The sequence below is a fragment of the Stenotrophomonas sp. G106K1 genome, from assembly GCF_037969685.1.
Lineage (GTDB): Bacteria > Pseudomonadota > Gammaproteobacteria > Xanthomonadales > Xanthomonadaceae > Stenotrophomonas > Stenotrophomonas lactitubi.
Genome location: NZ_JBBPFR010000001.1, coordinates 229473 through 340319, shown reverse-complemented (window position 1 = coordinate 340319; position 110847 = coordinate 229473). Strand labels below are relative to the sequence as shown.

General features: G+C 65.8%; 115 protein-coding genes, 10 tRNA genes, 1 pseudogene and 1 riboswitch (2 of these 127 running past the window's edge). Of the genes and pseudogenes, 33 read left to right on the top strand and 93 right to left on the bottom strand.

Annotated features, from left to right (window positions below; translation table 11 throughout):
- A protein-coding gene (aceE, locus tag WKB25_RS01665) for a pyruvate dehydrogenase (acetyl-transferring), homodimeric type (protein ID WP_340568338.1) crosses the window boundary here: on the top strand, positions 1-1068 show its 3' end. It extends 1605 nt beyond the left edge of the window; 1068 of the gene's 2673 nt are visible here — the last part of the coding sequence; its start codon lies beyond the left edge, outside the window; it ends in the stop codon at positions 1066-1068.
- Between the two features lie 57 nt (positions 1069-1125).
- On the opposite strand, the gene WKB25_RS01660 is transcribed toward aceE, so the two are convergent.
- A complete protein-coding gene (locus WKB25_RS01660; protein WP_340568336.1) occupies positions 1126-1608 on the bottom strand; it encodes a LuxR family transcriptional regulator in 483 nt (160 codons plus the stop codon).
- A gap of 207 nt (positions 1609-1815) precedes the next feature.
- Between WKB25_RS01660 and WKB25_RS01655 the strand changes: the two genes are divergently transcribed.
- Entirely contained in the window at positions 1816-4146 is a 2331-nt protein-coding gene (locus WKB25_RS01655; protein WP_340568334.1) for a TonB-dependent receptor, read from the top strand.
- Positions 4147-4203: 57 nt separating this feature from the next.
- Here the strand turns inward: WKB25_RS01655 and WKB25_RS01650 are convergent.
- From WKB25_RS01650 to rlmE, 15 genes are all read right to left on the bottom strand, one after another.
- Positions 4204-4296, bottom strand: a tRNA-Ser gene (locus tag WKB25_RS01650).
- 78 nt (positions 4297-4374) lie between these two features.
- Positions 4375-4578, bottom strand: coding sequence for a carbon storage regulator CsrA (csrA, locus tag WKB25_RS01645; protein ID WP_025878924.1), 204 nt, complete (start codon positions 4576-4578; stop codon positions 4375-4377).
- A gap of 147 nt (positions 4579-4725) precedes the next feature.
- Positions 4726-7374, bottom strand: coding sequence for an alanine--tRNA ligase (gene alaS, locus WKB25_RS01640; protein WP_340568331.1), 2649 nt, complete (start codon positions 7372-7374; stop codon positions 4726-4728).
- A gap of 105 nt (positions 7375-7479) precedes the next feature.
- Positions 7480-7971: a recombination regulator RecX gene (gene recX, locus WKB25_RS01635; protein WP_340568330.1), complete on the bottom strand. Its 492-nt coding sequence runs from the start codon at positions 7969-7971 to the stop codon at positions 7480-7482.
- Positions 7972-8080: 109 nt separating this feature from the next.
- Complete coding sequence (recA, locus tag WKB25_RS01630; RefSeq protein WP_025878921.1) at positions 8081-9118, bottom strand: recombinase RecA; 1038 nt, start codon at positions 9116-9118, stop codon at positions 8081-8083.
- Positions 9119-9319: 201 nt separating this feature from the next.
- On the bottom strand, positions 9320-9955 hold the full coding sequence (lexA, locus tag WKB25_RS01625) for a transcriptional repressor LexA (RefSeq protein WP_340568329.1): 636 nt from the start codon (positions 9953-9955) through the stop codon (positions 9320-9322).
- Positions 9956-10166: 211 nt separating this feature from the next.
- The gene (gene ubiB / locus WKB25_RS01620) at positions 10167-11849 is read right to left on the bottom strand and encodes a 2-polyprenylphenol 6-hydroxylase (protein WP_340568327.1); all 1683 of its coding nucleotides are present in this window, start codon (positions 11847-11849) and stop codon (positions 10167-10169) included.
- Positions 11850-11884: 35 nt separating this feature from the next.
- Positions 11885-12379 carry a CinA family protein gene (locus WKB25_RS01615; protein WP_340568326.1) on the bottom strand — a complete coding sequence of 165 codons (495 nt, stop codon included), beginning with the start codon at positions 12377-12379 and terminating at the stop codon, positions 11885-11887.
- Positions 12380-12482: 103 nt separating this feature from the next.
- Complete coding sequence (gene hflX, locus WKB25_RS01610; RefSeq protein ID WP_340568325.1) at positions 12483-13793, bottom strand: ribosome rescue GTPase HflX; 1311 nt, start codon at positions 13791-13793, stop codon at positions 12483-12485.
- A gap of 14 nt (positions 13794-13807) precedes the next feature.
- Positions 13808-14083 (bottom strand): RNA chaperone Hfq, encoded by a 276-nt coding sequence (gene hfq / locus WKB25_RS01605; protein WP_025878916.1) that lies wholly within the window; start codon positions 14081-14083, stop codon positions 13808-13810.
- A gap of 95 nt (positions 14084-14178) precedes the next feature.
- Entirely contained in the window at positions 14179-15132 is a 954-nt protein-coding gene (gene miaA, locus WKB25_RS01600) for a tRNA (adenosine(37)-N6)-dimethylallyltransferase MiaA (protein WP_340568324.1), read from the bottom strand.
- A complete protein-coding gene (folP, locus tag WKB25_RS01595; protein WP_340568322.1) occupies positions 15132-16028 on the bottom strand; it encodes a dihydropteroate synthase in 897 nt (298 codons plus the stop codon). The genes miaA and folP overlap by 1 nt, the downstream gene beginning before the upstream one ends.
- Positions 16029-16680: 652 nt before the next feature.
- The gene (locus WKB25_RS01590; protein WP_100464731.1) at positions 16681-16866 is read right to left on the bottom strand and encodes a hypothetical protein; all 186 of its coding nucleotides are present in this window, start codon (positions 16864-16866) and stop codon (positions 16681-16683) included.
- Positions 16867-16964: 98 nt separating this feature from the next.
- On the bottom strand, positions 16965-18902 hold the full coding sequence (ftsH, locus tag WKB25_RS01585) for an ATP-dependent zinc metalloprotease FtsH (RefSeq protein ID WP_340568320.1): 1938 nt from the start codon (positions 18900-18902) through the stop codon (positions 16965-16967).
- Positions 18903-18968: 66 nt separating this feature from the next.
- Entirely contained in the window at positions 18969-19601 is a 633-nt protein-coding gene (gene rlmE, locus WKB25_RS01580) for a 23S rRNA (uridine(2552)-2'-O)-methyltransferase RlmE (protein WP_100552143.1), read from the bottom strand.
- 64 nt (positions 19602-19665) lie between these two features.
- Here rlmE and yhbY point away from each other — a divergent pair, with 64 nt between their 5' ends.
- Entirely contained in the window at positions 19666-19971 is a 306-nt protein-coding gene (gene yhbY / locus WKB25_RS01575) for a ribosome assembly RNA-binding protein YhbY (protein ID WP_025878910.1), read from the top strand.
- Positions 19972-19983: 12 nt separating this feature from the next.
- Entirely contained in the window at positions 19984-20358 is a 375-nt protein-coding gene (locus tag WKB25_RS01570) for an Mth938-like domain-containing protein (RefSeq protein WP_340568318.1), read from the top strand.
- Positions 20359-20475: 117 nt separating this feature from the next.
- Here the strand turns inward: WKB25_RS01570 and WKB25_RS01565 are convergent, their stop codons facing one another.
- Genes WKB25_RS01565 through surE form a run of 4 tightly spaced genes read right to left on the bottom strand, consistent with a single transcriptional unit; the run spans position 20476 to position 23345 of the window.
- Positions 20476-21261: a peptidoglycan DD-metalloendopeptidase family protein gene (locus WKB25_RS01565; RefSeq protein ID WP_340568316.1), complete on the bottom strand. Its 786-nt coding sequence runs from the start codon at positions 21259-21261 to the stop codon at positions 20476-20478.
- The gene (locus WKB25_RS01560) at positions 21258-21872 is read right to left on the bottom strand and encodes a DedA family protein (RefSeq protein WP_025878907.1); all 615 of its coding nucleotides are present in this window, start codon (positions 21870-21872) and stop codon (positions 21258-21260) included. Before WKB25_RS01560 ends, WKB25_RS01565 begins: the two co-directional genes overlap by 4 nt.
- Before the next feature lie 19 nt (positions 21873-21891).
- On the bottom strand, positions 21892-22569 hold the full coding sequence (locus tag WKB25_RS01555) for a protein-L-isoaspartate(D-aspartate) O-methyltransferase (protein ID WP_089240249.1): 678 nt from the start codon (positions 22567-22569) through the stop codon (positions 21892-21894).
- Positions 22566-23345: a 5'/3'-nucleotidase SurE gene (gene surE, locus WKB25_RS01550; protein WP_340568314.1), complete on the bottom strand. Its 780-nt coding sequence runs from the start codon at positions 23343-23345 to the stop codon at positions 22566-22568. The genes WKB25_RS01555 and surE overlap by 4 nt, the downstream gene beginning before the upstream one ends.
- 209 nt (positions 23346-23554) lie before the next feature.
- Between surE and WKB25_RS01545 the strand changes: the two genes are divergently transcribed.
- A complete protein-coding gene (locus tag WKB25_RS01545; protein WP_099820096.1) occupies positions 23555-24094 on the top strand; it encodes a Smr/MutS family protein in 540 nt (179 codons plus the stop codon).
- Between the two features lie 547 nt (positions 24095-24641).
- Here WKB25_RS01545 and truD read toward each other — a convergent pair.
- From truD to WKB25_RS01495, 10 genes are all read right to left on the bottom strand, one after another.
- A complete protein-coding gene (truD, locus tag WKB25_RS01540) occupies positions 24642-25673 on the bottom strand; it encodes a tRNA pseudouridine(13) synthase TruD (RefSeq protein WP_340568312.1) in 1032 nt (343 codons plus the stop codon).
- The gene (gene ispF / locus WKB25_RS01535; protein ID WP_340568311.1) at positions 25670-26167 is read right to left on the bottom strand and encodes a 2-C-methyl-D-erythritol 2,4-cyclodiphosphate synthase; all 498 of its coding nucleotides are present in this window, start codon (positions 26165-26167) and stop codon (positions 25670-25672) included. Before ispF ends, truD begins: the two co-directional genes overlap by 4 nt.
- A gap of 34 nt (positions 26168-26201) precedes the next feature.
- Positions 26202-26900 carry a 2-C-methyl-D-erythritol 4-phosphate cytidylyltransferase gene (gene ispD, locus WKB25_RS01530; protein ID WP_340568310.1) on the bottom strand — a complete coding sequence of 233 codons (699 nt, stop codon included), beginning with the start codon at positions 26898-26900 and terminating at the stop codon, positions 26202-26204.
- A complete protein-coding gene (ftsB, locus tag WKB25_RS01525) occupies positions 26897-27247 on the bottom strand; it encodes a cell division protein FtsB (protein WP_340568308.1) in 351 nt (116 codons plus the stop codon). Before ftsB ends, ispD begins: the two co-directional genes overlap by 4 nt.
- A 4-nt stretch (positions 27248-27251) precedes the next feature.
- Positions 27252-28544 carry a phosphopyruvate hydratase gene (gene eno, locus WKB25_RS01520; RefSeq protein WP_176021100.1) on the bottom strand — a complete coding sequence of 431 codons (1293 nt, stop codon included), beginning with the start codon at positions 28542-28544 and terminating at the stop codon, positions 27252-27254.
- Between the two features lie 97 nt (positions 28545-28641).
- A complete protein-coding gene (locus WKB25_RS01515) occupies positions 28642-28974 on the bottom strand; it encodes a hypothetical protein (RefSeq protein WP_340568306.1) in 333 nt (110 codons plus the stop codon).
- Complete coding sequence (locus WKB25_RS01510) at positions 28974-29321, bottom strand: hypothetical protein (protein ID WP_340568305.1); 348 nt, start codon at positions 29319-29321, stop codon at positions 28974-28976. Before WKB25_RS01510 ends, WKB25_RS01515 begins: the two co-directional genes overlap by 1 nt.
- Entirely contained in the window at positions 29318-30148 is an 831-nt protein-coding gene (gene kdsA, locus WKB25_RS01505) for a 3-deoxy-8-phosphooctulonate synthase (protein ID WP_099820088.1), read from the bottom strand. Before kdsA ends, WKB25_RS01510 begins: the two co-directional genes overlap by 4 nt.
- A gap of 88 nt (positions 30149-30236) precedes the next feature.
- Positions 30237-31901 carry a CTP synthase gene (locus WKB25_RS01500; RefSeq protein WP_236512656.1) on the bottom strand — a complete coding sequence of 555 codons (1665 nt, stop codon included), beginning with the start codon at positions 31899-31901 and terminating at the stop codon, positions 30237-30239.
- 401 nt (positions 31902-32302) lie between these two features.
- Positions 32303-32536 carry a hypothetical protein gene (locus WKB25_RS01495; protein WP_089240228.1) on the bottom strand — a complete coding sequence of 78 codons (234 nt, stop codon included), beginning with the start codon at positions 32534-32536 and terminating at the stop codon, positions 32303-32305.
- A gap of 160 nt (positions 32537-32696) precedes the next feature.
- Between WKB25_RS01495 and parE the strand changes: the two genes are divergently transcribed.
- From parE to WKB25_RS01480, 3 genes are all read left to right on the top strand, one after another.
- On the top strand, positions 32697-34586 hold the full coding sequence (parE, locus tag WKB25_RS01490) for a DNA topoisomerase IV subunit B (RefSeq protein ID WP_340568303.1): 1890 nt from the start codon (positions 32697-32699) through the stop codon (positions 34584-34586).
- A gap of 153 nt (positions 34587-34739) precedes the next feature.
- Positions 34740-35318: a GNAT family protein gene (locus tag WKB25_RS01485; protein WP_340568302.1), complete on the top strand. Its 579-nt coding sequence runs from the start codon at positions 34740-34742 to the stop codon at positions 35316-35318.
- 98 nt (positions 35319-35416) lie between these two features.
- Positions 35417-36913 (top strand): S10 family peptidase, encoded by a 1497-nt coding sequence (locus WKB25_RS01480; RefSeq protein ID WP_340568301.1) that lies wholly within the window; start codon positions 35417-35419, stop codon positions 36911-36913.
- Between the two features lie 355 nt (positions 36914-37268).
- On the opposite strand, the gene WKB25_RS01475 is transcribed toward WKB25_RS01480, so the two are convergent.
- Complete coding sequence (locus tag WKB25_RS01475; protein ID WP_265953508.1) at positions 37269-38390, bottom strand: inorganic phosphate transporter; 1122 nt, start codon at positions 38388-38390, stop codon at positions 37269-37271.
- A 13-nt stretch (positions 38391-38403) separates the two neighbouring features.
- A complete protein-coding gene (locus WKB25_RS01470; protein WP_025878890.1) occupies positions 38404-39030 on the bottom strand; it encodes a DUF47 family protein in 627 nt (208 codons plus the stop codon).
- Positions 39031-39322: 292 nt separating this feature from the next.
- On the opposite strand from WKB25_RS01470, the gene WKB25_RS01465 reads away from it, so the two are divergent.
- Both WKB25_RS01465 and WKB25_RS01460 read left to right on the top strand, forming a co-directional pair.
- Positions 39323-40627, top strand: coding sequence for a hemolysin family protein (locus WKB25_RS01465; protein ID WP_032952108.1), 1305 nt, complete (start codon positions 39323-39325; stop codon positions 40625-40627).
- Positions 40611-41264 carry an exopolysaccharide biosynthesis protein gene (locus tag WKB25_RS01460; protein WP_340568297.1) on the top strand — a complete coding sequence of 218 codons (654 nt, stop codon included), beginning with the start codon at positions 40611-40613 and terminating at the stop codon, positions 41262-41264. The genes WKB25_RS01465 and WKB25_RS01460 overlap by 17 nt, the downstream gene beginning before the upstream one ends.
- A gap of 164 nt (positions 41265-41428) precedes the next feature.
- Here the strand turns inward: WKB25_RS01460 and WKB25_RS01455 are convergent, their stop codons facing one another.
- The 4 genes from WKB25_RS01455 to WKB25_RS01440 form a co-directional block, all read right to left on the bottom strand.
- Positions 41429-41926: a pyridoxamine 5'-phosphate oxidase family protein gene (locus WKB25_RS01455; RefSeq protein WP_340568296.1), complete on the bottom strand. Its 498-nt coding sequence runs from the start codon at positions 41924-41926 to the stop codon at positions 41429-41431.
- Between the two features lie 66 nt (positions 41927-41992).
- A complete protein-coding gene (locus WKB25_RS01450) occupies positions 41993-42988 on the bottom strand; it encodes an LLM class flavin-dependent oxidoreductase (protein ID WP_340568294.1) in 996 nt (331 codons plus the stop codon).
- Positions 42989-43126: 138 nt separating this feature from the next.
- Complete coding sequence (locus tag WKB25_RS01445; RefSeq protein WP_340568292.1) at positions 43127-43894, bottom strand: sulfurtransferase; 768 nt, start codon at positions 43892-43894, stop codon at positions 43127-43129.
- 268 nt (positions 43895-44162) lie between these two features.
- Complete coding sequence (locus WKB25_RS01440; protein WP_100552127.1) at positions 44163-44528, bottom strand: DUF6164 family protein; 366 nt, start codon at positions 44526-44528, stop codon at positions 44163-44165.
- A 69-nt stretch (positions 44529-44597) separates the two neighbouring features.
- On the opposite strand from WKB25_RS01440, the gene WKB25_RS01435 reads away from it, so the two are divergent.
- The gene (locus tag WKB25_RS01435; RefSeq protein ID WP_340568290.1) at positions 44598-45032 is read left to right on the top strand and encodes an FKBP-type peptidyl-prolyl cis-trans isomerase; all 435 of its coding nucleotides are present in this window, start codon (positions 44598-44600) and stop codon (positions 45030-45032) included.
- Positions 45019-46266 carry a TIGR03862 family flavoprotein gene (locus tag WKB25_RS01430; protein ID WP_340568288.1) on the top strand — a complete coding sequence of 416 codons (1248 nt, stop codon included), beginning with the start codon at positions 45019-45021 and terminating at the stop codon, positions 46264-46266. The genes WKB25_RS01435 and WKB25_RS01430 overlap by 14 nt, the downstream gene beginning before the upstream one ends.
- 25 nt (positions 46267-46291) lie before the next feature.
- Here the strand turns inward: WKB25_RS01430 and WKB25_RS01425 are convergent, their stop codons facing one another.
- The 5 genes from WKB25_RS01425 to WKB25_RS01405 form a co-directional block, all read right to left on the bottom strand.
- Positions 46292-46753 carry a GNAT family N-acetyltransferase gene (locus WKB25_RS01425; RefSeq protein WP_340568287.1) on the bottom strand — a complete coding sequence of 154 codons (462 nt, stop codon included), beginning with the start codon at positions 46751-46753 and terminating at the stop codon, positions 46292-46294.
- 43 nt (positions 46754-46796) lie between these two features.
- Positions 46797-48419 carry an FMN-binding glutamate synthase family protein gene (locus tag WKB25_RS01420; RefSeq protein WP_340568286.1) on the bottom strand — a complete coding sequence of 541 codons (1623 nt, stop codon included), beginning with the start codon at positions 48417-48419 and terminating at the stop codon, positions 46797-46799.
- Positions 48420-48464: 45 nt separating this feature from the next.
- Positions 48465-49751 (bottom strand): nucleotide sugar dehydrogenase, encoded by a 1287-nt coding sequence (locus WKB25_RS01415; protein ID WP_340568285.1) that lies wholly within the window; start codon positions 49749-49751, stop codon positions 48465-48467.
- Between the two features lie 111 nt (positions 49752-49862).
- Positions 49863-50315, bottom strand: coding sequence for a BLUF domain-containing protein (locus WKB25_RS01410; RefSeq protein WP_340568284.1), 453 nt, complete (start codon positions 50313-50315; stop codon positions 49863-49865).
- 58 nt (positions 50316-50373) lie between these two features.
- A complete protein-coding gene (locus tag WKB25_RS01405; protein ID WP_340568283.1) occupies positions 50374-51396 on the bottom strand; it encodes a TraB/GumN family protein in 1023 nt (340 codons plus the stop codon).
- Positions 51397-51511: 115 nt separating this feature from the next.
- Between WKB25_RS01405 and WKB25_RS01400 the strand changes: the two genes are divergently transcribed.
- Positions 51512-51598, top strand: a tRNA-Leu gene (locus tag WKB25_RS01400).
- A 176-nt stretch (positions 51599-51774) separates the two neighbouring features.
- Positions 51775-52254, top strand: a complete 480-nt coding sequence (locus WKB25_RS01395) for a hypothetical protein (protein WP_340568282.1) — start codon at positions 51775-51777, stop codon at positions 52252-52254.
- 9 nt (positions 52255-52263) lie between these two features.
- Here the strand turns inward: WKB25_RS01395 and hemN are convergent, their stop codons facing one another.
- Together hemN and WKB25_RS01385 are read right to left on the bottom strand one after the other, a co-directional pair.
- Entirely contained in the window at positions 52264-53673 is a 1410-nt protein-coding gene (hemN, locus tag WKB25_RS01390; protein WP_340568498.1) for an oxygen-independent coproporphyrinogen III oxidase, read from the bottom strand.
- A 44-nt stretch (positions 53674-53717) separates the two neighbouring features.
- Entirely contained in the window at positions 53718-54158 is a 441-nt protein-coding gene (locus WKB25_RS01385) for a group III truncated hemoglobin (RefSeq protein ID WP_340568281.1), read from the bottom strand.
- A 180-nt stretch (positions 54159-54338) separates the two neighbouring features.
- Between WKB25_RS01385 and WKB25_RS01380 the strand changes: the two genes are divergently transcribed.
- Both WKB25_RS01380 and WKB25_RS01375 read left to right on the top strand, forming a co-directional pair.
- Positions 54339-54623, top strand: a complete 285-nt coding sequence (locus WKB25_RS01380; protein ID WP_340568279.1) for a hypothetical protein — start codon at positions 54339-54341, stop codon at positions 54621-54623.
- Complete coding sequence (locus tag WKB25_RS01375) at positions 54620-55669, top strand: 4Fe-4S dicluster domain-containing protein (RefSeq protein ID WP_340568277.1); 1050 nt, start codon at positions 54620-54622, stop codon at positions 55667-55669. The genes WKB25_RS01380 and WKB25_RS01375 overlap by 4 nt, the downstream gene beginning before the upstream one ends.
- A 1-nt stretch (position 55670) precedes the next feature.
- Here WKB25_RS01375 and WKB25_RS01370 read toward each other — a convergent pair whose 3' ends face one another.
- Positions 55671-55907 carry a hypothetical protein gene (locus tag WKB25_RS01370; protein WP_025875165.1) on the bottom strand — a complete coding sequence of 79 codons (237 nt, stop codon included), beginning with the start codon at positions 55905-55907 and terminating at the stop codon, positions 55671-55673.
- 351 nt (positions 55908-56258) lie between these two features.
- Entirely contained in the window at positions 56259-56468 is a 210-nt protein-coding gene (locus WKB25_RS01365) for a hypothetical protein (RefSeq protein WP_108266613.1), read from the bottom strand.
- A gap of 78 nt (positions 56469-56546) precedes the next feature.
- Between WKB25_RS01365 and WKB25_RS01360 the strand changes: the two genes are divergently transcribed.
- A complete protein-coding gene (locus tag WKB25_RS01360; RefSeq protein WP_223880016.1) occupies positions 56547-56987 on the top strand; it encodes a helix-turn-helix domain-containing protein in 441 nt (146 codons plus the stop codon).
- A gap of 22 nt (positions 56988-57009) precedes the next feature.
- A riboswitch (Fluoride riboswitch) is annotated at positions 57010-57073 on the top strand.
- 81 nt (positions 57074-57154) lie between these two features.
- Positions 57155-57547, top strand: a complete 393-nt coding sequence (crcB, locus tag WKB25_RS01355) for a fluoride efflux transporter CrcB (protein WP_340568497.1) — start codon at positions 57155-57157, stop codon at positions 57545-57547.
- A 3-nt stretch (positions 57548-57550) separates the two neighbouring features.
- On the opposite strand, the gene WKB25_RS01350 is transcribed toward crcB, so the two are convergent.
- Together WKB25_RS01350 and WKB25_RS01345 are read right to left on the bottom strand one after the other, a co-directional pair.
- Positions 57551-58384, bottom strand: coding sequence for an AraC family transcriptional regulator (locus WKB25_RS01350; protein WP_340568274.1), 834 nt, complete (start codon positions 58382-58384; stop codon positions 57551-57553).
- A 94-nt stretch (positions 58385-58478) separates the two neighbouring features.
- Positions 58479-58994: an ATP-binding protein gene (locus tag WKB25_RS01345; RefSeq protein WP_340568273.1), complete on the bottom strand. Its 516-nt coding sequence runs from the start codon at positions 58992-58994 to the stop codon at positions 58479-58481.
- Between the two features lie 262 nt (positions 58995-59256).
- Between WKB25_RS01345 and WKB25_RS01340 the strand changes: the two genes are divergently transcribed.
- Positions 59257-60339 carry a hypothetical protein gene (locus WKB25_RS01340; RefSeq protein WP_340568271.1) on the top strand — a complete coding sequence of 361 codons (1083 nt, stop codon included), beginning with the start codon at positions 59257-59259 and terminating at the stop codon, positions 60337-60339.
- A gap of 13 nt (positions 60340-60352) precedes the next feature.
- On the opposite strand, the gene WKB25_RS01335 is transcribed toward WKB25_RS01340, so the two are convergent.
- On the bottom strand, positions 60353-60622 hold the full coding sequence (locus WKB25_RS01335) for a hypothetical protein (RefSeq protein ID WP_089240177.1): 270 nt from the start codon (positions 60620-60622) through the stop codon (positions 60353-60355).
- Positions 60623-60754: 132 nt separating this feature from the next.
- Complete coding sequence (locus WKB25_RS01330) at positions 60755-61459, bottom strand: winged helix-turn-helix domain-containing protein (RefSeq protein ID WP_340568270.1); 705 nt, start codon at positions 61457-61459, stop codon at positions 60755-60757.
- A 177-nt stretch (positions 61460-61636) separates the two neighbouring features.
- Between WKB25_RS01330 and WKB25_RS01325 the strand changes: the two genes are divergently transcribed.
- Positions 61637-62206, top strand: coding sequence for a flavin reductase (locus tag WKB25_RS01325; RefSeq protein ID WP_340568269.1), 570 nt, complete (start codon positions 61637-61639; stop codon positions 62204-62206).
- Between the two features lie 46 nt (positions 62207-62252).
- Here the strand turns inward: WKB25_RS01325 and WKB25_RS01320 are convergent, their stop codons facing one another.
- The 4 genes from WKB25_RS01320 to WKB25_RS01305 all read right to left on the bottom strand — a co-directional run bounded on the left by WKB25_RS01320 (position 62253) and on the right by WKB25_RS01305 (position 63398).
- Positions 62253-62786 carry a DUF998 domain-containing protein gene (locus tag WKB25_RS01320; RefSeq protein WP_340568267.1) on the bottom strand — a complete coding sequence of 178 codons (534 nt, stop codon included), beginning with the start codon at positions 62784-62786 and terminating at the stop codon, positions 62253-62255.
- Positions 62787-62951: 165 nt separating this feature from the next.
- A tRNA-Cys gene (locus tag WKB25_RS01315) sits at positions 62952-63025 on the bottom strand.
- A gap of 67 nt (positions 63026-63092) precedes the next feature.
- Positions 63093-63168: transfer RNA gene (locus WKB25_RS01310), tRNA-Gly, on the bottom strand.
- Between the two features lie 154 nt (positions 63169-63322).
- A tRNA-Gly gene (locus WKB25_RS01305) sits at positions 63323-63398 on the bottom strand.
- A 74-nt stretch (positions 63399-63472) separates the two neighbouring features.
- Between WKB25_RS01305 and WKB25_RS01300 the strand changes: the two genes are divergently transcribed.
- Positions 63473-63928 (top strand): hypothetical protein, encoded by a 456-nt coding sequence (locus tag WKB25_RS01300; RefSeq protein ID WP_340568265.1) that lies wholly within the window; start codon positions 63473-63475, stop codon positions 63926-63928.
- A 12-nt stretch (positions 63929-63940) separates the two neighbouring features.
- On the opposite strand, the gene WKB25_RS01295 is transcribed toward WKB25_RS01300, so the two are convergent.
- From WKB25_RS01295 to WKB25_RS01280, 4 genes are read right to left on the bottom strand one after another with little or no spacing between them, the layout of a single operon-like run.
- The gene (locus tag WKB25_RS01295; RefSeq protein ID WP_340568264.1) at positions 63941-64852 is read right to left on the bottom strand and encodes an HlyD family efflux transporter periplasmic adaptor subunit; all 912 of its coding nucleotides are present in this window, start codon (positions 64850-64852) and stop codon (positions 63941-63943) included.
- Positions 64849-65577, bottom strand: a complete 729-nt coding sequence (locus WKB25_RS01290; RefSeq protein ID WP_340568262.1) for an ABC transporter ATP-binding protein — start codon at positions 65575-65577, stop codon at positions 64849-64851. Before WKB25_RS01290 ends, WKB25_RS01295 begins: the two co-directional genes overlap by 4 nt.
- A 10-nt stretch (positions 65578-65587) precedes the next feature.
- Positions 65588-66727 (bottom strand): ABC transporter permease, encoded by a 1140-nt coding sequence (locus tag WKB25_RS01285; protein WP_340568259.1) that lies wholly within the window; start codon positions 66725-66727, stop codon positions 65588-65590.
- A complete protein-coding gene (locus tag WKB25_RS01280; protein WP_340568496.1) occupies positions 66724-68049 on the bottom strand; it encodes a TolC family protein in 1326 nt (441 codons plus the stop codon). Before WKB25_RS01280 ends, WKB25_RS01285 begins: the two co-directional genes overlap by 4 nt.
- A 332-nt stretch (positions 68050-68381) precedes the next feature.
- Here WKB25_RS01280 and WKB25_RS01275 point away from each other — a divergent pair, with 332 nt between their 5' ends.
- On the top strand, positions 68382-68729 hold the full coding sequence (locus WKB25_RS01275; protein WP_340568257.1) for a hypothetical protein: 348 nt from the start codon (positions 68382-68384) through the stop codon (positions 68727-68729).
- Positions 68730-68797: 68 nt separating this feature from the next.
- On the opposite strand, the gene WKB25_RS01270 is transcribed toward WKB25_RS01275, so the two are convergent.
- From WKB25_RS01270 to WKB25_RS01200, 15 genes are all read right to left on the bottom strand, one after another.
- Positions 68798-68873, bottom strand: a tRNA-Gly gene (locus WKB25_RS01270).
- Between the two features lie 105 nt (positions 68874-68978).
- Positions 68979-70085, bottom strand: coding sequence for an NAD(P)/FAD-dependent oxidoreductase (locus WKB25_RS01265; protein ID WP_340568256.1), 1107 nt, complete (start codon positions 70083-70085; stop codon positions 68979-68981).
- 138 nt (positions 70086-70223) lie between these two features.
- Positions 70224-70299, bottom strand: a tRNA-Gly gene (locus WKB25_RS01260).
- Between the two features lie 245 nt (positions 70300-70544).
- Positions 70545-71171: a CDP-diacylglycerol--glycerol-3-phosphate 3-phosphatidyltransferase gene (gene pgsA, locus WKB25_RS01255; protein ID WP_093817847.1), complete on the bottom strand. Its 627-nt coding sequence runs from the start codon at positions 71169-71171 to the stop codon at positions 70545-70547.
- A gap of 17 nt (positions 71172-71188) precedes the next feature.
- Positions 71189-73033 (bottom strand): excinuclease ABC subunit UvrC, encoded by a 1845-nt coding sequence (uvrC, locus tag WKB25_RS01250; RefSeq protein WP_340568253.1) that lies wholly within the window; start codon positions 73031-73033, stop codon positions 71189-71191.
- The gene (locus WKB25_RS01245; protein WP_180831354.1) at positions 73030-74442 is read right to left on the bottom strand and encodes a hypothetical protein; all 1413 of its coding nucleotides are present in this window, start codon (positions 74440-74442) and stop codon (positions 73030-73032) included. The genes uvrC and WKB25_RS01245 overlap by 4 nt, the downstream gene beginning before the upstream one ends.
- Complete coding sequence (locus tag WKB25_RS01240) at positions 74439-74927, bottom strand: low molecular weight protein-tyrosine-phosphatase (RefSeq protein WP_099820050.1); 489 nt, start codon at positions 74925-74927, stop codon at positions 74439-74441. The genes WKB25_RS01245 and WKB25_RS01240 overlap by 4 nt, the downstream gene beginning before the upstream one ends.
- A complete protein-coding gene (kdsB, locus tag WKB25_RS01235; RefSeq protein WP_340568252.1) occupies positions 74924-75697 on the bottom strand; it encodes a 3-deoxy-manno-octulosonate cytidylyltransferase in 774 nt (257 codons plus the stop codon). Before kdsB ends, WKB25_RS01240 begins: the two co-directional genes overlap by 4 nt.
- A 75-nt stretch (positions 75698-75772) precedes the next feature.
- On the bottom strand, positions 75773-76792 hold the full coding sequence (gene lpxK / locus WKB25_RS01230; protein WP_340568250.1) for a tetraacyldisaccharide 4'-kinase: 1020 nt from the start codon (positions 76790-76792) through the stop codon (positions 75773-75775).
- On the bottom strand, positions 76792-78540 hold the full coding sequence (msbA, locus tag WKB25_RS01225; protein WP_340568248.1) for a lipid A export permease/ATP-binding protein MsbA: 1749 nt from the start codon (positions 78538-78540) through the stop codon (positions 76792-76794). Before msbA ends, lpxK begins: the two co-directional genes overlap by 1 nt.
- On the bottom strand, positions 78537-78959 hold the full coding sequence (locus WKB25_RS01220) for a biopolymer transporter ExbD (RefSeq protein ID WP_340568247.1): 423 nt from the start codon (positions 78957-78959) through the stop codon (positions 78537-78539). Before WKB25_RS01220 ends, msbA begins: the two co-directional genes overlap by 4 nt.
- 3 nt (positions 78960-78962) lie before the next feature.
- Complete coding sequence (locus WKB25_RS01215) at positions 78963-79625, bottom strand: MotA/TolQ/ExbB proton channel family protein (protein WP_340568246.1); 663 nt, start codon at positions 79623-79625, stop codon at positions 78963-78965.
- 3 nt (positions 79626-79628) lie between these two features.
- Positions 79629-82040, bottom strand: coding sequence for a DNA internalization-related competence protein ComEC/Rec2 (locus WKB25_RS01210; RefSeq protein ID WP_340568244.1), 2412 nt, complete (start codon positions 82038-82040; stop codon positions 79629-79631).
- An 84-nt stretch (positions 82041-82124) separates the two neighbouring features.
- Positions 82125-83468: a HAMP domain-containing sensor histidine kinase gene (locus WKB25_RS01205; protein WP_089240065.1), complete on the bottom strand. Its 1344-nt coding sequence runs from the start codon at positions 83466-83468 to the stop codon at positions 82125-82127.
- Between the two features lies 1 nt (position 83469).
- Positions 83470-84141, bottom strand: coding sequence for a response regulator transcription factor (locus WKB25_RS01200; protein ID WP_025875225.1), 672 nt, complete (start codon positions 84139-84141; stop codon positions 83470-83472).
- Positions 84142-84284: 143 nt separating this feature from the next.
- Here WKB25_RS01200 and WKB25_RS01195 point away from each other — a divergent pair, with 143 nt between their 5' ends.
- Positions 84285-85052, top strand: a complete 768-nt coding sequence (locus WKB25_RS01195; protein ID WP_340568242.1) for a MipA/OmpV family protein — start codon at positions 84285-84287, stop codon at positions 85050-85052.
- 39 nt (positions 85053-85091) lie between these two features.
- The gene (locus tag WKB25_RS01190) at positions 85092-85379 is read left to right on the top strand and encodes a hypothetical protein (RefSeq protein ID WP_340568241.1); all 288 of its coding nucleotides are present in this window, start codon (positions 85092-85094) and stop codon (positions 85377-85379) included.
- A gap of 8 nt (positions 85380-85387) precedes the next feature.
- Here the strand turns inward: WKB25_RS01190 and WKB25_RS01185 are convergent, their stop codons facing one another.
- Positions 85388-85528, bottom strand: coding sequence for a hypothetical protein (locus tag WKB25_RS01185; RefSeq protein ID WP_340568239.1), 141 nt, complete (start codon positions 85526-85528; stop codon positions 85388-85390).
- Between the two features lie 131 nt (positions 85529-85659).
- The gene (locus WKB25_RS01180; RefSeq protein ID WP_340568238.1) at positions 85660-85803 is read right to left on the bottom strand and encodes a hypothetical protein; all 144 of its coding nucleotides are present in this window, start codon (positions 85801-85803) and stop codon (positions 85660-85662) included.
- On the opposite strand from WKB25_RS01180, the gene WKB25_RS01175 reads away from it, so the two are divergent.
- Both WKB25_RS01175 and WKB25_RS01170 read left to right on the top strand, forming a co-directional pair.
- The gene (locus WKB25_RS01175) at positions 85802-86566 is read left to right on the top strand and encodes a hypothetical protein (protein ID WP_340568237.1); all 765 of its coding nucleotides are present in this window, start codon (positions 85802-85804) and stop codon (positions 86564-86566) included. The genes WKB25_RS01180 and WKB25_RS01175 overlap by 2 nt on opposite strands.
- Positions 86539-86871 (top strand): hypothetical protein, encoded by a 333-nt coding sequence (locus WKB25_RS01170; RefSeq protein ID WP_340568235.1) that lies wholly within the window; start codon positions 86539-86541, stop codon positions 86869-86871. The genes WKB25_RS01175 and WKB25_RS01170 overlap by 28 nt, the downstream gene beginning before the upstream one ends.
- 111 nt (positions 86872-86982) lie before the next feature.
- On the opposite strand, the gene WKB25_RS01165 is transcribed toward WKB25_RS01170, so the two are convergent.
- The 3 genes from WKB25_RS01165 to uvrB all read right to left on the bottom strand — a co-directional run bounded on the left by WKB25_RS01165 (position 86983) and on the right by uvrB (position 89360).
- A tRNA-Val gene (locus tag WKB25_RS01165) sits at positions 86983-87057 on the bottom strand.
- A 96-nt stretch (positions 87058-87153) separates the two neighbouring features.
- A tRNA-Val gene (locus WKB25_RS01160) sits at positions 87154-87228 on the bottom strand.
- A 107-nt stretch (positions 87229-87335) separates the two neighbouring features.
- Entirely contained in the window at positions 87336-89360 is a 2025-nt protein-coding gene (uvrB, locus tag WKB25_RS01155; protein ID WP_340568233.1) for an excinuclease ABC subunit UvrB, read from the bottom strand.
- Between the two features lie 150 nt (positions 89361-89510).
- Between uvrB and WKB25_RS01150 the strand changes: the two genes are divergently transcribed.
- Complete coding sequence (locus WKB25_RS01150; protein WP_340568232.1) at positions 89511-90026, top strand: GspH/FimT family pseudopilin; 516 nt, start codon at positions 89511-89513, stop codon at positions 90024-90026.
- Positions 90027-90103: 77 nt separating this feature from the next.
- On the opposite strand, the gene WKB25_RS01145 is transcribed toward WKB25_RS01150, so the two are convergent.
- The 11 genes from WKB25_RS01145 to grxD all read right to left on the bottom strand — a co-directional run bounded on the left by WKB25_RS01145 (position 90104) and on the right by grxD (position 103584).
- A tRNA-Asn gene (locus tag WKB25_RS01145) sits at positions 90104-90180 on the bottom strand.
- A gap of 54 nt (positions 90181-90234) precedes the next feature.
- Positions 90235-90681, bottom strand: coding sequence for a type IV pilin protein (locus WKB25_RS01140; RefSeq protein ID WP_340568230.1), 447 nt, complete (start codon positions 90679-90681; stop codon positions 90235-90237).
- 18 nt (positions 90682-90699) lie between these two features.
- Positions 90700-94563 (bottom strand): PilC/PilY family type IV pilus protein, encoded by a 3864-nt coding sequence (locus tag WKB25_RS01135; protein ID WP_340568229.1) that lies wholly within the window; start codon positions 94561-94563, stop codon positions 90700-90702.
- A 10-nt stretch (positions 94564-94573) separates the two neighbouring features.
- Positions 94574-95083, bottom strand: coding sequence for a PilX N-terminal domain-containing pilus assembly protein (locus tag WKB25_RS01130; RefSeq protein WP_340568228.1), 510 nt, complete (start codon positions 95081-95083; stop codon positions 94574-94576).
- A 4-nt stretch (positions 95084-95087) separates the two neighbouring features.
- Positions 95088-96254 carry a PilW family protein gene (locus WKB25_RS01125; RefSeq protein WP_340568227.1) on the bottom strand — a complete coding sequence of 389 codons (1167 nt, stop codon included), beginning with the start codon at positions 96252-96254 and terminating at the stop codon, positions 95088-95090.
- Positions 96251-96727 (bottom strand): type IV pilus modification protein PilV, encoded by a 477-nt coding sequence (pilV, locus tag WKB25_RS01120; protein ID WP_100552083.1) that lies wholly within the window; start codon positions 96725-96727, stop codon positions 96251-96253. The genes WKB25_RS01125 and pilV overlap by 4 nt, the downstream gene beginning before the upstream one ends.
- Positions 96724-97239 (bottom strand): Tfp pilus assembly protein FimT/FimU, encoded by a 516-nt coding sequence (locus tag WKB25_RS01115; protein ID WP_180164297.1) that lies wholly within the window; start codon positions 97237-97239, stop codon positions 96724-96726. The genes pilV and WKB25_RS01115 overlap by 4 nt, the downstream gene beginning before the upstream one ends.
- 172 nt (positions 97240-97411) lie before the next feature.
- Complete coding sequence (gene ppnN, locus WKB25_RS01110; RefSeq protein ID WP_340568224.1) at positions 97412-98800, bottom strand: nucleotide 5'-monophosphate nucleosidase PpnN; 1389 nt, start codon at positions 98798-98800, stop codon at positions 97412-97414.
- Positions 98801-99054: 254 nt separating this feature from the next.
- Positions 99055-102243: a carboxypeptidase regulatory-like domain-containing protein gene (locus WKB25_RS01105; RefSeq protein ID WP_340568223.1), complete on the bottom strand. Its 3189-nt coding sequence runs from the start codon at positions 102241-102243 to the stop codon at positions 99055-99057.
- 226 nt (positions 102244-102469) lie between these two features.
- On the bottom strand, positions 102470-103267 hold the full coding sequence (locus WKB25_RS01100; RefSeq protein ID WP_340568221.1) for an SDR family NAD(P)-dependent oxidoreductase: 798 nt from the start codon (positions 103265-103267) through the stop codon (positions 102470-102472).
- Positions 103264-103584: a Grx4 family monothiol glutaredoxin gene (grxD, locus tag WKB25_RS01095; protein WP_025875264.1), complete on the bottom strand. Its 321-nt coding sequence runs from the start codon at positions 103582-103584 to the stop codon at positions 103264-103266. Before grxD ends, WKB25_RS01100 begins: the two co-directional genes overlap by 4 nt.
- A gap of 120 nt (positions 103585-103704) precedes the next feature.
- On the opposite strand from grxD, the gene WKB25_RS01090 reads away from it, so the two are divergent.
- Positions 103705-104283: a superoxide dismutase gene (locus WKB25_RS01090; protein WP_205403965.1), complete on the top strand. Its 579-nt coding sequence runs from the start codon at positions 103705-103707 to the stop codon at positions 104281-104283.
- A gap of 180 nt (positions 104284-104463) precedes the next feature.
- On the opposite strand, the gene WKB25_RS01085 is transcribed toward WKB25_RS01090, so the two are convergent.
- Positions 104464-105612, bottom strand: coding sequence for a 5-(carboxyamino)imidazole ribonucleotide synthase (locus tag WKB25_RS01085; RefSeq protein WP_340568218.1), 1149 nt, complete (start codon positions 105610-105612; stop codon positions 104464-104466).
- Entirely contained in the window at positions 105609-106112 is a 504-nt protein-coding gene (gene purE / locus WKB25_RS01080; RefSeq protein ID WP_025875268.1) for a 5-(carboxyamino)imidazole ribonucleotide mutase, read from the bottom strand. Before purE ends, WKB25_RS01085 begins: the two co-directional genes overlap by 4 nt.
- Positions 106113-106170: 58 nt before the next feature.
- On the opposite strand from purE, the gene WKB25_RS01075 reads away from it, so the two are divergent.
- From WKB25_RS01075 to WKB25_RS01055, 5 genes and pseudogenes are all read left to right on the top strand, one after another.
- On the top strand, positions 106171-106440 hold the full coding sequence (locus WKB25_RS01075) for a Trm112 family protein (protein ID WP_089240025.1): 270 nt from the start codon (positions 106171-106173) through the stop codon (positions 106438-106440).
- Positions 106437-107288, top strand: coding sequence for a carboxylating nicotinate-nucleotide diphosphorylase (nadC, locus tag WKB25_RS01070; protein WP_340568215.1), 852 nt, complete (start codon positions 106437-106439; stop codon positions 107286-107288). Before WKB25_RS01075 ends, nadC begins: the two co-directional genes overlap by 4 nt.
- Positions 107289-107412: 124 nt before the next feature.
- Entirely contained in the window at positions 107413-108393 is a 981-nt protein-coding gene (locus tag WKB25_RS01065; protein ID WP_340568213.1) for a DUF2272 domain-containing protein, read from the top strand.
- A gap of 69 nt (positions 108394-108462) precedes the next feature.
- Positions 108463-108813, top strand: coding sequence for a DUF3301 domain-containing protein (locus WKB25_RS01060; protein ID WP_340568211.1), 351 nt, complete (start codon positions 108463-108465; stop codon positions 108811-108813).
- 62 nt (positions 108814-108875) lie between these two features.
- A pseudogene (locus WKB25_RS01055) lies at positions 108876-108989 on the top strand (DUF3301 domain-containing protein); the annotation flags it as partial.
- A 49-nt stretch (positions 108990-109038) separates the two neighbouring features.
- Here the strand turns inward: WKB25_RS01055 and WKB25_RS01050 are convergent.
- The 3 genes from WKB25_RS01050 to WKB25_RS01040 all read right to left on the bottom strand — a co-directional run.
- The gene (locus WKB25_RS01050) at positions 109039-109494 is read right to left on the bottom strand and encodes a ClpXP protease specificity-enhancing factor (RefSeq protein ID WP_100464519.1); all 456 of its coding nucleotides are present in this window, start codon (positions 109492-109494) and stop codon (positions 109039-109041) included.
- Positions 109495-109578: 84 nt separating this feature from the next.
- A complete protein-coding gene (locus WKB25_RS01045) occupies positions 109579-110214 on the bottom strand; it encodes a glutathione S-transferase N-terminal domain-containing protein (protein WP_089240017.1) in 636 nt (211 codons plus the stop codon).
- Positions 110215-110348: 134 nt separating this feature from the next.
- On the bottom strand, positions 110349-110847 hold the 3' portion of the coding sequence (locus WKB25_RS01040; RefSeq protein ID WP_099820023.1) for a cytochrome c1. It continues 251 nt past the right edge of the window; only the last 499 of its 750 coding nucleotides appear in the window; its start codon lies off the right edge, out of view; it ends in the stop codon at positions 110349-110351.

The window sequence follows — 110847 nt, the reverse complement described above, 5'->3', positions numbered from 1 at the left end:
GGCATCCACTCTTACCTCGGCCAGCTGTACACGCCGCAGGATGCAGGCCAGCTGAGCTATTACAAAGAAGCCAAGGATGGCCAGATCCTGCAGGAAGGCATCAACGAATCCGGCGCGATCTGTTCGTGGATCGCCGCCGGTACCGCGTACGCCAACCACGGCCTGGCCACGATTCCGTTCTACATCTTCTATTCGATGTTCGGCCTGCAGCGCGTCGGCGATCTGGCCTGGGCCGCGGCCGACGCGCGCACCCGTGGCTTCCTGCTTGGTGCCACCTCGGGCCGAACCACGCTGATGGGCGAAGGCCTGCAGCACGACGATGGCCACAGCCACGTGCTGTCCTCGGTGATTCCAAGCTGCGTGTCCTACGACCCGACCTACAACTTCGAACTGGCAGTAATCATCCACGACGGCCTGCGCCGCATGTATGTGGACCAGGAAGACATCTACTACTACATCACCCTGCTCAACGAGAACTACCCGCACCCTGCCCTGCCTGACGGCGCCGAAGCCGGCATCCTGAAGGGCCTCTATCTGCTGCGCCCCGCCGCTGCCGACACCATTGCACAGCCTCGCGTGCAGTTGATGGGCAGTGGCTCGATCCTGCGCGAGGTGCTGGCCGCTGCCGATCTTCTGCAGCAGGATTTCGGTATCGCCAGCGACGTCTGGAGCGCCCCCAGCCTGACCGAACTGCGCCGCGACGGTCTGGCCGTCGAGCGCTGGAATTTGTTGCACCCGGCTGACGAGCCGCGCGTTCCCTACGTGCAGCAGTGCCTGCAGGACCATGCCGGCCCTGTGGTGGTGGCGACCGATTACATGAAGATCGTCGGCGACCAGATCCGCCCCTTCATCAACGATCGTCGCTTCATCGCACTCGGCACCGATGGTTTCGGCCGCTCGGATACACGCGAATCGCTGCGCACGTTCTTCGAAGTCGATCGCCAGTTCATCGTGCTGGCGGCACTGAAGGCCCTGGCCGACGACGGACATGTCGAACGGAGCCTGCTGCAGCAGGCGATCGACCGGTACGGGATCGATACCGGCAAGCGCGACCCCGCCGTTGCATGACAGCGCAGCAACGGCATCCGCAGAGCGCGCCTCTGCGGGTGTCGCTGCATCACACCGCTACGGCAACCGCTTGAACAGGTTGGTCTGCAGGATCGGCGTGCCGTCATGACCGAAGAACGCCTTGGTTTCGGTCATCGTTGAACGGTCAGCGTCCACCGTATACACGCGGGTGGACGCCGGCGCGCCATGATCGACCAGCTGCATCACCAGCGTGTTCGGCGCCGGCAGTTTCAGCGTCGCCTGGTTGGCACCGTAGCTGCCGATCAGCGCCGCGGGCGTGCCATCCAACGCCAGCGTACCGTCGGATTTCATCGTCTTGCCATCCTGCAGGACGATGTCCACGTGCGAGCTCCACCTTCCCGCACCGGCGTCCTTGAATTCCAGCACGACCCGTTGCGGACGCTGTGCTTCAGGCAGCGCGGACGTGGCGATATCCAGCGACCAGCGGCCGAGCAGCGGCGAGGACTTCGGGCTCTCAGCCAGGGCAGGCATCGCCTGCAGCAGGGCCACGGACAGCAACGCGGCGAACAACAGCTTCATGCGAGGCTCCTTTCGAGGGAGGAAGGTCTTGCAGGTGCGCGCGGGGAACCTGCAAAGCTGGATGCTGCGCGCCAACGTCCGGTCGTGCAAGCGGCCACGCTGCCGCCGACGACCGGGCCGATCTCCCCCAACCCTCCGCTGTCCCCCCATCTTGTGACGCTGAATAGTTACGTTATAACATTTCATATTCTTTTCACGGAGTGTGTCATGCGTCGTCACCTGCTTGCTGCAGCCATCCTGTTCGTCGTCCACAACGCCCATGCCAGTGACGACCCGACCCTGCCCGCCGTCCGGGTGGAGGCGAGCAAGCCCTCCCGGATCGACAGCATCGTCACTGTCGAGACCCCGCAGGCCCAGAACCGCACCCTCGGCGGCATGCTTGAACATGTCTCCGGCGTGCAGAACAGCGCCTTCGGCCCCAACGCCGGCGCACCGGTCATCCGCAGCCTCAGCGGCAACCGCGTGCAGATCCTGGAGGACGGCCAGTCCATCCTCGGCATGAACGCCTTCAGCGGCGACATCAACATTCCGTTCGATCCGCTGTTCGTGCGCAGCGTCACCGTCAACAAATCCTCCGATACCGTCCGCTATGGCGGCAACGCCATCGGCGGCAGCGTCGACATCGACTCCGGCCTGATCTCGCGCACGATGGAGGACAAGGACCAGTCGATGGAGCTGGTCCTGCGCAAAGGTTTCAACGCGGCCGATGCGCAGGGCTTCCGCATGAACTTCAACAACCAGCGCAATGTGTCGACGAACCTGCAGGTCTCGCGGCAACGCATCTCGTACTACGACATTCCCGGCAACAGCAAGGCGGGCGTCTGCAACACCCGGCTGTTCCCCGCCACCGGCGGTGTCAATTCGGCGCTGGCCGACAGCTGCCAGAAGGAGGCACGCATCCAGCAGCTCTACAACAAGGCCTCGCAACCCTACATCGACCAGTTCATGACCGAGAACCCCGATTGGGCCGATGGTGATTTTTCCTTCTACACCAACAGTCCGACCTCGGTATGGCAGCGCCGCACCTACGTCAATCCGGTCAATCCGGCCTATGTCGCCGGGACGCCTTCGTACGTACAGAAGCAGATCAACAACGATGTGACCCCCGATTACCGCCATCGGCTGGGCAACAGCTACTCACGCAGTTCGCAGGTAGCACTCGGCTCGACCTGGTTCTTCGATCGCGGTTACGTCGGCGTCAGCATCGATGCCAAGGACAGCGAATACGGTGTGCCGGGCTTCTCGATGCAGAACCTGTCCTTCGGCGCGAACCCTGCCGACGGCCTGCCGGTGGGCGTGGTGATCAAGCAGCAGCGCTACGCCCTGGAAGCGTTGCTGCGAGACCCGCTGCCGTACGTCGAACGTGCCGAACTGCGGGTATCAAAGCTGGACAACACCTCGGGCGAGCGCCTGGGCTCGACCAGGGCCAATGACTACGACTTCCAGAGCACCCAGGCCGAACTGCTGCTGGCGCATCAACCCGTCGGGCCGCTCAGCGGCGTGCTGGGCCTGAGCCATCAGACGCGCGACGTCGCCGGCAGCGGCGCGCTGCGCTACCTGCCTGATGTGGAAACGCACAGCAACGCCGTGTTCCTGAAGGAAACCCTCGACGTCGGCTGGGCGTCCTTCGATGCCGGCGTCCGCCATGAACGCGTGGACCATGACCTGCAGCCCAGCCGCTTCAAGACCTCGCGCAATGCTGCCAACACCACACTGCAGGGTCGCTCCTATCGCCTCAACAGTTACAGCCTGGGTTCGTATGTCGAACTCGGCCCGCTGTTCGCCGCCAAGGTGCGCTATTCGTCCTCGCAGCGCGCACCGGAGATCAACGAGCTGTATGCCAGCAACGCGCATTATTCGGTGATGACCCAGGAAGAAGGCAACCAGAACCTGCAGCCGGAACGCGCGAAGAACCTGGAGTTGACCGGCTTGTTCCACCTTGGCGGCTTCGCGCTGTCGGCCACCGCCTACCGGATGAAGTACGACAACTACCTCTACCAGGGCCACTCCGGCATGCAGATGGCCAACCGCCTGCCGCTGAAGTACTGGAAGCAGACCGACACCACGGTGAAGGGATTCGAGATCGATGCCTCGCAGGCGCTCGACCTTGGCGGCTACGGAAAATTGAATCTGTCCGCCTTCGCCGATCTGGTCAGGAGCCAGGCCGATCGCCCGGACACGCTGCGCGCGCACAACGACGGCGAGTACCTGCCGAACATGCCGACCAACCGCTATGGCGCCACCCTGCAATGGCAGCGCGACAGCTGGAAGGTACAACTCTCCAGCACCTACTACGACAAGCAGAAGTACCTGGGTCGCAACGTCAGCGAAGAGATTCCGCTGGATGCATTCAACCTGGTCGATCTGCAGGTCAGCCACGAACTACCGGTGCGCAATGCCTACATCGCAGGCATGGAAGTGTTCGTCAACGGCAGCAACCTTCTGGATGACGACGCCCGCCCACACAACTCGCCGTTGAAGTACATCGCACCGCTGCCCGGTCGCGGGTTCCAGGTCGGCGTGACCGTGAGGCTTTAAGGGACCGGAAAAGAAAAACGCCTGCAGATCGAGGATCTGCAGGCGCTTCTTTGTATCTGGCGGAGCGAGAGGGATTCGAACCCTCGATAGAGCTTTTGACCCTATACTCCCTTAGCAGGGGAGCCCCTTCAGCCGCTCGGGCATCGCTCCGGGGTTTTCTCCGCGTCTGGTGCGTTGCACCTCAGCGGGGCGTGAATCATAACGTTAATCACGCGCGAAGGTAAAGCCTTATTCCGCAGAATTTTCACCACCGGTGCTGCCGGCTTCGTCACCACGCTGGATGCGCTGGTAGATCTCTTCGCGATGCACAGCGACGTCCTTCGGCGCAGTGATGCCGATACGCACCTGGTTACCCTTGACGCCAAGCACGGTGACGCTCACCGAGTCACCGATCATCAGGGTTTCGCCGACGCGGCGAGTCAGGATCAACATTTTTTAAGTCTCCATGGAACCGTGTGGAAGGGTATCCCCCACCGGCTTGACGCTCCGTCAAGAAGCGCGCCCACGACAAAGGGAAAAGATTCGCAATGGTACCGTCAGCCGTCCCGCTCCTACAAGGAGGGGGACGGCAAGGGTTCATCACAGGCGGGGGCTGACCCATTCGACGACCGCAGCCAGCGCGGTGGCAAGGGCGGGCCCGTCCTCACCACCACCCTGGGCGAGGTCCGGGCGTCCGCCGCCCTTGCCCCCGATCTGACCGGCGATATGGGACAACAGTTCCCCGGCCTTGACCTTGCCCATTGCACTGCCGTTCACGCCCGCGACCAGGGCTGCCTTGCCGTCCTGGGCACCTGCCAGCACGATCACCGCGTTGCCCAGCTGCTGCTTCAGGCGGTCCATGGCATCGCGCAGGGCCTTGGCATCGAAGCCTTCCAGGCGGACGGCCAGCACCTTCACGCCGGCGACCTCGACGGCCTGGCCGGACAGATCAGCCGTGGCACCGGCAGCGACCTTGGCCTTCACGGCCTCCAGCTCGCGCTCCAGCTGCTTCTGGCGCAGGCCCAGCGCACGGATCTTTTCGACCACGTCGGCAGCGCTGCCACCCAGCAGTTCCGCGGCCTCGGCCAGGCGCGCCTCCTCGGCATCCACGTAGTCCAGCGCGCCCTGGCCGGTGACGGCCTCGATACGACGCACGCCGGCCGATACGCCGCCCTCGGAGGTGATCTTGAACAGACCGATGTCACCGGTCCGGTTGACGTGGGTACCACCACACAGCTCGGTGGAGTAGTCACCCATCTTCAGCACGCGCACGTTCTCGCCGTACTTCTCGCCGAACAGGGCCATCGCGCCGAAGTCCAGCGCTTCCTGCATGCCCATGTTGTGCACTTCGGCGGCGTTGTTGGCGCGCACCTGCTGGTTGACCTTGCGCTCGATGATCGCCAGTTCCTCGGCACTGATCGGCTGGAAATGCGAGAAGTCGAAGCGCAGGCGGTCCGGCGCCACCAGCGAGCCCTTCTGCTGCACGTGGGTGCCCAGCACTTCGCGCAGGGCAGCATGCAGCAGGTGGGTGGCCGAGTGGTTGAGGATGGTGGCGCCACGGCGCTCGCCATCGACCTGGCCGGACAGCACGTCACCGATCTTCAGGCTGCCCTGGGTGAGCTTGCCGACGTGGCCATGGAACTGGCCTGCGAACTTCTGGGTGTCGCTCACCTGCATCTGCACGCCGGCAGCGGACAAGGTGCCCGTGTCACCGACCTGGCCGCCTGACTCGGCGTAGAACGGGGTCTGGCTGGTCAGCACGATGACCTCGTCACCGGCCTGGGCAGCGTCCACCGGGCGGCCATCCTTGAGGATCGCGACCACACCGAGGCCATCGGCCTGCAGGCGGTCATAGCCGAGGAAGACGGTCGGCTTGAGCGTGGCGACCAGATCGGCCGACAGCGTCACGCCGCCGCCGAACTTGCCGGCCGCACGCGCGGTCTCGCGCTGCGTTTCCATCGCGGCGTTGAAGCCGTCGATGTCCACGGTCAGGTCACGCTCGCGGGCGATGTCCTGGGTCAGGTCGAGCGGGAAGCCGTAGGTGTCGTACAGGCGGAACGCGTCCACGCCCGGGATCACGCCATTGCTGACCTTGGCCGCAACGTCGTCGAAGATCTTCATGCCCGAGTCGAGGGTCTCAGCGAAACGCTCCTCCTCGGCCTGCAGTGCACGCACGACGGTATCGACCTGCGCCGGCAGTTCCGGGTAAGCCTCGCCCATCTGCTCGACCAGGGTCGGCACCAGCTTGCTGAAGAACGGCTGGCGCACGCCCAGCATCCAGCCATGTCGCAGCGCGCGGCGGATGATCCGGCGCAGCACGTAGCCGCGACCTTCGTTGGACGGCAGCACGCCATCGACGATCAGGAACGAACAGGCGCGGATGTGGTCGGCGATCACCCGCAGCGACTTGTTTTCCAGATCGGCGGTGCCGGTCAGCTCCGATGCCTTGCGGATCAGCGCCTGGAACAGGTCGATCTCGTAGTTGGTATGCACGTGCTGCAGGATCGCGGCCAGGCGTTCCAGGCCCATGCCGGTATCCACGCACGGCGCCGGCAGCGGCATCAGCGTGCCGTCCTGCTGGCGATCGAACTGCATGAAGACCAGGTTCCAGATCTCGATGAAACGGTCGCCATCTTCGTCCGGCGAGCCCGGGGGGCCACCGGCGATATGGTCACCGTGGTCGTAGAAGATCTCGGTGCAGGGACCGCACGGACCGGTATCGGCCATCTGCCAGAAGTTGTCCGAGGCGAACGGCGCACCCTTGTTGTCGCCGATGCGAACGATACGTTCTTCCGGAATGCCGATCATGTCGCGCCACAGCGCGTAGGCCTCGTCGTCGGTCTGGTAGACCGTGACCAGCAGGCGCTCGGCGGGCAGCTTCCAGACCTGGGTCAGCAGCTCCCAGGCCCAGGCGATCGCATCCTTCTTGAAGTAATCGCCGAAGGACCAGTTGCCCAGCATTTCGAAGAAGGTGTGATGGCGGGCGGTGTAGCCCACCTGGTCGAGATCGTTGTGCTTGCCACCGGCACGCAGGCAGCGCTGGACGTCGGCCGCGCGCACGTAGCTGCGCTTTTCCGCGCCCAGGAACACGTCCTTGAACTGCACCATGCCGGAATTGGTGAACAGCAGGGTCGGATCGTTGCCCGGCACCAGCGGCGCCGACGGCACGATGGTGTGGCCTTTGCCCTTGAAGAACTCAAGGAAGTCGCTGCGGATCTGGGATGTCGTGAATTTGGCGGATGCGTTCATGGGGGCTGGCAGTCTGCGGGCCGGGGCCCGTGCCGCCAGCCGCAGTGGCCAGGGTCGAACGGACCGCCGAAACCCCAAAGGGTATCAGGCCCGACGCCATCAGTCTCAGTCGTCCGGATCGTAACGGGTCGCACGGCGGATGCTGTCGCCATCAAAGCCCCGGCGAGCCAGCAGATCGGCGGCCTTGCGACGCTGCGCCAGGTCCTGCGGGCCGGCCTCACCGAAGCGGCGACGGACCAGATCCCGGGCGTTCTCCGTCCAGTCGCCTTCAAAGGTATCCATGGCGGCAGCGATCTGCTCGCTGTCCAGTCCATGGGTGCCCAGTTCGGCCCGCACATGGATGGGGCCGTAGCCGGTATTGGCGCGCATGCGCACCAGATTCTCGGCAAACCGGGTGTCGTCCTGCCAGCCAGCCTCGGTCAGCTTGTCGACCGCGGCCTGCGCCGCCTCGCCCTCGATACCCCGGGAGGTCAGCTTGCGGGTCAACTCCTTGCGCGAATGCTCACGCCGCACCAGCAACCCCAGGGCACGCTGGACGGGGGTCTGTTCGCGTACGCGGCGCTTGTGGCCGGGTTCCGGGGCGTCGGAATCGTTCATGCTCGCCTTCAATCAAATGCGCCGTCCCTGGCGCGTCCCCCGTCGGGGAAACCGAATCTGCAGGACAGGGCGACGTCACTGACGGCGCCGCCCTGCCCCACAGCAAGCCTTACTCGTCGTCGCCTTCGTCTTCGCCTTCCTCACGGACGGCTTCGGTCGGCTGGAACTTTTCGCGCAGCTCGGCCTCGAGCTTGGCGGCAACCTGCGGGTTGTCGCGCAGATAGCCGCGGGCGTTGTCCTTGCCCTGGCCGATGCGCTCTTCACCGTAGCTGTACCAGGCACCGGCCTTCTCGACCAGCTTGGCCTCCACGCCCATATCGATCAGTTCGCCTTCGCGGCTGATGCCTTCGCCGTACAGGATCTCGGTGATGACCTGCTTGAACGGCGGCGCCAGCTTGTTCTTGACGACCTTGATCTTGGTCTGGTTGCCGATGATCTCGTCGCCCTTCTTGATCGCACCGATACGGCGGATGTCCAGGCGCACCGAGGCATAGAACTTCAGCGCGTTGCCGCCGGTGGTCACTTCCGGGCTCTGGCCCGGCATCATCACACCGATCTTCATGCGCAGCTGGTTGATGAACACCACCAGGGTGTTCGAACGCTTGATGTTGCCGGTCAGCTTGCGCAGCGCCTGGCTCATCAGGCGAGCCTGCAGGCCCGGCAGCTGGTCGCCCATCTCGCCTTCGATTTCGGCCTTCGGGGTCAACGCGGCGACCGAGTCGACCACCAGGATGTCCACCGAGCCGGAGCGGACCAGCATGTCGGCGATTTCAAGCGCCTGCTCACCGGTATCCGGCTGCGACAGCAGCAGATCGTCGACGTTGACGCCCAGCTTGCCAGCGTAGATCGGGTCCAGCGCATGCTCGGCATCGATGAAGGCAGCCGTACCACCCAGCTTCTGGCACTCGGCGATGGCCTGCAGGGTCAAGGTGGTCTTGCCGGAGGATTCCGGTCCGTAGATTTCCACCACGCGGCCCTTGGGCAGGCCACCAATGCCCAATGCGATATCCAGCATCAGAGAACCGGTCGGAATCGCCTCGACAGGCTCGACCACACGGTCGCCCATGCGCATCACCGAGCCCTTGCCGAACTGCTTTTCGATCTGGCCCAGAGCTGCAGCGAGGGCGCGCTTCTTGTTCTCGTCCATCGGATTGGTCCTTGCAGAGGTCACGTCGTTGGAGGTGCTGTCTTTGGAAGTCTTCTTGGCCATGGGCTCACTTTAAGGCTGGCGTATCGCACAGGCTGAGATTCTGCCCGGCGTTCGGAAAAAAAATATCGGACATCCGTACCAACCTCAGCAGAACCAGAGAATCGCCACAAAAGACCGCGGGAATTACAGGGTGAATCGTCAACGGTTTGGTCGCAGCAGCCCGCAGTACAGGCCCTCGATCGAGAAATCCTGGTCCGGAAGCACGTCAATCGGCTTGTAGTCGGGATTGCGGGGCAACAGGCGGATCCGGTCCTTGGCGATCTTCAACAGCTTGACGGTGATCTCGTCATCGATGCGCGCCACCACGATCTGCCCGGAATGGGCGTCGCGGGTGCGGTGCACGCCGATCAGGTCGCCGTCGAAGATGCCTTCGTCGATCATTGAATCGCCCTGCACTTTCAGCAGGTAGTCCGGCGCCGGCGAGAAGAACACCCGGTCCAGCACCACGAAATCATCCGAGCCGATGTCGGCGCCGATCGGCAGACCCGCCGCGACCCGACCCAGGATCGGCAGGCGCAGGACGCTGTCGGGCAGCCCCGGTTCGGCGAGCGTTTCCACCGGTGGCGCCTGCACCAGACGGATGCCGCGGGCCTGGCCCGGTACACGACGGATCGCCCCGGCCTGCTCCAGCGCTTCCAGATGGTACTGCGCTGCGCGCACCCCCTTGAAGCCGAAGGCACGTGCGATTTCAGTCTGCGACGGCGGTGCGCCTTCGCTCTCGATACGCTCGGCGATCAACTGCAGGATCGCCTGCTGGGTGTCGGTCAGGTCCATGGTTAGTAGTATTACTACTAACACCCGGAACTGCAAGTGCTGGGGGCGATTACGGGAGGAGCGAAAGCCGCCGGGCATGGCCCGGCGCTACCGGGAATGCGGCGTGACTGGTTGGGGGCGGCAAAGCCGAAAGCAGCCGACCAGCGGTCGGCTCTACAGGAATCGCTGCGCGATTCCGCGGTTCCTGGCGGGAACCGCCGCGGCATGCACACTACGTGTGCTTGCCGCTTCTCCAGATCGAGAACAGGATCCATACCCCACAGAACCCCGCGCCGATGAAGCCGCACACGCCCAGCGCCAGCAGCCAGCGGCTGGAGACGCCGCCTACGCTGTGCATCACGATCGAGGAGCCGATGATCAGGGCCGCGGTGACAATGCCCATCACCATCCGGTTTGCGGCGCGATTGACCTGGTCGCCGAAGCCCTGCAGCGCGCTCGTCTCGACCTTCAGCTGCAGGCGGCCACGGCGCGCAGCCTGGACCAGCTTGCGCAGGTCCCGCGGCAACTCACCGGCAAAGTCGATCATGCCCAGCAGACTGCGTCGGCCGCGCTTGAACAACGCCCGCGGCGCATAGCGCTGCAGTACCACCCGCTCCAGGAACGGGCGCGCGGCGCTGGCCATGTCGAAATCGGGGTCGAGCTGGCGGCCCATGCCCTCCAGCGTCAGGAAGGCCTTGATCATCAGTGCCAGATCCGCCGGCAGGGTCAGGTTGTAGCTGCGCAGCAACTGGGTGATGTCGCCCAGCATCAGGCCGATGCGCAGGTCCTTCAGCGGCACGCCACGGTACTGGTCGACGAACAGGCTGATGTCGTGCTGCAACCGGTTCTCGTCCACCTCCACGCCGCCTGCCCAGTCCAGCAACACGTCGGCCACGCCCTGCGGGTCCTGTTCCACCAGACCATGCAGCAGCTGCGCGACCTGGAAGCGGCGCACCTCCGACAAGGCACCAACCATGCCGAAATCGATCACGCCGATGCGGCCATCGCGCAGGTAGATGATGTTGCCCGGGTGCGGATCGGCGTGGAAGCAACCGTCCTCCAGCACCATCTTCAATACGATGTCGGCACCACGCCGGGCCAGTTCACGGCGGTCGAGGCCGGCCGCATCGACACCGGCCAGATCACGCCCCGCGATGCCGTCGACGAAGTCCTGCACGTTCAGACTTTCGCAGGTCCATTGCCAGTGCACCGCCGGAATCAGGATGTCGTCACGCCCCTCGAAGTTGCGCGCGATGCGCTCGGCATTGCGGCACTCGGCGGCGAAATCCAGCTCGCGCCGCAACGACACGGTGAACTGCTGCACCACCTCGGCGGGCCGGTAGCGGCGCAGATCCGGCAGGCGGGCTTCGACGATCTCGGCCAGCCGTGCCAGCAACCGCAGATCGGCTTCAACCACGTCACGGATACCGGGACGACGCACCTTCAGCACCACTTCGCGGCCATCGCGCAGCCGCGCACGATGGGCCTGGGCCAATGAAGCAGCGGCCATCGGGGTTTCATCAAGGAAGGCGAACACCTGCGACGGCGGTGCACCGAGGTCGGCCTCCAGCTGTTCGCGGATCTTCTCGTAAGGCAATGCGGGGACCGCGTTCTGCAGCTCGGAAAGTTCGGCGATCCAGTCCGGCGGCAGCAGGTCGACTCGGGTGGCGAGCACCTGGCCCAGCTTCACGAAGGTCGGCCCGAGATCCTGCAGGGCACTGCGCACGCGCACCGGCGCGGTCATCCGCAGCATTTCCTGCCGCTCCTCGTTCCAGTGCAGCAGGCGGCCGGTACGTTCCAGCACCGTGGCCAGGCCGATGCGCCGCACGACGTCGCCGAAGCCGTAGCGGATCAGGACGGCGGCGATTTCCTGCAGCCTACCAAGGTCACGGACGGTGCCCAGCGTCTCCCACATCGTTGCCTACTCCGGTTGATTGCCGGAGCAGCATGTCACAGCTGGGCGTCGATACCGTGCAATGCCGCCGCTACGGTCTGCCGGCGGATGGCTTCGCGGTCGCCGTCGAACTGGAACAGTTCGGCACGGGCATAGCCGCCGCGGCACTTCCAGCCGATCCAGACACTGCCGACCGGCTTGTCCGGGCTGCCACCGCCCGGCCCTGCGATACCGGTCACCGCCACCGCGATGCCGGCGCCGGAATTGACCAGCGCCCCGGACACCATCTCCAGCACGGCTTCGCGGCTGACGGCACCGAACTGCTCCAGCGTCTGCGCGCGCACGCCGAGCAGGCGCTGCTTGGCTTCGTAGCTGTAAACCACCATGCCGCAATCGAAGAACGCCGAGGAACCGGCGATGTCGGTCATGCACTTGGCGATCCAGCCACCGCTGCAGCTTTCAGCAGTCACCAGTTGCAGCGAAGCCTGCTGCAGGCGCTGGCCCAGCGCAGCGGCCTGGGCGTTGAGTTCGGCGTCGGTCGGGAAGGCCATCGGGGTAGCTGAAAGGTGAAGAACCTGCACGTTGTACCGCAGATCGCAAGGTGGTGTCGCGGCACGGGCCCGCGGGAGCTGCCGGCCAGCGGCCGGCACTACCTCACCATTCGGGGAGCTTTTCCGGCAGCAGGGCCCGGATCGGCTCGCCATCGGCGCTGGCCGCCAGCTTCTCGGCCTCGGCGATGGGAAGATCGACCTGCAACAGCCAGCCTTCGTCATCAGCCTGTTCACTGCGGACCACTTCCAGCTGGTGCAGGCGCGCGCGCAGGCGGCCGGCGCTGGGAGGCAGGCGCAGCTCGCCGGTGACGTGCTGCAGACCCAAGCGCTTGCCGAGCACGGCCTGCAACAGCTCGATGCCCTGCCCGTCGCGTGCGGAAATCCACACCCGCTCACGCCGCGATTCATCCGGCACGCCGTCCTGGCCATCGTGGCGCACGTCGGCACCCTCGATGCGGTCGATCTTGTTGAACACCAGCAGCTGCGGCAGGTCGCCGGCACCGACGGCGGTCAGCACTTCGTCGACCTGGGCGATGCGCTCCTCGCGGTGCGGATCGGCGGCATCGACAAGGTGCAGCAGGAAATCCGCTTCCCGCGCTTCGGACAGGGTCGAGCGGAAGGCCGCCACCAGGTCATGCGGCAGGTCGCGTACGAAACCTACGGTATCGGCCAGCACCACGTTGCCACCGGGCACGGCAATCCGGCGCACGGTCGGATCCAGGGTGGCGAACAACTGGTCAGCCGCATAGGCCTCGGCGCCGGTCATCGCATTGAACAAGGTCGATTTGCCGGCATTGGTGTAGCCCACCAGGGCCACGCGCGGCAATTCGCTGCGTACCCGCGCACGACGCATCTGGGTGCGCTGTACTTCGACTTTCTCCAGCCGCTTCTGCAGTTGTTCAACCCGCTTCTGCAGCAGGCGACGATCGGTTTCCAGCTGGGTTTCACCCGGGCCGCGCAGACCGATCGAACCACCACGCTGGCGCTCCAGATGGGTCCAGCCACGCACCAGGCGGGTCGCCATATGGCGCAGCTGGGCCAGCTCGACCTGCAGCTTGCCTTCATGGCTGCGCGCTCGCTGGGCAAAGATGTCCAGGATCAGACCGGTACGGTCGATCACCCGACGCTCCAGGAAACGTTCCAGATTGCGTTCCTGGCCCGGGCTCAACGCGTGGTTGACCAGGATCAGGTCGGCGCCGGTCGCCTCGGCGGCGGCCTTGATCTCATCCAGCTTGCCGCTGCCGAGCAGGGTCGATGGGTTCGGGCGATCCAGGCGCGCGGTGATGGTCACCGCGATGCTGGCCCCAGCCGAGCGGGCCAGATCACCGAATTCTTCCAGCACATCGTCTTCCAGCTTGCCGAAATGCGGCTGGATCAACAGGGCGTGTTCGCCCTTTTTCGAGCGGTCAAACATTTACCGCTCCAACATCATTCGTCTGCTTCATCACCCGCCTGACCATCCTCACCTGATTGCACGTACCCACCACCCGGGCCGACCTTGACGTTGCGCGCCGGCACCACGGTGGAAATGGCGTGCTTGTAGACCATCTGACTGACGGTGTTGCGCAGCAGGACCACGAACTGATCGAACGATTCGATCGTGCCCTGCAGCTTGATGCCGTTGACCAGGTACACCGAAACCGGCACGCGTTCGCGCCGCAGTGCATTCAAGAAAGGATCCTGCAGCGATTGCCCCTTGGACATTGCACACTCCTGATTATTGTTCTTATTGGTAGCCGGCGGTTGCCGCGGCCCCCGAGCCGCTTGCCGGCCCATGATGGTACACGGCCAGCGTCGGTTCAGCGTGCAACGAAGGTGGACACCGCGCCTGCCAGGCGCTCCCCATCCATATGGGGGTCGAACCAGCGTGCATCAAGCTCGCCGCGCAGCCAGGTCAGCTGGCGCTTGGCCAGTTGCCGGGTGGCGAAAATGGACTTGTCACGGAAGCGGGCCTCGTCCCCCTCGCCGTCCAGGTACTCCCAGGCCTGGCGATACCCCACCGCGCGGACGGCCGGAAGGTCCAGCGGCGCGGCGACCGCCTGCATTTCCGGCAACGCTCGCAGGGCGCGCACTTCGTCAAGAAAGCCCTGGGCGAGCATGGCGTCGAAGCGGGCCTCGATGCGCTGGTGCAGCACGGCGCGGTCGCGCGGCGCCAGAATCAGCTTCAACGTACGCACCGGCAACGGGGCGACGCCGGGGCGGCGCTGCCATTCACTGATCGGCGTGCCGGTCAGGCGGTAGACCTCCAGCGCCCGCTGGATGCGTTGCGGGTCGGTGGCATGGATGCGCGCGGCGGCGGCGGGATCAACCGTGGCCAGTTCGGCGTGCAGGGCCGCCCAGCCACGCTCGGCGGCCTCGGCGTTCAACGCGTCGCGCATCGCCGGATCGGCCTCCGGCATCGGCGACAACCCCTGCAGCAGCGCACGGAAGTACAGGCCCGTGCCGCCGGCCAGGATCGGCATCCTGCCCCGGGCAACGATGCCGGCCACCACGCGTCCGGCGTCGGCGGCGAACTCGGCGGCCGAATAGGTCTGCCAGGGATCGCGCAGGTCCAGCAGGTGGTGCGGTGCCTGCGCGCGTTCGCCGGCATCAGGCTTGGCCGAACCGATATCCAGCCCGCGATAGACCAGCGCCGAATCGACGCTGACGATTTCACCATCCAGCTGCTGCGCCAGCGCGATCGCGGTCGCGGTCTTGCCGCTGGCGGTCGGCCCCATCACGGCAATCGCCAGCGGCCGCTGATCGACGGCCATCAGTCTTCGTCCGGCCAGCGGAGGGTCGGTTTGGCATCCCCCCGGACAGCGGGCACCGCGTCGACCGCCTGCCAGACCTTCAAGGCATCGACCGTCGCCGCCACATCGTGCACGCGCACGATACGGGCACCGCGTTGCACGGCGATGAGGTGTGCGGCCACCGACGCAGCGACACGCTCTGCCGGTGACTCGCGACCGGTCAGCTCGCCCAGGCTGCGCTTGCGCGACAGCCCGGCCAGCATCGGCACGCCGAGTTCGAGGAAGCGCTCGGAGCGGGCCAGCAGGGTGATGTTGTGCGCGGTGCTCTTGCCGAAGCCGAAGCCGAGGTCGATCAGCAGATTCTTCTTGGCGATGCCGGCCATCTCGGCGGCGAACAAGCGCTGCACCAGGAAGCCATGGACCTCGGTGACGACATCGTCGTACTGCGGGTCGGACTGCATGTGGCCCGGCTCGCCCTGCATGTGCATCAGCACCACTGGCACGCCAGTGTCTGCCGCGGCCTGCAGCGCATCGTCCTGGCGCAGGCCGAAGATGTCATTGATCATCCCGGCGCCTGCAGCCACTGCGGCACGCATCACCTCCGGCTTGAAGGTGTCGATGCTGATCGGCACCGATGTACGCGCCGCCAGCTGCTCGATGACCGGCACGACACGACGCAGCTCTTCGTCGATCGACACCGGCGCCGCACCCGGCCGGGTGGATTCGCCGCCGATGTCAAGCAGGTCGGCGCCCTCCTCCACCAGTTTCAGGCCATGCGCGACCGCCGCTTCGGTGGTGTCATGGGCACCGCCGTCAGAGAACGAATCCGGGGTGACGTTGACGATCCCCATGACCCGGGCACGGTCCAGGCGCAGGATGCGGCCGGCGCAATCGAGCTGGGGAGAGATATCGAACATGGCAGATCCTGCGGGCAACGAAGGGTAGTTTACGGCGGATCCGCAGAGGCCAGGGCTGGAGCAACAGCAACAGCGGCATTCCGTGGGATGGCGGGGCACTGTGGGTTTGCGGGGACGCCGTGAATCCGTCCATGGAGGCTTGGTCGCCGCATCCATGCGGCTCACACCCCGCAAACCCACAGTGCCCCGCCTTCGACAGTTTTCAGGTGGCCAGTAGATCCACGCCATGCGTGGATGAATCTCCATCGGAATCGAATATGTCGACAATTGAACGAAGAGCATCCACGCATGGCGTGGATCTACGTGTCGACCAAGGTCGACACCTACCAACAGCAGCCCAACAGCACCGGGGCATCGTCGAAGGCGGGGCGGTGTCGGATTGCGAGGTGTCCGCGGCATGGATGCCGCGGCCAAGCCTCCATGGGTGAGGGCGCTTTGCTTGCGAAGCACTGCTTCGCAAGCGCCCGAACGCACAGCCGCCAGCGGCTGGGCAGGTCTGGGGGTTTACGGCGTCCCCGCAATCCGACATCGCCCCGCCATCCCCAGGAAGCCCAGCTGTTGCCGTTGCTTCGGCCGTTGCTTCGGCTGTTGCCGTTGCTTCGGCCGTTGCTGTGGCTTCTGCGGGTGCAGGGCGCAGCCCTGCCGCAAAACCCTACTTGCGCCGACGCTTCCGGTCTACGTACAGCGTCTTGATGATGCTCAGCAGGATGCCCACTGCGATGCCCACGCCACAGCCCAGCAGCAGATTGTCCACGGTCAGGCCAACAGCGACGCCGACCACGGTGGCGATCACCATCTCGGCAGTATGGGAAATCGGTTCAGGCTTGGGGGCGGACATGCGGACTCCAGCAGACTGTCGGGATCGGATGGGCCGGGGCCCGGAAACAACAAGGCCGGGTTGCCCCGGCCTCGTCTTGCGTTGCGTACGGCAGGCCGTCAGATCGATTCGGCCGGACCGGCGATCGGCGGCAGCGGACGGGCGTCGCCACCCTTGTCATTGCCGCCATCATCCTTGCTCGACTTGGTCCAACCCATCGGCGGCGGCGGATCGCGGCCTTCCATGATGGCGTCGATCTGCGGCGCGTCGATGGTTTCGTACTGCAGCAGCAGCTGGGTCATCGCATGCAGCTTGTCGACGTTGGCGGTCAGCAGCTCGGTGGTCCGGGCATAGGCCTTGTCCAGGATGCTGCGCACTTCCTCATCGATGCGGCGCGCAGTGTCGTTGGACACGCTCTTGTGCTGGGTGACCGAACGGCCGAGGAACACTTCATCGTCCTCTTCACCGTAGGCGATCGGGCCGAGGGTCTCCGACAGGCCCCACTTGGTGACCATGTTGCGGGCCATCTTGGTGGCACGCTCGATGTCGTTGGAGGCACCGGTGGTGACCTTGTCCTGCCCGAAGATCAGTTCTTCGGCGACGCGACCGCCATACAGCGAGCACAGCTGCGAGTTGATCGCCACGCGGTTGATCGAGTACTTGTCGCCCTCCGGCAGGTACATGGTCACGCCCAGCGCACGGCCGCGCGGGATGATGGTGACCTTGTAGACCGGGTCATGCTCGGGCACCAGGCGGCCGACGATGGCGTGACCGGCTTCGTGGTAAGCGGTGAGGGTCTTCTCCTCCTCGCTCATGGCCATCGAGCGGCGCTCGGCGCCCATCAGGATCTTGTCGCGGGCACGATCAAAGTGGTCCATGCGGACTTCCTTCTCGTTGCCACGGGCGGCGAACAGGGCGGCCTCGTTGCAGAGGTTGGCCAGGTCGGCACCGGAGAAGCCCGGGGTACCACGAGCGATCACCATCGGCACGACGTCGTCAGCCAGCGGCAGCTTGCGCATGTGCACCTTGAGGATGTGCTCGCGGCCCTTCACGTCCGGCAGGCCGACCACCACCTGGCGGTCGAAGCGGCCCGGACGCAGCAGCGCCGGGTCCAGCACGTCCGGACGGTTGGTGGCGGCGATCACGATCACACCTTCGCCGCCTTCGAAACCGTCCATCTCGACCAGCAGCTGGTTCAGGGTCTGCTCGCGCTCATCATGACCGCCACCCAGGCCGGCACCACGGTGGCGACCGACGGCGTCGATTTCATCGATGAAGATGATGCACGGCGCGTGCTTCTTGGCCTGCTCGAACATGTCGCGCACTCGGCTGGCGCCGACGCCGACGAACATTTCCACGAAGTCCGAACCGGAGATCGAGAAGAACGGCACCTTGGCTTCACCGGCGATCGCCTTGGCCAGCAGCGTCTTGCCGGTACCCGGAGGGCCGACCATCAGCACGCCGCGCGGGATCTTGCCGCCGAGCTTGGTGAACTTGGACGGGTCACGCAGGAAATCGACCAGTTCGCCGACCTCTTCCTTGGCCTCGTCGCAACCGGCAACATCGGCGAAGGTGACCTTGATCTGGTCTTCGCCCTGCAGCTTGGCGCGCGACTTGCCGAAGGACATCGCGCCCTTGGCACCGCCGCCACCGCCCTGCATCTGCCGCATTATGAACAACCAGAAGCCGATGATCAGGATGACCGGCAGGAAATTCATCAGGATCGCACCAAGGGAGATACCGCTGGACGGCTCTTCCTGCACGATCTCGACATTCTTGGTACGCAGCACGTTGATCAGGTCGCGATCGAACGGTGCGGTGATGGTGGACGACTGTCCACCACGGGTGGTGTAGGTGATCTGGCTGGTACCGCCGCGCGTATCGCCGCCGAAGGCAACCTTCTGCACGTTACCGGTGTCCACCTGGTCCAGGAACTGCGAGTACGAAGCGCCCTGCGCCCCGGCCCCCGAGGTCTTGGGCGAGAAGCTCTGGAAGACCACCATCAGCACGACGGCGACGACCACCCATAGCAGGAGGTTCTTGGTCAAGTCGTTCATCCTCATTGGCTCCGGTGTTCCTCTTAGTGCTGGCGTTGCGTTGGGGTCGAACTTACGGGGTCGAGCTTACTTCATGTGGGCGCGTTTTCCCTGACCCAAGGCATACACCTCGGGAGAGCGCTTGCGCGAGGCTTCCGGCTTGCGGATGGAGACCTTGTCGTACCGGCGGCGCATGTCGCGCACGTAGTCGTCAAAGCCTTCGCCCTGGAACAGCTTGATCAGGAATGCCCCACCGGTCTTGAGATGGTTGTCGGCAAAATCCATGGCCAGCTCCGCCAGGTGCATCATCCGCGGCTGGTCGACCGCGCCCACACCACTCTTATTGGGGGCCATGTCCGACAGCACAAGGTCTACCGGCTGATCCCCGAGCATGGCTTCAAACTCCGATAGGACGGTTTCTTCCCTGAAGTCACCATGAAGGAACTCCACGCCGGCCAGTGGCGGCATGTCCAGAATGTCCAGGGCCAGCACGCGGCCAGTGTCGCCAATCTGTCTCCGAACCTGCTGAGACCAGCCACCCGGGGCCGCGCCGAGGTCGACCACCACCATGTGCGGCTTCAGCAACCGGTCACGTTCGAGCAGTTCTTCGAGCTTGTAGGCCGCACGGGAGCGCATGCCTTCGGCCTGGGCCTTCTTCACGAAGGGATCGGAGAAATGTTCCTTGAGCCAGCGCTGGCTGCTTTTGCTGCGGGTAGCCATTGGAAATAGGGGCTGATGGGGTCGCCATGATACCCTGATCGTCCCATTCAACCGTGTTTTCTGCATGCCCACTGCCTTGACCCCTTCCCAGACCCGTTTCCTGCGCGGCCAAGCCCACGACCTGAAGGCCCTGCTGCAGACCGGCGGCAAGGGCGTCACGCCGGCCTTCCTGACCGAGCTGAACGAAGTGCTGGAGCGCCACGAACTGGTCAAGGTGAAGGTTGCCGCCGAAGACCGTGACGCCCGCGACGTGATGATCGGCGAGATCGTGCAGGCTACCGACAGCGCACTGGTGCAGCGTATCGGCCATGTGGCCGTGCTGTATCGCCCGAGCAAGGAACACCGCCAGATCGTGCTGCCGCGCGGCTGATCGGTCCCTGCCATGCAGCTGAACCACGAACTGCCCGACTACGCCTACAGCCTGCGCGCCGCGGATGGTCGCTCGGCACGGGTCAATGATCGCGTTCTGGGCCACAGCTTCTTCCTGACCCCGGACCAGCTGGTCGAGCAGTGGCCGGTGACCGACGTCGCGGCGCTGCAGGTGGCTGACCTGGAGCCGATCCTGGCACTGAAGCCGGCGTTGATACTGCTCGGCACCGGAGAGCGCCAGGCGTTCCCGCCGGCGGTTGTGATGGCCGCCTGCCTGTCGCGCGGTATCGGCCTGGAAGTGATGAACAATCCGGCTGCCGCGCGCACCTTCAACATCCTTGCCGGCGAAGGCCGCAAGGTGGCGGCCGCCTTCATTCTGGAAGGCTGAGGCCTGAAGCCGCCGGGCATGGCCCGGCGCTACCCTGGATCACGCCAGCCGTTGTAACGGGTGAACGCCCGGCGCGCTGCGCCGGGCCGGGGATCCGCCCGGAAGGCGAATATCCGATCACTTCGCCGGCAGGTACTGCTGCGGGTCGACCGGCTTGCCGTTGTAGCGGATCTCGAAGTGCAGCATGTCCCGGTTGGCACCGGTACGGCCCATCTCGGCGATCTGCTCGCCTGCCTTTACGCTCTGCCCTTCATTGACCAAGCGCTTGCGGTTGTGGCCATAGGCTGACAGCCACTGGTCGCTGTGCTTGATGATGATCAGCTCGCCATAGCCGACCAGGCCGGCACCGGAATACACCACCACGCCGTTGGCCGTAGCCTTCACCGGCGCGCCGCTGGTGCCGGCGATGTCCACACCCTGCTTGGTCGCGTCGCCGGCCACGTAGCGGCCAACGACTGCGCCATCGGCCGGCCAGCGCCAGGCGATGTTGCTCTTGACCGGACCGGCCGGACCCGGCGTCGGCGCGGTGCTGCCGCCAGATGCGCTGCCACCCGGACGCGGCGCGGTGACCACGGTGGTCGGCGCACGGCCGCCACCGGACCCGGCCGGATACAGGCGGATCACCTGCCCGGGGTAGATGGTCGACGGGTTCTCCAGGTTGTTCCAGGCGATCAGGTCGGCCGGGGTGATGTCGTGGATGCGGGCCAGTGCGTAGATGGTGTCGCCCTTGCGCACGACCACCGTCTGCCCCGGCTTGGGCACCGACGTCTTCGGCGTGCTGACGCCACTGCCGCCACTGCCACTGGGCCGGACCACGGTGGCGGTGCCACAGGCGGCCAGGGTGGATACCAACAACGCCAGTGCGCCGATGCGCACTCCCTTGCTCAGACGATCTGCACTCATGCGAACTTCGACCTCCATACAAGCCAGGCGATCAGCACCACCACCAACGCGGTGGCGATCCAGCCCAGCGGTTCAATCCATCGGCGCAGCGCTGCTTCGGCGCGCGCACCACCGATACGGATGACCGCGGCCAGCACGAACACGCGCTTGCCACGACCGATCAACATGCTCAACAGGTACTGCGGCATCGGCACGCCGACGATACCCGATGCCCACGTGAAGACCTTCATCGGAATCGGCATGAAGCCGCCGAGCACCAGGAAGGTGAACACCGCCCAGGGCGACTCCACCATCTTGGCCTGCACGGTAGCGATGCCCTGCTCGATCGCCGGCAGCATGCCCAGCGCCTCGAACACCGGCTTGACCGCCTCGAATGCGTAGTGGCCCAGCGCGTAACCGATCAGCGCGCCGACCATCGAGCCGGCCAGGCTGAGGGTGGCGAACCACCAGCCGCGCTTGGGCTGGGCCACGCACATCGGCGCCAGCATCACTTCCGGCATCACCGGGAAGATGATGGCTTCGAAAAAGCTCAGCACCATCAGATAGGTCGGCGCGCGCTCGTGCGCGGCCCACTTCATCGCCCGCTCGTACAGCGGCCCGAAAATCTTCATGCGACCCTGCTCCGTGGATTCAATCGAGCATGCCAGACAGCAGCGGCACGAACGTGACCGGCGCCAGCACGCGTTGTTCGATGCTGCCGTCGTCCTTGCGGTCAAGCTGCACCAGCGACTGTGCGCCCGCGCCACCGACCGGGGCGACCAGGCGGCCACCTTCGGCCAGCTGTTCGACCAGGGCATCGACCAGGGCCGGTGCGGCGGCGGTGACCACGATGGCGTCGAACGGGCCATGCTCGGCCCAGCCAACGCGGCCGTCATCGTGCTTGGTGCGGATGTTCATGCCCAGTGCACGGAAACGCTTGCGCGCCTGCCGCAGCAGGTCGCCGATGCGCTCGACGGTATAGACCTCCAGCCCCAGCGCACCAAGCACCGCCGCCTGGTAGCCAGAACCGGTACCCACTTCGAGTACCTTCTTCGGCGCCACCTGCAGCACGGCCTCGGTCATCCGCGCGACCACCCACGGCTGCGAAATGGTCTGGCCGTGGCCGATCGGCAGCGCGGTGTCTTCATACGCGCGCGAGGCCAGGGCCTCGTCGATGAACAGATGACGTGGCACTACCCGGATCGCGTTCAGCGTCGACTCGTCGACGATGCCGGCCTCGCGCAGGCGGTCGACCAGGCGGTCGCGCACGCGTTGCGAAGTCATGCCGATGCCGACCGCTTCCGGCTGCAGGCGCAAGCGTGGGCTCATGCCGGCTGGTCCAGCGCGGCGGTAAGGCCGCCGACCCAGCTGGCGACCTTTTCCAGCGCCTGGTAGCGGGTCAGGTCGACCTGGATCGGGGTGATCGAAATGTGGCCGGTGCGCACCGCATGGAAATCAGTGCCCGGGCCGGAGTCCTGCTCGCGGCCGGCCGGACCGATCCAGTACACCTCGTTGCCGCGCGGATCCTTCTGCGCGATGCAGCCTTCGGCGCGATGGCGGTTGCCCAGGCGGGTGACTTCGAAGCCCTTGACCTCGCTCCACGGCAGGTCCGGCACATTGACGTTGAGAATGGTGTCGGCCGGCAGCGGATCGGCCTTCAGCCGGGCAACGATCTCCACCGCGGCACGCGCCGCCGTCTCGAAATGCTTCGGATCGTGGTTGCGGGACACCAGCGACACTGCGACTGCGGGCAGGCCGAGGAAACGACCTTCCATTGCCGCCGACACGGTGCCGGAATAGATCACGTCGTCGCCGAGGTTGGCGGCATTGTTGATACCGGACACGACAATGTCAGGCTCGAACTCCAGCAGGCCGGTCAACGCGAGGTGCACGCAGTCGGTAGGCGTACCGGCCACCGACACGGTGTAGTGGTCGATGCGCTTGAGCCGGATCGGCAGATCCAGGGTCAGCGAATTGCTGGCGCCGGAGCGATCGCGGTCGGGTGCGACCACCGTGACTTCGTGCCCGGCCTCGCGCAGCACCGAGGCAAGCATCCGGATGCCTGCCGCGTCGACACCGTCATCATTGCTGACCAGGATGCGCATCTTCGATTTAACCGCTTGATTTTCCAAGAATTCGATCCCGTCACCTTGCAACGTGGGCGAAGCCGACCCGTCTCCTCCAGGGAGGAGGCAGCTCCGCAAGTGCGCCGACTATTGTGCCGCAAGCGGGCGCTGGGTCCTACCCTGTCTGCGGTCACGGCCGACATCCAACGGTCATAGGCAGACCCGCGCAGCCGGTTTAACCTGTGCGCATGTCCCACCCTGAAGACGAAGATCCGGCTGCCTTGTTCCGTGCAGCCATCGGCGAAGTGACGCCGCTGCGCAAGGAAGTAGAGCCCGCGCCTGCCGCGCCGCGCCCCAAGCCGCGCGCGCGCATGGCCGAGCGCGACGATGCAGAAGCTGCCGGTGAGTTCGCCCGGCTGCTGCGCGACAACGCTCCCCTCGAAGCCGGCGACGTTGCCAGCTATCGGCGAGACAATCTGCCGCCACGTCTGTTCCAGCGCTTGAAGCGCGGGCAGTACTCGGTGCAGGACGAACTGGACCTGCATGGCGCCACTGCCGCGCAGGCCGAGGCGATGCTGCGCCAGTTCCTGCTGGAGGCGCATGCCCACGAGTACGGCTGCGTGCGCATCATCCACGGCAAGGGCCTGCAGTCCGATGGCAGTGCGCCCGTGTTGAAGAACCTGGTGGATCGGCTGCTGCGCCTGCGCAACGACGTGCTGGCGTTCCATTCCGCCCCGACCGGGCAAGGCGGGACCGGCGCAGTGCTGGTGCTGCTGGCGCGGCGCTGACGTTTTGCCGGTGGGATTCATCCACGCATGGCGTGGATCTGCTGACGGCCCATCCACGCATGGCGTGGATCTACTGACGGCCATCCACGCATGGCGTGGATCTACTAACGGCCCATCCACGCATGGCGTGGATCTACTGACGGCCATCCACGCATGGCGTGGATCTACTGACGGCCATCCACGCATGGCGTGGATCTATTGACGGCCATCCACGCATGGCGTGGATCTACTAACGGCCCATCACGCATGGCGTGGATCTATTGACGGCCATCCACGCATGGCGTGGATCTACTAACGGCCATCCACGCATGGCGTGGATCTATTGACGGCCATCCACGCATGGCGTGGATCTGCTGACGGCCATCCACGCGTGGCGTGGATCTACTGACGGCCATCCACGCATGGCGTGGATCTGCTGACGGCCATCCACGCATGGCGTGGATCTACTGACGGCCCATCCACGCATGGCGTGGATCTGCTACGGCGAGCGGAGGAAAGTAGATCCACGCCATGCGTGGATGCTCTTCGCCGCCGCCCCCTTTTCCTTTCAGGCCTGCGAAGCGTCTTCGACCGGGCCGAGCTCGTGCAGGACCGCCGTGGCGTAGCAACCTGGCGGCAGCGCGAAGGACAGCTCCAGCACGTCAGCGGCCAGCCACTGATGCTGCAGCAGTGCCGGACGCAGCCGCAGCGCGCGTCGCTCCTGCTTCAGCCGCGCCTCTTCCAGGCCTACTCGCAGCGCCTTGGATTCATCATCATCCAGCGCAGCCAGTTCCAACTCACGGGCGGCGTCAGTGCTGCGCAGCTCACCCTCGCCCCACAGCGGGGCGCTGGGATGGATGTCGAAGCGCGCCAAGCGCTCGGCCAGCACGTCGCTGTAGGGCTCCGGACCGAACACACTGCGGCTGCCATCCAGCATCCACACTTCGCCCTGCAGCGGCTGGTCCCAGCTGCCGTGCTCCACGCGGGCGGCCAGCACCCGGTTGAACAGCGCCGAACGGGCGGCCGACAACAGCAGCGAACGCTGGTCCTTGCGCATGCGCCGGCCACCGAACATCGCCAGCGCGGCCGGCACATTGCCGCCATCACGACCGAAGCGCTGCTCGCCGAACCAGTTCGGCAGGCCGCGCGTGGCGATCTGCTGCAGGCGCGCGTCGATTGCCGCGGCGTCACCCTGCACATCGCGCAACACCAGCTTGAAGCGGTTGCCGGCCAGCGCACCGCGCTGCAGCTTGCGGTTGTGCCAAGTGGACTCGATCACTTCGATCTCGTCACTGGCCAGCACAGCCAGGTCCGGCGCGACGCGCTTGGGCAGATGCACGCTGAAACGCTGGGTAGTGACCGCGTTGCGATCCTTCATGCCGGCATAGCTGACCGCCATTTCCGGCAGGCCCGCCCACTTGGCCAGCACCTTGGCCACATGCAGCGTGTTCGCGCCGCGCTTGCGGATATGCAGCAGCAGGTGCTCGCCTTCACCGGTGGCCTCGAAGGCCGGCAGTTCATCGACCTGGAAGTCTTCCGGCGTGGTGCGGATGCGCGCCTGCAGCAGCGGCGCGCCGAACGCGAGCGGCAACGGAATCATGCCGCCACCAGCAGAACGACGGCCTGCGCGGCGATGCCTTCGCCCCGCCCGGTGAAGCCCAGCTTCTCGGACGTGGTGGCCTTGACGCTCACCGCATCCAACGGCAGCTGCAACAGTTCACCGATGCGCTCGCGCATGGCCAGGGCATGCGGGCCGACCTTGGGCCGCTCGCAGATCACGGTGATGTCGGTGTTGCCGAGACGCCAGCCGCGCGCGCGCAGCAGGCTGTCGCAGTGGCGCACGAACTCGCTGCTGTCCGCACCCTTCCAGCGGTCATCGCTGGGCGGGAAGTGCTGGCCGATGTCGCCCAGCGCGAGCGCGCCGAGCATGGCGTCGCACAGCGCGTGCAGGATCACGTCGCCGTCGCTGTGCGCAAGTACGCCGCAACTGTGCGGTACCGCAACGCCGCCGAGCATGATGTGGTCGCCTTCACCGAAGGCATGGACGTCGTAGCCCTGGCCGATACGGACGGGCGGGAACGGGGAGGTGCTCATGGATGCAGCCCTTGCAGCAGGGCCGCGCGGGCGGTCAGCCGGCGCGGCGGGAGAGTACGAATTCGAAACGATCGAGATCGGCCGGGGTGGTGACCTTGAAGTTGTCCTCGCTGCCTTCCACCAGCAGCGGGCGCTGGCCCTGGCGCTCCATGGCCATGGCATCGTCGGTGACGTCGATACCGGCGGATGCCGCTTCGGACAAGGCACGGATCAACTGGTGACGGCGGAACAGCTGCGGCGTCAGTGCACGCCACAGGCGCTCACGCGGCTCGGTGCCGTCGATGCCGCCATCATCACCAGCACGCTTGAGCGTGTCGCGTACCGGCGCGGCCAGGATGGCGCCGACCGGATCGGTGCGGCCCACTTCCAGCAGGCGGCCAAGATCGGCCTGCGACAGGTTCGGACGCGCCGCGTCGTGCACCAGCACGAATTCGTCGGCACGCACGCTGTCCGGCAGGGCCTGCAGTCCCGCCAGCACCGAGGCGGCGCGGGTGGCGCCCCCGGTGCAGCTCAGCACCGGCTTGCCGGCCCACTCGGTCCAGCCCGGCCAGTCGGCATCGTCCGTGCCGATCACCACCATCGCCCCGGCCACGGCCGGGTGCGCCAGCAAGGCGTCCAGAGTGTGGGCGAGCAGGGTCTTCCCGCCCGCCTGCAGGTACTGCTTGGGCAACGGCGCACCAAAACGCGTGCCGCGCCCTGCGGCCGGAACCACCACCCAGATCGCCGCGCTCATGGCACATCCGCCGGATGGTCACCTGCCTGCGCCGTGACCGGCGCAGGCTGCGCCGGATGCACGGGTGCATCTTCCACGACGCGATAGAACTTCTCGCCGGGCTTGATCATGCCCAGCTCGCTGCGCGCGCGTTCTTCGATGGCGGACTGGCCTTCCTTGAGGTCCTTCACTTCGGCAGCAAGCGCATCGTTGCGCTGCTGCAGACCGTCATTGTCCCGCTCCTGGTTGGCGACCTGGGCTTCGAGCATCATCACTTCACCCGAATTGCCCGGGCCGAACCAGAAACGGTACTGCAGCCATGCCAGCAGCAGGGCCAGCAACAGCAGCAGCCAGCGCCAGTCGCGCATCGGCTCAGCGCTTCAGCGACACGAACGCGTCACGACCCGCGTAACGCGCGCCGGCACCGAGGGCTTCCTCGATGCGCAGCAGCTGGTTGTACTTGGCCACGCGATCGCTGCGGCACAGCGAGCCGGTCTTGATCTGGGTGGCGGTGGTAGCCACCGAGATATCGGCAATGGTGGTGTCTTCGGTTTCACCGGAACGGTGCGAGACCACGGCGGCGTAACCGGCACGGTCAGCCATGGCGATCGCTTCCAGGGTTTCGCTGAGGGTGCCGATCTGGTTGACCTTGATCAGGATCGCGTTGGCGGTGCCCGAATCGATGCCTTCCTGGAAGATCTTCGGATTGGTGACGAACAGATCGTCGCCGACCAGCTGCACCTTCTTGCCGATGCGATCGGTCAGCAGCTTCCAGCCCGCCCAGTCGTTCTCGGCCAGGCCGTCTTCGATGGTGATGATCGGGTACTGCGCGGCCCAGTCGGCGAGGAAGTCGACGAACTGTTCGGAGGTCAGGCGCTTGTTCTCGCCGACCAGATTGTACTTGCCGTTCTCGAAGAACTCGCTGGAGGCCACGTCCAGGCCCAGCAGCACGTCTTCACCGGCGGTGTAGCCGGCCTTGCCGATGGCTTCGAGGATGGTGTCCAGTGCTTCGACGTTGCTGCGGAAGTCCGGCGCGAAGCCGCCTTCGTCGCCCACCGCCGTGCTCAGGCCGTGGCCCTTCAGCACCGACTTCAGCGAATGGAAGATTTCGGTGCCGGCACGCAGCGCCTCGGAGAACGAGGTGAAGCCGACCGGCAGCACCATGAACTCCTGGAAATCGACGTTGTTGTCGGCGTGCGCGCCGCCGTTGATGATGTTCATCATCGGCACCGGCAGCGACGGGGTCGCGCCGGTCTTGCCGGCCAGGTACTGCCACAGTGCCTGCTTGCTGGAGGCAGCAGCGGCATGTGCGGCGGCCATGGAAACACCCAGCAGTGCGTTGGCGCCCAGGCGGCCCTTGTTCTCGGTGCCATCCAGATCGATCAGGCGACGGTCCAGGCCGGCCTGGTCGGTGGCCTCGAAGCCCTTCAGCGCATTGGCGATGGCGCCGTTGACATTGTCGACGGCCTTGCGCACGCCCTTGCCGAGGTAACGGGTCTTGTCGCCGTCACGCAGCTCCACCGCCTCCTTGGTGCCGGTCGATGCGCCGGAGGGAACCGCGGCACGACCGAACGAACCGTCCTCCAGGGTGACTTCGGCTTCCAGCGTGGGGTTGCCACGGCTGTCGAGGATTTCACGGGCATGGATGCTGCGGATCGTACTCATGGTCGGGCCGGTTACCTGTATGGAGAGGGGGCGACAAAAACGAATGCCGCGTGATTATCCCCGGCTACCCCTCACTTGCCAAATGGCCTGAGTGGCATCAGCCCCAGCTGGACCCGATCACGATCAGCAGCAGCGACACCAGCATCACCAGCAGCGCACCGGCAATGGCCGCGCACACCGCTCCGCGTCGCCGTCGCCAGGCCATCACCATCGCCACCAGGCTGCCCACGAAGGACAGCACCAGCGTGACCAGCGCGCCCAGCATCCAGTACTGCATGGCCTGCACGCCGTTGTTGCCATCCCCCGGGGGACGGAAGCTGGCGGCGAAGGCCAGCACGCCCAGCAGCAAGGCGCCCCAGGCGAGCACCGACAGCAACAGGGCGATCAGGCCCCAGGGTCGGCTGGGCGAGAGTTCAGGCGTCGTATTCATCAAAGCAGATCGTGCATCAGGATGCCCGCCCACAGCGACAGCAGGACCATCGCCAGTGCAGCGGTGACCCTGCCCCGGTTCAGACGCCAGCCGAGCACCGCGGCGAAGAACCCTGCGGAAATGGTCAGCACTTCGGCCACCGCCAGAGCGATGACGAAGGGCAACAGGTTCACTACCGGGCCGCCGGCGCTGGACGGGCGCATGCCGGCACCGAACAGCATGCCGATGGCGAATACGCCCGATACCGAGAGCAGGGCCAGACCGAGTGCGATCGGGCCCCACGGCCACTGCCGCCAGTGCCGGCGACGACGCTGGATCTCCAGCGCCGCCTGCGGGTGCTGGCTCACGCGAAGCGCGAGAAGCCGTGCTTCTTGGTCACCGCATCAAGCTCCATCAGGGTCTCGAGCAGGGCTTCCATCTGGTCCAGCGGCCACGCGTTGGGGCCATCGGACAGCGCCTTGGACGGGTCCGGATGGGTCTCGGCGAACAGGCCGGAGATGCCCACGGCAACTGCGGCGCGTGCCAGTACCGGCACATGCTCGCGCTGGCCACCGGAACTGGTGCCCTGCCCGCCCGGCAGCTGTACCGAATGGGTGGCATCGAACACCACCGGGCAGCCGGTATCGCGCATCACCGCCAGCGAACGCATGTCGCTGACCAGGTTGTTGTAGCCGAAGCTGGCGCCGCGCTCGCAGACCATGATCTGCTCGTTGCCGGTGGCCTTGGCCTTCTCGACGACAGGCTTCATGTCCCACGGCGCCAGGAACTGGCCCTTCTTGATGTTGACCGGCTTGCCGGCCGCGCACACCTTGCGGATGAAGTCGGTCTGGCGGACCAGGAACGCCGGGGTCTGCAGCACGTCCACCACCGAGGCCACTTCATCCATCGGGGTGTATTCGTGCACGTCGGTCAGCACCGGCACGCCGATCTGCTTCTTGACCTCGGCCAGCACCTTCAGGCCCTCTTCCATGCCCGGGCCACGGAAGGCGGTGCCGGAGGTGCGGTTGGCCTTGTCGAAGCTGGACTTGAAGATGAAGTTCACACCGAGCTTGTCGGTCACTTCCTTCAGCTTGCCGGCGGTATCCAGCTGCAGCTGCATCGACTCGATCACGCAGGGGCCGGCGATCAGGAACAGGGGCTGGTCCAGCCCGACCTCGAATCCACACAGTTTCATGGCGTTTCCTTGTTGTCCGCTACACCGGCAATGCCGGTGCGCTGGGGTTGAAGCGAGCAAGATGGGGGCCGGCGGCCGCCATGACAAGTCAGGCGCGCACTTCCTGCAGCAGCTTGCCACCGGCCTTGCGCTCGCGCGCGGCACGGATGAAGCCGATGAACAGCGGGTGGCCATCACGCGGGGTGGACAGGAATTCCGGATGCGCCTGGCAGGCCAGGAACCACGGATGCTGGTCGCGCGGCAGCTCAACCACTTCCACCAGGGTGTCGTCCATCGACTTGCCGGCGATCACCAGGCCTGCGTCTTCCAGCTGGGTGCGGTAGCGGTTGTTGAACTCGTAACGGTGGCGGTGGCGCTCGGCGACCACGTCCTTGCCGTACAGTTCGCGAGCCAGCGTGCCCGGCTTCAGGCGCTGCTCCTGCAGGCCCAGGCGCATGGTGCCGCCGAGGTCGCTCTTGTCGTCACGCTTTTCCACGTCGCCGGTGGCGGTGCGCCACTCGGTGATCAGGCCGATCACAGGGTTCGGCGACTGGCGGTCGTTCTCGGTGCTGTTGGCGTCTTCCAGGCCCACCACGTGGCGCGCGTAGTCGACCACGGCAGCCTGCATGCCATAGCAGATGCCGAAGTACGGCACCTTCCGCTCACGGGCGTACTGAGAGGTCAGGACCTTGCCTTCGAAGCCACGGTCACCGAAACCACCCGGCACCAGGATGCCATCGACATCGGCAAGCGCGGACATGTCGCTGCCTTCCAGGTCCTGCGCCTCCAGCCACTTCAGGGTGACCTTGGTGCGCTGGCGCAGGCCACCGTGCTTGAGTGCCTCGCCGACCGACTTGTAGGCGTCCTGGTGGTCGATGTACTTGCCGACCACTGCGATGGTCACCGCATCCAGCGGATGCAGGGTGGCATCGACGGCGTCTTCCCACATCGACAGGTCGGCCGGGCCGGCCTTGTCGGCCAGCTTCAGCTGGTTGATGACGATCTCGTCGAGGCCCTGCGCGTGCAGGCCCATCGGAATGCGGTACAGCACATCGACGTCGGGGACGCTGATCACCGCACGCTCGGAGACGTTGGTGAACTGGGCGATCTTGCGACGCTCCGAATCCGGTACCGGCTGTTCCGAACGGCACAGCAGCACGTCCGGCTGGATGCCGATCGAGCGCAGTTCCTTCACCGAGTGCTGGGTCGGCTTGGTCTTCAGTTCACCCGCAGCGGCGATGTACGGCACCAGGGTGAGGTGCATGAACAGTGCCTTTTCCGGGCCACGCTCGGTACGCACCTGGCGGATCGCCTCCAGGAACGGCAGCGACTCGATGTCGCCGACGGTGCCACCGATCTCCACCAGGGCCACGTCGAAGCCCTCGGTGGCTTCGTCCATGCAGCGACGGATCTCATCGGTGATGTGCGGGATGACCTGCACGGTCGCGCCCAGGTAGTCGCCGCGGCGTTCCTTGCGGATCACTTCTTCGTAGATGCGACCGGTGGTGACCGAGTTCTTGCGGCTCAGGCGGGTGCGCACGAAGCGCTCGTAGTGGCCCAGGTCGAGATCGGTTTCGGCGCCGTCGTCGGTGACATACACCTCACCGTGCTGGAACGGGCTCATGGTGCCCGGGTCGACGTTGATGTACGGGTCGAGCTTCATCATCGTGACCTTCAGGCCACGCGCTTCGAGAATGGCGGCCAGTGACGCGGCGGCAATACCTTTGCCGAGCGAGGACACCACGCCGCCGGTTACGAAAATCAAGGGAGTCATGGCTGCAAGCATCCTGTCTGGAAATGGAAAACGGCAGCGCCACGCCTGCCCGGGGGGCGGGCGTGGAGCAGAAAGGGGGTTTTCCGGTTCGCTGGAGCAGCGAGGGAGGTGCGGGCCCGGACGGCGCCAGGCGCCAACGGGGAACCACCCTGCGAGGTCGGGGCGGCCGTGCCGGTCACTTCGACCGTCACCTGCGACCCGCTTTGCTGGAGGCCACGCTTGGCCGTGCCAGCCCATTCGCAAATGGTGGACACGCACTTACTCCCGGAAAGCCATAGTTTACAGATAGATGGCCGCCAACCCAAGGGGCAGGTGGCGCCATCGGCAAAAAGAAACGCCCCGCTGGGCGGGGCGTTCAAGGGTGAAACCCTTGTGGCAAGGGCTTCGCAGGGGCAGAAGAATTACTTCTTCTTGCGCGCCTCTTCCTCTTCTTCCTGCTGCGGCACCGGCTGGCCCTTGGCCTTCATCTCGGCGTTGGCCTGCGCGCGGCGCTTGGCCTTGGCGTCGGCTTCGGACTGCGCCTTGTCGGCCTGGTCACCCTGCTGCGGAGCAGGCTGGCCGGCGTTCTGCGCCAGCACCATCGGCACTGCAACAGCGGCGGCAGCCAGGATCGCAATGGTCAGCAACTTCTTCATGGAGTCCTCCTCGCGGTATGGCTCGGATGTGGGGGGCGCCGGTGTTCGGTTCCAGCGGCTGCCATTTTACCCCCTCCCCGCCAACGAGGCTGAACCGCAGGCGTGCAAATTCCCGGTCCAGACCGCACACTTGCCCGTCGCTCCACGCTTTCGAAGACAGATGAACGCCCGCTATAACGCCGCCGATATTGAAGTCCTGTCCGGCCTTGACCCGGTCAAGCGCCGCCCCGGCATGTATACCGACACCGCGCGCCCGAACCACCTGGCGCAGGAAGTGATCGACAACTCGGTGGACGAGGCCCTCGCCGGCCATGCCCGCTCGATCGAGATCACCCTGTTCAAGGACGGCAGCGTGGAGGTCAGCGATGACGGCCGCGGCATGCCGGTGGACATCCATCCGGAAGAGAAGATCCCGGGCGTCGAGCTGATCCTTACCCGCCTGCATGCCGGCGGCAAGTTCAACAACAACAACTACACCTTCTCAGGCGGCCTGCATGGCGTCGGCGTCAGCGTGGTCAATGCGCTGTCGACCCTGGTGGAAATCCACATCAAGCGCGACGGCGCCGAACATCGCATCACCTTCCGCAACGGCGACCGCGCCTCGCCGCTGGAAGTTGTCGGCACGGTCGGCAAGAAGAACACCGGCACCCGCCTGCGCTTCTGGCCGGACCCGAAGTACTTCGATACGCCCAAGTTCGCCGTGCGCGCGCTCAAGCACCTGCTGCGCGCCAAGGCCGTGCTGTGCCCGGGCCTGACCGTCAAGCTGACCGACGAAGCCACCGGTGAAGTCGACACCTGGTACTACGAAGACGGCCTGCGCGATTACCTGAAGCTGGAACTGGGCGATCGCGAGATGCTGCCGGCCGAGCTGTTCGTCGGCAACCTGAAGAAAGACACCGAGATCGTGGACTGGGCCGTGGCCTGGCTGCCGGAAGGCGAACTGGTGCAGGAAAGCTACGTCAACCTGATTCCCACCGCACAGCACGGCACCCACGCCAACGGCCTGCGCACCGGCCTGACCGAAGCGCTGCGCGAGTTCTGCGACTTCCGCAACCTGCTGCCGCGTGGCGTCAAGCTGGCCCCGGAAGACGTGTGGGACCGCGTGTCGTTCGTGCTGTCACTGAAGATGACCGACCCGCAGTTCAGCGGCCAGACCAAGGAACGCCTGTCTTCGCGCCAGGCCGCCGGTTTCGTCGAAGGCGCCGCGCACGATGCGTTCAGCCTGCTGCTGAACCAGAACGTGGAGCTGGGCGAGAAGATCGCGCAGATCGCCATCGAACGCGCCAGCGCGCGCTTGAAGACCGAGAAGCTGGTCGTCCGCAAGAAGGTCACCCAGGGCCCGGCCCTGCCCGGCAAGCTGGCCGACTGCATCAGCCAGGACCTGTCGCGCACCGAACTGTTCCTGGTCGAGGGCGACTCGGCGGGCGGCAGCGCCAAGCAGGCCCGCGACAAAGACTTCCAGGCGATTCTGCCGCTGCGCGGCAAGATCCTCAACACCTGGGAAGTGTCCTCCAACAGCGTGCTGGCCTCGGAGGAAGTACACAACCTGGCGGTGGCCATCGGCTGCGACCCGGGCAAGGAGGACATCAGTGGCCTGCGCTACGGCAAGGTGATCATCCTCGCCGATGCCGACTCGGACGGCCTGCATATCGCCACCCTGCTGACCGCGCTGTTCCTGAAGCACTTCCCGGCCCTGGTCGATGCCGGCCACGTGTTCGTGGCGATGCCGCCGCTGTTCCGCATCGACGTGGGCAAGCAGGTGTTCTACGCCCTGGATGAGGAAGAAAAGCGCTCGATGCTGGACAAGATCGAACGCGAGAAGATCAAGGGCGCCATCAACGTGACCCGCTTCAAGGGCCTGGGCGAGATGAATCCGCCGCAGCTGCGTGAATCCACCATCCACCCGGACACCCGTCGCCTGGTGCAGCTGACCGTCGACGATCGCGAGCAGACAAGCTCGCTGATGGACATGCTGCTGGCCAAGAAGCGTGCGTCGGATCGCAAGGGCTGGCTGGAGAGCAAGGGCGATCTGGCTTCGCTGGAAGTCTGACGCTCGCGGCCCTCCTGTAGAGCCGAGCCCACGATCGGCTGCATTTCGCGCCGTGCCGGGCAGCCGAGCATCGGCTCGGCTCTACAGACATCACGCCCCCATCGGCAAACCCTGCAGGTCCATAATGCGCGCTCATTCGCGTGGACGACCCCATTGCCCGCCAACTCGCTGCTGTTTCCCGGGCTGCCGCTGCACAGCGCGCGCCTGGTGCTGAGCCCCATCCGCCGCGATGACGCCGCGGCCCTGTTCGCCCTGCAGTCCGACCCGGACGTGATGCACTGGTGGAACCACCCGGCATGGACGCGCCCCGTCGAAGCACGCGCGCAGATCGACGACGACCTGGCTGCACAGGCTACCGGCACGCAATTGAAGCTGGCCCTTCGCGAATCGGTGGACGGCCCGCTGCTGGGCATCTGCGTGGTGTTTGCGCTGGATCGGGAGGCCGCCCGAGCCGAAATCGGCTATCTGCTGGCACCTGGCAGGCAGGGCCATGGCTACATGCATGAAGCGCTGCAGCGGGTGCTGGCCTATCTGTTCAACACCCTGCAACTACATCGGGTGGAAGCCGAGATCGATCCACGCAACGAGGCCTCGGCACATGTGCTCGAACGCCTGGGTTTCCACCGCGAAGGACTGCTGCGACAGCGCTGGCGTATCCGCGGTGAACTGGCGGACTCGGCCATGTATGGGCTGCTGGCCGACGACGCCGCGCGAGCTGCCACCTCCGCCTGACCAGATCAGGCCGCAACGCCAGCCCATGCCTTTGGACACATACGGTACGCGGCACCCCGTCCTAGCATCGGGGTCCCTTCCGCTGCTGTTCCGGTGCCATGAAGTTCCTGCTGCACTCTGCCGCGCTCTGCGTCGGCCTGCTGATCGCCCCTGCCTGCGTGCTGGCCGCTCCTGCTGCTGACAGCGCCTCCGAAACAAAAGAAGAAAAGACCGAAGCCGCTCCGCTGCCGGCCGATGCATCGGCTCGGCAGAGCATGCGCTTGGCGGGCCGCACCCTCGACTACACTGCCACCGTCGGCACGCTGCCGGTACGCGATGCGAGGGGCAAGGTGATCGCCGATGTGGTGTTCACCGCCTACACCCTGCCGGGCAAGGACCGGCCGGTGACCTTCGCGCTCAATGGCGGCCCCGGAGCGTCGTCGGTGTACCTCAACCTGGGCGCCATCGGCCCGAAGGTGGTGACCTTCGGGTCGGAGGGCGACAGCGCATCGGCGCCGGCGAAGCTGCACGACAACCCGGGCACCTGGCTGGATTTCACCGACCTGGTGTTCATCGATCCGGTAGGAACCGGCTTCAGCCGTGCCCGCATCGGCGATGACGAAGCGAAGAAGCAGCTGTACAACCCCAGCGCCGACATCGAGTACCTGTCGCGCTCGATCTACGACTGGCTGCTGCGCAACCAGCGCATGGCCTCGCGCAAGTACCTGACCGGCGAGAGCTATGGCGGCTATCGCGGCCCGCGCATCACCCACTTCCTGCAGACCCGCCTGGGCGTGGCGATGAACGGCCTGGTGCTGGTGTCGCCGTACCTGAGCCCGACGCTGGAAGACAACGCCGATGTTTCGCCGATGGCGTGGATGCAGACCCTGCCCTCGATCGCGGCCGCGCACCTGGAGCGCCAGGGCAAGCTGACCGACGCGGCGATGCGCGAGGTGGTCGAGTACACCCGCGGCGACTACGCCACCGCGCTGATGAAGGGCCGCAGCGATCCGCAGGCGACCGAGGCGATGCTGCGCCGGGTAGCCGAGTTGACCGGCCTGGACCCTCAGTTCGTGCGCCGCGCCGGCGGCCGCCTGGAAACGCAGGCCTACCTGCGCGAAGTATTCCGCGACAAGGGCACGCTGGGCAGTCGCTACGACTCCAATGTCACGGCATTCGATCCGTTCCCGAACGATCCGGAGCAGCGCGCCAACGATCCGCTGCTGGACAGCATCATCGCGCCGACCACCACCGCGATGGTCGACTTCGTCACCCGTGAGGTCGGCTGGAAGGTGGATGCGCGCTACCAGGCGCTGAACTACGACGTGAACCGTCTGTGGGATCGCAATGGTGACCTGCGCGAGGGTGCAGTGACCCAGCTGCGCCAGGCCGTGGCGATCGACCCGCATCTGCAGGTGCTGATCGTGCATGGCTGGAATGACCTGTCGTGCCCGTTCATGGGCTCGATCCTGACGGTGGACCAGATGCCGACGATGGGCAGTAATCCAGACCGCGTGCAGGTGCGCAGCTATCCGGGCGGGCACATGTTCTACAGCCGGGCGGACAGCCAGGCGGCGTTCCGCCGGGATGTGCAGGCGCTGTTCCAGCGTAATTGAGGAGTGTGTGGGCCGGGCCTACGGCCCGGCACCCGCAGAATCAACGGCAACGGCAACGTCCAAAGCCGCGGTCCGTGGGATGGCGGGGCGGGATGGGCTTGCAGGACACGCCGTAAACCCATCCATGGGGGCTCGATGGCGCCATCCATGGCGCCAACGGTCCTGCAACCCCACCCCACCCCGCCACTGACGGGTTCCTGGCGCTCTTGGTAGGTGTCGACCTTGGTCGACACGATGGGTGCAGAAAAATGATCTGCCCATGAAAAAGCCCGCCGGAATCCGGCGGGCTTTTTGATTTGCCGGGGTCAGATCCTTTTCCCGTAGGGAAAGGGCTCTGACCCCAATGCCTCGGGCTTCAGGCCCAGCCGAACAGCTCGAACAGCTTCAGGATCAGGTAGGCGCAGCCGCCTGCCGCCGGGATCGTCAGGATCCAGGCCCATACGATGCGCTCGATCACGCCCAAGCGCAGCGAACGCGGGTTCTTGGCGAAGCCGACGCCCATGATCGCGGTCGAGATGCTGTGGGTGGTCGACACCGGCATGCCGAAGTGAGCAGCCACGGTCAGCACGGTGGCCGAGCTGGTTTCTGCGGCGAAGCCGTGGATCGGATGCAGCTTGACCATCTTGTGGCCCAGGGTCTTGATGATCTTCCAGCCGCCCGAGGCGGTACCGGCGGCCATCACCACGGCGCAGGTCAGCACGATCCACATGGCGATGCCATCACCGGCGTGCGCGTCCGGATGCATGAAGGCCAGCCACGACGGCAGGTCGTTCAACGCGCCGGTCGCTTCGGCACCGATCAGGGTCATGGCGATGATGCCCATGGTCTTCTGCGCATCGTTGTGGCCGTGGGCGAAGCCCATGTAAGCCGCCGAGGCGATCTGCGCCTTGCCGAAGAACGCATTGACGATGCGCGGGCGTGCCAGTCGGCCGATCGCGCCGCCGATCTTGGCCAGGCCGGCGATCAATGCCCACAGCAGCACCATCACCACGATACCGAGCAGGAAGCCGGCGATCGGCGAGGTGATCATCGGCACGAACACCTTCCACAGCAGGCCCTTGTTCTGCACCCAGCTGCCGAAGCGTTCCGACCAGATCAGTGCATCCCAGTTGTTGTGGGCCGCGGCCAGGCCGGCACCACACAGGCCGCCGATCAGCGCGTGCGAGGACGAGGACGGCAGGCCCTTCCACCACGTGATCAGGTTCCAGATGATGCCGCCGAGCAGCGCGCACAGGATCACCTGCGGGGTCACCTCGACCACGTTGGTGTTGAGCAGGCCCGAAGCGATGGTCAGGGCCACGGCGGTACCGGTCAGCGCACCCAGCAGGTTCATGAACGCGGCGAGCATCACCGCCCAACCGGGCGAGAGCACCTTGGTCGCCACCACGGTGGCGATGGAGTTGGCGGTGTCGTGGAAGCCGTTGATGAACTCGAAAACGAGCGCGGCCAGGATCACCACCAGAACGAGGGTCAGCATGCTGTGGCGTCCGTCAGCTGTTCTTCAACACGATCTGGTAGGCCACCACGCCGGCTTCGCGGCAGCGGTCGATGGCCTTCTCCAGGATCTCGAAGAATTCCTTCAGCAGGAACATCTGCAGGTTGTCCAGGCGACCGGAGTAGATGTCGCGGTACAGCTCGAGCATCAGGCGGTCGGCCTCGTTTTCCAGCGAACGCAGGCGCTCGTTGAGCGCGGTCATCCGGTCCAGGTTCATGTGGCGCAGGTCGGCGACCATCTCCACCACCACGCCAGCGGCCTGCTCAAGCATCGCCGCGCGGGGCGCGAAGTCGATGTGCTCCAGGTGGGTCGTGGCCAGCGAATAGCGATCGGCGAACTTCTCGATCTGCTTGGGAATCTTGTACAGGGCCGAGCCCAGCGCTTCGATGTCTTCGCGCTCGATCGGGGTCATGAAGCTGTCCACCAGCGCTTGGCTGATCTTGTCCGAGGCCGCGCGTTCGCGCAGTCGGGCCAGCTTGAAGGCATCCAGGGCGGGCTGGCGATCGGCGTCGCGCAGCATCGAATGCAGTGCCTTGGCGGCATCGGAAGCCGCGACGGCAGCCTCATCAAGCAGGGTGTAGAACTGTTTGCCGGAACCGAAAATGGTCTGCAGAGAGAACATTGAGAAACCTGTCAGCCGTCGCGGGAAGGACGGCACCAGTGCGAATTATGACGGTTAGATGACCATCACGGGTATCCCTGCCCCCTTTTTGGCGCCGGGAGGCCCAAAACTGAACAGGCATTTGCCACCCGGCCACGGCCCTTTGCTAAGATGCCAGCGCGCCTTCGGGCGCACCTTATGGACGACGACCCTTATCCCCCAGCGCCGCGCCGGACCCTGTTCCTGAGCGCCTGCCGCCATCGCAAGCACCCACCCTCCCTGCCACCAACCGGGGACGATGCCCGTGTTTGAAATGATCCTGATTGTCTTCGCGCTCGTTCTGCTGAACGGCTTCTTTGCCATGTCCGAGATGTCGGTCATGACCTCGCGCAAGAGCCGGCTGAAGCAGCTGGCCGGCACCTCCAAGCGCGCGGCCAAGGCGCTGGAGCTGTCGGAGAAGCCGGAAGCCTTCCTGTCCACCGTACAGATCGGCATCACCGTGATCGGCGTGCTGACCGGCTTCCTCGGCGGCGAAGCACTGGGCGAGGCCATTGGCGGCTGGATCCAGGGGCTGATGCCGGGCTTCGCCTACGCCGGCGGCATCGGCAAGGCCCTTGCCGTCACCTTCATCACCTTCATCACGCTGATCTTCGGCGAACTGGTACCCAAACGCCTGGCCCTGACCCGTTCAGAGGACATCGCCGGGCTGGTGGCGCTGCCGATGAGCTGGCTGGCCAAGCTGGCCTTCCCCTTCGTCTGGCTGCTGTCCAAGACCACCCAGCTGGTGCTGCGCCTGTTCGGCCTGGGCAAGGACGAGGTTGCGTCGGTCACCGAAGAGGAGATCCGCATGCTGGTGGCCGAGAGCCACGAGGCCGGCGTGATCGACAGCCACGAACGCGACATGATGAACCGCGTGATGCGCCTGGGCGACCGTACCGCCGACAGCCTGATGACCCCGCGCAACCGGATCGCCTGGCTGGACACGCTGGGTGGCCTGGACAAGAACCTGGAAATCATGGCCGAGCACGAGTTCTCGCGGTACCCGGTGTACCGCGACAACGACATGGACGTGGTCGGCGTGCTTGAACTGAAATCACTGGCCACGCGCATGGCGCGCGGCGACAACGCGCTGTTCCAGACCTTGCGAGAGCCCCTGTACGTCTCTGAATCCACCCATGCGATGAAGCTGCTGGAGATCTTCCGCGAAGAACAGCAGTCGATGGCGCTGGTGGTGGACGAGTACGGCGAGATCCAGGGTCTGGTGACCATCAGTGACCTGATGGGCGCGGTGGTCGGCCGCCTGCAGGCAACGGAGAATGCAGACGAAGACGCGCTGGTGGTGACCCGTGAAGACGGTTCGCTGCTGGTGGACGGTTCGCTGCCGATCGAGGACCTGCGCGAGCTGATCGGCAGCAACGACCTGCCCGACGCCGAGGATGGCGACTACTACACCCTTGCCGGCATGTGCATCCACTTCTTCGGCCGCATCCCGCACGCAGGCGAGTACTTCGATTGGGCCGGCTGGCGCTTCGAGGTGGTCGATCTGGACGGCGCGCGCGTGGACAAGCTGCTGCTTCGCACCCTGTCCGACGAGCAGGCCGATGAGCTCACCGCCTGAGTCCGGCCCCGGCGCTGCGCCGCCGGAGTACCGCAACGAGGGCATCCGCACCCTGCTGGCGATGTTCGCCTTCGGTGACCCGGCCCAGCACATGAAGCTGGGGCAGATCCTGCAGGATCTGCAGCAGAGTGCCTTCGGTGTATTCCTGTTCGTCGCCATCCTGCCCGCCTTCATCCCCGTCCCGGGGCTGGGCGGTGCGGTCAGCGGGCCGCTGGTGATCCTGATCGGCCTGCAGATGCTGTTCTGCATGCGCCGGCCGTGGCTCCCAGGGTTCATCGCCCGTCGCGGCCCCAAGCGCGGCACCATGCATCGGTTCCTGGATCGCATCGACGGCGCCCTGCGCCGCCTCGACCGCATGCTCAAGCCGCGCATGCCACAGCTGCTGACGCCTGCCCCCGCCCACGCCTTCAGCGGCCTGCTGCTGGTGCTGCTGGGCCTGCTGCTGTCGCTGCCGATTCCGTTCACCAACTATTTGTTCGGCTTCCAGTTGCTGTTGTTCGCGCTGGCCCTGCTCGAGCGCGACGGCGCATTGATGTTGTTCAACTGGGTTGCTGCAGTGGTGGCGATCGCGTTCTTTGGTTTCAGTTCCGGGCAACTGGTGGGTTACACCGTCGAACTGTTCCAGCGCTGGTTCTGAGCGCAGGCAATTGCCGCGCGATTCCCATCCACGCATGGCGTGGATCTACTTCGAATCACTTGCATCCACGCATGGCGTGGATCTACTTCGGATCGCGTGCATCCACGCATGGCCTGGATCAACCTTGAACCCAGTAGATCCACGCCATGCGTGGATGCGGCGGCTCAACGCAGATCGATGAATCCGTTGTCGCCCAACTGGGCCGGCTCGTCCTGCACGGCCGACAACACGAAACTGAGGGCAGAGCCCAGCAGCGTGCCCGGCCCGTCCCAGTATTCGGCGGTCTCCGCACGTACGTGGATCAACCGCAATTTCGGATCATCGGGACCACCGGGAAAGAACATTCTCATCGCCGGCGACCACAGCTCTTCGACCTTGGCGCGGTCATCGACGATGCGCGCCACGCCCGCCACCGACACGTACGTATTCTTCGACGGCGAGGCGTAGGCCACGTTGACCCGTGGGTCGAGCGCGATCTCGGCCACCTTCGGGCTGTCGGCAGCGGTAGCGAACCACAGGTCACCATCGAAGGCGACCTGCTGGGTGCCGAGCGGGCGGCTGTAGAGGCGCCCGTCGACACCGCGGGTGGTGAACATCGCCACCTCCACGTCCTTGATCAGTTCGGCCAGCTGGGCAATGTGTTCGGTGCGGGACTCGTCCATGGGGGACTCCAGAGAGGGGAACCCCATCAGACGCGTTCGCGCCGCAAATTGCCGTGACGCAATTGTTCAGCCCGCGTGGCGGGCGTGCCAGGCCTGCATCGCCAGTTCGAACGAACGCAGGCGTGCGCGGTGGTCGTACAGGTTGGCGGTAAGCATCAGTTCGTCGGGCTGGTGGCGTTCGACGAAGGCTGCGATGCCGTCAGCCACCTGCTGCGGATCACCCAGCACCGTGCACGCCAGCGCCCGCTCCACGCCCAACTTCTCGTGGGGTTCCCAAAACGCTTCGATGTCATCGATCGGCGCCGGGATCTTGCCCGGACGGCCGCGACGCAGATTGACGAAGCTCTGCTGCTGGCTGGTGAACAACCGGCGCGATTCGGCTTCGCTGTCACTGGCCACCACGTTCAACGCCAGCATCGCGTGCGGCTGCTTGAGCGTGGCCGAAGGGCGGAATTCACGGCGGTACACCGCCAGCGCTTCATCCATGGAATCGGGCGCGAAGTGCGAGGCGAAGGCGTACGGCAGGCCCATCGAGGCGGCCATGCGCGCGCCGAACAGGCTGGAACCGAGGATCCAGGTCGGCACCCGCAGGCCGCCACCCGGTACCGCCTGCACCGCCTGCCCCGGCTGCACCGGTTCGAAGTAGTGCAGCAGTTCGCGCACGTCCTGCGGGAACTGGTCGGCGCTGTCGAAGTAGCGGCGCAGGGCGCGCGCGGTCGGCTGGTCGGTACCCGGTGCTCGGCCCAGGCCCAGGTCAATACGGTCCGGGTACAGCGAGGCCAGCGTGCCGAACTGCTCGGCCACCTGCAGCGGTGCATGGTTGGGCAGCATGATGCCGCCGGCGCCGACACGGATGCGTTTGGTGCCACCGGCGACGTGGCCGATCAGCACCGCGGTGGCGGCACTGGCGATGCCGGGCATGTTGTGGTGTTCGGCCAGCCAATAGCGGCGGTAGCCCAGCGCATCGGCATGCTGGGCCAGTTCGAGCATGTTGGCGAAGGCAGCAGTGGTATCGCTGCCCTCGCAGACCGGGGCCAGGTCGAGAATCGACAACGGGATCATCAGGCGGTTTTCCGTTACAGGATCCCCTGTTGATGGGGTCGCCCTGTCCCGGCGGCCAGTGCCGGTGGCGGGACGCTGATTCCTGCCTGGCCGGTTCAGGGCCAGCCAGGCATGGCCTGGCTCTACTGCAGGCGACACTCAGAACGCGCTGGGGCGCGGCTCGGGCAACGGCTCGTCCACCAACGGCTTCAGTTCGGCATCCAGCGCCACCCGTTCGTCGAACACGAAGCAGCGGCCTTCATAGCCCTCGCCGCCCACGTCCTCGAAGTAACCGAGGATGCCGCCATCAAGCTGCAGCACGTTGTCCATGCCGTCGTTGAGCATCCACAGCGCCGCTTTCTCGCAGCGGATACCGCCGGTGCAGAAACTGACTACGGTGCTGTCCTTCAGCGCCTCGCGATGGGGTGCCAGTGCCTCGGGCAGATCGGTGAACTTGTGGATGGGCAGAACCAGCGCATCCTTGAAGGTGCCGTACTCGATCTCCTGCACGTTGCGCGTATCGAGCATCACCACCGGCTTGCCAGCATCATCGTGCCCCTGCCGCAGCCAACGCTGCACGGTGGCGGGATCGATCGCCGGCGCGCGCGGATAGTCCAGCGGCTGGCCATCGTCCCGGCGGAAGCTGATGATCTCGTCCTTGACCTTGGCCTTCAGCCGCGCGAACGGCTGGTGCTCGCTGAAGCTGGTCTTGACCCGCATGTCGGCGAAGCGCGCATCTGCACGCAGTTCCGCGTAGAAGCCATCGATAGCAGACGGTGCCCCCGCCAGGAACAGGTTCAGCCCCTCGCCCGCCACCAGGATCGTGCCCTGCAGGCCGGACGCCTCGGCACGCGCCTGCAGCTGGTCGCACAGGGCCTGGGGAGTGTCGATGACGGTGAAATGATAGGCAGCGGTATTGGCGATCATCCCGCCATTTTACCGCCTGACCGTCCCCGTATCAGCCTCCACCGTTCATCCACGCATGGCGTGGATCCACAAACGCCCGCGGGAGCTGTCAGAGGCCGGGCGGTGTGGGCAGGCGGGGGCGCAGAGCGCCATGGATGGCGCTCTACGAGGCACGCAGGAGCGGCTTTTGCCGTCCCCCGCCTGCCCGCCTCGCCCATCACGGAACGCCCGCTGTTGTTGTTGTTGCCGTTGCCTCTGCAGGTGCCGGGTACAACCCGGCCGAACACCCCTACCCCCGCAGCAGCATGAACGGCAACAGCACCAATGCCGCCGCCACCGCCATGCCCAGCAGCACCAGCACCACGAAACCAGGGCGACGCCGGAACAGGCTGCCAAAGGTCTCGGCAGTACCATCGCGCAGGGCCTGCTCGCGCTCGGCGCGGACCCGCACGCCGCGGGCCGCCTGGTACTCGGCCATCAGCGCCTTGGCACGCGGCTGGTCGGTATCCTCGCGCAGCCACAGGCCTCCATTGGAGATGCCCCAGGGGCTGGGTTCGGTGCGGTACCAGGCGATGCCGTGCTGGTCGAGCAGCGTGCAGACATCGGCATATTCGTCGTTGCCGACATTGCGCAGATTGAGCAGGAGTTTTGCCATGTGCCCATGATACCCGGCGCCGATGCGCTAACCTTGCCGCCCTTGACTCATCGCCCCTGGAGACGCCTGATGCGCCGCCTGCTGCTTCCCCTGCTGCTGTCCCTCGCCGCCGTTGGTTGCTCGTCGGAACCGTCCGGCCCGCCGCCGGGAGGCACCATCGCCGCTTTCGAGCGCATCGACACCCAGCCCGGCACCGGCGCCGAGGCCGTGCCGGGCCAGAAGGTCAGCGTGCATTACACCGGCTGGATCTACGACAAGCGCGCCGACAACAAGCACGGCAAGACCTTCGACAGCTCGGTCGAACGCGGCGAGCCGTTCACCTTCACGCTGGGTGCGGGCCAGGTCATCCGTGGCTGGGATGAAGGCGTGGCCGGCATGAAAGTCGGAGGCAAGCGCACGCTGATGATTCCGCCGGAGTTCGGCTATGGCGATCGCCAGGTCGGCCCGATCCCGGCAGGTTCGTCACTGGTGTTCGATGTCGAGCTGCTCAATGTCCAACAGTGAAGCAAGTCCGCCGCGTCGCGTCGCCGTCATCGGCGGCGGCCCGGCGGGGCTGTTTGCTGCCGAGAGGCTGCGCGCGGCAGGGCTCGACGTTGATCTGTACGAGGCCAAGGGCTCGCCGGGCCGCAAGTTCCTGATCGCAGGCAAGGGTGGGCTCAACCTCACCCATTCCGATCCGCGTCCGCTGTTCGACAGCCGCTACCGCGAGCAGGCCGCCAGCGTCGGCCAATGGCTGGACGGCTTCGACGCACAGGCGCTGCGCGACTGGGCGGCGGGCTTCGGCGTGGACACCTACGTCGGCAGTTCCGGCCGCGTGTTCCCGGTTGACCGCAAGGCCGCACCGCTGCTGCGCGGCTGGGTTCGCCGGCTGAAGGAACAGGGCGTGCGTCTGCACGTCAACCATCGCTGGCTGGGCTGGAGCGAAGACGGCGCACTGCGTTTTGCCATCGAGACGGGTGTGCTGGACGTGCGCGCCGACGCGACCGTGTTGGCGCTGGGTGGCGGAAGCTGGCCGCAGCTCGGCAGCGACGGCGCATGGGTTCCGGCGTTGCAGGCCCGCGCCGTGGATATCGCGCCGCTACAATCAGCCAACTGCGGATTCGACGTTACGTGGACACCCTTCTTCGCACAGCGCCATGCGGGCGCGCCGCTGAAGCCGGTCGTCGCACATTGGCATGGCCTGGACGGTGAGCCCTACTCCTTGCAGGGCGAGTGCGTGGCCAGTGAGTACGGTATCGAAGGCAGCCTGATCTACGCGCTGTCGGCCGACCTGCGCGACACCATCAACCGTGACGGCCACGCCACGCTGTGGCTGGACCTGGTTCCGGGCCGCGACGAGGCACGCCTGCAGGCCGATCTCTCGCAGCCGCGCAAGGGCCGCAGCTTCGGCGAGCACCTGCGTCGACAGGCCGGGCTGGACGCCGTGAAGACCGCGCTGGTATTCGAAATGCTGGGCAAGGATGCCGGCAACGATCTGGCCGCCGTAGTCACCACATTGAAGCGCCTGCCGCTGCGCCTGCTGCGCCCGCGGCCGATGGCCGAGGTGATCAGCACGGCAGGCGGCGTGCGCCTGGATGCGCTGGACGACGGATTGATGCTGCGTGCCTTGCCGGGGGTGTTCTGCGCGGGAGAAATGCTGGACTGGGAAGCCCCGACCGGTGGCTACCTGTTGACGGCGTGCTATGCGAGCGGACTGCGCGCAGCAGAGGGCGTGACGGCGTGGTTGGCCACGCGTTGATCAACGCGCGGTAGCGCCGGACATATCAGGCTGGCCGGCGCATCTTCACCGAGGCCAATGCCACGCCACTGGGATGCGGATACAATTCCTCGCGCTCGGCGACGAAGCCCTGCCGCTGGTAGAACGGCACGGCATTGAGCGAGGCCGACAACACCACCTCGCGCGTTGGATCGGCCATGGCCAGCAGCCGCTGCATCAGCGCCTGGCCAACCCCCTGCCCGCCCTGAGCCGGATCGACGAACAGCGCGTCGATCTCGTTGCCCTCGGCGTCGAGTACGCCGAACCCCAACACGTCGCCCTGATCGTTCTCTGCCACGACACAGCCGCCCTGCCCCAGCAACCGCGAATACTGCGCCGGCGGCGGCGATGCCGACCACGGCGCGATCACCTCCGGTGGATAGTGGCTGCTGCACAGCTCCCGTACGCAGCGCGTACGCAATGCCCACAGCGTGCTTACATCATCGTTGGTGCCGGTCCTGAACTGCATGCAATCTCCGTATGCGTCTGCTGCTCATGTCCTGCAACGCGGGTCAACGCGACTTGCTGGCCCGCAGCGCCTGGATCTTCGGCGGCGGCTGGAAGGAATCACTGCGCGCATCGGCCCAGAACGAATGGAACACCGCGTGGTCGGGCACCTTGTGCAGCAGCTCGCCCGGCTCCAGGTAGCGGTACAGCGAGGCCAGCGAACGGATCTCCACCGGCGACACCCGGCGCAGGATGTGTTCCGGGCCGAGCTCGGCCGGATCGTTCAAGCCCGCCGCGCACAGCAGCTCCTTCAACGCATGCAGCGTGTGCTCGTGGAAGCTGTAGACGCGCGTGGCCTTGTCCGGTGCATCCAGATGTTTCCAGCGCGCCGGATCCTGGGTAGCGATGCCGGTCGGGCACTTGTCGGTATGGCAGCTGAGCGACTGGATGCAGCCCAGCGCGAACATGAAACCGCGCCCGGCATTGCACCAGTCGGCGCCCATCGCAATGGTGCGGGCGATATCGAACGCGCTGGTTATCTTGCCAGCCGCGCCGATACGGATGTGCTCGCGCAGGTCCAGGCCGACCAAGGTGTTGTGCACCAGCAGCAACGCCTCGTGCATCGGCACACCCACGTGATCAACGAACTCAGCGGGCGCCGCACCGGTGCCGCCTTCGGCGCCATCGACGACGATGAAGTCAGGCAGCAGACCGGTCTCGTGCATCGCCTTGGCGATGCCGAACCATTCCCACGGGTGGCCGATGGCGAGCTTGAAGCCGACCGGCTTGCCACCGGACAGCCCACGCAGGCGGGCGACGAACTGCAGCAGTTCAACCGGCGTGGAGAACGCCGAATGGCGTGACGGAGAAACACAGTCCACGCCCATCGGCACGCCACGCGTCACCGATATCTCGGCCGTTACCTTAGGCGCCGGCAGCACGCCGCCGTGGCCCGGCTTGGCGCCCTGCGAGAGCTTGATCTCGATCATCTTGACCTGCTCGAGCGCGGCGTTGATGGCGAAGCGCTCCTCGCTGAAGCCGCCCTTCTCGTCACGGCAGCCGAAGTAGCCCGAGCCGATCTCCCAGACCAGGTCGCCGCCCATCTCACGGTGATACGGTGAAATCGAGCCTTCGCCCGTGTCGTGGTAGAAGCCCCCCCGGCGCGCGCCTTCGTTCAACGCGCGGATCGCGTTGGCCGACAACGAGCCGAAACTCATCGCCGAGATGTTGAACACGCTCGCCGAATAGGGCTTGGCACAGTTCGGACCGATCAGCACGCGGAAATCATGCTTGGCGATGGTGGTCGGCGCCAGCGAATGGTTGATCCATTCGTAGTCCACCGCATAGGTGCTGCGCAGGGTACCGAAGGGCACCGTGTCCATCTGGTTCTTGGCGCGTTGGTAGATCAGCGCGCGCTGCTGCCGCGAGAACGGCACATCCTCCAGATCGCTCTGCACGAAGTACTGGCGGATCTCCGGGCCGATAGATTCCAGGCCATAACGGAAGTGCGCCATCACCGGATAGTTGCGGCGCAGGGTGCTGCGCTTCTGCAGCAGGTCCCAGGTCCCCAGCGCCACCATCGCAGCTGTGATGCCGACGCCCCAGTACCAGGCCGGCCAGATCGTGGCCAGCCACAGGCAGATCGGAAACATCAGGATGGCGAGCAGGTAGACGATATACCGATGCATGGCGTTCCTCGGTTGCAACTGCCCACGAGTCTACCGCGCAAGCACCTACAGGCGATCGTCGACCACGCTGCGCGGCCAGGCGGACTTCACGTCATAGACCAGCCCACCGGGCGCCAACAGGCTGCGGATATGGGCATCGTCCATCGCCTTGAAGCTCTCATGCGCCACCGCCAGCACCACCGCGTCGTAGCTGCCGGGCACCGGCTCGGCCAGCCAGTTCACGCCCTCGTCCGCCATGGCAGCCGGCCCCACCCACGGATCGCTGACGTCCACCTGCGCGCCGCTGCCGGCCAGCCGCTGGGCCAGTTCCAGCGCGCGGCTGTTGCGCAGGTCCGGGCAGTCCTCCTTGAAGGTCACGCCCAGCACCAGAATGCGCGAATGCGCTGGCATGCGACCACGTTCGGCCAGCATCGCCAATACACGATTGGCCACATGTTCGCCCACCCGGTTGTTGACCTGCCGTGCGGTGTGGATGAGGTCGGGGTGGTAGCCCATGCTTTCGGACTTGTGCAGCAGGTAGTAGGGGTCCACGCCGATGCAGTGGCCCCCCACAAGCCCCGGCCGGAACGGCAGGAAGTTCCATTTGCTGCCTGCGGCGTCGAGCACATCCTGGGTGTCGATGCCGAGGCGATCGAAGATCAGGGCCAACTCATTGACCAGCGCGATGTTGACGTCGCGCTGGATGTTCTCCACCACCTTGGCCGCTTCGGCGACCCGCATCGACGGCACCGGGAACGTGCCGGCGGTGATGATCCGCTGGTACAGGCCATCGACCGCCGCAGCCACTTCCGGCGTTGAACCGGAGGTGATCTTGCGGATGTCGGCCAGGCGCCGTTGTCGGTCACCCGGGCTGACCCGCTCGGGACTGTAGCCGCAGTAGAAATCCTCGTTGAAGCGCAGGCCCGAGCCCTGTTCCAGCAGCGGCACGCAGACTTCTTCGGTGGTACCCGGGTAGACGGTGGATTCGTAGATCACCAGGTCACCGGCGCGAAGATGGCTGGCGATCAGTCGCGTCGCCGAGCGCAGCGGCTCCAGATCAGGCTGCTCGTAGGCATCAATCGGGGTGGGCACGGTGACGATGTAAACGTTGCAGGCGTCGAGCTGCGCCGGATCGCTGCTGTAGCGCAGCAACGACGCGCTGGCCAGTTCGTCCGGCTCCATTTCCAGCGTGTGGTCCTGCCCGCCAGCCAGTTCGGCGATGCGCGCAGCGTCGATGTCATACCCCAGCGTGGGCAGCTGCCGGCCGAAAGCCACCGCCAACGGCAGCCCGACATACCCCAGGCCGATGATGGCCGGAGACGGCATCTGTGCTGCGCCGATCGGCGCGCTCACGCGCGGCGTCCGGCAGCTGGCGACGGTGTCCAGTGGGTCATGCGAGGGTCCGGGTGCAGGCAAACATGCCGACAAGATTAACCGCGGCAGCGCCGCCAGACCACGCCGGACTCAGGATCCAAGGCTGACGGCGGCCGGCTCGAGCTCGCCGTGCCCTCCCGTCCAGGCCCGCAACAACAGGCAGAAGCCATGATCCGGGGGATTCTGCTCCAAGTTGAAACCATGCCACGGGGCCGCCACGATGCTGGCCAGCGTTGCCGCATCCACCTGTCGGTTGGCCATCGTCCAGCGCGGAAACCAGCGAGTCTGGATCGGGCCTGCGGCAAGCTGGGTGATGCTGCCGTGGCGCCGCGCGTTGCCGATGCGCGCATGCACCGAGGCCAGCCCATCCCGTGGGCCTTCGATGTACTGCAGGAAACGGCTGCCATCGAACATCAGCACCCCGGTCACTCCGGCCATGCGATTGAACGCCGTCGCATCGGCCAGGAGCGCATCGAGCTCAGGCACGTCCAGTCCCTCCCTGGCCGTGCTGACATAGGCGTACGCATGCAACGGCATGTCCATCACTCCCCTCCTGAGTGCAGAGGAATATGACAGGAAGCACAAGGACTTCAAGCGTTGGCTATTCCGGCGGCGCCTCGACCTGGTAGCCGCGCTGCACCAGCGCATCCAGATAGCCTTCGCCCAGCAGCAGGCTGACCGGCACCGTCGCGAACGTGCCAGCGTGATGGGTCAGCGCCGCATCCACGCCCTGCAGCCAGCGCGTGCGCACCTGCTGCGGCATGTCGCTCCAGCCACGCCTGCGCACGAAGGCCGAATCCTGCAGCAGTTCGCGGCAGGTCTGGGCCATCGCCGAGCCCGACAGCCGACGCAGTGCGGCGACATCGCCGAGTGCCCAGGCATTGGCCCGTTCACGCAACACCGGCGCCTGGAATTCCACGGTATCGAGCGTGCGTTCGAAACACGCACGGTCATCGACTTGGGTGGCCTGCAGTTCCTTCAACGTGCCACGGATGTCGTCGACCTTCAGCTTCACCTGCACATCTTCCGGCTTCAGATCGCGGGCCTTGTAGGCACGCCCGAGTGCTTCCTTCACCTGCTTGCCGTCGCGCAGGCCGTTGCGCTTGAGGAACGCCTGGTACAGGCGACCGGAGGCCACCAGCGGACGGTCCCTTTCCACGCCACGGTCATTGCCCATGTAGGTCTGTTTCAGCCCCAGCCAGCGTGCGTACGTTGCCGCCGGCAGGATCTGATCCAGCGTGCGCCCCTGCGGATCGCGCGCGGTCTTCATCGCCAGCGGCAGCAACGTCAGGCCCTTGAACACACCGATCTTCGCATCGAGGCTGAAACCCGGATCGCCCAGCACATGGTCGACACCGGCGATGGTCCGTTCGACTTCATCCGAGCGCCATTGCACGCCGCTTGGCAACGGCGAGACCGTTCCCAGGATCCACAGCACATGCCCCTGCGGAGCAGTCACTTTCCAGAGCCCGGGGCCGGGTTGTTCACCGGTGACCTGCACCGTGGCCATGTCCACCACCGGGCCAGCGGGCGCTGGTGCCTGCTGCGCGGCGGCCGGGCCTATCGCCAGCATAAGCCCCAGCACGGCACTGCATCCGATCCATCGCTTGCCACGTGCACGCATGTCGCCATTCCCGGAAACGTTGGCGGACTGTACCCAGCCCCGCGCCCGGTTGCGTAAAAGCCGCGTTAGCCGGCGGCAGCGGCGGCGATTCCGTTACAATCGGCGCGCGCTGCAGGCCCGGATGGCGAAACTGGTAGACGCATCGGACTTAAAATCCGCCGGGGGCAACCCCATGCCGGTTCGATCCCGGCTCCGGGCACCACCCAATCACGCATCGACGCCCCTGCAAAGGGCCAGCGCACCGCTAGTTCTACAGCAGCCCGTTGAAAGGAATGCAGCCATTCGGCTGCCGTTGCCGCGATCGATACCGCTTCAGGCTTGCATGTCAGAATCGACTGCGCCGCTCCGGCCGCCGAACCACGCACAAGGAGATCACCCATGAAATGCATAGGGCTCGCATCATCGCTGGCGCTGGTCACGCTACTCGCCCAGGCCACCGCACCGGCATCGGCGCAGAGCCGTTCGGACAGCCACCGCAACCTCGACGGAAGCCGGGATATCCGCAACAGCGACGGATCGTCCAGCCGCATCAGGCGCGATCTGTCCGGCCGCGAGATCGCCGAGCACAGCAACGGCAGCCGCTCGACCACCACCACCGATCTGAGTGGGCGCAAGCGCACCACGCACAGCGATGGCAGCTACTCCAACAGCAGCACCGACCTCAGCGGCAACATCCGTACCGAGTACAGCAACGGCGCCTACTCCGTCAGCAAGCGCGACCTGAGCGGCAGATGGCGCACCGAGTACAGCGATGGCTCCTACTCGACCAGCGTGCGCGATCTCAGCGGCAACTGGACCACCACCTCCAGCGGTGGCATGGCCGCGCGCCATCCCGAACGCGGCGTCGGCAAGCGCTGAGGCGTGCGCTCAGATTGCGCGCGAGTAACGCGGCTGCTCCTGCGCAGCGCGCAGATAGGGATCGAAGCACATCGCCAGCAGGCGCAGCAGCGGCCGCCCGGGCTCGCTGGTGCGCACCACGCCATCACGGTATTCGGCCAGGCCATCCTGCTGCAGGCGCTGTACGGCCTGCAGGTCTTCGGCGAAGTAGGTCTCGAAATCGATGCCATGGCGCTGTGCCAGTGACGTGCCATCCACTTCACCCTGGCACATCAACTGCTGGATCAGCTCGGCACGCAGCTCGTCGTCGGCACTGAGCGCGACGCCGCGCCAGACCGGCAGTTGCCCCTGGTCCACTGCGTTCTCCCACGACGGCAGGTCGCGCGGATTCTGGCTGTAGGTGGCACCGATGTGGCTGATCGCGCTCACGCCGAGGCCAAGCAGATCGGTGTCGGCATGGGTCGTATAGCCCATGAAATTGCGATGCAGCTGACCGGCGCGCTGGGCACGCGACAGATCCTCTTCCGGCAATGCGAAGTGGTCCATGCCGATGTACTGGTAACCGGCCGCGGACAGGCGTTCCACCGCCAGGCCAAGCAGCGCGAGCTTGTCTTCCGGCGACGGCATGCGGCTTTCGTCGATCTGCCGCTGCGCGCGGAACAGGTGTGGCAGGTGCGCATAGCCGTACACAGCCAATCGATCCGGGCGCAGCGCCAGCACCAGTTCCAGGGTGCGGCCGAAGCCCCCCAGGCTCTGCCCGGGCAGACCGTAGATCAGATCGACGTTGACCGAACGCATGCCGCTGTCGCGGCAAGCGCGCAGGATGTCCAGCGTCTGCCGCACGCCCTGCACGCGGTTGATCGATTCCTGCACCTGCGGGTCGAAATCCTGCACACCCAGGCTGGCGCGATTGAAGCCGAGCCGGGCCAGCATCGCCACGTCGCTGGTATCGATGAAACGCGGGTCCAGTTCGATGGAAAAATCACGCTGCGATGAATCGCTGAAATCGAAGCGGCGGCGCAGGCCCTCGACCAGCGCGGTCATCGCATCGGCTTCCAGGAAATTCGGTGTGCCACCGCCGAGGTGCAGCTGGATCACTTCACGGCCATCGGTGAACTGCGGTGCCAAAAGGTCTGCCTCGGCCAGCACGCGTGACACGTAACTGTGGCCACGTCCGCGGTCGCGGGTGATCACCCGGTTGCAGCCACAGTAGAAGCAGGGGCTGGAGCAGAATGGCACATGGACGTACAACGACAGCGCGCGCGCCAGCGGGTTGCTGTCGGCGATCGCCTGGCGCAGCGCCGGCGCATCGAAGCCGTCATGGAAGTGCGGCGCGGTGGGATAGGAGGTGTAGCGCGGGCCGGGCCGGTCATGCCGGCGCAGCAGATCGGGATCGAAGGTCCAGGCCAGGCCACCGGCAGCGGGAAAGAACGTGTCCATGGCGCCAGCATCGCGCCAGTCCAGGCGCAGCGCCTTGACCCAGATCAATCCTTGGCGGGGACGCCCAGCACCGGCAGCATGACCTGCGGCCAGCGCAACATCTGGTAGCGGCGCCAGAAGGTCTCGGCGATGCGGGCGGCCACGTCGTCGGCCAGCGCTTGCATCGGCGGGTTGTTGCATTCGGCCGTGGTGATGTGGAACAGCACCAGCCAGCGGTCGAACAGATCCTTTTCCAGATCGATTGCCATGTGCTTGGACATCGGCGAACCCTTGAACCGGCGCGTCCCGCGCAGCATCGCCGACCAGAAATCGACGAGCTGGGTGAGGTGTTCGGGCCAGTCTTTCACGTGGCCTTCGAACACCGGCCCCAGACGCTCCTCCTCACGCACGCGCGCGTAGAAATCGTGAACCAGTCGGGTCACTTCCTCCTCGCTGCACAGCTCTGGTGAAGCAACGGGAATATCGGTCCTGGGCGTTGCGTTCATCAGGGCACCAAATGCGGATCAGCAGTGTGCCGCAGGCCGCCGCCACTACTGTTGATCCAGATCAATGTCAGCGCACTGCGGCGCACCTAGGCTGACACGCTTGCAGGAAGCATGCCCTGCGGATGCTGCGCCAACCACGGCGAAGTATACGCGCCGCCCTCTTCTTCAACCCGAAACCGCATGAACACACCGTCTTCCAGCCGCCAGCGGCGTATCCAGCAGTGGGGTGCAGCCCTGTGGCCCAGCTTCATCACCGCCGGCCTGGCCTGCGTGGTGTTCTTCGCTTTCGTCGATCCACTGCGGCTGCAGGCGATCAGCTTCCCGGGTACGGCCATCAGCCGTGAGCTGGGCTACACCGCAGGGTTCTTCATGTTCTGGGCCGTCACCGCACTTTCCAGCGCGGTAACCGGCTACCTGCTGCGGCCGATGCCGGGCGACGAGGACGAGGAGCTGCCGCTGGGATGAGCATCGTCGCTTCCCCGCCACCGCGCCCGTGGCATTGGCGCCGCACCCTGGGCCTTGCGCTGCTGGTCCTTTTCCATGCGCTGCCGTGGCTGCAGTGGGATGGCCGGCAGGCCCTGCTGCTGGATCTCAACGCGCGCCGCTTCGACCTGTTCGCGTGGACCCTGTGGCCGGATGACATCGGCGTGCTGCTGGGCCTGCTGGCGGTGATGGCGGTGGGCCTGGCCCTGCTCACCCATCTGGCCGGCCGCGTGTGGTGCGGGCATGCCTGCCCGCAGACGCTGTGGACACGGGCCTTCGATGGGATCGCGCAGGCCATGGCCCGCGTCCTGCCCGTGCAGGCAGCGCGGCCGTTCACCCACGTGGCCTGGTTGCTGCTGTCGCTGTGGACCGGGATCACCTTCGTAGGACTGTTCAGTCCGATCCGCGAACTGGTCGCCGGCGCGCTCGATGGCAGCTGGAGCGGCTGGGAGACCTTCTGGGTGCTGTTCTATGCCGGCGCCACCTGGGGCAACGCCGGGTTCCTGCGCGAACAGGTGTGCCGATCGCTCTGTCCGTTCGCGCGCATGCAGCCGTTGCTGACCGACCCGCACACCCCGCGCATGTTGTATGACCCACGCCGTGGCGAACCACGCGGCGCCCGCCCGCCGGCATTGGGCGGCGTACTCGGCCGCGGCCGCGGCCTGCTCGACCCGACCACCGCGCAGGACTACGTCTTCCGCGCCGCACATCCACTGCTGGCCGGACCGATGCCGACCTTCAGCGCGGATCGGCTGGGCGACTGCATCGATTGCATGGCCTGCGTACGCGCCTGCCCGATGCAACTGGACATCCGCCATGGTCCACAGGCCGATTGCCTGGCCTGCGGTGCCTGTCTGGAAGCCTGCACCCGGCAGCAGCATCAGGCGGGCTTCGGACCCGGCCTGGTGCGCTATTGCAGCCCACAGGTGATGGCAGGCCAGCCGCGCCGGTGGTGGCGCCCCCGCACCACTGTCCTCGCATCGATGCTGCTGGCGCTGTTGGCCTGTGGCGTCTGGCGCCTGTTCTGAGTCAGCCCGGGTCGCCCGGGCGCGGCGGTACCAGCTGGGCGCGACGGACGATGCCCAGTTGTTCGATGATCAGCGCCATTTCGTTGGTGACATCGGTCCGCCCGGTCCCCTGCGGAACCAGACGATCAAGCACCTGCTGGTAGGTATCCCAGAACGCCGGACCGCATCCGTGTTTGTGATAACTGGCTTCCAGTTCGCGGCGTACCCGTTCAGCCAAGCCATGCATGCCGTATTCCATACGACCTCCGTTTGACTTGTTCTGCATCGTTGACGGTCGACCAATTCACTTGCGAGCTACTGAAAGACTCCCGGCCTTCACAACCGGTTGATGCCAATTAGTCATAGATTTCACGACACGTCAATTACAGGGCACGACTTTCGCGATTGAAATTATTAATCGTTCATGAAAGGCCGTGACGAAGGGGATCGGGAATCTCCGTGCCGATATCGACACTGCTCGCCGACGAACCCGGGTGCCCATCACAGATCAGGCCATCGCTGCGAGCGGGACGATCGATTCTGCCTATATTGCTAAGCATGCTTAGCAAATAGATCTTGGCGGTCCGCCTGCGACAGCCTTGGACGCATCTCATGCGGTTTCATCGTTCGGGTCCTGATCCAGAGGGAACAGCGCGGGGTACCGCTGCTGCAGGATGTAGCGCCTCAACGGCGGGATGGGAAAGCCTCTGGGCCATTGCGAGACAGCGGATCTGCTGATTCCAAACAATCTGGCGAGCTCTGCGTCGGTGGAAAAGCCCAGCCGCGTGCGGACCTGCCGCTTGCTCCAGAATTCGTCCATTTTCGATCCCTTTCATCATCAAACTTATTCTTGCGCCAAGGCCTCTTTCGATTCCACGCGTTAAGCTGGCTTGCATAGATGAATACTCTTGGACAACGACTCGCGGTCGCCATGAAGGACGCCGGGCATGCACGCCCGGCCGACCTGGCGCGTGCCGCCGAAACGACGACGGCAACGGTCAGCAACTGGCTCAACGACCACGTCAAAGCCAACCACGTGAAAGCCGAACAGCTGTTCCGCATCGCCGATGCGGTGAAGCTGGACCCGCGGGAGCTGCTGTTCGGCCCGTTGGGACGGGGTGTCGGCGAGCGCGGCACGGCCTACATGCACATGCCCAGCGAAGCCCATCTGGATGTCTGGCAAGCGGCCTATGAGCTGGTCGCCCACATCCTTGCCGAGCGCGGTCTGGAGGTTGGCTACCGCCGTGAGGCCACGCTGGGGCTGATGGCCCATGACCTGCTGATGGAGGGCGTCAGCCGCGGCAAGGTTGCTCGCGTGGTGATGACTGCCCTGCCCTGACCCATCGCGGGCTGGTAGCATGGCTGCCGATGGGGATGGGGCTCCCCCGATAACCGCCTGAGATGGCTGATGGCTCCTGCTGCGACGAACCCGGCGGTCGTCGATGGCAGGCATTGCCCGCCATTGCGTACGCCGTCGAACCTGCGAACACGCACTCGAGGCAAGCAATGCAGACGTTGAACAACTATGTGCTGGTATTCCTGGGCGGCGGTGTCGGCGCCTGTCTGCGCCATGGCTGCAACCTGATCGGCGCCCGCGTCGCCGTCGGCAGTTCGTGGCCCTGGCCGACCTTTCTGGTCAACATCAGCGGCGCTTTGTTGATGGGTATGGTGGTGGAGGCATTTGCCCTGCGCAACGGCGCCTCACCGCAACTGCGCCTGCTGCTGGCCACCGGCATTCTTGGCGGCTACACCACGTTCTCCACCTTTTCGCTGGAAACCGGCCTGCTGCTGCAGCGGGGCCAGCATGGCCTGGCCGCACTCTACGCGGGCGGCTCGGTGGCCCTGGGCCTGGCCGGGCTGTTTGCTGGCATGAAGCTGACCCGGCTCGCGCTGGGGTGACACTCAACCGGCAGCGACGCGCGCCTGCCCCCGCCACTGCCGTGGCGATTGCCCGGTGTGCGCCTTGAACGCTCGCGACAACGCCGCCTCGCTGCCATAGCCGACCTCGTCGGCGATTCGTTTCAACGGTCGGCCCTGGCGCAGCGCCTGCTGCGCCAGGCCGACCCGCCACCCCTGCAGATAATGCCCGGGGGTGGTTCCCATGGCCTCGCGGAAACTGGCGGCGAACACGCTGCGTGACATGCCTGCAACGTCAGCCAGATCCTCCAGTGTCCAGGCTTGGGCCGGTGCTTGATGCATCGCCACCAGCGCCAACCGCAGGCGTGGGTGGCCGAGCCCGGCAAACAGGCCACCGCGCATCTCGCCCCCCTCCATCAGCTGCCGCAGCACCTGGATCATCACCACCTCGAACAGGCGGTTGACCATCACCGCTCGACCGCAGCGTTGCTCGAATGCCTCCTCGAACAGCAGCTCCAGGGCGGCATGGCCGCCGTACAGATCGGCCAAGGGCAGGCAGATGAAGTCGGGCAGCGCCGCACTGATCGGGTTGAGCCTGCCACCTTCGAAATGGAGATTGGCGCAGGCCATGTCGGCGCCGAGCTGTGGATCGGTGTGGAAGCGGTGCGGCAGCGGGCGCGGATACAGCAGCAGGCTGGGAACGTCGACCTGCACCGTCTGCGCCCCATGACTGACCTGCAACGGGCCGCGCCGCACCAGGTGCAGCTGGCCAGCCTCGCCCTCTCCTTCGAGGCTGTTGATGCCACACAGCGCGCCAGCATGGAACACCGAGGCGGTGACCGCGAAGCGTTCGAGCAGGATGGCAAGACGATCGGCCATGACGGGACTCCAGGTCAAGCGAAGGAAGGAATATACGCCAGATCGTATCGGATTCAAGACCTACCGGCACGGCGGCTCAAGCCGGAACAAGGGCTCATCCTCCGGGATGGTGGATTACGTCGAACCCCTCTTCCTCGGAAGGGGCAACGAAATGGCGGGTAATCCGCTCGAACTCGGCCTCCGTGGCCTGGAATGGATGCGCGCCAGCAGCATTGCGCGCCTGAAGCCTCGCCTTGCAGAGCTCATCAGGGACGTCCAGGAAGTGCAGTCGATGCGCCGCGCCGGCGCGAACGAATATCTGCCGCGCCCATGCGCGGCTGGCGGGGGTATTGGAGGGAAAGTCGAGCACTACCGACACCCCCGCCTGCAGCAGGCAGCAGACGTGGTCGGTAAGAATGCCGCGCAACGCCGCCGCGTTCCGCAGGTAGTCGGCGACGGACGTGATCTGGCCGGGATAGAGTGCCGCCAGCCAGGTGTCTTCGCAGATCAGCGCAGTCCGCGGCTGCATCGACAACTGCCGGGACAAGGTGGATTTGCCTGCTCCGATCTTGCCGCATACCAGGTGCAGGGTGGCCGGGCAATCGTGTGTACTGGTGGGAAGTAGCTGCATGTGCCATCTCCGAGGGCGAAGGAACGTCGATCGCCCGGGAACGGTGGCAGCCCGTCCTTCCGGGCGGGTTGCATGGCTGGAACAGCCGCGCGCTAACCCGCCTTCCCGTGGGGAATTCGGATAATCGCCGGAATGCGCTGGGTCACCATTCCCCCCACACTAGCGTCAGATCAGGCGCCCAGGCAAGCCACTGATGCGGTGCAGCGCGCCCCTTGCGCTATCCAGCTCTATCCTCGCCACACGCCCTGCAAGGAAGGTCACGATGCGTCCACGTTTTCGACTCGCCCTGGCCGTGGCCCTGCTGCTGCCACACATCCCGCTGTCCGCCGCCCCCGCTGCGCCGCCACGCGCCCTTAGTGGCGAGTTGCAGGGCGCACGCTGGCGCCTGGATGTGCCCGCCGATTGGAACGGTGAACTTGTGATGCTGGCGCATGGCTATGAGCCGGTCGGCTCGCCGCAACCTTCACCGATGCCGGCCAACGACAGCACCGCCGGCCTGCTTGCAGCGGGCTACGCCGTTGCCCAGAGCGCCTATGCCAGCCAGGGCTGGGCAGTGGCAGATGCGATCGACGACATGGAACGCCTGCGCGTGCAGGCCCTGTCCGAATTGAAGGACGTACATCGCACCTGGATCCTCGGCTTTTCGATGGGCGGCGCGGTAGCCATCGCCACCCTCGAACGCCTGCCGCAGCACTACAGCGGCGGCGTGTCGCTGTGCGGCGCCAACCTGCCCGGCGAGCAGTTGGCCAATGACCTGCTGACCACACTGGTGGCGTTCGATTATTTCTTCCCCGAGGCCGAAGGGCTGCCCCGCCAGGGCTTGGCATCGGCGGACGCTGCAGCACTGCCGCAGATGGCGCTCTATCAAGGCATCGCTGCCGCGCTTCAGACCCGGCCCGCCGTAGCCGCGCAACTGGCCACACGGTTGCAGGTAAGTGTGGAGGCATTGCCGGGCACGATCAGCCTGCACGCGATGATCCTGCACGAACTGGCCACGCGCGCTGGCGGCATGCCAGTCGGCAACCTGACGATGGTCTATCGCGGATTCGGTGACGACGATGCCTTCAACGCAGGCGTGCAGCGACTCGAACCGGCTGCGCCGGCACAACAATATGTGCGCAGGAAGCTGGCCCTGACCGGCACAGTCAAGCGACCGCTGGTGATCCAGTTCAACAACGATGACCCGAGCATCGTGCCGCGCATGCAGACGGTGTACCCGCACCTGGCCAAACGCGCAGGCGCAACGCCATTACCGCGGGTGCTGCCGCCGGTTGGCGAAGGCCATTGTGGCTTTACCGATTCACAGGTAGTCGAGGCGCTCAAGGCAGCAGCGGTTGCCCACTGAGGACCCGACCAGATCAGTGACCCAGCGTACCCATGGTGAAGGTATAGCCGGAGCGCATGAGGAAGTCGCGCATGCGCAGCTCGGCGCGACGGGGCGATGGAAGATCCGGCGGACCATACAGCGCATAGACCACGCCTGCGCCCTCGATGCGCTCGCGGCGCACGTCACAATGACGGCTCTCCGAGGCGAGGACCCAGCCGTCCTTCAGTTGATCGGGGCCGATGGACTGCCCGTTCTTCAGCCGGAATGTAAGCCAGCGCACATCTGCGGTGGATCTGCTCATTGCCCGCCAGCTGCATCGTGCATGCAGCCCCTCATGTCCTTGCCTGCCATTGCTGCTCCCGAAGACCAGAACTCGACCATACCCCGTCGCCATGTCGTGGCCGGCTGAGACTGACACGGCGCGTGACGGGTCTCAGGCGCCCACGTCGAACAACCTGCGGAACGCTGCCTGCCCGGCTGGCGTGACCCGCAGTTCGCGCCGCCCCTCGAGGCGATGCAGCCAGCGGTTCTGCAGGAAACTCTCCAGCATGGCTTCGCCGACCATGCCGGCCATGTGCAGGCGCCGCTCGGTACAGTCCAGGCACCCTCGGCAGTAGCGCTCGGGCTTCACCTGCGGTGATCGCGCGATCAGCCCTGCCAGCGGCTCACCCACGGCACGCAGGACGTCGGCGCCATGAGCCGTCATCTGCCAGTGGTCAGCCGCCGCGGTGATCGCTCCGGTGCTCAGCAGGTGGTCGGAGATGGCGACGGCGTATTCACCGGCCATGTGCCGATAGCAGGTACGCGCCCGGCGGAAGCCGGCATCGACCCGCATGGTTCGTGGAGAGAGCGGCGGCCGTTGATCGCTGAAACGCAGGATGCCTTCCAGCATGTCGGCGACCTCGGTCGAGGCAAGCCGGTGATAACGGTGGCGTCCCTGCACCGCCACGGCCAGGATGCCGCCATCGAGCAACCGCCGCAGATGACTGCTTGCCGTCTGCGGCGAGATGCCAGCCACGCCAGCCAGCTCGGAGGCCGTGTGCGCGCGGCCATCCATCAACGTCAACAGCATGGCCGCGCGTGCGTGGTCACCGACCAATGTGCCGACATTGATGAAAGCGCGGGGGGTCTGGACCATGGACGCATTGTGGCACGCCCCCTGCCGCTCATTGTTCGACCTGGATCGAAGCTTCCGCGCCCTTGCACAGGGCACAGTGATCGCCCGCAACCCACAACTTCCAGCATGCGAGCAGAAGACATCCAACGCCGCTGTATCACCCCCTCCGTGCTCTATCCGGGAACGCCGGTGGTGCTGATGACCACGCTGAACGAAGACGGCAGCGCGAACATCAGCCCGCTTTCTTCATTCTGGGCGCTGGGCGACCGCGTGGTGCTCGGCATCGGCAAACAGGGCCAGGGCTGCAGCAATCTTCTGGCACGCGGCGAATGCGTTCTGAACTTCGCAGATGCCACGCAGGCGGCGCAGGTTGAAGCCATCGCCCGCGCCACCGCGCGCACCCCTGTTCCGGATTCGAAGCGTGATATGGGTTACGTGCATGTGCGTGACAAGTTCGCACTGGGCGGCTTCACCCGCGTCGACTCGGTGCTGGTGGCACCTCCGGCGATCGCAGAATGCCCGCTGCAGGTGGAGGTCGCGCTGCTTGCCTCGCATCGACCCAGCGGAACGCAGGATCAGGGCTTCATGATCGTCGAGGGACGGATCTGCCGGGTGCATGCACACGAGGCGATCACCATTGCAGGCACCCAGCACATCGACGTGCAGCGCTGGGCACCGCTGATCTACCTGTTCCGCCACTATGTGGGCACGACGCCGCCGGTGGCCCGCAATTTCCGTGCCGACGATCTGGCGCCAGCGGCGGCTTGAGCATCTGGCTGCACACTGTCAGCGCTTGCTACAAGAAGCGCTTGGCTCAACCGCGGAATCGACGCAGCTCCAGTGCGGCAAAGGTGTACCAGCCGAACGCCGGTAGCAGCGCAAGGCGCTGGGTGAAGCCGCGATAGGGCTCTGGGTAGATGCCGGACATCATCAGCCACAGATGGGCCATGCCCAGCAGCGAGCTGGCGCGCGCAAACCATGCCATCGGCGTTGACGCCTGTGGGCCCAGCTCCGCCAGGAACAGCAGCGGGGTCAGGATCGAGAAGATACCGATGCCATAGAAGCCATGCAGCGGGCTGCCCGTGGTGAAGACGCCATTGCTGACCAAGGACACCCCGAACAGGATGGAGGTGAGCACAGTGAGCGCGAAACGGCGGCCGTGGGCGAGCAACGCGAGGCTGAAGAGGATGATGGCCGAGCCACTGACCAGGCCGCCGACCTGCACCGCCTTGGCTCGCAGCCCCGGCATCAGGCCGAGCTCGCTGAGGTGCTGGGAGAGCGAGTGGTAGTCGGGCACGGTGAATGCAAAAGCGATCAGTGCCAGCATGGCGCCGAGGGGAACATACACGGCCTGCTGGATCGCCGGGTTTCGCACTGCGGCCACCACTGCTGAAGAGGAGAGCGGCGACGTTAGCCGCCGGCCCCGCCGAGTCGCATGTGCATTTTGGTACAGCCTGCCGATGCCGGATTGCGCGCAAAGAAAAAGCCCTGACCGTAGTCAGGGCTTTTCAATTGGAGGCCTCAAGCGGAATCGAACCGCTGTAAACGGATTTGCAATCCGGTGCATAGCCACTCTGCCATGAGGCCAACGTACTGCGATCAGGAACGACGCCCCTGACATGACAAAACCCCGCGATGGGGCCATGTCGGAACATGGAGCGGGAAACGAGACTCGAACTCGCGACCTCAACCTTGGCAAGGTTGCGCTCTACCAACTGAGCTATTCCCGCATAAGCTGTCATGGTACCGGAAGCCCGGGACACACACCAGCCATTTCACAACAGTTTTCACTTTTCTGACTGCGCGAAAAGCCTTATGGCTCAACGTGCCCCGCCTTGCCGTGGCGGGAGAAAAACAAGGCCCCAACCGGGGCCCTGTGCAATCTGGAGCGGGAAACGAGACTCGAACTCGCGACCTCAACCTTGGCAAGGTTGCGCTCTACCAACTGAGCTATTCCCGCAGATTCTCCGACCTGCGTCGAAGGAGCGCTATTGTGTCGAAATTCCTTCACGCCGTCAACAGCCCGCCTACCCGATGAACCCGCCCACGAGACCTCGCTACGCCCGCCTGTTCTGGATCCTTGTCGCCCTCACCTGGCTGGCGGTGATCGCCGCATTGGTCAATGCGGGCTTCACGCCGGACTACTGGATGTTGCGGCACTTCGATGGCGGAACCCTTCCCTACCCGACCAGCAGCGTTGTCGTGTTCGCGCTGTTGAGTACGGTCGAGCTGGCGATCGCTGCGCTGATCGTGCGCCCCTGGAGATTCGACCGTCTGTGGCTGCGACTGTTGATTGCCTTCGTGCTGCTGCTGGCGTGGACCTTCCCGTGGTTGGCGTCGATGATGCACCAGCCACCGGTGCAGGGAATGCACCTGCTGTGGTTGCTGCTTCTGGACGTGGGATTGCTGCTGGCGCTGTGCGTGGTGTCACTGGTCAGTGCGTGGCGGGCGTTTGCCGAAAGGAAACAAGCAGGCCGCGCGCGGTCATAGGGAGCGGTGCAGTTACTTCCGGAACTCGACCCGCACGTGCTGGCCGACGCGCGCCTTTGCCGCGCTCTCGAACTCCAGCACGCACTCCACCACCTTGGCCACGCCGCGTCCTGCATCCTCCGGCAACCGCGCCGGCGCGAACACCGGGCTGATGCGGACCACACGTGCCAACGGCAGCGATTTGCCCTCGGTGCCATCGCCATCGATCACCACCGTCGCACGCATGCCCACCTGCACCGCATCGGCGTAGGCCGCACTCAGCTCGGCACGCACCTGCAGGGGCCGCGCCGGCAACAGTGACATCGCCGGCTTGCCGGCCTGCACGAACGCACCCACGCCCGGCACCTGGCCGACCACGGTGCCGGCGTCCGGTGCGGTCAGCGACATCTGTCGCAGCTTGAGCCTGGCGTGCTCCAGCTTGTGCTGGGCCATGTCGACCTGCGCTCCGGCTACATCCACATCGGCGCGGACGCCGGCCAGCTGCTGCCTGGCTGCGTCGGCCTGCTGGCTGGAAGATACGCCTTCGTTTGCACCAGCGACCAAGCGGGTAGCGTTGCGCTCCAACTCGCGCAGTTGCGCCTGAGTGCCCTTCAGCCGGTCGGTAGCCAGCGCGAGATCGGCGTTGGCCATGCCCACTTCCTGTTCAAGCAGTGCGCCATCCAGGGAGAGCAGGACATCGCCCTTGCGGACCACCGCACCTTCCTTCACCGGCGCGGCGCTGACCGAACCATCCATCGCTGGAACCAGTGCAATCAGCCCGCCTTCCACATCGATGACGCCGCGGGCGACGGCCACCTTGTCCGCGCTGGTGGACGTGGATGCGGCCGGCTGTGCGGGTACGGGTGCATCCTTGCTGCAGGCACCCAGCAGCAATGCCGCGCCCAAGGAGAAACTGAGGGAGAACAACGGCGGCAATCTGGTCATGGGCTGGGCTCTACGGTTTCGTTCTGGCGGCGGTCATCGCAGACCGTGCCGTCTTCCATGGCGATCACCCGATCCGCATGGCGGATCAGGCGTGGATCGTGGCTTACGCACAACACCGTGGCCTGATGTGCGCGTGCATAGCGGTGCAGGATGTCGATCACGCGCTGGCCGTTCTCGGCGTCCAGTGCGCTGGTGGGCTCATCGGCAAAGATCAGCGTGGGTGATTTGGCGAACGCACGGGCAACCGCCACGCGCTGCTTCTCGCCGCCGGACAACTGTGCCGGGCGCATGTGGCTGCGATGCGAGAGGCCGACCTCGTCCAGCGCCTGCCGTGCCAGCGGTTCACTGTCACGGTTGCGCATGCCACGATAGCCCAACGGCAGCTGCACCTGTTCCAGCGCGGTCAGTGCCGGGAACAGATTGAAACCCTGGAACACGAAACCGACATGATGCAGGCGGAAGCGCTCCACCTCACTGCGGGTCATGTGACTGACGTCCTGCCCCAGCGCGTGCACGCGACCGCCATCCGGCGTGGAGAGCCCGGACATCAGCGACAGCAGCGTGCTCTTGCCGCAGCCGGAGGGGCCCGACACCAGGGTCAGTTCGCCGGGATAGATGTCCAGTGACAGGCCACGCAGCACGGGAACGTGCACATCGCCGGACACGAAGCCCTTTTCGAGTGCGTCGGCACGCAGGGTCGGGCTCGCGATGGGAGCATTCGTCATCGGTGGCCCCTCAACGCAACAGCAACGATGGATCGGAACGAACAACGCTGCGCACCGCCATGATGCTCGACAGCATGGCCATCACCGCGACCAGCGCCACGCAGCCAAGGACCACCATCGGCGTGAGCTGTACCGGCACGCGCTGGGTCTGCGCAGCCAGCAGTACCACCGCGCTGAAGGCTGCGGCCAGCAGCATGCCGACACCCCCGATCAGCACGGCCTGTTCGAACACCACCCGGGCCAACGCATAGCGGCCTGCGCCGAGCGCATTGAGCGTGGCGTATTCGCGTACCGAACCGGCCACCACCGCCGCGAAGGACTGGTTGGTGATCACCGCGCCGACGAAGCAGACGATGACCGCCATGAACAGCACCGCGATACCGGCACCGGTGTCGAACAACCAGTACTGCTGCGAGCGGCTGGCGAACTCCGGCGCTGTCCAGAATTGGACAGGCGTAGCGCGGCCCGTTGAAACGTTGAGGCGATCGCGCACGCGACCTGCCAATTCCGGCGATCGCGTGCCCGCTACGAAATAGGTACTGCCCTCATGCGGGTCGGTTCCGGCGATGGCACGCGCGGTATCCAGTGACGCCAGCACGTTCACGCCGCCAAGACCACGCAGGCCGGGTTGCGCGGCGACCACGCGCACTGCCTTGCCGTTGATCCACGCGCGGTTTCTGTGCAGATCGACGCCCAGCGTATCCAGGTCCGCGCTGTCGACGATCACCGCACCGGGTTCGCGCAACCGAGCACGCAGATCGGGCGACAGGATGCGCGAAAACATCATCGCGTCGTTCGCCGTCGAGATGCCGGACAGGTACACCGACACGTTGCCGGTACCCTGCGCGCTGGAGCGCCACTCGCCATCGACCCATTCGTAGGGCTCGACGCGGGTGACATCCGGGTCCATCCGCAGCCGGCTCTCGACATCCGCGCTGATCGCATGGCCGTAGTTCACGCTCTGCGTGCCGGCGAAACCCGCCCATACATCGGCGCTGGATGCCTTCACGTAGATCGCGGCGGTGCCGAAGATGCCCAGCACCAGCGCCGCCTGCACGATCAGCAGGACACCGGCGAAACACATGGCCAGCACCACCGGCAGGAACCTGCGCCACTCGTAAACCAACGTTTTGCGGGCAAGCGCGATCATTGCGCGTCGCCTTCTGCCTCGACCGGCAAGGGTGCGCCGCCCACTGCCCGGTAAAGCGATGCGAAGGCGAGTACGCGCGCCCCCTGCGCGCCGATCAGATCGGCATGCGCGGACAACGCCGCACGCTGGCTTTCCAGCCCGTCGAACTCACTGGAGAGGCCAAGCTGCACCTGCCGGGCCTGTCGCGCGACCTGCTGCCGGGCAGTTTCGTCGGCCACCTGCAGCGATTGGATGCTGCTGTCCTGACGGGCCAGGCTACCCAATGCACCTTCCACTTCAGCCACGCCCTGCAGCACGGCTTTGCGATAGCCCAGCAACGCCGCATCCAGTTGCTTGCCGTCGGACTGGTAGCGCGCGCGACGCTGGCCCCAGTCCCACAGGGGGATGTCGATGTAGGGACCGATCGATGGGCTGGAATCGGAGTTGGAGCGCGCGTTCTGGGTGAGGTTGTAGGCGTACAGGATGGAACCGCCCAGGCTCAGTTTCGGGAACATCGCCGCGCGTGCGCTGCCCTTTTCAGCGGCGGCCTGCAGTACATCGGCCTCGGCCAGCAGGATCTGCGGGCGATGGCGTAGCAGATCAGCCGGCACCTGCTGGAGAGTGAAGGCGCTCAACTGCGGTGGCGTGCGGTAGGCACTCCAGGCCGGATCCGGACCTTCGCGCCCCAGCAGCAGCGCCAGCGCGCGCGCAGCATTGCCTGCGTTTTCATCCGCCTGTGCAATGGCGGCGCGCGTGGCCGCCCGCCGCGCACGCAGACGATCCAGTTCGCCAGGCTCGTCCAGATGCAGGCGCTGCCGCACCAGGCCCAGTTGCTCGCCGCGTGCGTCAACAGCCTGCTGCCTGCCCAACAGATCCGCCTGCGCCTGCGCGACGGAAAGATCCAGGTAGCTGCGTACTACATCAGCGATCACCGCCACCTGTGCGGCATTGCGCAGTGCTTCTGCATTTCCGTTGGCCGCCTGTGCGCTCAGCCGGGCGCTTTCCGCTGCGCCAAACAAGCCAAGATCCCAGATCGCTTCGACACCGGCGTGGAAGTAAGTGTCGACCGCGGCGGCGTCCTGCACCTGCTTTGCACTGGCCGCTATCTCCGGACGGAAGCGCGCATCGGCGGTGCCCGACACCAGGCGTACCGCCTGCAGCCGCAGAGTGGCCTGCTGCAGGTCCAGATTGCCGGCGATGGCCTCTTCCACCAGCGCGTTCAAGCGCGCATCGGCCAGCACCTTCCACCACTGCCGCGCATCGACCGCGACGCCCTGCGCAGGGGCGGGTTGATTCCAGACCATTGGAGTGCGATCGGGCAGATCGGGAACCGGCACCGACATGCAACCTGCCAGCATCACGCTGGCCAGCAGCACCCCGCTACACAGCGCGATGCGCGGCAGGGAGACATACCTTTGAGTGGACACTGCAGGGGAAGCGAAACGATTGGCCACCCGCCCACCTTCGTGGAGAGAGAAGCCGAGGAGGCTACGCCGCGATTGTGGAGTGGACATGGAGAATCAGTCGGAGCTGCGTTACAGCGCGTATGCGGTGCCTGCATTGCGAACCCTCGGCCTTTCCCCAGCCTTTCATGGGCGCCGCCAAACTGAACGCTGGACTGTTCGGGGGCGCTGCGGCACATTGGCCTGAACGCTTCCACTGGCAGGCAATACGCTTGAAATTAAGTCCTTGCCGCGCACTCGGCATCTTCATGGCCGTGCTTGTCGTGGGTACGATGGCGATCTGCCTGGCTACGCCACTGGTGTCGAACGCGACCATGCTGCTGATGGACCGCAGCAACTTCATTCCCGCGCAGTCGTCGATCTTTTCCTTCGAGCCCTACGTGATCAACAACGGCTCATCGAACTACTGGCTGTATGGCCAGGACCGGACCTACTACTACCACTTCACCTACCAGGTCGATGCGCCTTACCTGTACATCCCGCGCGAGAACGCCTGCGCCGGCTTCGACCGTGCGGACGTGCGTACCTGGTGCAGCGCGAGCCGGGGCATTCCGCGCTAGCAAGGCTGCATCTGGATAGTGGCGTGCAAACGAAAAACGCCCCCTTGCGGGAGCGTTCTTATTGAATCTGGAGCGGGAAACGAGACTCGAACTCGCGACCTCAACCTTGGCAAGGTTGCGCTCTACCAACTGAGCTATTCCCGCAGATTCCGTTCGACCTGCGTCGAAGGAGCGCTATTGTGTCGGGATTGCTGCACGGCGTCAACAGGATTCTGCAGCCCTTTCAGCGGCCAGCGTTCAGCTTCCGGATCAGGCTCGAACGCCCCGTCGGTGGAAGTAGATCTGTTCGGCCAGCCGGCGCACCGGGCCGGTACGCAGCAGGGCGTCGACCGGCCAGTCCAGCTGCAGGTGGTCCATGGCCCAGCGCAGCACGCGCTTGCGGTAAAAGGTGGGCGCCGCCTGTCGCGCCACCTGCTCGGCGGCTGGCCCCTTGCCGCGCCGATGCAGGCCGATTGCATCGCCGACCGCCCAGCCATGCCGCCATGACGAGTGGATGCCGCCGGCCGACAACGGCGAGACGACACCCGCCGCATCGCCGGTAAGGATCACGCCCGGCGCGGTGATCGGGCCATCCGGCAACCCGCACGGCACCAGCCCCGCGCGGGTGCCGGCAGCCTCGGCCGCGCGCGGAAGGCCGACCACGTCGCGCACATGCTCAAGGAAACCCTCGATATCCGGCGGGCGGGCGTGGGCGGGATCGTGGCGCAGGGCCAGCCCCACCTGCACACCAGTGGGATTCTGCGCGGCCCATCCGATGTAGCCGGGTGCGAAGCGGCGGCTGACAAAGCAGTGCAAGGCATCGCCTTCCGGCAGCTGCACGCTGGCAAACTCGCGCTCGACGCCGTACAGGTTGTCGCGCACCTGACCCAGGCCGGAGCGCTGCGCGACACGAGATCGTGCACCGTCAGCGCCGACCAGATAGCCGGTGCGGCCCACCCCTTCAACCTGCCATGCGTCGCCGTCGCGGCAGGCCCCGGTGAACGACTGCTGCAGGCGCAGGTCTACGCCACTGGCGCGCAGTTCGCTGGCCAGCCAGCGCATCAGGTTCGGTGTATCGGTGGTGAGGAAATAGTAGCCCGGTGCGGCCAGCAACATATTTCGCAGGTTCGGTGCGTACAGGCGCACGCGCGCGACGCGTTGCACCAGGTGTTCGGGCATGCGACCAAGCCAGGTGTGCTCCATGGCCTCCTTCACCACGATGCCGGTGGTATGCAGGCGCTCGCCGGGGTCGGCCTTGCGTTCGAGCACGCAGACGCGCAGGCCGTACTGGGCGGCGGCGAGTGCGCAGGCGGCACCTGCAAAACTGGCGCCGACGATGACCACGTCGTAGTCGTTGGAAGCGGGAGTGTGAGGCATCGCGGCATCACCACTTGAGAAGGGAGATGCAGCATCGAGCCTCCGCGTGGTGAGGCGATGGAGTGGCGGTGAAGTGGATATGAAGCACACTGGAGACAAACGAAAAACGCCCCCTTGCGGGAGCGTTCTTCTTGAATCTGGAGCGGGAAACGAGACTCGAACTCGCGACCTCAACCTTGGCAAGGTTGCGCTCTACCAACTGAGCTATTCCCGCTTGGGAGGCGAAATTTTACCTATTCCAAGGATTGCGTCAAGCGCTTTTTTCAGGGATTTGCGGGGATGGCCGACATTGCGTATCCACGCATGGCGTGGATCTACCGCAGATCCAGGTTGATCCACGCCATGCGTGAATGAAGGGTCCCGCGTAGAACGTATACCCAGTAGATCCACGCCATGCGTGGATGAGGGCGGCGATGGGACCAGAGCCCATTCCTGCGGAAAGGGATCCGACCCTGGTGCTCAGTTGCCCAGTTTCTTCTGCCGCGCACGCTCGCGCGCGGCACGCTCGTCGTCACGCAGGCTGGGCCAGGCGGCGTGCAGGTACTGCAGGCCCGACCACAGGGTCAGCACGGCGGCAATGGCCAGGGTCCAGTCGCCGATGTGGAACACCGGCGGGCCCATCCAGATGTCGTCGACCGGCACGTTCGGCGCCACCGAATACAGCAGGCACAGCAGCGCGACCATCTGCGCGGTGGTCTTGACCTTGCCGATCATCGCCACGCGAACCTTGGCGCGCTGGCCGAGTTCGGCCATCCACTCGCGCAGCGCCGACACCGCGATCTCGCGGCCGACGATCACCGCCGCCCAGAACGCCATCCACGGGGTCGGATGACCCTGCACGATCAGGAACAGCGCCACCGCCACCATCAGCTTGTCCGCGACCGGGTCGAGGAAGGCGCCGAACGCCGATTCCAGGCCGTAGCGACGCGCGATCCAGCCATCAAGCCAGTCGGTGATCGCGGCCAGGCCGAAGATCGCCGCCGATGCGAAGTTGGTCCAGGTGTAGGGCAGGTAGAACACCAGCACCAGCACCGGGATCATCACGATCCGCAACAGGGTCAGCCAGGTGGGCAGGGTCAACGTCATGCGGCTTCATTCTCTCTCTACTCGGCCGGATCAGACGCGGCCAACCCGTGCAGGTTAGCGTAGATGCGCGCGGCGAGGGCGTCATTGATGCCTTCCACCTTGGCGATTTCCGCTTCTCCAGCCGCTTTCAGGCCAACCAGGCCACCGAAATGCTTCAGCAGGCTGGCGCGCCGGCGCGGCCCGATGCCGGGGATATCTTCCAGTTTGCTGGTCATCCGGGCCTTCTGCCGGCGTCCGCGATGGCCGGTGATGGCAAAGCGGTGCGCTTCATCGCGCACCTGCTGGATGAACTGCAGGGCCGGATCGGCTGCACCCGGGCGCAGTTCACGGCCATCGGGCATCACCAGGGCTTCGTGGCCGGCACGGCGTTCCACGCCCTTGGCCACACCCAACAGCAGCACGCCTTCCACGCCCAGATCGGCCAGCGCCGCCTGTGCCTGTGCCAGCTGGCCGGCGCCACCGTCGATCAGCAGCACGTCCGGCAGCACGCCCTGCTCTTCCACCGCGCGGCGGAAGCGGCGGTCGATCGCCTGGCGCATCGCGGCGTAATCATCGCCCGGCTCGATGCCACTGATGTTGAAACGGCGGTACTGCGCGCGCACCGGGCCGGCAGCATCGAACACCACGCACGAGGCCACGGTGGCTTCGCCCATGGTGTGGCTGATGTCGAAGCACTCCACCCGCTTCACCGGCTCGGCCAGCCCCAGCATCACCCGCAGCGCTTCGCTGCGCGCGTGCTGCGCGGTGCGGCTGTTGATCTCGGTCGCCAGGGTCAACTGCGCGTTGCGGCTGGCCAGTTCCAGGTAGCCGGCGCGCTCGCCACGGACGTTCCACTTCAGCTGCACCTTGCGCTCGGCCGAGGCCGACAGCGCCGAACCTATCAGATCGGCATCGGGAATTTCGCGGTCGAGCAGGATCTCGCGCGGTGGCTCGAATTCGATGTAGTACTGCGAGACAAAGGCTGCCAGCACTTCATCCGCGCTTTCCTCGCCGTTGGTGCGGGGAAAGAACGGTCGGGTGCCCAGGTTGCGGCCGTCACGGAAGGCCAGCAGCATCACGCAGGCCTGCGAGCCCTGCATGGCCACCGCCAGCACGTCCAGGTCGGCCGCGCGGCCGTCCACGTACTGGCGGGTCTGCATGCTGCGCAACGACGTGATCAGGTCGCGCAGGCGCGCGGCCTGCTCGAATTCAAGCGCTTCGCTGGCTGCCTGCATCTGCTCGCCCAGTTCCCGGGTCAGCTCATCGCTCTTGCCCTCCAGGAACATCGCCGCGCGGCGCACCGACTCGGCGTAGTCCGCGGCTGGCACCAGCTCCACGCACGGCGCGCTGCAGCGCCCGATCTGATACTGCAGGCAGGGCCGCGAGCGGTTGCGGAACACGCTGTCTTCGCAACTGCGCAGCTTGAACAGCTTGTGCATCAGGTTCAGCGTTTCGCGCACCGCGGTGACGCCGGGATACGGCCCGAAATAGCGCCCGGGAAGGGCGCGCGGGCCACGATGCAGGGCGATGCGCGGCCAGTCCTCGCGGGTCAGCAGCACATGCGGATAGGTCTTGTCGTCGCGCAGGGACACGTTGTAGCGCGGCGACAGTGATTTGATCAGCTGGTTTTCCAGCAGCAGCGCTTCGGCTTCCGAGCGCGTCACGGTCACGTCCATGCGCACGATCTGCGAGAGCATCGACATGATGCGCGCGTTCTTCGGACTGCCGTTGAAGTAACTGCCCACGCGGTTGCGCAGCGCACGGGCCTTGCCGACATACAGCAGCGTATCGTCGGCCGCGTACATGCGGTATACGCCCGGGGCGGTACTCAGCTGGGCCGCGAATGCCTTGCCATCGAAGGACGGGACGGGAACAACGGTCATTCGCTGATCGGCACTTCGCTGAGCACGCCGCTGTCAGGGTCCAGACGCAGTACGGTGTGGGAATCTGTTTCGGCGATCCATACGGCACCGGCACCGACGGCCAGGCCGGCCGGGCCGTGCAGGCGCCGCGGCAATGGCTGGGTAGTCAGTTCGCCGCCGCCCAGGCGCAACGTGCGCAGGCGGCCATTGCCGGTATCGGCGATCCACAGCAACGGCGCATCCGGGCTCAGCGCGATCGCCTGCGGGAACTGCAGGCTGGCCTGCGCGCGCGGGCCATCGTCTTCGCCAAAGCGCCAGGTGCCCTGCCCGACCAGGGTCTGCACCAGATCGCCGCGCAGCTGCAGCGAGCGGATCGATGAACCCAGCGCATCGGCGACGTACAGCACCTGCTGGACCACGGCCACAGCGGTGGGCTGGGCGAATGCGGCCAGGTGGCCACTGCCGTCGCGCTCGTCGATGGCCCCGCTGCCGGCGCGCCACTGCAGGCTGCGCTGGCCGAGGTGGTAGCTCCAGATGCGGTTGTCGCCGGCCATGGCGATGTGCAGCTGGTTTTCGGCGATGGCCAGGCCGACCGGATGATCCAGCGACACCTGCCGTGGCTGCGCCACCGGCCCTTCCTCGGGAGCGCCCGGACGACCGTTGCCGCACAGCGTGTCGACCAGGCCGGTCAGCAGGTTGATGCGGCGCACGGCGTGGTTGCCGGTGTCAGCCACGTACAGCGACTCGCGCTCCAGCGCCAGCGCCTGCGGCCGGTGGAAAGCGGCTTCGGCGAGATTGCCGTCCATGAAGTCGGCGGTGCCCAGGCCGAACTGACGCAGCACGCGGCCGCCGTGACTGCATTCCAGGATGCGATGGTGGCCGCTGTCGGCGATGTACAGCCGTTCCTGGTTCACCGCCAGACCCATGGGGAATCGCAGCGCCTGGCGCGGCTCGGGGTGCAGTTCGCTGCCGCCGCGCGAAGGGGCCGACGGCGCACCCTCGCAAAGGGCATTCAGGGCCCGCTCCAGCTCGCCGGGCACGCCCTGGCCGATCAAGCGCTGCTGTTCGCGACCCTGCGCGTCCAGCAACACCATGGTCGGCCACGCGCTGACGCCGAAGCGGCGCCAGCCATCCCAATCGGCATCGAGCAGCACCGGCATGGTCAGACCCTGGCGGCGCAGCAGTTTCAACGCAGCCGTGGCATCACGCTCGAAATCGAAACGCGGTACCTGCAGCACCAGGGGTTGCAGCTTGCCGGGGTGGCGTGACAGCCACTGGCTGAACTCGGCCAGCCGTTGCGCGCTCCACGCGGAAGCCGCGTTGACGAACAACAGCGCGACCGGCCGGCCACGCAGTTCGGTCAGGGTGCAGGGCGCGGCATTGAGCCAGGCGGCGAACTCGGGCAGGTCCGGGACGGGCTGGATGTTCATGGCCCGATTATGCCGGAGTCGGCGTGATGCAACAGGCGTGCCACGGTACGTTCGGCAGCAGCGTCGACCAGCGACCAGACCTGTTCGAAATGATCGCTGCCACCGGTATAGGGATCGGGAATCGCGCGTTCGCCCTGCCCGCCCGACCACGGCAGATACAGCGCCAGGCGCTCGCGCTGGTCGGCGGTGGCAAGGCGCGCGGCATCACGCAGATTGGCCTCGTCGGCGCACAGGATCCAGTCGAAGGTGTCGAAATCCTGCGGCCGCAGCTGCCGCGCACGCAGGCTGCCAAGGTCCACGCCGTGCCCGGCCGCGCACGCAATGGCTCGCCGGTCGGGTGGCTGGCCCACATGCCAGTCGCCGGTACCGGCCGAGTCGACCTGCACCCGTCCGGCCAGTGCCGAGGCATCCAGGCGGGCACGCAGCGCGCCTTCGGCCATCGGCGAGCGGCAGATGTTGCCGAGGCAGACGACCAGCAGCTTCATCGCGCGGCCATCGCCTGCAGCAGCGTTTCGGCGCGCTGCAGGTCTTCAGGGGTGTCTATGCCCGGCGGGAAAGGTTCGGGCGAGATCGCCACGGTGATCGGATAGCCCGCTTCCAGCACGCGCAACTGCTCCAGCGATTCCACCTGTTCCAACGTGCCCGGGGGCATCGAGGCGAACTGCTGCAGGAAGCCGGCACGGTAACCATAGATGCCGATGTGGCGCAGCCACTGGTGGCCCTCGGGCAGGATCTCGCGACTGCGGGCGAAGCCGTCGCGGTGCCAGGCGATCGGCGCACGGCTGAAGTACATGGCCTCGTTGCGCACGTTGCGCACCAGCTTGACCACGTTCGGGTCGAACAGCGTGTGTGCATCCTCGACCGGCGTGGCCAGGGTCGACATCGGCGCGCTGCCTTCCACCAGTGCCGCGGCGACGGCGCGGATGCCGGCGGCCGGTGCGAACGGTTCATCGCCCTGCAGGTTGACCACCACGGTGTCCTCAGCCCAGCCAGCGATACGCGCGCATTCGGCCAGGCGATCGGTGCCGGAGGCATGCGACGCCGCGGTCATCGCCACCTTCACTTCCCCCAGGCCGGACAACGCATCGGCAATGCGCTGGTCGTCAGTCGCGACCCAGACCTCACCCGCGCCGGCCAGCAGCGCGCGGCGGGCCACATGCAGCACCAAGGGCTCTCCGCCCAGCAGGCGCAGCGGCTTGCCCGGCAGCCGCGAAGCGGCATAGCGGGCCGGGATGGCAACAACGAAGTCGGTCATGCGGGCGGTACTCGGCAGGCGCGATACAGCAGGAATGCGGCCGGCGGCGTGCATTTGCAAGCGCCGCACGGCCCCTCAGTTCGGTCGCAGCTTGTCCAGGCGATCGGTCAGCGCGATCCAGAACGCAGCGGGCAGCTCGGCACGCAGCGGCACGGCGTACTGCCAGTCGTTGGCGAACGCACGGCACTTCACGGCGTCCTTTTCGGTCATCAGCACCGGCAACTGGCTGCCAAAGGACAGATCCTGCGGCTGGTAGGCGTGATGGTCGGCGAAAGCGTGCGGCACCACGCCGATCGCGCGCGCGCGCAGCATGTCGAAGAAGCGTTGTGGATGGGCGATGCCGGCCACGGCATGCACGCGCTGGCCCGCGAAGTACGAGAGCGGGCGCGCCCGTCCACCGGCCAGTGGTTGTGCACTGTCGATGTGCAGGGCCATCGGCCATTGGCCGAAGCCGCAGGCCTGGGCAGCCGTCGCTGCATCCGCCTGGCCCAGGTTGACCACCCGGAAATCGCATTCGGCGGCGCGGCTGACCGGCTCGCGCAACGGGCCGGCGGGAATCATCCGGCCGTTGCCATAGCGACGCTGGGCATCGACCACCTCGATCTCGATGTCGCGTGCCAGCCGGTAGTGCTGCAGGCCGTCATCGCAGACGATCACGTCGCAGCCGGCGGCGATCAACGCCTTGCCCGCCGCCACGCGATCACTGTCCACGCGTACCGGCACGCCGGTTTTCCAGGCGATCAGCACCGGCTCGTCGCCACCGAGGGCGGTCGGCGTATCGGCTTCCACCCAACGTGCTCTGTCCGCTTGCTCTCGGCCGTAGCCGCGGCTGGCGACGCCGGGCTTCCAGCCCGCGGCCCGCAGGCGCTCGACCAGGGCGATGGTCAGCGGCGTCTTGCCGGTGCCGCCGGCGGTGATGTTGCCGACCACGATGACCGGCACCGCCAGCGCATGGCGCTTGCGCCAGCCCCGGCGGTACAGGCGCCGGCGCAGCGCGGTGACGCCCGCGTACAGCGGTGCCAGCAATCGCATCGGCCACGGAACCGGGCTGCCGTCATACCAGTACGGCGGGGTCTGGGTACCTTTGCCCGCCATCAGTCCTGCCTTTCGCGGAACTGCATGTTGTGCAGGTGCTGGTACAGGCCACCCATCGACAGCAGTTCCTGGTGGGTGCCGCGCTCAACGATGCGGCCATGGTCCATCACCAGCACCTGGTCGGCATGCTCGATGGTCGACAGGCGGTGCGCGATCACCAGCGTGGTGCGTTCGGGCATCAGGCGCTGCAGCGCGTCCTGCACCAGGCGCTCGGATTCGTTGTCCAGCGCCGCGGTAGCCTCGTCCAGGATCAGGATCGGCGCATCGCGCAGGATCGCGCGGGCGATCGCCAGGCGCTGGCGCTGGCCGCCGGACAGCAGCGCGCCGTTCTCACCCACCGGCGTCTGCAGCTGCTGCGGCATGCGTGCGATGAACTCCCAGGCATTGGCCGCTTCGGCCGCCGCACGGATCTGCTCGTCGGTTGCATCCATACCGTAGGCGATGTTGGCCGCGATGGTGTCGTCGAACAGCATCACCTTCTGGCCGACGATGGCCACCTGCCTGCGCAGATCGGCCAACGGATAGTCGTCCAGGGCCACGCCATCGAGAGTGATGCGGCCACCGTTCGGCTCGTAGAAGCGTGGCACCAGCCGGATCAGGCTGGTCTTGCCGCTGCCGGAACGACCGACGATGGCGGTGACCGTACCCGGCCTGGCAACGAAGCTGATGTCGTCCAGGGCGATGCCACTGTCTTCGCGGTAACGCAGCATGACGTGCTCGAAGGCCAGTTCGCCGCGTACGCGCTGCACCGTGTGCTTGCCCTCGTCGCGCTCGACCGGCATGTCGATGATGCCGAACAGGCGCTCGGCAGCGGCCACGCCGCGCGAGATCGAGGTCTGCACGCTGGTCAGCCGGCGCAGCGACGGAATGATGGCCATCATCGAGGTCATCAGGCCCATGAACTGGCCCGCATTGAGCTTGCCGGCCAGCGCTTCGCGGGTAGACACCCATACGATCACCGCCAGCGCCAGCGCCGCCAGGAACTGGACCACGCTGGAGGCGGCCGCGCGGGTCACTTCCACCTTCATGTTCAGTGCCAGCATGCGGTTGGCCAGGCGCGAGTAGCGCGAGATCTCGTGCTGCTGGGTGCCGTGCACCTTCACTTCCTGCTGTGCGGCCAGCGATTGCTCGGCGGTCTGCGCCATGGTGCCCATGCCGTCCTGGATGCCGCGGCTGATGCGCCGGTAGCGCTTGCCCACGTAGGAGACGATCACGCCGATCAGCGGCACCACCACCAGCATCGCCAGGGTCACCTTGACGCTCATCTGCAGCATCACCGCCAGCATTGCGATGATGGTCAGGGTATCGGCGACCACGGTCTTGAGCGCATCGGCGCTGGCCTGGGTGACCTGTTCGGTATCGAAGTTCAGGCGGCTGACCATCACCGGCGTCGCTTCGGCGTCGAAGTGCGAGGACGGCAGGTGCAGGTACTTCTGCAGCACCTGTTCGCGCAGGTCGCGGACCACGCTGCGGCCGGTCTTGGCCAGCGTGTAGTCGCTGACCCAGGTCGCCACGCTGCGCATCAGGAACAGGCCGAGGATGGTCAGCGGCAGGATCACCGCCATGCGCGGCTCAGGGTTGACGAAGCCGCGGTTGACCAGCGGCTCCATCAGCTTGGTGAAGTGATAGCCGGCCAGCGCTTCGACCACCATCGCGATGACCGCGCCGATCATGAACACCCAGTAGGTGCGGGTATAGCCCAGCAGACGTTTGTAGATCGGCCACACTGGCGCGTGATGGGAACTCATGGACGCACCTCTGGCGCTGTTGCAATGGCGATACGACGGAAGCCGAGCTGGCCCAGCGCATCCTGCGCGGTGACCACGGCCTGATAGGGAGTGCGTGCGTCGGCACGCAACAGCACGGTCTGCTCACGGTCGCTGCCGGCGACGGCGGCGATCGTCTGCTTGACCGATTCGACGTCGCTGCGCAGCACTTCCTGATCGTTGACGAAATAGCGGCCGTCCGCGTTGATCAACACGCTGAGCGAGCGCGGCGGCTCATTGGTCTGCTGCTGGCTGGCGGTCGGCAGCTGCACCTGCAGGGTCGAACGCGCATCGAAGGTGGTGGTGACCACGAAGAAGATGATCAGCACCAGGATGACGTCGATCAGCGGCACCAGGTCGATATGCGGTTCATCGTGGGACCGGTCGTTGCCGATACGCATCGATCAGGCCTTTGCCGTGGCGGCGGAGGACGCGCGCGCGGCGGGAGGCGGGGTCATCACCCCGGGTCGACCATCCAGCGTATCCAGCAATGCGCTGGCTTCCTGCTCCATCTCCACCACGTAGCCGTGGATGCGACCCTTGAAGTAGCGGTGGAACATCAGCGCCGGGATCGCCACGATCATGCCGGTGGCGGTGCACACCAGCGCCTTGCCGATACCGCCGGCAAGCTGGTTCACATCACCCACGCCGTGGTCGAGAATGCCCAGGAACATCTGGATCATGCCGACCACGGTGCCGAGCAGGCCCAGCAGCGGGCCGGCCGAGGCGATGGTGCCCAGCGCGTTGAGGAAACGCTCCATGCGGTGCACCAGGTGGCGACCGGTGTCTTCGATGCGCTCGCGGATCTGGTCGCGCGGGCGGTTGCGCGCTTCCAACGCGGCGGCCAGCAGGGCGCCCAACGGTGAATTGGCCCGCAGGGTCTGCAGGTGCGCCGGGTCGAGCTTGCCGCGCGCGGCCCAGTTGCGCACTTCCTGGCCCAGGCCAGGCGGCAGCACCTCGTTACGCCGCAGGGACCAGAAACGCTCCAGGACGATCGCCAAAGCCAGTACGCCCAACAGCAGCAGCGGCACCATCGGCCAGCCACCGGCCTTGACCAGTTCCCACACGTTTCAACCCTCCGGCCCAACGGCCGCTTGTTCGATCGGCGATAGGATAGCAGCCGACCGTGCCCGCCCCGCGGCATCCCACCACCGGGCGGCGTGGATACGCTGTTCACGCAGCTGCAGGCCTTGTGCACCAAGCCATACGCGGATCGCGCCGGACTCGGCGGTGGACAGCACTTCGGCGCCCGCCGCCTGCCAGCGCCGCACCACGTCACGTTTCGGGTGGCCAAAGCGGTTCTGGTGCCCTGCCGAGACCAGCGCCAGCTGCGGCGCCACCGCCTTCACCCAGCCCGCAGTGGAGCTGCCTCCGCTGCCGTGATGGGGCACCAGCACCACGTCCGCACGCAGCGCGCCGGCAGCGCCCGCCAGCAGCGCCTTCTCACCTGGCCGGCCAATGTCGCCGGGCAGCAGCACCACCCCATGTGCGCCGGCAACCCGCAGCACGCAACTGGCCTCGTTGTCGGCGCCCTTCATGCCAGCGACCGGGACAGCGTCGGGCGGGTGCAGCACCTGGAAATCGACCCCGTCCCATTGCCAGCGCAGTCCCTGTTGGCAGGTGCCGGCAGTGGCAATCGCACTGCCCCGTGGCGCCAGTACCTCCAACCCCGGCAGTTGCCGGCGCAGCGCAGCAAGGTTGCCGCTGTGGTCAAGGTGGTCGTGACTGATCATCACCCGCGCCGGAGGCGCCTGCCCCAACGCGCGCAACGTCGGCAGCAGCATCCGCTCCTCGCCCTCGCTGCCTGCGGGCGGACCGACGTCGTACCAGAGCGCGTGGTGGGCGGTCCGCAGCAGCACCGCCGTGCCCTGGCCGACATCGTGCACGACCAGTTCCAGCTCGCCCCGCTGTGGCGCCGACCGTGCCGGCCACAGCAAGGGCAGGCACAGCAATGACCCGGCAAGCACCGCACCCGCACCGCGTGGCAACAGCCACCAGAACACCCCCAGCAAGGCCGCCGGCAACGCCCAGGCGGGCCCCTGCGCCAGCCACCACATTGCCTGCGGGTGCTCGGCCAACGGTTGCATCAGCTGCCAACTGGCATCGAACACCCAGGCTGCCGCACGCCAGGGCCACTGCCCTGCCCCGCTGCGCAGGACCTCCAGAGCGGTTCCCAGCAGAGCCAGAGGCACTACCAGCAGGCTCCACAGCGGAATGACCGGCAGGTTCACCAGCGGCCCCAGCCGTGCGGTGCCGCCAAACAGCACCACGGCCAGCGGCAGCAGAGCGACGCTGGCCACCCCCTGTCCTGCCAGAGCGCCGCGCAGCATTGCGGCGAACCCCTTCGGCCGTCCCTGCGGCAGGCACCACAACAACCACAGGACGCCGCCGAAACTGAGCCAGAAGCCCGCAGACAGCACCGACAGCGGGGCCGGCAACAGCATCGCCAGCGCGGCAAGCGCCAAGCCCTGTGCCACCGTCACCGGACGGCGGACGACGCGCGCCAAGGCCACCACCGCGATCATCAATGCGGTGCGCACGGTCGGCAGCTCGCTGCCCGCAACAACGGCATAGCCGGCCGCCGCCACCGCTGCCGCACAGGCCGCCGCCTGCGGTCGTGGCCAGAACCCGGCACCCCCCGGCCAGGATCGCCAGAGAACGGAAGACAGCAATGCGGCGAAGCCCGCCACCAGACCGACATGAAAGCCGGAAATGGCGATCAGATGGGTCAGGCCCAGCGCGCGCAGCTGCGCCCAGTCGATATCGGACAGGCCACGCGTATCGCCCAGCGCCAGCGCCTGGATGAACCGCGCTGAGGGATGTGTGATCTGCCTGGCGATGGCCGCACTGGTGCGCTCGCGCCAGGCGGGCAGACCATGTGCGGGACGCAGCAGCCGCGTAGTGCGGACATCACGCACGTTGCCACTCGCTGCCAGCCCACGCAGCAGCGCATGCCGTTCGCCATCGAAGCCACCCGGGTTGATGCGTGAGCGTGGCGGTCGCACGCGTAGTGACAACTGCCAGTCCGCCCCGGCGTGCAGGCGACGCCTCTGATCGACTCCGGCGTCGGCCGGCGCGCCCCGGGGCGCGTGCCAGAGCACCTGCAGCCGCTTGCCACGCAGCGTCGGCATCGCATCGGACGCATCGACACGGAACTCGAACCGGGTGTATCCAGGCGCTTCCTTCGGCAGGTCGACAACCTGACCCCGGACGAGCACATCCTGCGCAGCAGCACCGGCCGGAAGCTGCGCCTGCAACGCCCAATACCCATGGCAGCAAGTCCAGGCGAGGCCGAACAGCAGCGCCGCCGCCGCGCGTCCGCGCCAGCGCACCACCCAGCCCAACGCAGCCACGGCGGCCACCGGAACAGAAGCCCATAGCGGTGGCAACGCCGGCAACAGCACGCAGGCCAGCGCGCCAATGACCAGAGCGGCAGCGCATGCGGGGCCCAGCAAGGGCGACGAGGTCCGGTCGACAACCATCGCCACAGCCTGCCGAGGAACAGCCTCACGTAACCATCAGGCGACGCCGTGTGGTTCTGTCAGCGCTCCACTAGCGACGCACACTTAGCGACGCACACTGCCGCGATGGAAGTTGACCCGGAAACTGGCGCCGCCCCCGACAGCCTCGCCCACGCTCACCGTGCCACCGTGGTGCTGCACGATTTCCTTGACCAGATGCAGGCCGAGGCCGCTGCCGCTGCCGGCAGCACGCAGGCGGTGGAACGGCTCGAAGATCGCCTCGCGGTCACCGACCGGCACACCGGCGCCCTGATCGCTGACTTCCAGCAGGCCCTGCCGGTCCAGACGCACGCAGATGGTGCCGCGCCCGCCGCCGTGGACGATGGCGTTGTGCACCAGGTTGGCGATCACCCGTCCCAGCGCCAAGCCATCGCCATGGATCCACACCGGCGTCTCCGGCGCATCCACCTCAAAGCCATAGCCGGCGCCAACGACCAGCGGCGCGAGGTCGGCGGCCGCTTCGCGCACGACATGGGCCAGGTCCAGCCGCTGCAACGCGGCGATGTTCCTGTCCAGGCGCTGCAGGTCGAGCAGGTGCTCGGCGACGTTGCCGAGACGGGCGACATCGGTCAGCAACTGCGATTTCAACTCCCCCTGCGGCAACTGCGACAAGCGCGCCTGAACCACTGCAATCGGCACCCGCAGTTCATGCGCCGCATCGGCCAGGAACTTGTCGCGTGCTGCGTAGCCCTGCTGCACCTTGTCGATCGCATCGTTGAACGCTTCGACCAGAGGCGCGACCTCGGTCGACACCAGCTGCGCGTCCAGGCGCGCACCGGGCTGGCCGATATCCAGCTCCTTGGCCTGCTGCGCGGACCGGCGCACGCCACGCATGGCGCGATGGATCACCGTCGGCATCACCAGCAGCGTGACCACGATCAATGGCAGGAAAAACCACAGGCCGATCAACCGCAGCACCATCAACGCGCCATCCAGCAGCCCGCCCTTCGGCGCCCCGCCCACCATCACCGTAATGCGGCGTCCGTCTTCATTGCGGATCATCACCCGGGCCACGTCCAGGTACGGCGGTACCAGCGACCCCAGCTCAGTGGCGCCCAGTGTCGGCAGGCGGGCCAGCAGCGGCGCGTGGATGGCAGGCAACGTGCCGCGCTGCAGCCATGCGCCGCGATCGTCGACCGCCGCAAACCACAGGTTGCCGCCGGCACGCGCATCGAGCTTCTGCCAGCGTGCTTCATCCAGCACCAGCCGGCCGCCTTCGCTGTGCACGGCGTTGGCCGCGCTCTCGGCCATGAACATGTCCATGCCCCAGGTGTCCTTGTCGCCCCACGTCAGGATCAACGCAACCACGGCGAACAACACCGTGAAGGCCTGCGCCAGGAACAACCGCCACGCCAGACCCAGCGTTATCGAACGGATCGGTCGCGCCATCTCAGGCCTCCGCCAGCAGGTAGCCGACGCCGCGGATCACGTGGATCTCCACGCCCGCCCCGGCCTGCTGCAGCGCCTTGCGCAGCTTTGAAATATGCGCGTCGAGCGCATTGGACTGGATCTCATCATCGAACCCGTACACCGCCGCTTCCAGCGCACTGCGGGTGACCGTGCGACCCTGGCGCATCGCCAGCGCCTGCAGCACCAGCACCTGCCGCCGTGGCAGTGCCACCGGCTGTCCATCCACCTGCGCCTGCAGCGATTCAAAATCAAACTCCAGCCGGCCCAGCCGCAACCGGGGGGTCACCATGGCCGACGGTCGACGCGATACGGCGCGGATACGCGCCATCAGCTCTTCGATCGCTACCGGCTTGACCAGGTAGTCATCGGCACCGACATCCAGCCCCTCCACCTTGTCCGACAGCCCGCCCTTGGCGGTGAGCATGATCACCGCCAGGTTCGGCCGCAGCGCACGGGCAGTCGCCACGAAGCCCACGCCATCACCGTCCGGCAGCTGCCGATCGAGCAGCATCAGCTGGTGCACCGGCTCACGCAGGGCGAGCGCGGCCTCGGCCAGGCTGCCGACCACGTCGGCGACCACACCCTGGCGCTCAAGCCCGGACTGCAGGGCTCGAGAGAGATCGGGATCATCTTCGACCAGGAGAATGCGCATCGGGGGCTCGGCAACCGGAAACGGTGCCGATCATAGTGCCTTCGGCGTGCAAGTGGCGCCGATGCAGCAGATTGCACCTGCGCAATGTTCCGACAATGTTGTGCGCGCAGCATGCACCGCCACCCCCGCAAAGTAGTACGTTGATGACCTCGCTGCCCCCCGCCCTGCTGCGCCCCCTGCTGTGCACCGTCGCTCTCTCCACGCCGCTGCTGGCAAACGCGCAGGAACAGGCCCCGGGCGTACAGGCCGGCATCACCTTCGGCGCGACAAGCGGCGCCTACGCGCACTATGACGACAAGCCGCTGGTGCTGCCGGCGCTGTCCTGGCAGGGCAAGCGCTTCTTCGCCAGCCCCGGCTCGCTCGGCATGAACCTCTACAAGGCCGATGGCCTGCGCCTGGCGGCCGTGGCTACGCCCTACACGTTGCGCTTCAAGACCGACGACGTGAACGATCCGCAGCTGCGCCGCCTGCACAGCCGGCAGATGTCGGCGATGGTCGGCATCAATGCCGACTACAGTGCGGAGTGGGGTGCGGTGGCGGCCAGCGTGAAGCGCGAAGTGAGCGGGCATGGCGGCGGTGTTGAATCAAGCCTGCATTACAGTTATCCGATCCAGGCCGGTCGCTTCACCTGGGTGCCGCGCGTAGGCGTGGTGCATTCCAGCGCCCGCCTGCTCGACTACTACTACGCCATCAGCGACGAGGAAGCCCTGCGCTCCGGGTTGGCAGCCTACAAGCCCGGCAGTGCCACCTCGCCGAGCCTGCAGATCGCAGTCAGCACGCCGCTGGGCACGAAATGGCGCGCGACCGGCGTGGTCGCCAACCAGTGGTTCGGTGATGCCGTCGAGGACAGCCCGATGGCACGACGCAGCAGCCAGACATCCGCTTTCATCTCGCTGATGCGCGCGTTCTGACCGAACCTGCGTACGCCCAACGGACAACAAGGATCCCGCATGGCCGCCGTCACCCCCACCGCCGATGCCAACGCGATCCTGCGCGCACCGGATCTGGACAGCGCCGAGCGCGCCTACCTGGGCCTGTTGCCGGACATGGATCATGTCGATGCACTGACCCGACGTGCACTTGGCCTGTCGCGCGCTGCAGATGCGGCGCGCGGCTATGCGCTGTCGATGACACTGGTCGGTCTGCGCCTGCAGGAACTGGAGATGGGCGAGCCGTGTGCAGCCGAATATCGGCAGGCAACGCTGCGCAGCCTGCGGCAGGCCTTCAGCGCTGCCTGAGCCTTCCGTCAGCGGAAGGTTGTCCAGGCCAGGACCGCAGACAGAAGTGCGACCCACACCACCGCCTTGAAGGTGCCTTCCAGCATGTTGCCGCCGAACAGCAGTTCGACGATCGGGTTCGGCCGGGAAACGGGAGCATGGTCACTCATGGTGGCGTCCTGGGGTTTGGGAACTGCGTTACCGATGATACAAAAGCTTGACGATCCTGTTGCTGCTTCCAGCATGGTCGATGCAACGCGGCGTTCAAGGACGATCGACGCTCAAGCGTGCACTGTTTCCCCTAGTCGCTCTGCTGCTGGCCGCACTGGTCATCATGCTCTCCTGGCAGAACCGCCAGTTGCGGCAGGTCAACGAACAGATGCATGGTCTGGCAATCGGCACCCGGCCTGAACTGTTGACGCTGCGGACGACGCAGCAGACCCATGTCGATATCGGTGGCGCCCGCACCGTTCCGCAGATCCTCTACTTCTTCTCTACTCTACCGCCTGCCGCTGCTGCCTGGCCTCGGGTGCCACAGCTACAGCAGATCGCGGCCGCACGTGGCAGTGCCGAGCTGGTGGGTGTCGGCCTGCCGCCATGGTGTCGGCCTGCCGCCATATGGTCAGCTTGCCGGGTACGCCGGCAAACACGCGCTGGCGTTTCCGATCGCCGTCGACGATCAGGGCGAAGTCTCCAAGCGCTACCGCGCCACGCTGACACCGATGCTGATGGTGCTCGCCGCAGATGGCAGCGTTGTCTACAAGCATGTCGGCCAGCTCGACACAGAGAGAGACGGTACAGGCCGTCGCCAAGGCAATGAATCCGGGACGCCACACCAACTGAAGGAGATGCACATGATCGGGAAGAAAACGCTGTTCTCGTCCGTCACCGGTATCGTCATCGTTGCTGCAATGTCATTCGGTGCCGCACAGGCCTTCGCCACGCAGGCCAAGGCCGGGTTCGCCCCGGGCTGCGAGTTCACCCCGGGTTGCCCGTATGGCGGTTCAGGCCATTGGTCCGGCCCTCGCCTGTGCTGCGATCCGCTCTGCTGCCCCGACCCTGCCCGGATTCATCCTTGCTGGCTCTCGTTGGCACGCACTTTTCCCGCCTTCGTCGGATACCGGTTTCAGACAGCGGGCCACAGTGCAACGCTGGACTCCCTTCTCCGGAGCACCGTGCCATGCCGATGCTTGCCTTGCTGCTGTTGATGGCCGGTCTATGCAACCGCGACGCCGGCACCGGAAGCGATTCGCTGCGGATGCAGATCCTGCAGGCCGATGCCCAGCGTGCCACCAGCGAGCCAGCCACGCACGGCCAGACGGACAGCCAGAGCGTGCAGATCCTGCGCTTGAGTGCAGACCGCGTACTGCAGGTGGCCCATGGCCGCGTGCACGCTGAAGCGCCTGAGGGACAACGCGGACAAACGCACTCCCGGGGCCTCATGCAGCTGTGGCAGCGCGTGGATGGTCATTGGCAGCTGCAGCGCAGCGCCAGTGTCGAGCAACGCGGTTGACGATGGCAGCAACCGGCCAGGCGCAGACGAGCGCGAATTGCAGGCAAAAAAAACCGGCCCAGGGCCGGCTTTCATCGTGTCCACCGCTGCTCCGGCGATGCCGGGAACCGGTGGTGGGCGGTACAGGGTTCGAACCTGTGACCCCTACCATGTCAAGGTAGTGCTCTACCGCTGAGCTAACCGCCCAAGAATTTCGTACAGCCCGCAGGCTGGTGCTTCTACGTAAAAACCCGGCGCCAGGGCCGGGCTTTTCATGCTCACGACAGCCCCTGCGGGGCTTCGTGGTGGGCGGTACAGGGTTCGAACCTGTGACCCCTACCATGTCAAGGTAGTGCTCTACCGCTGAGCTAACCGCCCGTTTGTTGCTTCTGCAGCGCCGCGATTGCGTCGGTGCAGGCCGCGTATATTACGGACGACGACCGGCAAGCGCAATACTTTTGTGAAGAAAAGCCGCTTTGCCGCGTTCAGCCCAGGCTGGCTTCCTTCAGCTGCCTGATCTGGTCGCGCACCCGGGCGGCATCCTCGAATTCCAGGTCCTTGGCATGCTGGTACATCCGCTGCTCCAGGGCCTTGAGGCGGGCGGCCAACTGCGCCGGGCTGAGTGAACGGTAGTCGGCCGCCTCCTCTGCCACCCCGGAACGGCCTTTGCCCTTGCCCTTGCGGGACTCCTTCTCGGCGGCATCCGAGCGCGCGCCCTCCAGCACGTCAACGATCGGCCGCAAGACCGAGCGCGGAATGATGCCGTGCTCCTGGTTGTACTCGACCTGCTTGGTACGTCGGCGATCGGTCTCATCGATCGCTGCCTGCATCGAACGGGTAATCCTGTCTGCGTACAGGATCGCCTTGCCGCGCACGTTGCGGGCCGCACGGCCGATGGTCTGGATCAACGAACCGGTCGAGCGCAGGAAGCCCTCCTTGTCCGCATCCAGAATCGCCACCAGTGAGACCTCGGGCATGTCCAACCCCTCGCGCAGCAGGTTGATGCCGACCAGCACATCGAACTTGCCCAGGCGCAGGTCGCGGATGATCTCCACCCGCTCGACAGTATCGATGTCCGAGTGCAGGTAGCGCACGCGGATGCCGTGCTCGGTCAGATACTCGGTGAGGTTCTCGGCCATGCGCTTGGTCAGGGTGGTGACCAGCACGCGATCACCGGCCTTGATGCGCTCATTGGCTTCGCTCATCAGGTCATCGACCTGGGTGCCGACCGGGCGGATCTCCACCACCGGATCAATCAGGCCGGTCGGGCGCACCACCAGCTCGGCCATGTCTTCGCCAGCCTCACGGAATTCGTAAGGGCCCGGCGTCGCCGACACGTAGATGCTGCGCGGGCAGCGCGCCTCCCATTCCTCGAAGCGCAGCGGACGGTTGTCCAGCGCCGACGGCAGGCGAAAGCCGAACTCGACCAGGGTTTCCTTGCGCGAACGGTCGCCCTTGAACATGGCGCCGATCTGCGGAATGGTCACGTGCGATTCGTCGATCACCAGCAACGCATCGGCCGGCAGGTAATCGAACAGGGTCGGCGGTGGCTCGCCCGCGTTCTTGCCGGTCAAGTGCCGCGAGTAGTTCTCGATGCCATTGCAGAAGCCCACTTCGGACATCATTTCGAGGTCGAACTGGGTACGCTGGGCCAGGCGCTGCGCCTCGACAAGCTTGTTCTGTGCGTACAGCTGCTCCAGCCGCTCCTTCAGCTCGACCTTGATGGTCTCCACCGCTGCCAGCACCCGTTCGCGCGTGGTGGCGTAGTGGGTCTTCGGGTACACCGTGAAGCGCATCAGGTTGCGCATGGTCTCGCCGGTGAGCGGATCGAACATCGTGATCTTTTCCACCTCGCCATCGAACAGTTCGATGCGCAGGGCCTCACTGTCCGATTCTGCCGGGAACACATCGATCACTTCACCCCGCACGCGGAAGGTACCGCGCTGCAGCTCGTACTCATTGCGCGTGTACTGCAGCTGGGTCAGGTGATTGATCAGGTCGCGCTGGTCGATGCGCTCGCCCTTGGACAGGATCAAGCGCAGCGACAGGTAGTCTTCCGGTGCACCCAGGCCGTAGATGGCCGACACGGTCGCCACCACGATCGCATCCGGTCGCGACAGCAGGGTCTTGGTCGCCGCCAGCCGCATCTGCTCGATGTGCTCGTTGATCGAACTGTCCTTCTCGATGAAGGTGTCCGACGACGGCACGTAGGCTTCCGGCTGGTAGTAGTCGTAATAGCTGACGAAGTACTCCACCGCGTTGTGCGGGAAGAACGCCTTGAACTCGCCGTACAACTGCGCGGCCAGGGTCTTGTTCGGCGCCATGATCAGCGTCGGCTTCTGGATCTGCTGGATGACGTTGGCGATGGTGTACGTCTTGCCCGAGCCGGTCACGCCCAGCAGGGTCTGCTTGGCCACGCCAGCCTCGAAATTGCTGGTCAGCTTGGCGATGGCATCGGGTTGGTCGCCCGCCGGCGAATACGGCGAGACAAGCTGAAAACTGTCGCTCATGGTGCTGCCAGGTCTCGGGAAGGTTGAGTATAGCGGCCGCATTGGTGACGGCCGGTTGATGGAGATTCTGATTCAGGGAAAGGGGTGCACCGATAGCGGAACCCCGCAGCGCAGCGGAGGCTGGGTACTTCCCAGTCTTTGGACCCCGCCATGCAGATGTCCCGACTTCGCGGCCATACCCTCATGGAAATACTGGCCGCTGTTGCGGTCCTGGCAATTCTCGCGAGCTTGGCGTTCGCTCCGGCCAGCGACATGTTGGATCGCCTGCGATCAGATCAGTTGCGGCTGCAGCTGCACAGCGCGATGAATCTGGCACGCAGCACTGCGCTTGACCGTCGCCAGGCCATCGTAGCCTGCCCCAGCGACGACGGCCGCACCTGCGGAGACAACTGGAGTCGCGGCTGGCTGCTTCTTCCGGAACGCTGGCGCGGCGCAGAGGCGTCGGCACCTGAACCACTGGCCGCCCGGGTACTGGACAGCCACCGCTCACTGAGTGCGTTTGCCACCCATGGCCGTCCACAGATCGTCTTTCGCGCGAATGGACGCAGTGCTGGCAGCAACGCCCGCATCGTCATCTGCCAGCATGAGCAGATACGTGCTGAAGTCGTAGTCAGCAACACCGGCCGCGTACGCTCGCTACGCTCGACCGAACAGGCACCTTGCTGAACTACGCCGCGCTCACCCTGCCATCGCGTGCTCGCAGAAAAGCAGAAGCCGCGATTTCTCGCGGCTTCTGCAGGATCTGGCGCCCGAAGTTGGACTCGAACCAACGACCCCCTGATTAACAGTCAAGTGCTCTAACCGGCTGAGCTATTCGGGCGGGGACGCGCATTCTAGTAGCTGATTCACAGAGATGCAACACCCCGCGCAGCCATCACCAGCAGCCGGCCACCGTCGACGCGGCAGGCGTCTTCACATTGGCCTGGTTCACGGTGAGCGTGCCGCATTTGTCCTTGGTCTGCGTACCCTGCGGAGCCGCCGTCAATGTGAATGTCCCCTGCGCCGCCTGGATGCTGACGGTGTAGTACGCCGTCCCGCCTTCGCGCGGTGACTGGATGGAGGTCGTTCCATTGCTGAAACGGAAATTGGCGTACGTGTTGTTGGTGGTATGCGAACGCTCGGCCGACTGCGCGTATTCCACCAGGTCTGCCTTGGCCTGTGCCCGGCGCGACTTCCGCACCTGGTCGACGTAGGACGGATAGGCCACGGCTGCCAGGATGGCCACCACGGCCACTACGATCATCAGCTCGATCAGGGTGAATCCGGGCGCACGCGCCAGCAGGGATCGGGGGGCCGGTATCCGGGAAAGGCTCGGTGACATCGCGGGAATCTCCATTGCTTACTGGATCTGGCGCCAGGACTGGCGGCCGCAGGGATACGGTACGTACAGGGGGGGAGCGCCGGAAACATTGACGGCCATCCAGCAACCCGCTCCCGGCGGCACACCCGGAACCTCGGCGCCACCGCCTGGATTGGTGGGCGGTTGCAGGCGCGGCACGACGGACACGCCCACATCCTTGATCGGTGCGGTACCCGAGGTTGCCAACGCGATCGCCGCGGTGCCCGAGGCTGCCGAGATGCCCGTTGGAGACCCCGAACGGGCGCCGGAGAGCCCGGCGATGCCACTGCGGGGATTCAGGCCGAACAGCCAGTTCGCACCTGAGGTACTACAACCGCTGGTGACTTCCTGTGGCGCATAGGTCGGGATGAACAGGATGCCCGACGCGAGCTCTGGATAGCCTACCGAGCGCTCACCGGCCGGAAGATCCACATACCAGCCGACCGACGCTGCCGGTCGCGTACCCACCTGCAGCGTGCGTGAGCTGCCGCTGGTCACCACGGAATTGGAGGTCAGGTTGGCGCGCGTCAACGTCGTGGTCACTACGCCATTGACCTGGTCGTTGAACCCATAGAGGCTCTGGACCTGCGTATAGGACACCGGCAAGGTGTCATCGTTGAACGAGAAGCTACCGGTGCCGAACATCACCAGCACGCCCCCTGCTTCACCCGACGCAACCTGCAGGCCGCCGGTGATGGGCTGGCGATAGGTAGAGCCGCTCTGTACGAAAGTACCGGTAGTGAACACCGGTACGGTCACCGAGGTGGCACTGGACAGCAGATCAAACTTCCACACTGCGCCCTTCAGGTCGGCCGCGTACACGGTATCGGCGTAACCGTCGCGCACGCGCGCCGGCGCACCCGTTGCCGGGTCAGTGACCAGATTGTTGACACGATCAAGGACCACGACGTTGCCAAGGCCATTGCGCCCGGCAATCGTCGAGTTGGCTTCGCTGGCCTCGATCATGCGCACTGTGGGCGCGCCGGTGCCGATGTCGACCACGAACAGCACCGCTTTGCCACTGGCACTGGAATAGCCGTTGCCGAAGATTGCCTTCCAGCTGACCGTGCCATCGGCTGCTCGTACCGGCACGATCACCGGCTTGCCCAGAACGTGTCCGATGTTGGCGCGGATGGCCGCATCACCCGCCAGATCGTTGATCTCCCAGAGGCGATTACCGGCCGCGAAGCTGCCCGGCGTGGTCACATCCAGCGCGAATACACCGCGACCACCGGCACCGGTACTACCCACCAGTGTCGTGTGCCAGGACGTGCCATAGAAAGTATCGCCAACGGTCAGCGGCCCATCCACGAAGTACTTGTGGACAAACGGCTGTGCGTTCTTCTTGGCCGGGTCATACGGCAGCAGCAGGTTGCCCATGTGCCCGTAAGACGTGGCCGGGATGTAGCCGAACAGTTCGCGACCACCATTGCCGCCGATGGTACCCGCCGCGTCCATTCCGCCATCGAAGGCGTGCAGCATGCCGTCATTGGCGCCCGCATAGACCACATAGCGATTGTTGGAGCGCTTGGAGTTCAGGTAAGTGATGTAGCTGGAGGCCAGCGTACCGCCCAGGGCCCGGTAGCCGAAGTCGTCGACCGGCGCACTGATGACCGGGGTCGAATTGACGATGTCGCCCAGCACGGTGGTACGGTCGCGCAGTTTGCCGTTGTTGCGAACCTCGCCCGAGGTATCGCCCAGAAGATAATTGGCTGCCGATGCGTCAGTGGCCCCCAGCGCCGTCAGGTTGGCCGTCGTACAGATCGACTGTGACGGATACAGACTGTTGGACAGCCCGCACAACCCAGCCAGCGTAACCGTGCTGGTGTCGAATCTACGCACGCTGCTGCCATCGTCGAAATACACGTTGCGCGCGGCAGCGGCCGGAATCTGCGCACTGGCCTCCCACATCGTCGAATACTGGGCTTCACGGGTGGTCGGATTCACCGACACACTGCTTGCCGTCAGGCGGCTGTACCAGTCCGTGCCATTGTTCTGCACATCGTACATCGGCGTGACCGTCAGCGAACCGGCGCCGATACGCGCGCCGCTGAGGGCGAACGTGCCCGACGGCGAGGAACCCGAACCGACTGCAGAGAGCACACGACGCATTGCATCCGTCACGTCCGACGGCGTCTTCGCGTTGATGAATTCACCACGGCTGTTGATCGCCGCATGCCAAAGTTCATCGATCACGCGACCATCGTCATCACTGAGCGGATCGCCATTGGAATTCCAGCTTGGCGGGTTGGCGTAGGGATCGCTCGTCGCGGCCTGGTTGACCTCGTAGATCAGGCCCTGCGCACCGAGAGTGACGCCGTAGAAATTCATGTGCAGGTTGGTCTGGCAGTCCAGGCGCTTCCAGTCCGGCGACGTCTGGCTGAGCGATTTGCACTGCTCAGGTACCGGCACGAGCCCGGTCGGGAAACTCGCACCAGAACGGAGCGGTGTCGAGGGCCCCGCATAGTAGGAAGCGGCGATATCGGCGATGGTGTTGCTGTAGCCGTCAGCAAAGGGCGCACCGGGGAAGTGGGTACCGCCTGCCGAATCAGCGTTGCCGTAGCCGCCAGCAGAGTTGTTGACGTTGGTGTAGCCGTCGGTGAACAGCATCCCGCCGTTCTTCTGGCAGGCGCGGATCACCGGAGCCCCGGCGTCGGTACGGCGGAACTGCTCGCCCAGGAAAGCCACGGCCTGACGGTTCGGCGTACCACCGTTGGGCTTGAGCCGGTAGATCTGCCCGAACAGATCTGGACGCTGGGTCGCAACGTCATACATCGTCACGTTCTGGCGGTTGTTGATGGTGAAGTAACCCACTCGCATGTTCTCCACGCCGAACATGGCGTGCGAGGACGAACCCACCATCGACAGGATGCGGTTGCGGTGGTACTGGAACCAGTTGGCGAAGTTCTTCTGTGCATCTGCCAGCTGCGCTGTATTGGCTCCGTAGTTCTCCGGCAGGATCTGGTACCGGCGCATGTTGCAGCCGGGGCCACAGGCATCTCTGATAATCGGCCGATTCACATCACTGGTGAGATAACCTGCAGGCGCAGCCTGATCAGCCGGCAGGTAGAAGGTCGCCGGCACGTAGGCGATCTGCACCGTGCAGTCCGCACGCACCGTCACGTCACTGCCCAGATTGGTCCAGTTGTTGCCGGAGCTGGGCAGGCCATTGCTGGTGTTCGAATTGCAGCTGCGGCCACTGGAACGGTAGCGGGTACCGGACGGAATGGTCATGCCGCTCAGGAACTGGAAGGCTTCACCATTGACCTGCCGGTAGGCAAGGTCGTACACCGTGTTGTAGCCCGTGTAGAAATCACTGCCATACAACGTCGGGTCGCGCGGATCCACGCGCGCCGCACCGAAGGATGCCGGAGGCCAGAGAGTGGCGTTGTTGACATCACGCTGCGGCAGGCTCCACGGATCATAAGTCACCGCCGGATTGTAGTAACCGGCGTTGTAGGTCGGCGAGCGGGCAAATCCGAATGCATCGATCGGCGGAATGGCGCGCCCGGGCGAGTAGGACGTATTGAAGTTCGAATGCGGGAACAGGTAGAGATAGCAATCGGTGGAGTTGTTCGAGCAGCCCTCGCCCACGTTGTAGAACACGCCGGCCGAGCTGAAGAAGCTGCTGCCATTCCACTGCATCCGGCCGTCGCCACCGCGGAAGATGCGCTCGAACGTCATCGAGTTGGAATCATCCACTGCCATGATGAAGGCTGGCTGGATCGACGTAGTGTTGTTCAGCGGCGCCTGCGCCAGGTCACCCTGCCCCTGTGCGGCGAACAGGTTGTAGGCGAAGTAGCCGCCTGCACCAAGCATGGCGAGCGCGGACGCGGCGATGATCCGGGAAGTACGACGGGACATGCCGGCGGCCTCAGAGCTTGAAGATGGTATCGACCGATGCCGTGGACGAGGAGTCCGTCGGGGTATCGGTGGCGAAGGTGGTGATCTGGTAGATCGGGGTGACCGGGTCGAGCGGCTTGCCCATCGACAGCGACCCGCCACCGATGACGCAGGAATCGATGCGACGCACGTTGACTGCCTGGGCAGTCGTCAGCGGGCGCGCGCGCCCCCAGGCCACTGGATCAAAGGCGACATCGCAGTTTTCCTGGATGTCGGTCGCCACCAGAGGCGCATTGCTGGGAGCGGCTGTACGGTTGGCGATGCTCTCGATGGCCATCTCGCTACGCCGGGTCACCCCTTCCGCGTTCTGGAAAGCGACGTTGGTTGCACGATAGTTGGCGGCCATCTTTTCCTGCATGCCTGCCACCTGCATGCCAGCGATGCCGATCAGCGCCAGCAGGATCAGCATGATCAGCGCCACATACAGCACGGCACCGCGCTGCTGGCGCGGCATCGGACGCATACGGTGTCGAGTGTTCATGGCATCAGTTCCCGAAGAGGCGATTGCGCAGGGCGATGGTGGATTCGTAGGTAGCGCGATAACGCGTATCACTCTGCGCAGCCGGCGCGAAGCCTACGCCCAGTGCGCGCGGATAGTTGACTGCGGCAGTCGGTGCTTCAGCCTGGGAGGGCTGCGGACTGCGGGCCAGGATGCCGACCTGCACCTGGCCGACACGCCGCCACTGTCCGGCGCCTGCGGCATTGGCGGCGGTGGTCACGCCACTGGCGATGGCCTGCGTCGTGATGTTGCCGGTCGGCGGCGAGGCAGATGTGATGGCGGCATTGCTGTCCAGACCGAACAGCAACTGCATGCTCTCGATGCCTTCAACGAGTTCCTCGGCAGCGCTGTAACCGTTGTTGCCATCGGAACGGGCGCGCATCAACGCCGGCTCACCAGTGGTGCCCGAGGTCCCCACGAAGTACACCACCGATTCGGCTCGATAGATCATGGTCTGCCCGGTGGGCTGCACCGTGTATCGGTTGAGGTTGGAGCCTGCGGCCGTGACTTTTCCTGCGGCGTAGGTGCCCTTGAACACATTGACATGGCTGCAGTCGGCCACGCCGAACAGATTGGGGGCGCTGACGCCACCCTCGAGCAGGCGTGTCCCGGCGGCACCGTCGAAGCCCACCACACTGTTGGTGCCCGGCAGCAGCGAGGTTACCGGCACACCTTCGCTGGCCAGGTAACGCAGCACCAGGATATCGCTGCCACCGCGCGGCTTGAGTGCGGTGATCGCCGCAGGCAGACCGGTAGGTGTCGCCCAGCCGGTGCCCAGGGTCAGGGTGGCTCCCGGTGCGGTGTTGGGCGCTTCATAACCCTGGATGCTGACGCTGAAATCCAGCGGGTGCCCCGAGCCGGTGGCCGCCCCGGTGTCCACGGTGGGATCGCCCTCACCACGGACGAAATGCGCTTGATCGTTCACGCAGCCGAAATGGCCTGCCATGCGGATGTCACGCTGCAGGAACTCCAAGGCAAAGCGGCCATTTTCCTGGGCCCGGGCGCTGCCTTCAGCCAGCCGCGACGCCACGCGGGAAGCAAGGAACACCTGCACCACACCCAGCATCAGCACCAGGCCGATGACCATGGCCACCATCATCTCGATGAGCGAGAGGCCGGCGACGTGGCGGCGGAACGAAGGAGAAACGCTCATAGCTGCGACACCAGAGTGAAGGTGGTCTGTGCATCCGGATTCTGGGGATCCCAGCGCTGATCCCCCCAGGTGATGCCCACCGTTACCCGGCCGTTGGCGTTCTGCACGGTGGCGCTCGCGCCTTCGCCAAGCGCCTGCACGACCTGGCACTGCCAGCGGGTGATGTTGCTGGCCACACCCTGGTCAGCGCCAAGGACACGAGTGCAGCTGCTGGCCTTGATCGAATTGGCTGCGAACGCGGCATTGGTGTACCAACCGGCCTGGTAGCGGTTGCTGCGCATCTGGTCGAGCAGGTCATAAGCCAGGTTGGTCGCCTGCGTGCGGTAGTTCGAGCTCTGCACGAAACGTACATTCATGGTCTGCAGCAGGGCGAAGCCCAGCAGGCCGAACGCGAGCACGAGGATGGCGATCAGCACTTCGAGCAAGCTGAAACCCGCCTGCCGCCGCGAAAAAGAAGGAAGACGACGGGTCATTGGCAGGCAGCCTTGGTGGAAGTGATCTGACCAGCCGCGTTGATGGTCAGCGTGCGCCGAAGGGTATCGCTGCCGCACTTGACCGGCTGCAGCACGATTTCCTGGGTCGTGGCCGCGCGGCGTCGCCCCCGGTTGTCGAAGCTGACCACGGCACCCGGACCGGTGACCGTGACCGAATCTGCGCTGACGGCGACGAAACGGAGCACGGTTTCATCGCTGCCCTTGCTCCCATCGCCATTGACGTCGGCCCAGGCCAGCATGCCCGAGGACCAGGAGTTATCGCAGCTGGTGCCGTTGGAGCTGCCGCAGATGCCGCCTCCCCTTTTGTTCCGGACCGCTTCGCTGCGGGCGAGCGACAACAAGCCGGTGATTTCATTGCCGGCGGTGGCGATCCGGTTGGAGCGGATCGTGCTCTGGAAGCTCGGAAATGCAATGGTGCCGAGAATGGCGACCACCGCAATGGTGACCATCAGTTCGACCAGCGTGAAGCCATTGGACCGGCGCGATGACATTGGACGCTCCCCAGCGTGTTGGTGGCCACGATGGCGCACCGGCCTGCCGCCGGCAAGCGGCGGCAGGATGAACGGTCAGATCCGGGCGACGGGCGTCAAAGGCTTGACGAACCGGCCTGCCCGGGCCGGTCCGGCACGGCCCCGCCGCGCCGTCCAGCCGCCCTCGCCTGGCTTACGCCAGCACCTGGTAGCAGGGCTGGTACTCGCCGGAGATCTTCATCCGGCGCTGCTCGACGAAGGCACGCAGCAACGCGTCCAGGGCCTGCATCATGTCGGGGTCGCCATGGATCTGGAACGGCCCGAACTCCTCGATGCGGCGCATGCCGTCTTCCTTCACGTTGCCGGCGACGATGCCCGAGAACGCCCGGCGCAGGTCGGCGGCCAGCGCGTGCGGTGCACGCCCGTGATGCAGGTCCAGCGCCGCCATCGCTTCGTGGGTCGGCACGAACGGCTGCTGATACTCCCACGGAATCTCGATGGACCAGTTGAAGAAGAACGAATCCTTCTGCGCCAGGCGGTGCTCACGCACGCGCTTGATGCCGGCCGACATCTTCTTGGCCACCGCCACCGGATCGCCGATGACGATTTCGTAGCGCTCAGCCGCAGCGTCACCCAGGGTCAGGCGGATGAAGCGGTCGATCTGCTCGAAGTACGGCGCAGCCACGGTCGGGCCGGTCAGGATCAGTGGGAACGGCAGATCCTTGTTCTCCTCGCGCAGCAGGATGCCGAGCAGGTATAGGATCTCCTCGGCGGTACCCACGCCACCGGCGAACACGATGATGCCGTGGCCGATGCGGACGAAGGCCTCAAGGCGCTTCTCGATGTCCGGCATGATCACCAGGTGGTTGACGATCGGGTTCGGCGACTCGGCGGCGATGATGCCCGGCTCGGTCAGGCCGATGTAGCGCGTCACGGTGCGACGCTGCTTGGCATGGGCGATGGTGGCGCCCTTCATCGGGCCCTTCATCGCGCCCGGGCCGCAGCCGGTGCAGATGTCCAGGCCGCGCAGGCCCAGCTCGTAACCGACCTGCTTCGTGTACAGATACTCGTCGCGCGAGATCGAGTGGCCGCCCCAGCAGACCACCAGGTTCGGGTCACCCGGGTTGAGGATGCGTGCGTTGCGCAGCAGCCCGAACACCGCATTGGTGATGCCCTCGGACGACTCCAGCTCGGCCGCGTAGGCCGGGCCCATCTCGATGGCCATGTAGGCCAGGTCGCGGACCACCGCAAACAACAGTTCGGCGACACCGCGGATGATTTCGCCATCGACGAACGCCATCGCCGGCGCATTGGCCAGGTCGATGCGCACGCCGCGATCCTGCTGCGCCACCTGGATGTCGAAGTCGGGATAGAGATCGCGCGCGGCGCGCGGATCATCGGAGGCACTGCCACTGGTCAGCACGGCCAGCGCGCAGCGGCGCAGCAGCTCATGCATGCCACCACCGGAGGCATCGCGCAGGCGCGCGACTTCGGCCCGCGACAGCACATCCAGTCCACCACGCGGGTAGATCCGCGCGTCCTGCACCGGCAGCGTCCGCGCTGCCTTTTCACTCGTTGTCATATCCACTTTTCTGCTTCCTTTAAGGTGTCCGACTGTACTGCCGCCCCCTTAAAAAGCAAAACGGCCGGGAAGCCCGACCGTTGGATGGGTGCGTCCCGCGTTCGCCGCTCCGGGACCGCTTCGGCGGCATCTGCGCCGCGCACGTGTCTGGATGCTACGCCGATGCAGGCACCCCCGCAAGGACTTTCGCCTGAACGGGAAACGGCCGGGTTTCCCCGGCCGTTTCCGTGCACAGCTGTTGCTACGTCAGTTCATCAGAACTGGTAGCGGAAGCCCAGCTGCAGCGACCACTGCGACACGCCCACGTCGAAGCCATCGGCGTCGGCATTGGCGACGGTCGGGGTGTCCGCACCGCGGTAGTTGTACACGTACTTGCCCTGGTACATGCCCTGCAGGGTGGCAACGCGGCTGTCGGCGAAGAAGCCGTAGTCGTAGATGTTGCCCCAGTCCTTGTTGATCATGTTGCCGACGTTCTGGATATCCAGCCAGATCTCCGACTTGTGACCCTTCATGAAGCCCGGCAGCTGCTGGCTGATACGGATGTCGAAGGTGTTGATCCAGCCGCTGCGGAAGCCGTTGGCCGGCGCCGAGCTGCCTGCGTACTTGGCCAGGTCCGGATTGGCGGCCAGCCAGGTGAAGAAGTCCTTCTCCATCTGCGCGTTGGCGGTGAACTGGCCATTGGCAGCCAGGTTACCGAACAGCACGTCGCCCGGGCCCTTCGGCACGTAGAACAGGTCGTTGGCCGAACGGCCATCGCCATTGGCATCGTTGGCGTACACGTAGCTGTACGGACGGCCGCTGCGGCCTTCGTACACCAGGCCGATCTTGGTCTCGTAGTCACCGAAGAACTTGTGCTTCCAGTTCAGCGAGCCCGACAGGCGGTCGCGGATCTGGTAGCGCGAGGTGTTCTCGACCGGGTTGTTGGCGTCGAAGGCGTACTGGTAGTTCCAACCCGAGCTGGCGGTGGAGCTGGTCAGCGAGCCGACTTCGGTGGCATCGGTATAGGTGTAGCCGATGTTCCAGGACCAGTCGCTGGTGTCGCTCCACGGCTTGGACAGCGACGCGGTGAACTGCGAGGTACGGCCCTTGTCGGTGTTGTTGATCAGGTAGACGTTGTTGTAGTCCTTGTTGCGCTGCACGCGCGCGTCGCCATTGGCCCACGCACCGACCTTGTTCTGCGCGTAGTACATGTCACGACCATCCGGACCCTGGTACTGCACCGGACCCAGGTTCAGGTTCTGGTAGAACAGGCCGTCCTTGACCTTGGTGACCAGCAGCTCGGCCGAAGCCACGATGCCGTACCACGGGGTTTCGTGGTCGAAGGCCAGGTTGGCCTTGTAGATCGACGGCAGCTTGAAGTCATTACCGACGAAGTTGACGTTCTGCTGGGTCGAGCCCGGACCGGTCGGTACCGGCTGGTTGTCCTTGTTGCCATTGAACGGCAGGGCCGGATTGTAGGCACGCACGTTGTACACGCTGGTGTTGAAGCCGGTCGCCGAGTAGCTGTTGCTCAGCCACACCTGCGGGGAATCACCCTGGAACAGGCCCACGCCACCGCGCAGCTGGGTCGGACGCTCGGTGTCGAAGGTGTAGTTGAAGCCGAAGCGCGGCTGCACCAGGAACTTGCTTTCGAAGACCTTGCTGTTGTTGTAGCCGAAGAAGTTCGACGCAGCAGCGTTGTAGGTCGGGTTCGGGCTGGTGTCCGGACGGTCGGCGCGCAGACCCAGGGTCAGGGTCAGGTTGCTGTTGACGTACCAGGTGTCCTGCACGAACAGGGCCAGGTTGCTGTACTTGTAATCAGCTGCGATCGAACCCGGGGTGCGCTCCGGGGCGTAATCGTAGGTGCTCCAGCGGCCGGCAGCGAAATTGTCCAGACCGTAGAAGGTGTAGGCACCCCACGAGTTGGCACCGTAGTAGTTGTAGATGTCGTTGGTGTCGTACGAGGCACCGAACTTCAGGTCGTGGTTACCCAGGGTCAGGGTACCTGCACCGTAGTAGTTCCACGCCTTGGTCTTCAGGATGTTGTCCTGCGAGTTGACTTCGGTACCGAGGTACAGCGAGTCACCCGACGGTGCAGCCGCGGTGCCATCGAAGTAGATGCGCACGCTCGGGGCGTTGGTATTGACCGCACGGATCGCCGAGAACTCGCGGTACGAGGCCTTGAACTCGGTGGAGAAGGTGTCGGTCCAGTCGCTGAACAGCTGGGCGACGTAGCTCTCGTTGGTCTTGTTGTGCTGGTACCAGTACGAGTTCAGCGACGCCGAGCTCGTGGTCATGCCGTTGATGCGCAGCTTGCTCTGGTCGATCTTGCTGTAACGGATGTTGGCACGGTGGTTGTCGCTGATGTTCCAGTCCAGCTTCAACGCGTACTCTTCCATCGAAGTGTCGCCATTGCTTTCCAGACCACCGGCTTCGATGCCGTAGCCCTGCGCGATCTGCTGCGCACGGGTCACGTCAGCCAGGGTGAACTGGCCATTGGCCTTGCCCAGCGGGGTGGTCGACAGGTCGGCACCCGGAGCGGACTGCTCGAACTTCTCGTAGTTGGCGAAGAAGAACAGCTTGTCCTTGACGATCGGGCCACCGACGGTCATGCCGTAGGTCTTTTCCTTGGTGAAGCCATTGAACGGCTGGCCTTCCGGGTTGTCGCCGAACCAGTCACCGTCACGGTAGGTGCCGTACACCGAACCGTGGAATTCATTGGTACCCGACTTGGTCACCGCGTTGACGGTGGCGCCGGCGGCAGCAGCGATGCTGACGTCGTAGTTGGACAGGTTGATGTCCAGTGCTTCGATGGCTTCCATCGCGACCGGCTGGCGGCGGGTCGGCATGTTGTTGCCTTCCAGGCCGAAGGTGTCGCTGGCCGAGACGCCGTCGATGCTGATCGAGTTGAAGCGCGGGTTCTGGCCGCCGGCCGAGATCGAGCCCGAAGCACGATCGATGAAGGTCACGCGCGGATCCAGACGCATCAGATCCTGGATGTTGCCGCCGATGGACGGCGCAACTTCGATCTGCTGCTGGCTGATGTTGGTGCCCGAACCCATCTTGGTGGCGCTGAACACTTCCGAGCCGCCGCCGACGGCGGTGACCTGCACGGTGTCCAGGTTGGTCGCGGCGAGGTCGCCGGCCAGGGTGGCGTTGATGGTGCCGGTCTGGTTCACGCCCAGATAGACGCCATCTTCGGTCTTGGTGCCCTCACCCGGCTTGGTGATGGTGATCGAGTACGGACCACCCACGCGCAGGCCGCGCGCGTTGTAACGACCCGCCGCATCGGTGGTCGCACGCGAAACGGTGCCCGACTCGGTGTGGGTGATGGTGACTTCAGCGCCGGCGACGGGCTGGCCGGCGCGGGACACGACCTGGCCGCCGACACCGGCAGAGGTGCTCTGGGCGAAGGCGGGAGCGGCGGCGAGCGCAGCCACGAGACCAAGGGTGAGCTTGGACATCCGGAATGGGTGAGTCATTGTTCGGTAGCCTCGATGCGAGTTGGCGATGGCGGAAAAAAAGCGCATCCGAGCAGCCTTGCGGGCGGCTGTCCGGACATTTATCTGGGGTTCCCTACCGTGAACGGCAGCTGCCGCAACGGTTAACACTAGATTAACACGCTACGCTTTCAATGTGACGGTTGTGCGACAAACGGCACCGGATCGCAACGCTATCGTGACGGGATCTTCATTCCGCTTTACGAACGTCTTCACCCGTCGATGGCGGATTGCCCGCATCGAACACCTGCCCCCGCCACGCCTGTCCAGCGGCGGACAACAGGGTCACGGCCGCCGCAGCGGCAGCCTCCGGGCCACGCGCGGCCGGGTCCTGGTCGATCGAATAGGCCCGCGCCCGTAGGGCAGTACGCAAGGGGCCGGGGTAAAGGCCACTTACCCGCACCGGGCTGCGGGCCAGCTCGTCATGCAGGCTGCCGATCAGCCCGCGCAGGCCATGCTGGGCGGCGCCATAGCCGCCCCAATACGCCCGCCCTACCCGCTCGGGGGCATCGACGGTGAACACAAGCGCCGCATCTTCACGCTGGCGCAGCAACGGCAGGCAGGCCTGGGCCAGCCAGGCCGGTGCGGTCAGGGTGACGTGCACGGCACGGGCGAAACTGGCCGGGTCCGCCAGCTCGAACGGGGTCAGGCCGGGAAAGTGCGCTGCACAGACCAGCAGGCCATCAAGACGTCCCAGCTCCTGCGCCACCGCTTGGGCCAGTTCGGCATAGTCGTCAGGACCTGCACCTTCCAGGTCCAACGGGTACAACAGGGGTTCCGGCCCGACCGCCTGCACCTGGGCGTAGACCCGGTCCAGCCGGCGCGGCTTGCGCCCCAGCAGGACCACGGTCGCTCCCGCCTCGGCGGCTGCCACAGCGGCGGCACTCCCCAGCCCGCCGCCGGCGCCGGCAACGAGCACCACGCGATCCTGCAACGGGTGGCCATCGAGCGCCCCGTCTGCCGGTGACGTCGATGGCCAGACACTCATCCCTGCGCGGCCTCTTCGACGATGCGCTTGAGCTCGCCGGCTTCGAACAGCTCCATGACGATGTCACAGCCGCCGATCAACTCACCGTTGATGAACAGCTGCGGGAAAGTGGGCAGATTGGAGAAACGCGGCAGGTTGGCACGGATCTCCGGCTCTTCCAGCACATTGACCGTGCGCAGCGCGACGGCACCTGCGGCCATCAAGGCCTGCACGGCGCGGCTGGAATAGCCGCACATGGGGTATTGCGGGGTGCCCTTCATGAACAGCACGAGCGGGTAACGATCCACCTCGGCCTGGATTTGCTGCATTACCGCCACACCTCACTCCTTGCTTCGCCGGACAAACCAACCGTGATGGTCGGCTAGACTGCCCACGGTAGCCCCCATTGTAAGCCGATGGTACCGGCTGCCGCCGCCCCCCTGGCCACGAACCTGTCCATGCCCGTCGAATTGCCCGCCCTGCCCTACCTGCCCTCGTCCCTGCAGCCGCACCTGTCGGCACAGACCGTGGAACTGCATCACGGCCGACACCATCGCACCTACGTCGATGCGGTCAATGCCGCAATTGTCGGCACCGAATGGGAAGAAGCCACGCTGGAGGACATCGTCCGCCACGCCCAGGGCGCGCTGTTCGATGCCGCCGCCCAGGCCTGGAATCACGGGTTCTACTGGCAGTGCCTGCGCCCGCGCGGCGGTGGCGAACCACAGGGCCGCCTGGGCGAGCTGGTCAAGCGCCAGTTCGGTGACGGCCAGCGTCTTCGCGAAGAGTTCAACCGGACCGCGCTTGGCCTGTTCGGCTCCGGCTGGGTGTGGCTGGTACAGCACCCGGGTGGGCAGCTCGGCCTGCAGGCGACGCGCAATGCAGGCACGCCGCTGACCGGCGACAGCACGCCGCTGCTGTGCTGCGATGTCTGGGAACACGCGTACTACACCGACTACCAGAATGATCGTGCGCGTTATCTGGAAGCATTCTGGCAACTGGTGAACTGGGAGTTCGCCGAGAGCCAGCTGCGCTGATACGGACGGGCATCCGCCGGGCATGGCCCGGCGCTACCGGCATCACGCTGTGCCGTGGCGGTGGCCCACCTTGGTGGGCATTGCCCTGGTAGCTTGCCCACCTTGGTGGGCTTTGCCGGCCAGCGGCCGGCACTACCAAGATCAGCGACGTCTGCCGGCCGACGGCCGGCATCACCTTGATCAGCCGTTGCGCAGCGCGTGCACGGCCGGGGCCACCTGGGCCTGGCGATCCAGCTCCAGGCCGACCTGCACCAACGCATCGGCCAGTGCGCTTGCATCATCATCACGCAACGTCGCGTGACCAACCTTACGGCCGTCACGCGATTCCTTGCCGTAATCGTGCCAATGCCCACTGGCCTGCTGCAGCACCGGCGCCGGATCAGGCATCGCCCCCAGCCAGTTCAGCATGCAGGCATGGCCAAGCATGCGGGTACTGCCCAGCGGCAGGCCGAGCACCGCGCGCAGGTGATTCTCGAACTGCGAGGTTTCGCTGCCTTCAATGGTCCAGTGACCGGAGTTGTGCACGCGCGGCGCCATCTCGTTGGCCAGCAGTTCGCCATCACGGCAGAACAGCTCCAGCGCGAACACACCCACGTACTGCAGGTGTTCGGCGACACGCTGGGCATAGCCGATCGCCGCTTCGTGCTCGGCAGCGGACAGCACCGCCGGCGCCACGCTGGCCGACAGCACGCCGTCGACATGCCAGTTGCCGGTGATCGGCCAGGCCTGGAAGCTGCCGTCGCGGCCGCGTACGGCCACCACGCTGACTTCGCGCTGGAAGGCGACGAAGCCCTCGAGGATCAGGCCGGTGCGCTCGACCTGCGCACCCAGCGCCTGCCAAGCCGCATCGATGTCCGCTTCGCTGCGCAGGCGGAACTGGCCCTTGCCGTCGTAGCCCAGGCGGCGGGTCTTGAGGATGCACGGCAGACCGAACTCGGCGGCCTTGGCCGCCAGTTCTTCGCGGCTGCGGATATCGGCGAACGCCGGCAAAGGGATATCCAGCTGCTGGAACAGGGTCTTCTCGCTCAACCGGTCCTGGGCCACCGCCAGCGCCGACGGCGGCGGGTAGACCGGCACGCGATCGGCCAGCCATTGCGCGCTGTCAGCGGGTACGTTCTCGAAATCGAAGGTCACCACATCGACTTTGGCAGCGAAGTCCGCCAGCGCCTGCCGATCATCGAAGGCGCCGACGGTGAGCGGCGCCAGTGGGCCGCTGCAGGCGTCGGCCGCCGGGTCGTACAGTTCGAAGCGCAGTCCCAGCGGCGCACCGGCCAGGACCATCATGCGGGCGAGCTGACCGCCGCCGAGGATGCCGACGGTAAGGCTCATTGGCGCGGATCGTCGTGGGCCATCACGTCTTCGGTCTGGCGCGCGCGGAAGCTGTCCAGCGCCTGGCCGATGGCGGGCTGGTCGCTGGCCAGCATCGCCGCGGCGAACAGCGCGGCATTGGAGGCGCCGGCATTGCCGATGGCGAAGGTGGCGACCGGGATGCCGGCCGGCATCTGCACGATCGACAGCAGCGAATCCATGCCATTGAGGGCCTTGGACTGCACCGGCACGCCCAGCACCGGCACCGCGGTCTTGGCCGCGATCATGCCCGGCAGATGCGCGGCACCGCCGGCGCCGGCAATGATCGCGCGCAGCCCGCGCGAACCCGCCTGCTCGGCATAACTGAACAACACATCCGGCGTCCGATGCGCGGACACCACCTTCACTTCGAACGGAACACCCAGAGCTTCAAGCTTCTGGGCGGCGTGCTGCATGGTTTCCCAGTCGGAGCGGGAACCCATGACGATGCCGACAAGCGGCGCGATCGGGTTGGGGGTCATTGGCCGTCACCTGCCTTAAAGACGTATTCTAGCCATCTTCCACGCAAGACGAAGAACCATGGATCGCAAGCTGCTCGACCTGCTGGTATCGCCCGACACCCGCCAGCCCCTGTCCCTGCTGGATGGCAAGGGCCTGGAAGCCCTCAACCGGGCGATTGCCGCCGGCACCGTCAACCGCGCCGATGGCAACCCGCTGGCGCAGCCGCTGCGCGAGGCGCTGGTCACCCGCGACCGCAAGCAGGTGTTCCGCGTCGACGACGGTATTCCGGTGCTGTTGGCCGAAGAAGCCATCCCGACCGCACAGATCGCCGACTTCCCGACCGCATGAGCGCGCTGCCAACGCCGGATCCAGCCGTCGTCGCGGCCGATGTTGCCCGCGCGTTGGCCGAGGACCTGGGCAGCGGTGACGTTACCGCCGCCCTGCTGCCCGACCAGCCCGACAGCGCTTACCTGCTGTGCAAGCAGGATGCGGTGATCGCGGGCCGCCCGTGGTTCGATGCCACCCATCGCGCGCTCGATGCCGACGTGCAGATCGAGTGGCGGGTAGCCGAAGGCGACCATGTCAGCGCGGGCACCGTGCTGGCGCTGCTGCATGGGCGCAGCCGCAGCCTGGTCAGCGCCGAACGCACCTCGTTGAATTTCCTGCAGACCCTGTCCGGCACCGCCACCACCACTGCACGCTACGTGGCTGCGGTGGAAGGTACAGGCACGCGCATCCTCGATACCCGCAAGACCCTGCCCGGCCTGCGTCTGGCGCAGAAGTACGCAGTGCGTTGCGGTGGCGGTGACAACCATCGCTTCGGACTGTACGACACGGTGATGCTGAAGGAGAACCACATCCGCGCCGCCGGCTCCCTGGCTGCCGCAGTGTCGGCCGCCCGCCGGCAATGGCCGCAACTGCCGCTGGTGGTCGAGGTCGAGGACCTGGAACAGCTGCGGCAGGCGCTGCAGGCCGGCTGTGAACGCATCCTGCTGGACGACTTCAGCCCGGAGCTGCGGCGCGAAGCGGTGCGCATCACCGAAGGCCGCATTCCGCTGGAAGTGTCCGGCAGCGTCGGCCTCGGTGGCCTGCGCTCGATCGCCGAAGATGGCGTGGACTGCATTTCCATCGGCGGCCTGACCAAGCACGTGCAGGCCATCGATCTCTCACTGAAACTGGGTCCGCCACCGGGCTGATGCCGGGGACGCGGGCCTCGAGGTCAGATCCCTTTTCCAAAGGAAAAGGGATCTGACCCCATTCTCACACCCGGCGTTCACAACGGCGCTGCGACGCTGCAACCATCCCCCACAGGAGCCGCGCATGCGCCGGATGCTCTTGCCTGCCTGCCTGATGCTGGCCGCGATGCCCTTCTCGGCCGCCGCCGTCGAAGCCTGCGAAGTACCCCCGCGTTTCGGCCTGAGCCCCTTGGCGATCGCCATCCGCAACACTGCCTGCAACGAACATCGCCTCTGGTTCCGCCCCTTCATCGATCGTGACGGCCGCGCCGCCAGTCTCAGTGTCACCGAGGCCGAGAGCGATCACCTGGCCGACAATGGCCTGATCGCCTGGCAACGGGTCAGCAGCTACTGGCGCGAAAGCGGCACGCTGAATGCATTGGGCAGCCAGCCGGGTGCCAGCAGCTGCCTGGCCCCGTTGGGATCGCGCTACACCGACAGCGATTGCCGCGCGTTCCTGATCGACAATCCATGGTCGGCCGCCTTCATTTCCTGGGTGATGGTGCGTGCCGGCGTACCCGGCTTCAACACTTCCCCGCGCCATATCGACTACATCCGGGCTGCCTACCAGGCAGGCGCTTCCGGCGTGCCCTACCGCCTGGTGGACCCGGCCACCGCCAAGCCGGCACCGGGCGACCTGCTGTGCTTCCTGCGCGACCGCAGCAGCACACTCAGCTACAGCGGATTGGTGCAGGCCCTGGGCAACGGCTCGGTCGGCCATTGGAAGTCGCATTGCGAAGTGGTGGTGGCGGCCAACCTCGGTGGCGACCAGACGCTTTACCTGGTGGGCGGCAATGTCATGAACACCGTGGCGATGCGCCTGCTGCAACTGGATCGCACCGGCATGATCAAGCTGCCGCCGCCGCGCGAGCGCGACACCACCGGCATCGACCCGACCTGCACACCGGGTCGCGAGGACGAGTGCAGCTTCAACCGGCAGGACTGGGCCGCACTGCTGCAGTTGAATGCCTCTGCACCGCGGGTTGCACCGCTTCCGCCGACGGCACCCCCTGCACCGACACCGGTGCCGCTGCAGACGGCAACGGAGCCTGGCACCAATCGCTGAGCAGATGCCGCTTGATCCGGTCGCCATTCGTCGCCATCTTTGGCGGATCGACACCTGACGGCTGAAGCCATGCCCACCCTGCTGTTCCTGCTGATTGCCGGCGGTATCGTCTACTTCTTCTGGAACGCCGCGCGTTCGGCCGCCGAACGTGCGGTCGAACTGGGCCGCAATGCCTGCCGTGCCGCCGATGTGCAGTGGCTGGACCAGGCGGTGCACGCCACGGGTCTACGGCTGTCGCGTGGGGAAGATGGCCGGCTCGGTTTCGAGCGCACCTTCAAGTTCGAGTATTCCTACGACGGCATCGATCGCCATGTCGGCCGCATGGTACTGCGCGGCGACCAGCTGGTTTCCTTCACTGGCCCGGGCGCGGCGCGGATCAGCCAGATCCGCACGGACAATGAAGATGCCGAGGATGTGTGAGCAGAAGCATCCACGCATGGCGTGGATCTACTGGACATCCCGCCGGTAGATCCACGCCATGCGTGGATCGCCATGCCGGCCGCATGGTACTGCGCGGCGACCAGCTGGTTTCCTTCACTGGCCCGGGCGCGGCGCGGATCAGCCAGATCCGCACGGACAATGAAGATGCCGAGTGATGTGTAAGCAAGTGCATCCACGCCATGCGTGGATGAAAAGCTGCGGAAACTACTTGACCACGCGCAGGGTCGGACGGCCCTTGGGCGGCGGACCAGCGGGAGGCGTGTCGTCCGGCGGCGTCTGCTCATCGTCGTGCAGCAGCTCGTCGCTGGCCTGCGCCGGTTCGCCACCGGGAATGTCATCCGGCAGCGCCATGCCCTGCCCGGTCTCACGGGCGTACACCGCCAACACGGCGCTGATCGGCACCTGCACCGGATAGCTGGTGCCGGAGAAGCGCGCCGAGAAGCTCACCGACTCGTTGTCGATCACCAGCCGCACGACTGCGCGCTCGGCGATGTTGAGCACCACCCTGCCGTCCTTGACGGCCGAAGGCGGAACCTGCACGCCGGGAACGCCGGCGTCGACCAGGATATGCGGAGTCAGCTGGTTGTCATTGATCCATTCCACCAGTGCCCGCAACAGGTACGGGCGGTGGCTGGTCATGTGGAAGAAGTCTTCGGTCATGCGTGAAGTGTAGCGCCCGACGCCCCTGCCGGGGCGGATCGCCTGCACGCCGGTCGGCGTGCAGACGGGAAAGCGGATGCCGGATCAGCCCGGCAGATCGCGCAGTTTCTTTTCCTGATCGGTCAGGCTGCGGACGAAACCGGGGTGGCGGAAGATCCGGTTGCCGTAGTCCTCGATGGCCTTGCTGTCCTTCGGCAACGGCACATCCAGCGATTGCAGGCGCCAGATGATTGGCGCCATCGCGCAGTCGGCCAGGCTCATTTCCGGGTTGAGGAAGAACTTGCTGGCCTTGAACAACGGCAGCGAGGCCGTCAACAGTTCCTTCAGCCGCTTGCGCCCCGCCTCGGCCTGGGTCTTGTTGCCCAGCTGGATCGCCTGCACCTGCGGCACCCAATCGTGCTCGATACGCAGCATGGCCAGGCGGATGCGCGCGCGCGACAGCGGGTCAACCGGCATCAGCGGCGGGTGCGGATAGCGCTCGTCCAGATACTCGCTGACCACCGAGGCGGCATACAGCACCAGCTCGCGCTCGACCAGGGTTGGCACCGAATGGTACGGATTGAGATCGATCAGATCTTCCGGCGGGTTCTGTGGATCGACCGGAACGAAGTCGAAACTCACGCCCTTGGCCGCCAGCACCAGGCGCACACGGTGGCACAGTACATCGTCGTTCGAGGAAAACAGCGTCAGTGTATTGCGCATGCGTACGCTCGCCGCCATCAAAGGCTCTCCTACGACAGGAGACCGCCTGCCGCATCGGCGCCGCCAGCACCGTGCTGACGGTCGACTCCTCCCCGAGTGTGCAACCGACCATCACAAAAGCCAATAGGCCCGATGCAATGGCCAGCTCTGGATCAGTGCACGTCCTTCCAGTATTCCTTCTTCAACAGGTACACCAGGAAGGTCAGCAGGGCCAGGAACAGGATCACCCAGACACCGAGCTGCTGCCGCTTCAGCGCAGCCGGTTCGCCGGCGTATTCGAGGAAGTTGGTGATGTCGCGCACGGCCTGGTCGTACTGGCCCGCATCGACCGAGCCCGGGCTTTCGATGCGCAGGCCGGTCACCGGCGGGTCCATGCCCGGCGCTTCGGCCTTGCCATGCACCGCATGCTGCAGGCCCTGCATCTCCCACAACGGATTGGGCATGGAGGCGTTGGCGAACAGCGCATTGTTCCAGCCCAGCGGGCGGCTGCTGTCCAGGTAGAACGACTTCAGGTAGGTATAGATCCAGTCGCTGCCGCGCACCCGCGAAATCAGGCTCAGGTCCGGCGGCATCTTGCCGAACCACTTCTCGGCCTGCTCCTTGGGCATTGCCACCGGCACCGGATCGCCGATCGCCGAGCCGGTGAAGTTG

Coding starts and splice junctions, on each gene's coding strand:
- WKB25_RS01290 (WP_340568262.1), bottom strand. CDS start 65,577: ATGACGAATGCTCCCATCGCGAGCCCGACCCTGCGTGCCGACGCACTC.
- WKB25_RS01190 (WP_340568241.1), top strand. CDS start 85,092: ATGGCCGCCGTCACCCCCACCGCCGATGCCAACGCGATCCTGCGCGCA.
- pgsA (WP_093817847.1), bottom strand. CDS start 71,171: ATGACGTTGACCCTGCCCACCTGGCTGACCCTGTTGCGGATCGTGATG.
- surE (WP_340568314.1), bottom strand. CDS start 23,345: ATGCGCATCCTGGTCAGCAATGATGACGGTGTCGACGCGGCAGGCATC.
- WKB25_RS01175 (WP_340568237.1), top strand. CDS start 85,802: ATGTCGATATCGGTGGCGCCCGCACCGTTCCGCAGATCCTCTACTTCT.
- csrA (WP_025878924.1), bottom strand. CDS start 4,578: ATGTTGATCCTGACTCGCCGCGTCGGCGAAACCCTGATGATCGGTGAC.
- uvrB (WP_340568233.1), bottom strand. CDS start 89,360: ATGAGCGACAGTTTTCAGCTTGTCTCGCCGTATTCGCCGGCGGGCGAC.
- WKB25_RS01335 (WP_089240177.1), bottom strand. CDS start 60,622: ATGAGCAGATCCACCGCAGATGTGCGCTGGCTTACATTCCGGCTGAAG.
- ubiB (WP_340568327.1), bottom strand. CDS start 11,849: ATGTGGGAGACGCTGGGCACCGTCCGTGACCTTGGTAGGCTGCAGGAA.
- rlmE (WP_100552143.1), bottom strand. CDS start 19,601: ATGGCTACCCGCAGCAAAAGCAGCCAGCGCTGGCTCAAGGAACATTTC.
- WKB25_RS01240 (WP_099820050.1), bottom strand. CDS start 74,927: ATGAAGCTGCTGGTCGTCTGCCTCGGCAACATCTGCCGCTCGCCGATG.
- ispF (WP_340568311.1), bottom strand. CDS start 26,167: ATGAGCACCTCCCCGTTCCCGCCCGTCCGTATCGGCCAGGGCTACGAC.
- WKB25_RS01405 (WP_340568283.1), bottom strand. CDS start 51,396: ATGCGTGCACGTGGCAAGCGATGGATCGGATGCAGTGCCGTGCTGGGG.
- nadC (WP_340568215.1), top strand. CDS start 106,437: ATGAGCGCGCTGCCAACGCCGGATCCAGCCGTCGTCGCGGCCGATGTT.
- WKB25_RS01245 (WP_180831354.1), bottom strand. CDS start 74,442: ATGAACATCCAGCCCGTCCCGGACCTGCCCGAGTTCGCCGCCTGGCTC.
- recA (WP_025878921.1), bottom strand. CDS start 9,118: ATGGACGAGAACAAGAAGCGCGCCCTCGCTGCAGCTCTGGGCCAGATC.
- WKB25_RS01380 (WP_340568279.1), top strand. CDS start 54,339: ATGAACACACCGTCTTCCAGCCGCCAGCGGCGTATCCAGCAGTGGGGT.
- ftsB (WP_340568308.1), bottom strand. CDS start 27,247: ATGCGCGACTGGCGCTGGCTGCTGCTGTTGCTGGCCCTGCTGCTGGCA.
- WKB25_RS01450 (WP_340568294.1), bottom strand. CDS start 42,988: ATGATCCCGTTGTCGATTCTCGACCTGGCCCCGGTCTGCGAGGGCAGC.
- WKB25_RS01280 (WP_340568496.1), bottom strand. CDS start 68,049: ATGTCGGTGCCGGTTCCCGATCTGCCCGATCGCACTCCAATGGTCTGG.
- WKB25_RS01565 (WP_340568316.1), bottom strand. CDS start 21,261: ATGAGTGCAGATCGTCTGAGCAAGGGAGTGCGCATCGGCGCACTGGCG.
- WKB25_RS01140 (WP_340568230.1), bottom strand. CDS start 90,681: ATGTCACCGAGCCTTTCCCGGATACCGGCCCCCCGATCCCTGCTGGCG.
- uvrC (WP_340568253.1), bottom strand. CDS start 73,033: ATGACCGTTGTTCCCGTCCCGTCCTTCGATGGCAAGGCATTCGCGGCC.
- WKB25_RS01180 (WP_340568238.1), bottom strand. CDS start 85,803: ATGGGTCTGCTGCGTCGTCCGCAGCGTCAACAGTTCAGGCCGGGTGCC.
- WKB25_RS01065 (WP_340568213.1), top strand. CDS start 107,413: ATGCGCCGGATGCTCTTGCCTGCCTGCCTGATGCTGGCCGCGATGCCC.
- yhbY (WP_025878910.1), top strand. CDS start 19,666: ATGCCCACTGCCTTGACCCCTTCCCAGACCCGTTTCCTGCGCGGCCAA.
- WKB25_RS01100 (WP_340568221.1), bottom strand. CDS start 103,267: ATGAGTGTCTGGCCATCGACGTCACCGGCAGACGGGGCGCTCGATGGC.
- WKB25_RS01300 (WP_340568265.1), top strand. CDS start 63,473: ATGAACCCGCCCACGAGACCTCGCTACGCCCGCCTGTTCTGGATCCTT.
- WKB25_RS01340 (WP_340568271.1), top strand. CDS start 59,257: ATGCGTCCACGTTTTCGACTCGCCCTGGCCGTGGCCCTGCTGCTGCCA.
- WKB25_RS01455 (WP_340568296.1), bottom strand. CDS start 41,926: ATGGACGAGTCCCGCACCGAACACATTGCCCAGCTGGCCGAACTGATC.
- WKB25_RS01435 (WP_340568290.1), top strand. CDS start 44,598: ATGCGCCGCCTGCTGCTTCCCCTGCTGCTGTCCCTCGCCGCCGTTGGT.
- truD (WP_340568312.1), bottom strand. CDS start 25,673: ATGATTCCGTTGCCGCTCGCGTTCGGCGCGCCGCTGCTGCAGGCGCGC.
- WKB25_RS01125 (WP_340568227.1), bottom strand. CDS start 96,254: ATGAGCGTTTCTCCTTCGTTCCGCCGCCACGTCGCCGGCCTCTCGCTC.
- WKB25_RS01150 (WP_340568232.1), top strand. CDS start 89,511: ATGCAGATGTCCCGACTTCGCGGCCATACCCTCATGGAAATACTGGCC.
- WKB25_RS01135 (WP_340568229.1), bottom strand. CDS start 94,563: ATGTCCCGTCGTACTTCCCGGATCATCGCCGCGTCCGCGCTCGCCATG.
- WKB25_RS01385 (WP_340568281.1), bottom strand. CDS start 54,158: ATGAACGCAACGCCCAGGACCGATATTCCCGTTGCTTCACCAGAGCTG.
- WKB25_RS01515 (WP_340568306.1), bottom strand. CDS start 28,974: ATGAATACGACGCCTGAACTCTCGCCCAGCCGACCCTGGGGCCTGATC.
- miaA (WP_340568324.1), bottom strand. CDS start 15,132: ATGGCCGTCGATCAGCGGCCGCTGGCGATTGCCGTGATGGGGCCGACC.
- WKB25_RS01445 (WP_340568292.1), bottom strand. CDS start 43,894: ATGATCGCCAATACCGCTGCCTATCATTTCACCGTCATCGACACTCCC.
- WKB25_RS01195 (WP_340568242.1), top strand. CDS start 84,285: ATGACCTCGCTGCCCCCCGCCCTGCTGCGCCCCCTGCTGTGCACCGTC.
- recX (WP_340568330.1), bottom strand. CDS start 7,971: ATGAACGATTCCGACGCCCCGGAACCCGGCCACAAGCGCCGCGTACGC.
- WKB25_RS01655 (WP_340568334.1), top strand. CDS start 1,816: ATGCGTCGTCACCTGCTTGCTGCAGCCATCCTGTTCGTCGTCCACAAC.
- hemN (WP_340568498.1), bottom strand. CDS start 53,673: ATGGACACGTTCTTTCCCGCTGCCGGTGGCCTGGCCTGGACCTTCGAT.
- WKB25_RS01590 (WP_100464731.1), bottom strand. CDS start 16,866: ATGTCCGCCCCCAAGCCTGAACCGATTTCCCATACTGCCGAGATGGTG.
- WKB25_RS01265 (WP_340568256.1), bottom strand. CDS start 70,085: ATGCCTCACACTCCCGCTTCCAACGACTACGACGTGGTCATCGTCGGC.
- WKB25_RS01370 (WP_025875165.1), bottom strand. CDS start 55,907: ATGGAATACGGCATGCATGGCTTGGCTGAACGGGTACGCCGCGAACTG.
- WKB25_RS01350 (WP_340568274.1), bottom strand. CDS start 58,384: ATGGCCGATCGTCTTGCCATCCTGCTCGAACGCTTCGCGGTCACCGCC.
- lpxK (WP_340568250.1), bottom strand. CDS start 76,792: ATGGCGGGCAAAGGTACCCAGACCCCGCCGTACTGGTATGACGGCAGC.
- WKB25_RS01560 (WP_025878907.1), bottom strand. CDS start 21,872: ATGAAGATTTTCGGGCCGCTGTACGAGCGGGCGATGAAGTGGGCCGCG.
- WKB25_RS01185 (WP_340568239.1), bottom strand. CDS start 85,528: ATGAGTGACCATGCTCCCGTTTCCCGGCCGAACCCGATCGTCGAACTG.
- pilV (WP_100552083.1), bottom strand. CDS start 96,727: ATGACCCGTCGTCTTCCTTCTTTTTCGCGGCGGCAGGCGGGTTTCAGC.
- WKB25_RS01200 (WP_025875225.1), bottom strand. CDS start 84,141: ATGCGCATTCTCCTGGTCGAAGATGATCCCGATCTCTCTCGAGCCCTG.
- kdsB (WP_340568252.1), bottom strand. CDS start 75,697: ATGACCGACTTCGTTGTTGCCATCCCGGCCCGCTATGCCGCTTCGCGG.
- lexA (WP_340568329.1), bottom strand. CDS start 9,955: ATGGACCTGACCGACACCCAGCAGGCGATCCTGCAGTTGATCGCCGAG.
- WKB25_RS01325 (WP_340568269.1), top strand. CDS start 61,637: ATGACCACGCTGAACGAAGACGGCAGCGCGAACATCAGCCCGCTTTCT.
- WKB25_RS01170 (WP_340568235.1), top strand. CDS start 86,539: ATGCCGATGCTTGCCTTGCTGCTGTTGATGGCCGGTCTATGCAACCGC.
- WKB25_RS01050 (WP_100464519.1), bottom strand. CDS start 109,494: ATGACCGAAGACTTCTTCCACATGACCAGCCACCGCCCGTACCTGTTG.
- WKB25_RS01220 (WP_340568247.1), bottom strand. CDS start 78,959: ATGCGTATCGGCAACGACCGGTCCCACGATGAACCGCATATCGACCTG.
- ftsH (WP_340568320.1), bottom strand. CDS start 18,902: ATGAACGACTTGACCAAGAACCTCCTGCTATGGGTGGTCGTCGCCGTC.
- WKB25_RS01210 (WP_340568244.1), bottom strand. CDS start 82,040: ATGGTTGTCGACCGGACCTCGTCGCCCTTGCTGGGCCCCGCATGCGCT.
- WKB25_RS01660 (WP_340568336.1), bottom strand. CDS start 1,608: ATGAAGCTGTTGTTCGCCGCGTTGCTGTCCGTGGCCCTGCTGCAGGCG.
- WKB25_RS01480 (WP_340568301.1), top strand. CDS start 35,417: ATGAAGTTCCTGCTGCACTCTGCCGCGCTCTGCGTCGGCCTGCTGATC.
- WKB25_RS01295 (WP_340568264.1), bottom strand. CDS start 64,852: ATGACCAGATTGCCGCCGTTGTTCTCCCTCAGTTTCTCCTTGGGCGCG.
- WKB25_RS01430 (WP_340568288.1), top strand. CDS start 45,019: ATGTCCAACAGTGAAGCAAGTCCGCCGCGTCGCGTCGCCGTCATCGGC.
- WKB25_RS01495 (WP_089240228.1), bottom strand. CDS start 32,536: ATGAAGAAGTTGCTGACCATTGCGATCCTGGCTGCCGCCGCTGTTGCA.
- WKB25_RS01475 (WP_265953508.1), bottom strand. CDS start 38,390: ATGCTGACCCTCGTTCTGGTGGTGATCCTGGCCGCGCTCGTTTTCGAG.
- folP (WP_340568322.1), bottom strand. CDS start 16,028: ATGTTCGATATCTCTCCCCAGCTCGATTGCGCCGGCCGCATCCTGCGC.
- kdsA (WP_099820088.1), bottom strand. CDS start 30,148: ATGAAACTGTGTGGATTCGAGGTCGGGCTGGACCAGCCCCTGTTCCTG.
- alaS (WP_340568331.1), bottom strand. CDS start 7,374: ATGAACGCATCCGCCAAATTCACGACATCCCAGATCCGCAGCGACTTC.
- WKB25_RS01085 (WP_340568218.1), bottom strand. CDS start 105,612: ATGAGCCTTACCGTCGGCATCCTCGGCGGCGGTCAGCTCGCCCGCATG.
- WKB25_RS01345 (WP_340568273.1), bottom strand. CDS start 58,994: ATGCAGCTACTTCCCACCAGTACACACGATTGCCCGGCCACCCTGCAC.
- WKB25_RS01410 (WP_340568284.1), bottom strand. CDS start 50,315: ATGGACATGCCGTTGCATGCGTACGCCTATGTCAGCACGGCCAGGGAG.
- msbA (WP_340568248.1), bottom strand. CDS start 78,540: ATGAGTTCCCATCACGCGCCAGTGTGGCCGATCTACAAACGTCTGCTG.
- hfq (WP_025878916.1), bottom strand. CDS start 14,083: ATGTCCAAGGGGCAATCGCTGCAGGATCCTTTCTTGAATGCACTGCGG.
- WKB25_RS01465 (WP_032952108.1), top strand. CDS start 39,323: ATGATCCTGATTGTCTTCGCGCTCGTTCTGCTGAACGGCTTCTTTGCC.
- WKB25_RS01115 (WP_180164297.1), bottom strand. CDS start 97,239: ATGTCATCGCGCCGGTCCAATGGCTTCACGCTGGTCGAACTGATGGTC.
- WKB25_RS01470 (WP_025878890.1), bottom strand. CDS start 39,030: ATGTTCTCTCTGCAGACCATTTTCGGTTCCGGCAAACAGTTCTACACC.
- WKB25_RS01075 (WP_089240025.1), top strand. CDS start 106,171: ATGGATCGCAAGCTGCTCGACCTGCTGGTATCGCCCGACACCCGCCAG.
- hflX (WP_340568325.1), bottom strand. CDS start 13,793: ATGTTTGACCGCTCGAAAAAGGGCGAACACGCCCTGTTGATCCAGCCG.
- crcB (WP_340568497.1), top strand. CDS start 57,155: ATGCAGACGTTGAACAACTATGTGCTGGTATTCCTGGGCGGCGGTGTC.
- WKB25_RS01375 (WP_340568277.1), top strand. CDS start 54,620: ATGAGCATCGTCGCTTCCCCGCCACCGCGCCCGTGGCATTGGCGCCGC.
- WKB25_RS01555 (WP_089240249.1), bottom strand. CDS start 22,569: ATGAGCCCACGCTTGCGCCTGCAGCCGGAAGCGGTCGGCATCGGCATG.
- purE (WP_025875268.1), bottom strand. CDS start 106,112: ATGACCCCCAACCCGATCGCGCCGCTTGTCGGCATCGTCATGGGTTCC.
- WKB25_RS01460 (WP_340568297.1), top strand. CDS start 40,611: ATGAGCTCACCGCCTGAGTCCGGCCCCGGCGCTGCGCCGCCGGAGTAC.
- WKB25_RS01545 (WP_099820096.1), top strand. CDS start 23,555: ATGTCCCACCCTGAAGACGAAGATCCGGCTGCCTTGTTCCGTGCAGCC.
- WKB25_RS01045 (WP_089240017.1), bottom strand. CDS start 110,214: ATGGCGGCGAGCGTACGCATGCGCAATACACTGACGCTGTTTTCCTCG.
- WKB25_RS01090 (WP_205403965.1), top strand. CDS start 103,705: ATGCCCGTCGAATTGCCCGCCCTGCCCTACCTGCCCTCGTCCCTGCAG.
- WKB25_RS01425 (WP_340568287.1), bottom strand. CDS start 46,753: ATGCAGTTCAGGACCGGCACCAACGATGATGTAAGCACGCTGTGGGCA.
- ispD (WP_340568310.1), bottom strand. CDS start 26,900: ATGAGCGCGGCGATCTGGGTGGTGGTTCCGGCCGCAGGGCGCGGCACG.
- WKB25_RS01420 (WP_340568286.1), bottom strand. CDS start 48,419: ATGCATCGGTATATCGTCTACCTGCTCGCCATCCTGATGTTTCCGATC.
- WKB25_RS01615 (WP_340568326.1), bottom strand. CDS start 12,379: ATGGCCTTCCCGACCGACGCCGAACTCAACGCCCAGGCCGCTGCGCTG.
- ppnN (WP_340568224.1), bottom strand. CDS start 98,800: ATGACAACGAGTGAAAAGGCAGCGCGGACGCTGCCGGTGCAGGACGCG.
- WKB25_RS01060 (WP_340568211.1), top strand. CDS start 108,463: ATGCCCACCCTGCTGTTCCTGCTGATTGCCGGCGGTATCGTCTACTTC.
- WKB25_RS01105 (WP_340568223.1), bottom strand. CDS start 102,243: ATGTCCAAGCTCACCCTTGGTCTCGTGGCTGCGCTCGCCGCCGCTCCC.
- WKB25_RS01500 (WP_236512656.1), bottom strand. CDS start 31,901: ATGACTCCCTTGATTTTCGTAACCGGCGGCGTGGTGTCCTCGCTCGGC.
- parE (WP_340568303.1), top strand. CDS start 32,697: ATGAACGCCCGCTATAACGCCGCCGATATTGAAGTCCTGTCCGGCCTT.
- WKB25_RS01285 (WP_340568259.1), bottom strand. CDS start 66,727: ATGATCGCGCTTGCCCGCAAAACGTTGGTTTACGAGTGGCGCAGGTTC.
- WKB25_RS01205 (WP_089240065.1), bottom strand. CDS start 83,468: ATGGCGCGACCGATCCGTTCGATAACGCTGGGTCTGGCGTGGCGGTTG.
- WKB25_RS01440 (WP_100552127.1), bottom strand. CDS start 44,528: ATGGCAAAACTCCTGCTCAATCTGCGCAATGTCGGCAACGACGAATAT.
- eno (WP_176021100.1), bottom strand. CDS start 28,544: ATGAGTACGATCCGCAGCATCCATGCCCGTGAAATCCTCGACAGCCGT.
- WKB25_RS01130 (WP_340568228.1), bottom strand. CDS start 95,083: ATGAACACTCGACACCGTATGCGTCCGATGCCGCGCCAGCAGCGCGGT.
- WKB25_RS01360 (WP_223880016.1), top strand. CDS start 56,547: ATGAATACTCTTGGACAACGACTCGCGGTCGCCATGAAGGACGCCGGG.
- WKB25_RS01395 (WP_340568282.1), top strand. CDS start 51,775: ATGAAATGCATAGGGCTCGCATCATCGCTGGCGCTGGTCACGCTACTC.
- WKB25_RS01365 (WP_108266613.1), bottom strand. CDS start 56,468: ATGGACGAATTCTGGAGCAAGCGGCAGGTCCGCACGCGGCTGGGCTTT.
- WKB25_RS01330 (WP_340568270.1), bottom strand. CDS start 61,459: ATGGTCCAGACCCCCCGCGCTTTCATCAATGTCGGCACATTGGTCGGT.
- WKB25_RS01570 (WP_340568318.1), top strand. CDS start 19,984: ATGCAGCTGAACCACGAACTGCCCGACTACGCCTACAGCCTGCGCGCC.